Origin of the sequence: Bacillus sp. FSL R9-9497 (assembly GCF_038005805.1) — a bacterium.
Taxonomy (GTDB): domain Bacteria; phylum Bacillota; class Bacilli; order Bacillales; family Bacillaceae_G; genus Bacillus_A; species Bacillus_A cereus.
Map to the genome: position 1 here is coordinate 1,294,996 of NZ_JBBOTY010000001.1, position 114,417 is coordinate 1,409,412.

Below are 114,417 nucleotides of genomic sequence, written 5' to 3' on the forward strand. Positions count from 1 at the left end.
GTCAAAAAATCGTTGCAAAAATCCCGAAAAAACGTTTTGGTCAAGCTGATGAAATTGCAAAAGGTGTAGTATACCTATGCCGTGACGGTGCGTATATCACAGGTCAACAATTAAACATTAACGGCGGATTATATATGTAATGAAGCAAGAAAAAAGTGCATATCCATAGCAGGAATGCACTTCTTTTTTTTAGAAGGAAATCGACCAAAAAGGAGATAGAAAAATGACTACATTCGCAACAGAATGGGAAAAGCAATTAGAGCTATACCCAGAAGAGTACCGAAAAGCATACCGCCGAGTGAAAAGGGCGAGTGAAATTTTATTACGTGAACCAGAGCCGCAAGTAGGATTAACGCCGAAAGAGGTTATTTGGACGAAGAATAAGACGAAGCTTTATCGCTACATTCCAAAACAAGAAAAAACACAAAGAGTTCCAATTCTGTTAATATATGCTCTTATTAATAAACCATATATTATGGATTTAACTCCTGGAAATAGTTTAGTGGAATATCTAGTGGATCGTGGTTTTGATGTGTATATGCTTGATTGGGGCACATTTGGTTTAGAAGATAGTCATTTGAAATTTGATGATTTCGTGTTTGATTATATTGCAAAAGCCGTAAAAAAAGTAATGCGAACTGCGAAATCGGACGAGATTTCTTTACTTGGTTATTGCATGGGTGGAACGCTAACTTCTATTTATGCAGCGCTTCATCCGCACATGCCAATTCGTAACCTAATCTTTATGACAAGTCCTTTTGATTTCTCTGAAACAGGATTGTATGGTCCTTTATTAGATGAGAAATACTTCAATTTAGATAAAGCGGTTGATACATTTGGAAATATTCCGCCAGAAATGATTGATTTCGGAAACAAAATGTTAAAGCCAATTACGAACTTTGTTGGTCCATATGTTGCTTTAGTAGATCGTTCAGAGAATGAACGCTTCGTCGAAAGCTGGAGATTGGTTCAAAAGTGGGTTGGTGATGGTATTCCGTTCCCAGGTGAATCATACAGACAGTGGATTCGTGATTTTTATCAAAATAATAAATTGGTTAAGGGTGAACTCGTTATTCGCGGACAAAAGGTAGACCTTGCAAATATTAAGGCGAATGTCTTAAATATTTCTGGGAAACGTGATCATATCGCTTTGCCATGTCAAGTAGAAGCATTGCTAGATCATATTTCTAGCAATGATAAACAATATGTATGTTTACCGACAGGACATATGTCTATCGTTTACGGTGGAACAGCTGTAAAACAAACATATCCGACGATTGGAAATTGGCTTGAAGAGCGTTCTAATTAAAGATAAAAAATCCAACTAGCCTATGTTAGTTGGATTTTTTTATGAAAAATAACAAAACATAGAAAGGAGAAATTTATATTTTAGGAGTATAATTATGAAACTTATGATGGGTAAGTTGTTTTGGAATACAGGAGTTTCTGTACCTTGTTATCCACTGTTAGAAAATGATATGATATGTGATGTGCTCGTAGTCGGAAGCGGCGAAGCCGGTGCTCATATAGCGCATTCGTTAGCGAAAATTGGCATGAGTGTTACACTTATTGAAAAAAGAGCCATTGCATGTGGTAGCACAGCTGCTAATACAGGTTTACTACAATTTCTTCATGATAAATCGTTAACCTCTCTTATCCATACATTTGGTAAAGAAAAAGGGGTGCGAGCATATAAGCTTTGTTATGAAGCGCTAAGAACAATGGAAGCGGTAATACCGACTCTTGATATTAATCCCCATTTTATTCTGCGAAATAGTTTATATTATGCAAGTAAAAGTGAGGATGTCTCATTTTTACAAGAGGAGTACAATACGTTACAGAATTATGGATTTCCTGTTGAGTATTTTACAGCATCTGATATTAAGGAGCGTTATCCTTTTATAAAACAAGCGGCATTATATACACACGGTGATGCTGAGGTAAATCCGTATTTATTAGCACATAGTCTTTTGCATAAAGCAAACCAAATGGGAGCTAATATATATGAACATACAGAGGCAATACATATAAAAAAACGCAAAAATGATTTAATTTGTTACACGAAAACAGGGAATCAAATTGTAGCAAAGAATATTATTATGGCGACAGGTTATGAAGCGCTTTTTGGAAAGAAAGAAAAAAATACAACAGTAGACACCTCTTATGCAATTGTAACAAATGAAATAGATCAGTTTGAAGGCTGGCATGAGCGATCGTTAATTTGGGAAACGGCACGGCCCTACTTATATTTTCGAACGTATCAAAACCGCATTATTGTAGGCGGATTAGATGAAGCGATGCAAATTCAAACAATCGGTGATACGAAATTATTGCATAAGCGTGATATCCTTATTAATATTGTAAAAGAGATGTTCCCGCAGTATAAAAATATACAGGCAGACTACTATTGGGCAGCTGTATTTGGTGGTACTCATGATGGTCTTCCCATTTTAAAAGAAGATGAAAAGATACATAATTTATTTTACGCATTGCCGTATGGAGGTAATGGAACTGTATATGGAATGGTCTTTGCCAAATTATTTGAGCAGTTATTTACAAATAAAGAAAGTAAAGATTTTTCTTTATTTAATCGATAGAAAAAAGGTAGCGAAGTGATGGAATGAGAGATATAAAAAAGTTTTTACAAAAATTACGTCCTGTACAACTCATCGTTTTGTTTTATTTATTAGCGGTAGTTGTATCGGTGATATTGCTTAGTTTCCCGTTTGTTACGAAGCCCGGTGTGAAATGGACATTTATAGATGCTCTTTTTACATCGGTTAGTGCGGTAAGTGTTACGGGGCTGTCTGTTATTACGATTCCAGATACGTTTACTACTGCAGGAATTATTGTTTTAGCTCTTATTTTACAATTAGGCGGCTTAGGAATTATGGCGCTTGGTACATTTGTTTGGATCATTACGGGGAAAAAGATTGGTTTGCAAAGAAGAAGATTAATTATGGCAGATCATAATCAAGGAAATTTATCGGGTCTCGTAGAATTGATGCGTTCTATTTTAATTGTAATTATTTCGATAGAACTTATTGGAGCAATCTTATTAGGTACAAGATTTTTACTTTACTTTCCGACTTGGCAAGAAGCTTATTTTCACGGTTTCTTTGCAGCTGTTAGTGCGACTACGAACGGCGGATTTGATTTAACAGGACAGTCATTAATTCCGTATAAAAAAGATTATATTGTTCAAATGATTCATATGTTACTAATTATTTTAGGAGCGATTGGTTTCCCTGTGCTAATGGAAGTAAAGCAATTTCTTAGTAAAAGGCGACAACAATTATTCCGTTTTTCATTATTTACAAAATTGACGACAACAACATTTTTCGTACTCGTTGTTGTGGGTACAATTATGATTTTTTTACTGGAGAGAAATCATTTTTTAGTAGGAAAATCATGGCATGAAACTGTATTTTATACATTATTTCAATCTGTGACGACGCGAAGTGGTGGACTTGCAACAATGGATATACGTGAATTATCACAACCGACGCTTTTATTTATGAGTATATTAATGTTTATAGGGGCATCTCCAAGTTCGGTTGGGGGCGGAATACGTACAACTACATTTGCTGTTAGTATATTGTCACTATACACCTTTGCAAGGGGCGGTAGAACAGTTAGAGTCTTCAAACGGCAGCTACATGAAGAGGATGTACTGAAAGCATCTGTCGTTATGACGATGGGGATTTTGTTATGTGCTACTGCGCTATTCATTTTATCTATTACGGAAAATGTACCGCTTATGAGCTTAATTGTTGAAGTTTGTTCTGCTTTCGGAACGACGGGACTATCAACAGGTGTTACGCCTGATTTAACAACTGTTGGGAAACTTGTACTTATTGTGCTTATGTTTATCGGACGCGTTGGTATTTTAACATTTATTTTAGCTAGTGGTGGAAGGGAACAACCACCTCGCTATAAATACCCGAAAGAGCGGATTATTATTGGATAGTATGAAACCATTCTACCTACGTTAGGTAGAATGGTTTTTTAGTCGTTAATGCCAAATTGTGGATGCATAAAAGCTTCATTTTTATTATCCACTTCGTTTTTTAGTAACTCTTGATTTTCTTCTGAAATCCACCCAATATCATTTGTCGGATGGATCCACTCATCGCCAGCCATAATGGCAGGATCTACTTCATCACTCCAATTGTTAAGCGGACTGTTCTCGGAATTATATTTACTGTCTCCAATTACAACATTATATTGATTCACAAAAGGTTGTTGCATCGTTTTTCCTGTTCCTTTAAAAGATGGAAAATTCATTTGATGCGGGAGCGTTTCGTCTAAAATGGGTGATTGAATCTTTTCTTTTTTCTTCAAAATTATCGCTCCTTTTTATAATGATTTCTTCATATGTAGTATTTCCATCTAACGCCTCTTATGTACTTGTTAACACTTGCCAGTAATAATTATTTTAAGTTGTTTCAAACTAGAGTAGAAAGTGATTTCTTGAGAGCAGGTGAATGTATTGGTAAAAAGAAAAGTGAAACAAAATGCGGCAATCAATAATAATAAAACTCCGAAAGAAAGCTTACCAGATGCAGAATTTGCATTAGAGTATGAAGGAGAAAATAGCGCAAAGTATGCGAATCGTAATTCAAAAAAAGGGAAACAAAAATGAGGCGTTTTTTACAAACGCCTCATTTTTTTGTGGGATTATAAAGGTTTTTTTAATTATTTGTAAATTTAGTGTTTTCTATTAGCGGAAAAATGCGAAAAAACATAGAAGTAGCAACGTATTACACAAAAACAAACAACAAACAAAAGATTAATGTTGGTTTAATACTGCTTTTACACTAGTTGTTTATATTTGAGTTGTACATAAGATTTGTAAAAGGAGAGAGAAACAGTGAAAAAAACAATCTTTAAAGCTGTAGCGACTGGAATGGTATTTTCGTTATTAATGGGGTGTGGTGCAAAGAAGGAAGAAAGTGCTGGAGCGAAAGTGAAAGATGACAAATTATCTGGATCATTAACTGTTTACACAGCAATTGAAGAAGAACTTGTACCAATTTATCTTGATTCCTTTAAAAAGAAATATCCTGATGTGAAATTGAACATTGTACGTGATTCAACAGGAGTTATTACTGCGAAATTGCTAGCTGAAGGGAAAAATACACAAGCAGATGTTGTATGGGGAACTGCGGCATCAAGTCTATTAGCTTTAGATAAAAAAGATATGTTAAAAGGATACTCTCCAAAAGGAGCAGATCGTGTTCTTCCACAATTTAAAGATGATAAGCAACCTGAAAAATGGGTAGGAAATACTGCATTTATGACGGGGATTGCTGTAAATAAAGAAGAGTTAAAGAAGAAAAATTTACCGATGCCAGAATCATATGAAGATTTAACGAAACCAGAGTATAAAGGAACACTTGTTATGCCACATCCAGCATCATCTGGAACAGGATTTTTAACAGTTTCTGCATGGCTACAAATCATGGGTGAAGATAAAGGCTGGGATTACATGAAGAAACTTCATGATAATATGGCAAGTTATACGCATTCAGGATCAAAACCAGCGAAATTAGCAGGAGCGGGTGAATATCCAGTTGGCGTATCAATGGTTTATAGTGCTTTGAAAGAGAAACAAAAAGGTGCACCAGTTGAAGTTGTATTGCCGAAAGAAGGATTAGGTTGGGAAGTAGAAGCGAACGCACTTATTAAAAAAGATAATGCAAAAAATGAAAAATTAGCGCAAGCATTTTTAGATTGGGCGATTACTGATGATGTAATGAAGTTATACTTCGAGAAAAATGGATTTGCGACAATTAAAAATGATTATAAACTTCCAGATGGATTCCCTAAAGATGTAACAGAAAAGTTATACAAAAAGAATGACTTTAAGTGGGCAGCAGAAAATCGTGACAAAATTTTAGAAAAATGGGAAAAAGAGTTTGGCCAAAAAGCAGAACCGAAAAAGTAAGTGAGTGGGAGAGAGAAAAAATGAGCGAATATTTATCAATTCAACACATTCAAAAACAGTTTGATGCATTTACAGCGTTAAAAGATATTTCTTTTACTGTGAACAAAAATGAGTTTGTATGTTTATTAGGCCCAAGTGGTTGTGGGAAAACGACATTGCTTCGAATTTTAGCAGGTCTAGAAGAGGCAACAACAGGTAGTATAGCTGTGAATGGAAAAGATATTACAGCATTACCTCCTGGAAAGAGAAACTTCGGAATGGTGTTTCAATCGTATGCATTATTTCCGAATTTAACAGCACTTGAAAATATTGAATACGGCTTAAAGACAAAAAAATATGGAAAAGCAGAAGTAAAAGAGAAAGCGCTAGAGGCGTTAAAACTTGTAGATTTACTGAATGTAAAAGATAAATATCCTGCTCAAATGTCTGGTGGACAACAGCAGCGAGTGGCACTTGCACGTGCGCTCGCTCTGTCTCCAGATATTTTGTTACTTGATGAGCCGTTATCTGCTTTAGATGCGAAAGTACGTGAAAAGTTACGTAGAGAAATGCGTGATTTGCAAGAGAAAGTAGGAGTAACAACTATTATGGTCACGCATGATCAAGAAGAGGCATTAACGATGGCTGATAAAATTGTTGTAATGAATCATGCGGAAATTATGCAGATTGGAACACCAGAGGAGATTTATCAAAGACCAGCCAATCCGTTTGTGGCAGATTTTATTGGTTCTATTAATTTCTTTTCGAAAAATAACGAAGAGCATGCAATTCGTCCTGAACATGTAACAATTGTACAAAAGGACGGTATTAAAACAGTTGTGGAAAGTATGGAGTTTCGTGGATCTGTATATCGGACGGAAGTGCGAGTCGTAGAAGAAAACACATACCTTTATAATGAGAAAATTGTAGTGGATATATTAGCATCAGAAGTAGAAGTAGCTGATATTAGAAAAGGAAAGCCGATTCAAATCTCTTTCTCAGAAAATCATATGTTGTCATATGGAAAGAAGGTCATTGTATAGATGGAGATGTTAGAAAACTACAAGGTAGAAAGTGCGAAAAAAAAGATTAAGAGAAGTATAGGGAAAGAGGAATGGATCCAAAGGCTTGTAATTATTGGTATGATTCTTTCCTTCCTTATCATACTTGTATTACCACTATTACAACTATTTACACAAGCTTTTTATAATAAAGATGGAGTTTTCATTGGTTTAGCGAATTTCAGTAAATATTTCACAACACCGACTTTAGTTCAGTCTTTACAAAATACGGTATGGATTTCGGGCGCAACAACAATTATTTCAGTTTCAATTGCATTCGTTTACGCATATGCGATTGCCCGTACGAATGTTTTTGGAAAGCGTGTATTTCAGTATGTAGCGTTATTACCATTGTTTGCACCAACGATGATGCACGGTATAGCACTTACATATTTATTTGGTAATCAAGGGCTAGTAACGAAAGGAATGTTTGGGTTATTTGAAGGTATACAAATCCCTTTATATGGACCAGTAGGAATTGTAATAGCTGAAGTTATGTATACATTTCCGCAAGCCTTTCTCATATTACTAATTGCCTTTCAAGGATCCGATTATCGTTTATATGAAGCTTCTAATATGCTAGGGGCGAGTAAAACAAAACAATTTTTCACGGTTACTTTACCTAGTGTAAAGTACGGATTAATTAGTGCAATGTTTGTTGTGTTTACACTTAGTTTCACTGATTTTGGGGCACCAAAAATTGTTGGTGGACAATATAATGTGCTTGCTACTGACGTATACAAACAAGTAATTGGACAGCAAAATATGTCGATGGGTGCAACAGTTGGAATGATTTTATTAATCCCAGCTATATTCGCATTTGCAGTTGATCGTATTACGCAAAGAAAGCAGGCGAATTTCTTATCTTCAAAAGCAGTACCATACAGAATAATAGCTAATAAGAAAAGAGATGTCATCTCATTCATATACTGTAGTGTGATTACATTTATGATCATTTTGTTATTTGTGGCAGTTGGTATTGCTGCAAGTGTGAAAGTATGGCCATATAATATGAGTTTTACATTTGAGCATTTTAATTTTTCGAGTTTAACAGGAGATGGACTTGAAGCATTTAAAAATAGCGTAATTGTTTCAGCAGTTACAGCAGTTATTGGGGCGATTTTAACATTTGTATTTGCATATGCAATTGAGAAAATAGACCAGCTACAATTCTTCCGAAAAACAGGTTACTTTTTCTCTATCGTTCCTTTAGCCATACCAGGTTTAGTACTCGGATTAGGATATGTCTTTTTCTTTAGTCAACCAACGATTCAAATTTTGGGACTATCAGTAACGAACCCGTTTCATTCTTTATACGGAACAATCGCTGTGTTAGTACTAGTAAATATCATTCATTTTTATTCTGTAACATTTGTCACGGCAACGACTGCTTTAAAGAAATTAGATCGAGAGTTTGAGCTTGTTTCGCAGTCGATGGGTATTCCGTTTTATAAAACATTCTTTAGAGTAACGGTACCAATGTGTTTACCAGCAATTTTAGAAATGGTAATGTACTACTTCGTAAATTCAATGGTAACTGTATCGGCAGTTGTATTCCTATATGCAGCTGATTTTAAACTAGCTGCCGTATCAATCGTAAATATGGATGATGCAGGAAATGTGGCGCCAGCAGCTGCAATGAGTGTGCTTATTGTTGTTACAAATATTGTAGTAAGAGTTGTATATGAATGGGGAACGAAAGCACTTCGTAACCGAACTTCACAATGGCAAAAAAGATAAGTAAGAAAGGTGATGGACAGAATGAAAATTGAAGCAGTTATTTTTGATTGGGCAGGGACAACAGTTGATTACGGATGTTTTGCACCACTAGAAGTATTCATGGAGATTTTTCATAAACGGGGTGTAGCAATTACAGCAGAAGAAGCTCGTAAGCCAATGGGGTTATTAAAAATAGATCATGTAAGGGCACTTACTGAGATGCCTCGTATTGCGAGTGAGTGGAATCGTGTTTTCCGACAATTACCAACAGAAGCAGACATTCAGGAGATGTATGAAGAATTTGAAGAGATTCTCTTCGCTATTTTACCGCGCTATGCTTCGCCGATTAATGGAGTAAAAGAAGTGATTGCTTCTTTACGTGAAAGAGGAATTAAAATTGGTTCAACGACTGGTTATACGAGAGAAATGATGGATATTGTAGCAAAGGAAGCAGCGTTACAAGGATATAAACCTGATTTTCTTGTTACGCCAGATGATGTTCCAGCAGGCCGTCCATATCCATGGATGTGCTATAAAAATGCAATGGAACTTGGTGTGTATCCGATGAACCATATGATAAAAGTTGGGGACACAGTATCAGATATGAAAGAAGGTAGAAATGCTGGAATGTGGACAGTGGGTGTAATTCTTGGCAGTAGCGAGCTCGGTTTAACGGAAGAGGAAGTGGAGAATATGGATTCGGTAGAACTTCGTGAAAAAATAGAAGTAGTTCGCAATCGTTTCGTTGAAAATGGGGCGCACTTTACGATAGAAACGATGCAGGAACTCGAAAGCGTAATGGAACATATCGAGAAACAAGAACTTATTATTTCATAAAAGGGGAATAGGATCATGACTGAAAATCACTACTTATTATTAACACCAGGACCATTAACGACAACAAAATCAGTAAAAGAAGTTATGCTATACGATTGGTGTACGTGGGATGATGAATATAATACGATGGTGCAAGAAGTAAGAGCTAAACTTGTATCGTTAGCGACGAAGGAAGAAGAGAAATATACAACAGTGTTAATGCAAGGAAGCGGTACGTTTTCAGTTGAAGCAGTAATTGGTTCTGTTATTCCGGCAAATGGGAAGCTTCTCGTTTGTACAAATGGTGCGTACGGTAAGCGCATTGTGCAAATGGCAGAGATGTTACAGATTGATGTAGTGGTCAGTCAAACAGAAGAGTGGGAACCTACTAATATTGTAGAAGTAGAGAAGTTATTGCAAGAAGATAAAGAGATTACGCATATTGCAGTTGTTCATTGCGAAACGACGACAGGCATTATAAATCCAATTGTAGATGTATGTAAATTAGGAAAACAGTATGGAAAGGTTACAATTGTTGATGCGATGAGTAGTTTCGGCGGGATTGAAATAGACATTGCTGATTTACAAATTGATTTTTTAATTAGTAGTGCGAATAAGTGTATTCAAGGGGTTCCTGGATTCGGATTTGTAATCGCAAAACGTGATGAATTATTGAAGTGTAAAGGGCAAGGACGCTCTTTATCTCTTGATTTATATGATCAATGGGAAACGATGGAAAAACAAAATGGGAAATGGCGTTTTACTTCACCTACACATGTTGTACATGCTTTTTATCAAGCACTACTTGAACTAGAAAAAGAGGGAGGAGTAAGAGCGCGTTACAATCGATATTACAACAATCAAAAACTACTAGTAAATAGAATGGGAGAAATCGGATTTAAGCCACTAGTAGATGAGGAATATCAATCTCCTATTATTACATCTTTCATTTATCCAAAAGAGGGATTCGAGTTTCAACAGTTATATAACGAATTAAAGCGTTATGGATTTGTTATTTACCCTGGAAAAATTTCGAAAGTAGATACGTTCCGCATTGGAAATATCGGTGATGTACATGAAGAAGATATTAATCGCTTAGTTGATAGTATTGCTAAAGGAGCTGTTATTGGGTGAAAGTATTTTGCTTAGGTGGAGCAGGTAAAATTTGTCGCGAAGCTATTTTGGATTTAGTTCAATTTTCATCTTTTGAGACAATTACAGTAGCTGATTTTAACGAGGTAGAGGGCCGTAAAGTAGTAGAATGGCTCAACGACCCTCGTGTTGATTTTGTAAAAGTAGATGTAAAGAATCACGAGGATACGGTTGCAAAAATGATTGGTTATGACATTGTAATGGACGGTACGACGATAAAGTTAAACAGATTGTCGACCCGCTGTATTGCAGAAGCAGGCTGTCACGGTGTGAACTTAAATGGATTTGGTGAAGAAAATGAATCGCATGCTATATTTGTTGAAAATGAAAAGATATGTTTACCTGGATTTGGCATGACGCCAGGTGTAACGCAAATGATGGCAATGCATGCAGCAAATCAATTGGATACTGTAGAGTCTGTCCGTGTAAGTCACGGTTCGTATCGTCCGATTGCTTTTTCTGCATCAATTACAGAGACAACGACATATGAATATGATCCATATTTACCATCGCGTACAGTGTATGAAGATGGTGAATTTAAGCAAGTACCTCCGTTTGCGCGTCCGAGAGAAATAGAATTGCCAGAGCCTTATGGTAAGGCAACGCAGTATATCATTCCGCATTCTGAAACGATTACGCTAGCAAAGGCACTAGAAAATAAAGGTGTCAAACTGATAGAGACGAGAGGAACTTGGCCACAGCAAAATATGCAACTTGTACGTGCTTTATATGATTACGGCATATTGCGTAATGATCAGATTGAAATAAACGGGAAAGAAATAGGCATTATGGATTGTATTTCACAGTATTTATTGCAATCGAAAGAAGGGCAAGAAACAGAGCTTTATGGTTATGCACTTCATGTAGAAGTAATAGGTATGAAAAATAATGAGAAGCAAAGACATGTGTTATATCATACACATCCGTTATCTGATGGTTCTGTTGTAGGATGGGAAAAATTAAGAGCGTATACGAGAAACGTCGGTATTCCATTTGGGATTGCTGCAGAGTTAATTGCAAATGGAAATGTAAATAGGGTGGGTGTTGTTACGCCTGAAGAAGCCTTTGAAAATCCACAATTGATTTTTGATGAGCTAGCAAAGCGCGGTATTCATATTCATGAAGAAGTTTCTACTTATAAAGAAAATTATAGCTTTGTATAAGTAAGGAAGTTTATAAGGGAGATATAAATGAGGTGAAGCTATGTCTGTAGTAGGAGAAGAAAGAAAGCGAACCATTCTTGAAAAGGTAGAATTTAAAGGGAAAGTAAAGGTTTCAGAATTAGCGAGAGAATTTGCTGTATCAACAGAAACGATTCGTCGATATTTAGAAGAATTAGATCGTGAAAAGAAGCTGAAAAAAGTGTATGGTGGAGCTGTTCAACTTCCAGGCGCTGGAGTAGAGGCACCAATGTTAGAAAGAGAAATGCTACATATAGAAGAGAAGAAAAGAATTGGTTATAAAGCAGCGACATTTGTAGAAGACGGTGATGTCATTGCAATTGATGATGGAAGTACACCGCTTCAAATGGTTCCATACCTTGTTCATCGTAAAAACTTAACGATTGTAACAAGTTCATTTCCAGTCGCAACACAATTAATTTCTTCTATTAATAAAAAGATGTTTCACGGTGAAGTTTTATTTATAGGTGGAAAAGTATCTCCAAAGCATTCGCGTGTATCAGGGTCTATTTCTCAGCAAGTCATACAGCAATTTCATTTTCATAAAGCGTTCGTTTCGATTGATGGGTTATTACCTAGTTTTGGAGTTTCCAGCTTTGAATTAGAGAAAGCGAAATTGTCAGAGGCTATGATGAAATTAGCTGAGAAAACATATATTTTATGTGATCATACGAAGGTAGGAGTGAAAGGGAATTATCGTATAGCAGCAATTTCGCGTATTCAACACGTAATTTGTGATAAAAAAATGCCATATAGCTTTGAAGAAGAACTTAAGAAGCATAATATTCAGTGGACAGTTTGTTAAATACAGTGAAAGCACATAAACTCCCGCCTAATTTTTAGGAGGGAGTTTTATTATCTGTAAATCGTAAAATAAAAGATTTGCAGTTATGCAAAAAGTGGACACATTTTCTCACCTCTTTCATATAATTTACCAATACAAAAAAAGTTGGTCGAAGGAAAGAAGGGAGAACATGTCAGAACGAATATATAATAAACTTGTATTGTACGCGAATATTTTGCAAAAAATCGGTGTCATCAATGAGAAGGAAAAAAGTGAAATTCTTCATACGATAGGTAAAAAAGCCCTTTGAATAAAGGGCTTTTTTATTTTTTTATCTTTAAAAATATAAATTTAATGTAATATTCTCATTGACAATGATAATGATATTCATTATCATTTATTTGTGGATAATTGATAATACTTATCAATTGTAAAGATTATATATGATAGGGGATATTATTTTGAAAAAAAATTACATGAAGGCGCTAGTAGTAGCGACAACATTAGCAATTCCATTTGCTACGTACTCTACTCCAGCATTAGCGGCATTAAAAGTTGAAGCAAATCAATCGGTAGCAGCAGCGAGTGATCGCACGTATGATACTGAGATTAAAATATATAAGGATCAAAAAGATGAGCCATCTATGGTTTCTCAATATATAAAAGATCCTAAAGTAACGATTGCAGCTGGCAAAAAAATTGTCACTGTAACAATGCAAGATAGTGATTATTTTCAATATCTTAGAATAGAAGATAGAAACCAGCCTGGTGTATTTCATGATGTGAAGGTTTTGTCAGAAGATAAGAGGAAGAATGGAACGAAAGTAGTTCAATTTGAAATTGGTGAGTTTGAGAAGAAGCACAATATGCAAATGCATATACTTATTCCAGCTATTGGATATGATCACAAATATCAAGTTCAATTTGAAATTAAAGATCCAACTGTAGGTAACAAAGAAACAGAGAAACCAGATGATAACTCTAATTCAGGCAATACGGAAACGGATAATCCAGTTGATAATCAAAATATGATAACAGATAACAAATTAAGAGAACTTGTGAATAAAAAAGTATTTAATAGAAAAGATTTAAATACACCAATTACGAAAGAAGAGTTATTACAAGTAAAGGATTTGTTTTTAAATACGAATGAGATACTTGATTATAGTGCATTAAAATATATGCCAAATTTAAAATCTTTAACAGTTGCGAATGCGAAGATAAAAGATCCGTCGTTCTTTGCGAACTTAAAGCAATTAAGTCATTTAGCTTTGCGTGGTAATGAATTTTCAGATGTAACGCCACTTGTTAAGATGGATAATTTAGAATCTCTTGATTTAAGTAATAATAAAATTACAAACGTTGCACCACTAACTGAAATGAAAAATGTAAAAAGTTTATTTCTATCAGGCAACCAAATAGAAGATGTAACAGCATTAGCGAAAATGGAACAACTAGATTACTTGAATTTAGCAAATAATAAAATTACGAACGTTGCTCCATTAAGCGCTTTGAAAAATGTAACATACTTAACTTTAGCAGGTAATCAAATTGAAGATATTAAAGCGTTATATTCATTACCTTTAACAGACTTAGTATTAACACGTAATAAAGTTAAAGATTTATCCGGCATTGAGCAAATGAAGCAATTAGAAGAATTGTGGATCGGGAAAAATGAAATAAAAGATGTTACTCCTCTAAGTAAGATGACACAGTTAAAACAATTACACTTACCTAACAATGAGTTAAAGGATATTACGCCATTATCAAGTTTAGTAAACTTACAAAAGCTTGATTTAGAAGCGAATTATATTTCAGACTTATCACCAGTTAGTAATTTGAAAAAATTAGTATTTCTAAGTTTTGTTGCAAATGAAATTCGTGATGTCCGACCAGTTATAGAACTAAGTAAGACGACTTATATTAATGTCCAAAATCAAAAAGTATTTTTAGAGGAAACAGAAGTAAATAAAGAAATAAAAGTACCTATATATGAAAAAGATGGTGAAGTTTCTACGAAAATCCGTCTGAAGAGCGATAATGGTACGTATAGTAATGGCGTAGTGAAATGGAGTACACCAGGTGAGAAAATATATGAATTTGGTGTGAAAGATCCATTCGCGGATACAGGAATTTTCTTTACAGGGTCTGTTATTCAAAATGTAGTAGAAAGTAAAGACGGTAATACGTCTAAAGAAGATGAGAAAACAGAAGTGGTAGAATTTAAAGATGTACCAAAAGGACATTGGTCAGAAGAAGCAATTAATTACTTAGCGAAAGAAAAATTATTTATAGGCTATGGAAATGGTGAATTTGGATTTGGTGATAACATTACTCGTGGACAAGTAGCTCTTCTAATACAAAGGTATTTAAAATTAGAAAATAATCTAGTACCAAAAACGGCATTTACAGATACGAAAGGAAATATGTATGAAACGGCTATTGATGCAGTGGTTCAAGCTGGAATTATGACAGGCTATGGAAATGGTATGTTCCGTCCAGATGGAGTATTAACTCGATATGAAATGTCAGTAGTATTACAAAGAGTATTTCAGTTAAAAGAAAATGAAAATAGTGCAGAGAATTTTAAAGATATACCAAATGGCCATTGGGCGAAAGGATATGTGAAAGCTTTAGTGGATAATAAAATATCAAAAGGCGACGGGGAAGGGAATTTTTTAGGAGATAATTTCGTAACACGTGAACAATATGCACAGTTTTTATATAATGCAATAAAGAAATAAAGTGAAACTTTAATCAGTGGGGGGGGTTGTTCATTCCCCACTGATTATTAGCCCTCACTAATCGGGCTGCCCGTTAATGCGGAATAAAAAATGAGGAAAATACGCTATTCTTTAATTAAAGAGTAGCGTATTTTTTATGTACAAAATGAAATAGGAAATAGATAGGAGTATAGACATATGAATAGCCTATTTTAAAGAAGAACCACGAAACTATATTGACAAAAAAGCGTTCTCATGTGATAATTCAATTAATTTTTAGAATAATCAAAAAATATTCCTTTTACATAGAAAGGATTCGAACCTTATATGAATATTATGCCGGGGGTGACGAAATGTTATTTTTTCTGAAGAAATGGAATGAATTAAAAGATGTGAAATCTGAATTGGCACTTCGTGATTGGTTTTATGGTACCAAAATTAGCTTATCGCTATGTACGTCAAAAGAGCCGTTAACATTCTTAGTAAATGTTGAGGGAAGAGATAAAGGGCTATTTTCGGAAGAAGATTTTATTGTCGTAAATTGCATGTGCGAGTCAGTATTTGAAAATGAAGAAAAACCAGCTGCAGAGTCATTTATGCATGCGGATATTTATAAAAAAAGTAGTGCAGGATGTATTTTACAAGTGCAGACTGTAGATAGTCATTTAATATCAGAGTTATATGGGGAAGAAGGAGAAGTAACGTTCGATAAACGCAGTGTGGAGCGTGTTTTCGGAAAAGAAGGTATAACAGAAATGACAATTCCAATTGTAGAAGATGAAAAAAAATTCGCTGATTTATTAGAAAGGAATGTTCCGAATTTCATTGAAGGTGGAGGAGTAGTTCTTGTTCATAATTACGGCATGATTGTGTGGGGAAAAACGCCAGAAGAGGCGAAAAAATGGCTAGAGGGTATAGAATATTTAATGAACTATCATGTAAAGTTATTAATGATTAAGGGGGCAAGGAGCTCTGTTATATAAAAATGGATGTGATATAGCTACAAGTTAATAAACAAATGAAAGCGTTTTAAAAATAATTTCACTCATAAAATATAGGTCTCCTTATTATATATAGATTACATGTTGACATGTAAGGAGGAACATATTTTGCGAGTTAAATATCATTTTCTGCCAAAGCAGCAAGTAACATTTTGCAAAATAAATGATTCTGGTGAAGAGGCACTGCAAATGATGAACGAAACGGGATTTCGAGCCATCCCGGTATTAGCAGAAGATGAGAAGAAATTCACAGGGATTATTTATAAAGTAGATTTATTAGAAAAAAAATGCAATAGCGGATTAGAGCATGTAAGTGCAGGAGATATGCTCGATGATTCTAATGCATTTATTTTTGAAAAGGATTCCTTCTTCAGAGCTTTTTATGTAATTCGTCGGCTTCCGTTTTTAGCCGTGCTAAATGATTATAATGAATTTGTCGGTATGTTAACGCATTCGAATATATTTGATGTTATTGAAGATTCATTTGGTATGCGAACAGGTGGTTATATATTAACAATTGCAACACAAGATTGTAAGGGAACGATTAAAGAGCTTGGGACATTGTTAAAAGCATATAATATCGGTGGCCTATTTACGCTAGATAACGGTGATCAATATATCCGCCGCGTTATTGTAAATATATCAGATGAGTTAGATGAAACAAAATTAAAGCAATTAATCGGAAAAATAGAGAAAAAAGGATTCAGAGTGAGTCATGTAGATTATATTTAAGTTAAAAAGAAAAGTACCTATCTGTTATATATAGATAGGTACTTTTTTGTCCCGCTATTTGTGGGCAGTAAGATCTTCGCCTCAAAATTCAGCGCAAGCAAAGAAGTTAAGTGGGGGCGGACTGCCCGTAAAAGCCCAATTGGTGAGGGCTGATTATATGTGAGTAATGAACTTTATTTTGAAACAGGAGGCGGGGATAATGCTAGATCAGATAAGAAAATAAAGTCTGCATGCTCACGAATTTTAGGGATAGAAGTTTCAATAACGCGTGATGTAATTTCACCTGGGGGGCCCACATGCCCGATAGCTACCATAATAGGTTTTTCTTGAATTTTTTTGATGAGTAATTGGGCTTGTTTTGAAATATGCCCTGCTGTATATACATCATCAAAAAATAGTTGGTTTTCAATAATAGGAACTCCTAATTCTTTTCCGATTTTTGGGACGACACTATTAGGATTCGTTTTACTATCTAAGTAAAATAAACCGTGTTTTTTACAAGCAGCAAGTATAAGGCGAACAATTCTTTCATCCGCTGTTACTTTTGACCCCATATGATTGTTCATTCCAATTGCATGCGGTACTTCTTGAATCGCTTGTTCAAGTCGGTTGTTTATTTCTTCATCGCTTAAATCAGTTGTAATTGCTTTCGGCCCAAGCCATTCTTTTTTACCTTTTATAGGTTCCATTGGCATATGTATAATAACTTCATGTCCTTTCTTATGGGCAGCTATTGCGTCTTCTTTTGTGGAAGGAAGAAAAGGCATAACAGCAACAGTGAGTGGAATGGGAAGTGATAACATTTGATTAGTCCCCTTCATATTATTACCGAAATCATCAATGACAATAGCAACTTTATTCGTATGAGCATTTGCTTGAATAGGAAATAAGAAAGACGGTAAAAACAAAACAATGATGAATAATGCAATCGTATATTTTCGCATATAAATATTTCCTTTCTATTGTTATCCTGCTATTTGTGGGTAGTAAGACTCCCACCTCAACATTGGGCTGGATAGGTGGGAGATTCACTGCCTACCCGATTGGTGAATGCTAATTATCAGTGGGGGCTGAACAAAAAAACACTGATTAAAGTTTCACTTTATCAATCATCATTATGTTTTGCTTTTTTATATAAATTAAACAAAAAATGTCGAAGAAAAGTAGGTGGAAAATTAAGAATCCCCGGTTTACGTAGAATTTATAAAAAAAGAAGATGAAAAAAATGTCTATTATTGCGAATGTATTTACAAAGATAGAATAATTTGTAATAATTCTCAAAGTGAGGGTAAAGATTTGTAAATTACAGGGAGAAAATGTTAAATTTTCTGATTCTTCAAATTTGCATATGATTAAGTAGTTAAAAAAAGTCAATGGAGAAGTGAAGTTAAGAGCATGGAAGTATAATAAGGGGGATATGGATGTTTACTGTAAAAAGGAAGTACACATTAGAAAAGCTTTCACGTGATATTCATATGAAACGTGAAGAAATGATTCAACTAGGATTAACAAGTGGGCTAAATAGTAGGGAGACAATTCAAGTTAGTCAAGAATTGGACAAGCTTATTTTACAATATCAATGTTATAAAGAAAAACAAACACCGAAATGGTTTTCAATTATAAAAATACCTATTTTCCAAATCGGGTATGAAGGAAAATCAAATAATTTTTGGCGAATGCTTGTGGCTGGTTTTATGAAATAAGTATAATTACCCTTATAGGATAAGGATAATTATACTATGTGTAACGGAATTTCGATATGAACTGTCGTTCCTTCGTTTTCTGTACTGTCGATAAAAATATGCCCATTATACATCTCTACAATTCGTTTACATATGACAAGTCCAAGACCTGTTCCAGTATCTTTATTAGTAAAGAACGGATGAAAGAGGTGTTTTTGAATATGTTGCGGAATCCCTTTTCCAGTATCTGTAATATGCAGTTGTGCGTGTGTTTCATTGTTTTTTACTACAATGGTTAGTGTATCATTAGAAGTCATGGCCTCAATTGCATTTTTGGTAATGTTTAAAACCACTTGTTTCATATGGTCTTTCGAACAACGGATATGAACAGGATGGTCTGGCAAATGTAAATGGAATACAATGTTATGTAAATTCGCCTCAGATTGAATAATTAATGCTACCTCATTTAGAATTGTTCTTACATCATATGTTTGTTCGATGATGGCGGTTGGCTTTCCTAGAATAAGAAATTCACTTACAATTTCATTGATTCGCTCTATTTCTTGTTCAATTACGGAAAAGTAGAACTGATCTTGTTCATCTTTATATTTCTCTTTTAATAGAGCGACGAGTCCTTTAATTCCAGTAAGAGGATTACGGATTTCGTGTGCTGTACTCGCTGCGAAAGTTCCAACTAATTCAATTTTCTGTAGCTCATTTTGTTGTCTTTCAAGTTTTGTTTGACGTTTTAACAACATATATTGAGCAAGCAAAAATAAAATAGACATTAAAAATAAAGTAGCTATACACTCTATTGCAACCCACTGGTATAAGGTTTTTTGATGAATGGGTAATGGAGAAACAGAGACCTTCCAATTCAATCTTTGGAGTGGGGTAGTAAGCATATTAGAATGCGTATCACTTGTGTCGTTATTATCATCGGTTAGAAAAACTACATCATGTTTATCAGTTACCTCAAAATGGTATTGTGGTTTAATGGCATTTAAAGAAGAGGAAATGTAATCAAAGCGTAAACTAGCTAATAATAATCCTGAGAGCTCCTTCTGTTTATTAAATATGGGGGCAGCAATCATAATAGCTTTATGTCCAAGAACGCGATCAGTAATGACTGATGATACAGTGGTTTTTTTAGTTTGGAGCGCGTCTTGAATATATTTACGGTCTGAAACATCTATAGGCTTTGATTCATCTTCAGATGCGATTGTAATGACTCCTTCTGGTGTAGCGTAATATAGACCAGAAAAGCGTGCATCGTTTCCATCTGTATCATGTACAATTTGTTTAATGCCATTTATATTACCAGTCTCGGTGCCTACAACTTTTGCAAGCATGTCTAAAGCAGAAATTGCTTCACCAAGATGATGATCCAAATAATCTCTATATAAAAAGAGAACTGTATGAGCAGATAATTTGTTTTCCTGTTTCATTTTATATGTATGATACGAATAAAATGTAGCACCAATCCCTATTGTCGGTAGGATAACAAGCAATATATATATAATTATGCTTTGGAATTTGACTTTCAAATGTGGTACTCCTTCTTTTTTTATTATCATTATATATAAACTATGTTAAAATTGTCATGTTTTTATTCAAGAATGATTTTTAATATATTAGGGGAGAAGAAATGGATGAGTGAATGCTCATTCGGAATTCACATGAAGTATGAAGTGGTATTTTCTTTTTATTGCTGAGAATTTAAGTGAAGGGTTGAAAGTTGTATGACATCAAATAATGAACGAGAAGATATTTCTCAATCTTTAAAAGTATTTATTGCATTATCTCGTGTACATCGTTCTGTTATGGATACTACAAATAAATCTATACAAAGTAACGGGTTAAATCCAACTGAATTTGCTGTATTAGAACTGCTATATCATAAAGGCGGTCAACCACTCCAGCAAATTGGTGAGCGCATTTTAATAGCTAGTGGCAGCATTACATATGTTGTAGATAAGTTGGAGAAAAAGGGATTAGTAAAGAGAATCCCATGTCCGAATGACAGACGTGTTATTTACGCGCAATTAACTGAGTCTGGCGAGAACTTTATTGCTTCTATTTTTCCGGGGCATGAGAAAGTTATACATCAGTCTTTTGAAATGTTAACGAAAGATGAAAAAGATGAATTACTTGATTTATTAAAAAAAATTGGGAAGTATGAAAAATAATATGTTCCAAAGGAGCTTTGGATAAATAAATCCAAGGCTTTTTTATTTGTAATGAACTCAGGGCAGTCACTGCCGAAATTTGTTGAAAATTAAGAGGGGATTCGAGAATACGTATTGAATTATAATAAAGGTATGTAATGGAGAGGAGGCTCGTTCATGTCATTTAAAGACTATGAATATAAACGCCCAAATATTGAAGAGTTAAAAGAGAAATTTACTGTTGCTTTAGAGAAGTTTGATAACGCAAAAACTGTAGAAGAACAAAAACAAGTCATTCATTCAATTAATGAGATTCGCAACGATTTTGGTACAATGGGAAACCTTTGTTACATTCGCCATTCTGTTGATACGACGGATACTTTTTATAAGGAGGAGCAGGATTTCTTTGATGAATTCTCTCCAGTTGTACAAGGATATGGTACAAAATATTATAAGGCACTCATTAATTCTCCATTTCGTGAAGAATTAGAGGCGTATTATGGAAAACAATTATTTGCTCTAGCAGAATGTGATTTAAAAACATATTCAGATGAAGTCGTGAAAGATTTACAATTAGAAAATAAATTATCATCGCAATATACACAGTTATTAGCATCTGCAAAAATTGACTTTGCTGGAGAAGAAAGAACGTTATCGCAACTGATTCCGTTTATGCAAGGAAAAGAAAGAAGCGAACGTAAAGCAGCAAGTGAAGCATACTACGGATTTTTAGCTGGAAATGAGGAAGAACTAGATCGTATTTATGATGAGCTTGTTAAAGTGAGAACGAAAATCGCAAAATCTTTAGGTTTCAAAAACTTTGTTGAACTTGGATATGCAAGAATGTACCGTACAGATTATAATGCGGAGATGGTGGCTAATTACCGTCAGCAAGTGCTGGATTATATCGTTCCTGTTACAACGGAATTAAGAAAGCGACAACAAGCACGTATCGGTGTAGAGAAGTTAGCTTATTACGACGAAAATTTTGAGTTTGCTACAGGTAATCCAACTCCAAAAGGAGATGCGGATTGGATTGTTGATCATGGAAAGACGATGTATAAAGAGTTATCGGCTGAAACAGATGAATTTTTCAATTTCATGCTAGATAATGATTTATTAGATTTAGTTGCGAAAAAAGGAAAAGCTGGCGGCGGATATTGTACATATATTGAGAATTATAAAGCGCCATTTATTTTCTCAAACTTCAATGGAACATCTGGTGACATTGATGTATTAACACATGAAGCAGGTCATGCTTTCCAAGTATATGAAAGTCGTAAATTTGAAATTCCAGAATATAATTGGCCAACATATGAGGCATGTGAAATCCACTCTATGAGTATGGAATTCTTTACATGGCCATGGATGAAGCTATTCTTTGAAGAAGATGCAGATAAATATTACTTCTCTCACTTAAGTTCAGCACTCCTGTTTTTACCTTATGGTGTATCTGTTGACGAATATCAACATTATGTATATGAAAATCCTGAAGCATCACCGGAAGAGCGTAAGACAGCATGGCGTAACATAGAGAAGAAATATTTACCGCATCGTGATTATGAGGATAATGATTATTTAGAGCGCGGTGGTTTTTGGCAACGTCAAGGACATATTTATAGTTCGCCGTTCTATTATATTGATTACACGCTTGCTCAAATTTGTGCGCTACAATTTTGGAAACGTGCAAGAGATAATAGACAAGAGGCTTGGGAAGATTATGTGAATCTGTGCCAACAAGGTGGAAGTAAATCGTTCTTAGAATTAGTAGAAGTTGCAAATTTAACATCACCATTTGCTGAAGGCTGTGTGAAAAGTGTTATTACAGAAATTGAAGCATGGTTACATGCGATTGACGACACAAAATTGTAAAAAACATGCGCTTTTTTTCACATGTTTAACATCGACATAATGGGAAAATGATGAGATAATAAAAGAAAATTCAGAATACTAAAGAGGTGTTTCTAATAAGGAGCACCTCTTTTCACAAACAAAAGGGGGGAACAAGTATGCTTCAATCTAATATGGATGTAAGTTTAGAAAGTTTAGTAAACTCATTACAGTCTACTCGAAGCACGCTATTATCAGAAATTGAAATGTTAAATGACACAGAAGTGAATGTAAAGCCACGCCGTGATAAATGGAGCATTATTCAAATTTTACACCACTTGCATTTAGTTGAACAATCTGTCACGTCTGCCCTTGTATATGCTTTACAAAAAAAGGAAAGAAACATGACTCCATTTAAAGACCTCCAACTTACGCTTGATCGCACACATAAACGAGAAGCTCCTCAGCAAATGCAACCAACAGAAACTTTAATGAAAAAACAGCAAGGAATTCAATTGCTAGAACATTCACGCCAAGAACTATTACACGCGCTTCATAGTGTTATAGATGAAAAAGATTTATTTGAAAATGGATTAAAGCATCCTGTTTTTAATGATCTGAATTTGTATCAATGGGTTCAATTTCTTGATTTGCATGAACAAAGACATCTTACGCAGTTAAAAGAGGCGAAACATGCAATTTTGCAACGCTAAAGTGGAAGAAGTGGGAAACCACTTCTTTTTTGATACGTGCATAGTTTTCTTTCTTATTTTGGAATACTACATGGAGAAAGAAAAGAAGGAGCTGAAAAAACATGTCTAAAAAGAAGCGAGAAGAAGAGCGCGCCTGGAAAGCACGTAAAGAAAATCAACAACCGCACGGAAAAGTGAAAGCTTTTGCTGAATTAGTTGAAGGAACAGAAAAAACGTGATGATTATTTCATCACGTTTTTTGTATGAGTGGAAAAGTTAATAAAAAGGTTGTACCGATTCCTTTTTCACTTATAATATCAATTTTTCCATTCATAGCTTGAACAACACTGAATACGACCATCATTCCAAGTCCAGTACCTTTTTCTTTCGTTGAATAAAAAGGAGAGCCAAGACGTTTTACTTGTTCTGAATCCATACCGACTCCTGTATCTTTTATATATAACTGAATATGCTTATGATCAGGAACTAATGTGAAATAAAGGTCACCGCCTTTTGGCATAGCCTCAATGCAATTTTTTAAAATATTTAATAAACATTGATTTAGTTTTTGCTTTTCACCAGCGATAAAAAAAGAAGTGCTTTGCTTTATATAATGAGTACGTACATTTGTTAAATTAGCAAGCGGTGTAATTAACGACAATGCATGTAGTAATTCTTCTTCTAACTGTAATGTTTGTTCTTTTTCAATGCTTGGTTTAGCAAAGGTTAAATAATCTGTAAGAACATGATTTGCTTGTTCGATGCCGTTAATGGCAATGTCGATATATAATTTTCGTTCCTGCTCAGTACAGGTATCTGATTGTAACAGTTGTAAAAACCCTTTCGTTGAAGTTAATGGATTGCGAATTTCATGAGAGATAGACGCTGCCATTTCACCAATTAAATGAAACTTTTCAGCATTTATAAGTTCGTTTTGGAGACGAACTTGAGTTTGTAATATGTGTAGTAAATATAGAATTAGAATCGTACCAAGCATTGAACATAACTCATACACAATAATATGCGGTATATAATCAGTCTTATTTGTAACCTTTGAAAGGAAGAAGGGTATCCAAATAAATCCGTATGTGAGACTGTAGATAATAGCAAGTGTTATTTTTATACGATTAGAAGTTCGATTAAAAAATTTATATGTTAATAGTAGAACAATAAATAGAAGAACAGAACCGATAAGAGATGGGAAAACACCTACCCCCCCTAATAATAAGCGATATATGTTTAATACAACTAAGATAGAACCACCAGCAATAGGCCCTCCCGTTAATGTACCGACAATTAATACAATATGGCGCATATCAAATTGAAAACCATTATTTGTTTTTGCTGCAAATGTAATACAGAGTACGGTAGCGAGGCAACAGAGTACAATGAATATAGCTGAATTTAATTTAGGAGAGCGTTTCCCTTTTTGATTCCAAAATAAATGATATACGAGCATTGTAATCAGGATGAATAATATATTTAAAAAGAGATAAATAATAAAGGATTTCAGTGGGATGCCTCCTCTCTTCTTAGATTAAATTAATCATACTATAAAATGAAAGAAATGAAATAATAAATAGCAGAAAAATCAGAAATTTTTACGCTAGTATACAATATGTTACAATAAGCTGTGTCAATGAAAGAAGAAATTCCGTGCACCGCGCGGGAGAGGTTCGCGAACTCCCTCTATAAAAAACTATGGAAACAACAATATCCTTAGGTATTGTTTTGTTTTTTTATTGTGACAGTTCAAGAACGTTCTTTCTTCTTATTTATAGTAGAGAAGGAGAATGAGTGAAATGAAAAAAGAAAAAGCAGTTGTTGTTTTTAGTGGAGGACAAGATAGTACGACATGTTTATTTTGGGCAATAGAGCAGTTTGCAGAGGTAGAAGCTGTAACGTTTAATTACAATCAACGTCATAAGCTAGAAATTGATTGTGCAGTGGAAATTGCAAAAGAGCTAGGAATAAAGCATACGGTACTAGATATGAGTCTATTAAATCAACTTGCTCCAAATGCGTTAACGAGAACGGATATGGAGATTACACATGAAGAAGGTGAATTGCCATCGACATTTGTAGATGGACGAAATTTACTCTTCTTATCATTTGCTGCTGTATTAGCAAAACAAGTTGGAGCACGTCATATTGTAACGGGTGTATGTGAAACTGATTTCAGTGGTTATCCAGACTGCCGTGACGTGTTTGTGAAATCGTTAAACGTTACTTTAAATTTATCTATGGATTACCCGTTTGTTATTCACACGCCACTTATGTGGATTGATAAAGCTGAAACATGGAAATTATCAGATAAACTTGGAGCATTTGAGTTTGTTCGAGAAAAAACATTAACATGTTATAATGGAATCATTGGTGATGGTTGCGGTGAATGTCCAGCATGTCAACTTCGTAAAGCAGGATTAGATACGTACCTACAAGAACGCGAAGGAGCGAATAACTAATGGATAACTTTTTTGGATTTCGCATCGTAGAGAATTTGCAAAAAATGGACAAGGATATTCAGCGTAAACAACTCAAATACCATAATAAAAGAGTAATGGTCAGCAAGGAATTTACATTTGATGCAGCACACCATTTACACTGTTATGAAGGGAAATGTAAAAACTTACACGGTCACACATATAAAGTTGTATTTGGAATTAGTGGATATGTAAATGAAATAGGTCTTGCAATTGACTTTGGAGATATAAAAGAAATTTGGAAAAATGAAATCGAAATTTATCTAGATCATCGTTATTTAAACGAAACGTTACCTGCAATGAATACGACTGCTGAAAATATGGTCGTTTGGATTTATGAAAAGATGGCAGAAGCACTAACAAAAGAGAATCGAGTGAACGAATATAAAGGAGCTCGCGTTGAATTTGTTCGTCTATTTGAGACGCCGACTAGTTATGCGGAAGTAAGACGGGAGTGGATGCTCGATGAGTAAAATCCCTGTCTTAGAAATATTCGGTCCGACTATTCAAGGTGAAGGAATGGTTGTAGGGCAAAAAACAATGTTTATCCGTACAGCTGGTTGTGATTATAGCTGTGCTTGGTGTGATTCTGCTTTTACGTGGGATGGATCAGCTAAAGATCAAATTAGACAGATGACACCAGAAGATATTTGGGAGGAGCTTGTTGCAATTGGAGGAGAAAATTTTTCTCATGTTACGATTTCAGGTGGAAATCCGGCATTACTGAAAAATATTGAGTTTCTTCTTTCTATATTAAAAGAAAATGGAATGCGAACGGCAATTGAAACGCAAGGGAGTAAATGGCAAGATTGGTTACTTCAAATTGATGAGGTAACAATTTCTCCAAAACCACCAAGTTCAACGATGAAAACAGATTTTCATAAGTTAGATGCTATTATTCAGAAACTAGCAGGAAAAGATATTAGTTTAAAAGTAGTAGTATTCGATGATCATGATTTTGAATATGCAGTTAAGATGCACGAACGTTATCCAAAGGTACCATTTTTCTTACAAGTAGGAAACGATGATACAAAAACAGTGGATGATGCGATGCTTATTAAAAAATTATTAGATAAGTATGAGTGGTTGATTGATAAAGCTGTAAATTGTAAAGAGATGAATGATGCAAAAGTATTGCCTCAGCTTCATGCGTTAGTATGGGGAAATAAACGCGGCGTATAATGAGAAGGGATGTTTAAAATGACAGGAAGATTAGATGAAGATTTGAAAGATGTAACATTATTAGGAAATCAAAATACAAAATATTTATTTGAATATAGCCCAGAAATATTAGAGGTATTTGATAATAATCATCCAAACCGTGATTATTTTGTAAAGTTCAATTGTCCTGAATTTACAAGTTTATGCCCGAAAACAGGACAACCAGATTTTGCAACAATTTATATTAGCTATATTCCAGAGCAAAAAATGGTAGAGAGTAAATCTTTAAAGTTGTATTTATTTAGTTTCCGCAATCATGGTGATTTCCACGAAGATTGCATGAACGTTATTATGAACGATTTAATTAAATTAATGGATCCGCGTTATATTGAGGTATGGGGGAAATTCACACCACGTGGTGGCATTTCAATTGATCCATACTGCAACTACGGTCGCCCAGGTACGAAGTATGAACAAATGGCTGACTACCGCATGATGAACCACGATCTGTATCCGGAAACAATTGATAATCGTTAATAGAAAGAAAGGGCCTGTATACTATACAGGCCCTTTCTTTCTATTATATTATGCATTTTGATTAATGACAGTATAGTTTTTATGACTTACAACTGTAAGAGGTTCCATATCTAGTTCTCTAAAATTCTTCATAATTGTTATATCAACAATAACAGAGTTTTGATTTACTTTTTGAACACGGCCTTGCATTCCACCTTTAAATTCGATGATATCTCCAGTTTCTGCGATCTGCATAAGCAACTCTCCTTGTTACAGTTTTCCCAAAAAAAGAATAAATTTGGGTTTTTTTATTTCCTCCTATTTTGAACCATATTTCCTACTTTGTAAATGTTTCCAAAGTAAAAATTCGAAAAATATTCACTTTTTGTAAGAAAATATGTAGAAAATCCATGTTTTTTAGAAAAAATAGCAAAAATGCGAGAATCTTTATATCGAGGTATAATGAAAAAGTAGAATAACCTGCTGAAGTGGGAGAAATTAGAGGCGGTAAAATGATGTTTGAATTTGTGGGGAGTGTTATAGCTTTAGTTTTATTTTTATTTTCTTATATGCATTTAAAAAAGATTCGTCAATATGATACGAGTACATATTTTGATGGGATGGATGGTATCCATGCTTCGATAACACATGATAGTGGTGGGGAGATGTAAAGGTATATAACTTTATTTTTTTGCGTGGTATGATGTTTAGAACTAGTGCATAATAGAGTTCATAAGTGATGAATGGAGAGTGAAAAGAATGAAGATTTCTTTTATTCGTCATGGTTGTTTAAGTCGTATAAGAGAACCGATGACAATTAATTCATTTCACGAATGGATGAAACAGTATGATTCCGAGTCAATGATACAAAAAGCTAAAATACCGATAGAAACAATAGAGGCAATTGAAGCAGCGAAATTTGTCTTAACAAGTGATCAAAAGCGTGCTGTACAATCAGCAGCTGAATTGACGGATTCTTTATCTTTTATGCAAAATTCTCTTTTTAGAGAAGCTGAAGTTCCTTCATGCTTTTTTGCTCCGAAGTGGTTGAAATGCACAATTAAGGTATGGATGTTCATTGGACGAACATTATGGATACTTGGCTACCATAAAGATGTTGAGTCTTATAAGGAAGTAAGAGAGAGGGTAAGGCAAGCGGCTTACCTGTTACATCGTTATGCTCTCGTGCATGGAAGTATAGCTCTTGTAGGTCATAATTATGTGAATGTAATGATTGGTGCCGAACTGAGAGCGATGGGATGGTCTGGTTCTCCTATTTTGCACAGAGAGCCATGGGGATGTACAACATATACGTTTCACGAGGCGATGGATGGAAATATATTAAATACAAATTTAACATAAAAGCACACGATTTATATAAATCGTGTGCTTTCTTTTTAAGATATAGAAATTTTGACGTTTAATGGTTTTACGAGATGAGCATAAGGTTCCCCTACTAGCATAACAATTTCATCTTTTTTATAACCTAACTTTTCGTATAGTGAATAGGCGCGTTTGTTTTCTAAATTAACAAGTAAAGCGATTTTTTTATGCCCTTTTTCAGTTGCATAGATTTCGGCAGCTTCAATTAATTTAGAACCTATACCTTTTCCGCCGTGTGCACTTGAAACTGATAATGTATCAATGTAATACTCATCAAGCTCAGCTTCTTTTTCTAACGTAATTGATTCATCTTTATGTAATGCTCTTAAGTGATGTACAATTGGTGCGTCAAGCTGTGTTGCTTCACTACCGTGATAAGCGACAATAATTCCAACTGCACTCTCGTCTTGTTCATAGACAAAACAGTTTTCGTAGCTCAGACGGTTATTTTCTTTTGAAAACCATGTCTCAAGTCCTAGTAATACTTCTGCTTCAACTGTGCTACCTGTGATTTTTTCAGCAATTTCATGCAGAGCATTATACAATAAAGGAGCTATTGCCATTGCATCTGTCTTTTTTGCTTTCCGAATCATAGTATCCCTCCTAGTTCTATTTGTATATTGTAGCATAGTGGTATGGAACTTTGCATAATTGAATGCCGAAATGTTTGATATAGAGAAGTAGCTATGTTAGTATATGATATTTAGTGGACATATAGTAAAACAATATTGTTTGCGAAATAACGAAAATAAAATCATGGCATAACAACGAGATAAAGTGAAACGTTAATCAGTAAGATTTTTTGTTCATTCCACGACTGATTAGTAGTCAACACCAATCGGACTACCTGCAAATAGCGGGATAAATTTACAGTTGTTGACCTATAGAATATAAGATAAAATAAAATATTGCAGAGAGGTGAAATACATGGATAAAGAATTAGCAAATACAATTTTAGATCAGCTAAAAAATGGTGAAATAAAGGAGTATGTTGTTACGAAAGATGTATTTTATACGTTCAGAGAAGTTGTTGTAAATAGAGAAGACTTTAAGCATTTCATTGGTAACGCACAGCGAGGCGGGCAAGTGATTTATACATATTCAGAAACGCCACGTTCATAAGGGGGAATTTTGATCAGCAGGGCATCTCTCACTGATTAGTAGCCTTCACCAAACGGACGTTTCATGCGGGATAAATAAAAGATAAAGGAGAGGGGAATTATGGGCGATTTTAAACAAGGCATTTTACCACATTGGGATTATATGTGGAAAGATAGAGCCGGCAATCGATTTATGGGAATGGTTATGTATCCAGAGAAACGAAAATGTTCAGCAAAAATGCTTCAGAAAATAAAAAGAGCATATGAAGAAGCAATAGAAATTAAAGTAACTGTACAAGTTCAACATACATATCAGTACGTAGAAGGACTGATTGTATACTTTGATGAAGAGGCTCCTGTATGTACAATGATTGATAAAGATGAAAATCCACATCATATATTTGTAAAAGATATTTTGCGCATTGAGTACTCTGAATAAACTTTTCATAAATAAATTGAAGTTCCATAATAATAATCTTTTTCTATAATAGTTATCTTTTAGTATGTAACGAAAAACGAAAGTATATGTATAATATATTTAATAAGGTAAATTTGATAAATGTAATCGTTTTTTAGAGCAGATTATCGTTTCATATCTGTTCTTTTTTGCGTGATGCTGGAGAAATATATTTCTTCAGCATCTACCGTTTTATGACAAAATATATTATTAACTTTTTTAAAAATAAGGTTAAATTCGTTGACAACTTTTTTGAAAAGCACTTTATTGACATGAGTTTTAGAATGTTGTTTCATAGTCATTGTATTGAAAAAAAACGGCTATCATGTCGAAAAGTAAAAGTTAAAAAAAGAAAGAATTTATACATATATCTTGTGTCTTATTTTGAAACGTAATACAATATATAGAGAAATCAAGAACGACATATAGAGAATATAGATTTGAGAGGGAGGGTCGGAAATGTTAGTTGCATATGATTCTATGACAGGAAACGTGAAGCGTTTCATTCACAAATTAAATATGCCGGCCGTTCAAATTGATGAAGATCTAGTAATAGATGAAGACTTTATTCTTATTACGTATACAACAGGTTTTGGAAATGTACCAGAACGTGTTTTAGACTTTTTAGAGCGCAATAATGAAAAATTAAAAGGCGTATCTGCAAGCGGCAATCGTAACTGGGGAGACATGTTCGGTGCAAGTGCTGACAAGATTTCTACTAAATATGAAGTGCCTATTGTATCAAAATTTGAGTTGTCTGGAACAAATAACGATGTAAAATATTTTAAGGAAAGGGTGCGGGAGATTGCGACACATTGAACTGAATAATGAAATCACGCAAATGCAGGACGGTTTTTATCAGCTTCATAAAGATAAAGAGGCATTAGAAGTCTTTATGGAAGAAGCTAGAGAGAATACCGTTCCTTTTAATAGCGTGGCAGAGCGAATGGAGTATATGAAAGAACATGATTACTATTACAACGTTCTGGACGAGTATAGCTTGGAGGAAGTAGAGGAAGTATATAACATCGCTTATGGTGAAAACTTCGAGTTCCAATCTTATATGGCAGCATCTAAGTTCTACAAAGATTATGCGTTAAAAACGAATGATCAAAAACAATACTTAGAAAGCTATGAAGATCGTGTAGCAATTGTGTCATTATACTTAGGACGCGGTGATGTTTCGAAGGCAAAACAATTCGCAAGCATGATTGTAAAACAAAACTACCAACCAGCGACACCAACCTTTTTAAATGCGGGAAGAAGCAGAAGAGGAGAAATGGTGTCTTGTTTCTTGTTAGAGATGGACGATAGCTTAAATTCAATCGGCTTTAACATTAATACAGCAATGCAATTATCGAAAATCGGCGGTGGAGTAGCTTTAAACTTATCTAAGCTACGCGCACGTGGTGAGCAAATTAAAGGTATCGACAACGCTGCAAGTGGTGTAGTACCTGTTATGAAATTGCTTGAAGATTCGTTTTCATATGCGAATCAGCTTGGCCAACGAAAAGGTGCCGGCGCAGTATATTTAAACATTTTCCATTGGGATATTATTGAATTCCTTGATACAAAAAAAATAAATGCCGATGAGAAGAGCCGTATTCAGTCTCTATCAATCGGAATTATCGTTCCAAGTAAGTTCTTTGAACTTGCTGAGAAAAACGAACCTTTCCATGTTTTCGCGCCTTATACGGTTTATAAAGAATATGGCAAGCATTTAGATGATATTGACATTGATGAAATGTACGATGAATTAATGAGCAATCCGAAAGTGAAGAAGAAGCCACTAGATATTAGTGCACGTGATATGCTTATTAAAATCGCTATGATTCAGCTTGAGTCTGGTTACCCATACTTAATGTTTAAATCAAATGCAAATAATCAACATCCATTGAAGGATATTGGAACTGTGAAGATGTCGAACTTATGTACAGAAATCTTCCAGCTTCAAGAAACTTCAGAAATAAATGATTACGGTACAGATGACATTATCCGTCGTGATATTAACTGTAACTTAGGATCGTTAAATATCGTAAACGTAATGGAAAATAAAGAAATTCGTGAAGCAGTTCATGCGGGAATGGAAGCTTTAACAGCTGTTTCTGATATGACGATTATTCCAAATGCACCAACTGTGAAAAAAGCAAATGACGAGCTTCATTCAGTTGGACTTGGAGCAATGAACTTACACGGATATTTAGCAAAAAATAAAATCGCTTATGAAAGTGCAGAAGCGAAAGAATTCGCTCGTACATTCTTTATGATGTTAAATTACTACTCTATTGAGAAAAGTATGGAAATCGCTACAGAAAAAGGCGAGACATTTAAAGACTTCGATAAATCTGATTATGCGAATGGCACATACTTCGAAAAGTATGAAACGACAGATTACAGCCCAGTAACTGAAAAAGTTCAGCAACTATTCGAAGGAATTCATATTCCAACAAAAGAAGATTGGACAAGTTTAAAAGAGCAAGTTCAGAAGAATGGTTTATACAACTCATATCGTCTTGCCATTGCTCCAACACAATCAATCAGTTACGTTCAAAATGCAACTTCAAGCGTAATGCCGATCGTAAGTCAAATCGAATCAAGAACATATGCGAACGCGACAACATATTATCCAATGCCGTATTTATCAAAAGATACGTTCTGGTACTATAAATCTTCTTACGATATGAATCAGTTTAAATTAATTGATTTAATCGCAGAAATTCAAGAACATATTGACCAAGGAATTAGTACAATTCTTTACGTTAATAGTGATATTTCAACACGTGAATTAGCACGTTACTACATCTATGCACATAAAAAAGGCTTAAAGAGTCTGTATTATACGAGAACACGTAAATTAAGCGTGGAAGAGTGTGTGGCTTGTACCGTTTAATATAAAAAGTGAGACATGATGAGCAGGGTTTTCTGAACCCTGCTCATGCTTAGTTATCATATTTAGAGAAGGGGCGATTTAATGCGTGCGGTAAACTGGAACAAAAAAGAAGATGATTTTAGTTTAATGTTTTGGAAGCAAAACATCGCTCAGTTTTGGACAGAAGAAGAAATTGCGGTTTCGTCTGACAAAAATACTTGGGTGCAATTATCGAAAGAAGAGCAAATTGCTTATAAGCGTGTATTAGGTGGTTTAACACTTTTAGATACGAAACAAGGTGGCGAAGGAATGCCACTTGTACTTGTTCATCTTGAAAATTTACAAGCGAAAAGTGTATTAGCTTTCATGGGAGCTATGGAAGAAGTACATGCGAAAAGTTATAGTCACATTTTCACAACACTAGCTACAGAAGAAGAGATTGATGATATTTTTGACTGGGTAGACAATCATCCGTTACTTGAGAAAAAAGCTGGTATTATTACTAGTTACTATCGTCGTTTATTAAAGCCTGAAGTAACAAAAAAAGAGTTATACATGGCAATGGTAGCAAGTGTGTTCTTAGAAAGTTACTTATTCTATAGCGGATTCTTCTATCCACTTTACTTAGCTGGTCAAGGAAAACTAACAGCAAGTGGTGAGATTATCAACTTGATAATTCGTGATGAGTCAATTCACGGCGTATTCGTCGGTATTTTAGCACAACAAATCTTCGCAGAACTTTCTGCAGAAGAGCAACAAGAAGTGCAAAAAGAAACACAAGAGTTATTAATGGAACTATATGAAATTGAAATGGCCTATACAGAAGAAATTTACACTTCTATCGGTCTTGTAGAAGATGTAAATCGTTTCGTTCGTTACAATGCAAATAAAGGGCTTATGAACTTAGGGCTTGAGCCGAAGTTTGAAGAAGAAGAAATTAACCCAATCGTTTTAAATGGTTTACGTACAGATACGAAAAACCATGATTTCTTCTCTGTAAAAGGAAATGGTTACGTAAAAGCAACGAACGTTGAAAAGTTAGCTGACGATGACTTCGTGTTTAACTTTTAATATAGGATTATAAAGAAAAACTGTCTTATTCATTGATAAGACAGTTTTTCTTTATAATTTTGTTTACATAACACTATTATTTTTGTATAGCGATTTATATTTGGGAAGTTCTATTCGTTTAACGGATAGAACTTTTTTGTAATTAAATGGGTATTTACAAACCTTTTGTATCGGTGTATTATTTAACTAGTACACCGATACAAAAGGAGGGAAGAAATGAAAATAGAGTTTTCTCCAAATACACCAATTTACATTCAGGTAATGGAATACATAAAAAAAGAGATCGTAACAGGACATTTATTACCTGGTGATAAAATTCCCTCGGTCCGTGAATTAGCGAGTGAATTACAAGTGAATCCAAATACGATTCAGCGTACATTTCAAGAGCTAGAACGGGATGGAGTTGTTGTCACACGTAGAGGAATGGGACGGTATGTAACGAATGAAGGGGAGAAAATTATGGAGCTACGAAAAGAGATGGCGAAAGAATTACTTCATTCTTTTATAGATGGAATGGACAATTTAGGTTTTTCAGAAGAAGAAATTCTTACAATTCTTCGTTCTTCATTACATGAGAAAAGGGAGGAGAGCGAATGACAGAGCTATTAAAAATAGAAAATTTATGGAAGAGATACGGATTAAAAGCAGTGATTCGTGAATTAAACATAGAGATTCCGGAAGGGAAAATCGTTGGGCTTGTTGGAGATAACGGGAGCGGGAAAACGACGTTATTGAAAATGATTGCAGGCTTGCAACACCCTTCTGAAGGTAGTATTACAATAGACGGTAAAAAGGTAGGATTACAGACGAAAGAAATCGTTTCATTTATGTCCGATAAGCCAATCTTTGATGATTGGATGACTGTAAAAGACGCTTTATTTTTCTACCGGGATTTTTACAATGATTTCGATATTCAAAAAGCGGTAGATACGATTGCAGAATTTAAAATACCGTTAGAAGAAAAAATTACAGCTTTATCAAAAGGTATGGTTGAAAAGCTTCAAATTATATTAACGTTTTCGAGGAAAGCGAAGTTATACGTATTAGATGAACCGCTTGGCGGGATTGATCTTGTTTCTAGAGAGCACATATTGAATCTCATTCTACAATTTTATAGAGAAGATTGTACGATACTAATCTCGACGCACTTAATAAACGAAGTTGAAAATATTTTTGATGAAGTGATCTTTTTAAAAGATGGGGAAATTGTATTGTATGAAAATGTAGAAGAGTTACGTTTTCAGAGAGGAAAAGCTGTTACAGAGGTGTTTAAGGAGGTGTTTAGTAGATGAAGCCGAGCTTAATATATATGTACAATATAAATAAAAAGCAAATAATTATTTCTTTGTTAACATTTATATTCGTTGTCGCTGTAGCTTTCGTAAGTTTGGGGAATTATATTAAGCAAGAATCAGGAGAAGTAAGACAAACAATTATAGTTAGTTTCGTTATTCTAGTATATATAACTTTTTTAGCAATGATAGTTATTCAGGCGGTGTCTGCATTTGGAAAAATGACTGAAAGCACATTATTTCGGTTAACATCGATATCCGGTAAAAAGATTGTTTTAGCAATATTGTTATACGCTGTAATTTATTTACTTATTTTCGAATTAATAGGATATATTTTTTTATATGGTATTTCTATGAAAATAATAAAAGGTACAGAGCTCTATGAGGTATTATTTACTCAAAGTGTATTCAATCCACTAAAGCACCTCTTTAGTACTATGTTATATGTATTTAATTTATCAAGCATATTGCTAGTATTACTTTTTTCAGTAGCAAGCGTTAAAGTGTTTTCTTTGAAAAAGAAGAAGTTAAAATATCCACTGGTATTTTTCTTATTTTTACTAGTAACAAAATTATTAGGTACTATATATGGAATGTTGGGTGGTCTTGCACCTACTACGCCTTTAATAGCAAAGTTAGTATATATAGATGAATCATCAGAAGTGAATGTGTTTCTCTATCCAGAAAAACTTATGAATTTATATAGTATTGCTTTTTCAATCGGTATATTTGTTTTACTTATTTATATAACAGGTCGCATTATCGATAAAAAACTAGAAGTCTAAAGGAGGAATCAGCATTGGGAAACGTAGTAGTAAAGTTAGAGAATGTTCGAAAAAAGATTGGTGGAACGGAAATTATTCGTGGTTTATCATTTGAGGTTCGTGAAGGAGAAGTATACGGATTCCTTGGGCCGAACGGTAGCGGTAAGACGACGACGATCCGTATGATGACAGGTCTTATTTCAATGACAGAGGGCGATATTACAATTTGTGGACATAGTATTCGCTCGGAGCGTGAAAAGGCACTAGAGCAAATTGGAGCGATTGTAGAAAATCCTGAACTATATGATTATATGACAGGAATGCAAAACTTAAAGCATTTTGCGAATATGGCCATTACACCAATTAGTAAAGAGCGCATTGCTGAGATTATAAAGCTTGTTGAGTTAGAGCATGCGATTCATAAAAAGGTGAAAACATATTCACTTGGCATGAAACAACGTTTAGGAATTGCACAGGCATTACTTCATCAGCCGAAAATCTTAATTTTAGATGAGCCGACAAATGGATTAGATCCAGCTGGTATTCGCCAAATTCGTGATTATTTACAACGTTTAGCGAAAGAAGAGAATATTGCTGTAATCGTATCAAGTCACTTATTGAGTGAAATTGAATTAATGTGTGATCGCGTTGTTATTATTAAACAAGGTGAGTTTGTACAAGAGTACAACTTACATGAAAAAGTGAAACATGATGAGGCAGTCGTTGTAGCGTTTGAAGTAGATGAAGTTCAGAAAGCAAATGAAATCATTAAAGGCAAAGCAAAAGGGAATGTAATTGTAGCATCTGTAACAAAAGACAACATTCCACAACTTGTAAAAAAACTTGTTCATGCTGATGTGCTTGTATATGGCGTTACTGTTCAAAATAAAACGTTAGAGGATGAGTTCTTAGCGATTACTGGGGGAGTGAAAGCGTAATGTTTAAATTAATTCAAAATGAATTTTTAAAGTTGCATGCTAAAAAAGGTATGTATATTTTAATTGGTGTCATTGCGGCACTCGAAATTTTAGGTACTTTAGCAATGTTGAAGTGGGGAAAAGGTGATGAGTTTAAGGGGGCATATTTAGATTATGCAAACTCAGAGATTGGCTTAATTGTTTTATTTACAACGATTTTTGGGATTACACTTGCTGCCCGTACTCTTACTGATGAGTTCCAAAAAGGTACAATTAAACAATTGTTAATCCGTCCAAGAAAAAGACTTGCAGTTTTATTTTCTAAATATATTACAGTGTTATTAGCAATGTTATTTATCGTATTAGCTGGTATGCTAATTGCAATGATTATTGGCGGTATTGTAATGGATGGTAGTAAAACAGAATTAACATTAGGAATCGTAATGAAGTCCACTTTATATCAACTACTTTCACCGTTCTTTTTTGCAACACTTGCATTTTTCCTAGCAAATGTCTTTAGAAAATCTGTATTACCATTAATTATTACGATGTTCCTATTCTTCTTACAAGGTGCAATTAATATGGTATTAATAATGTTTGCAAAAGGTGTAGCGAAGTTTGTAGTATTCAACCATTTGGATTTAAGAGCTTACGATAGTAATAAATTAATCAATGGTGGAATGGAACCAACATTTACAGAATTTACGTTTACAACTTCATTATTACTTGTAGCTGCATACTTTGTTGTGTTACTTGTAGCATCAAGTGCATTATTCCAAAAACGTGACGTATTATAATAAAAGAAATCCCCGCTTGTAAAAACGGGGATTTTTATTACATAAATTTCTCTTAGATTGCAACCTGAAGAACAGCGATATGTTATTTTAAGAGATATGCTGTTTGAAATGATTTGAGAAAAATAGGAAGAATTTCAACTATATTCATATTATAATTTAGTTATCCTGCTATTTATAGGGAAAGGATTGCCTATAAAGTATTGATTAAAGTTTTATTGTATTTTTACTATCTTTGGGGGTGTTCTATATGCACTATGCATTTTCACGTATAAGGCTACGTAGCTTTTTTGGATGGATGATTATAGGGGTGCTCCTTATAATGATCCCATTAGGTCTAGCAAATGTTTCTGAGAATACGATGGAGGTTATTTCACAAATAACTGTATTTTTTGTATTTCCGTTACTTTGGCTATACGTAAAAACAAATAAAAATAATATTGTATTTAACAGTTTTTTTTATAAGCCAGGACATTTACCTTGGGGATTAATTGTATTAGCAACGATAATGGGAATGATTTTTTCAGTTGGCATATCTCAGATTCAATTTTACATATTAGCACATACGTTACCGAATTTCTTAGTTACTATGCTAGAAGACGGAAATGTTATTAATACGAGTAACGTATATATGACGATATTTACTTTCATTTCAGCATGTGTGTTAGCACCTATTATGGAAGAGGTTATTTTTAGGGGATTTTTCTTACAGCGAATGGCTTATAAATGGGGAATTAAAAAAGCTGTAATTATATCTTCAATTATTTTTGGCTTAGGACATTTTGATGTTATTGGTGCGTTCATGTTTGGTGTCGTTATGTGTCTTTTATATATAAAGACACAAAATATATGGACGAATATAGCTGTGCACGCTCTAAATAATTTGATTGCAACAAGTATGCAATTTTTTGGTGGAGAAGAAAGTGGTACAATCTCAATTACTGAATTACAAGCGCAAAGTAATTTATGGATTGGTATCGGTCTTACAGTTGTTGGATTACTTTGGTTAATTCCTTATGTTTGGAAACAATGGCGTACAGTAAAAGAAGTTGGCGTGCCACCAGTACGTTTTATAAATGAGCAAAAAGTAGTGAGTTCATCACAAGAAAATGAAGTGTATAGTCAAGTGATCGTAACCGATAGATTGATGGCCATAGAGTTACCAGATGAGGCTGTAAATAAGCTTAGGTTAGAAGAAAATGATTATGTAACAGTATCTGTAGAAGAAGATAAAATCGTTATAAAGAAAGCACATAATAGATAATTAAAAAGTAGCTCCTTAAGAGCTACTTTTTAATTTGTAATAATTTCCACACGAAAATTATTACCGTTCTTTACATATTTAATATCTGTAACAGTGCGGACTGTTTTTAAAATCTCAACTTTTTCACCAATTCGCGGGATGGTCGGAACATTGTCCCAAATACCAAGCAAGTCATCTAATTGTGCCGTTTTTTCATAAAACCAGATTTTCAATGTAAAGCCCCTTTCTCGAACTTTATGTATTTTAATACATAATATATTATTTTTATTCTTATTGTAAGGGGTTTTTTTATATTTTATGAATAAAAATAAATTAATCTTCTGGGAAGATATGTTCAATATCAGGAGTAAGAGATACTTCTGATAATACGATATGAGAAACGGTCGTTGCATATGAAGAAACATCATTGATAAATTCTTCAAGTTCAACGAGTGAAGGAACAGAAATTTTTACAATGTAGCATAAGCTTCCTGTTACTCGGTAACAAAAACTTGCAGATGGATAAGACTGAATAAACTGTTGCATACGTGTTGTATCACCATTTTTTAAAGTGATTTCTAAAATACAATCTAAAACGAGTCCAGCCTTTTTATAATCAATATCGATTGTGTATTTTTGAATAACACCTTCGCTTTCGAGCTTACGAACACGTTCTGAAGTAGACGGAGCAGATAAGTTTACTCGTTTCGCCAATTCACGCATAGAAAGGCGACTATCATTATATAATTCATTTAAAATTTTTCGATCAACACGGTCTAGTTGCATTTGTAAATATACCTCCAGTAAAATAATGATTTTTGTAAAGGAAAAATATAAATTAAGATTCATATGAAATGTAAAGTGAACGTTATTTATTTTACAATAAAACAGAAGGAAATAGGAGGGGAAATGATGGAGAGAATTTCATTATCAAATGTAGGAGATACAAAGTTTCAAAAGTTATTAGGGCATAATTCGGATATATTACATTCGTGGAGTACGTTAGAAGATACACTGTACAATAAAGGAACTCTTTCAGCAGAGTTGAAGGAGCAAGTGAGAAGAACATTAGCGTATGGGAATGAATGTCCGTACTGTATGGCAAAAGGAAGACCTGATGATGTGCAAAAGGCAGAGGAGATTGGTGTAGCTGTTATTTTTGCGCATACATTTGTTCATGACCGAAAAGCAATAGATGATACTATGTTTCACGTATTAAAACAATATTGGACAGAAAAAGAAATTGTAGAGCTTTGCGCCTATGTTTGCTTTATTACTGCGTCACAACAACTTGGTTTTCTATTTCAATTACAGCCAAATTAAGGGGGAAATGATGACAAATCAAATAGCACTTATCATAATCGATGTACAAAAGGCATTTCAATTACCAGATTGGGGCGAGAGAAATAATATTTTTGCTGAAGAAAACATGAGAATTTTGTTAGCAGAATGGAGAAAAAGGAAACGACCAGTTTTTCATATTCAACATGTAAATAAAGAAAATGCGCAGTCAATGTTTTATGAGAGAGCGGAAACGGTAAACTTTAAAGAAGAAGTGCAACCACTACCTGGGGAAGTGGTTATTCATAAATTCGTTAATAGCGCGTTCATTGGGACAAATTTAGAAGAGCAATTAAGAGAGAACAAATGTAATGCAGTAGTGGTTGTAGGATTAACGACAAATCACTGTGTGGAAACTACGACACGAATGGCAGGGAATTTAGGATTTACAACATATTTAGTGAGTGATGCAACGGCTACTTTTAACCGTAAAGGTTTAGATGGTAAGGAGTATAGTGCAGAAGATATTCACAGTATGACACTTGTAAATTTACATGAAGAGTTTGCTACGATTGTGACGACAAAAGAAGTATTAAAATTATTTTAAGAAAATAATTACAAATTATGTAGAAAAAAATAAGAATATTTCGTATAATCTAAGTACAATCATTTTGAAAATAGGGGTGGCATCATATGGAGCAAATTTCAGTAAAGAAATTAGAAGAGGTACTTGTTGTAGCAGGGGATGATAAACAGAAGCAAAAGGAATTTTATGAATTGCTCTTATCTACTGAGTTTTATGTTGCTGGTTCACTAGAAGCAGAGGACGGGGCAACAGAGGGAATACTTCGTTTGCGTCATTTCCAAGGAGAAGGTAGATGGATCGTTCCGTTCTTTACACAAATGGAATTTGTAAAAGGTGTGTTGCCAGAAGGAACGCCCCTTATTACGATACGTGGGAAAGAGTTATTTGGTAGCATTGAGAAAGATGCTACAGCTGTATTAAATGTTGGTACTGATATAAGTAAAACATTTATTCCAGAAGAAATTGCAGATATCGCATCTGGACGAATTTTTAATTATTATAAGTAAAAGGAAAAGCGTAATCGCTTTTCCTTTTTAATTTGAATATGGAGTGGCTATACCGGAAGAAATAGAGACTGTTTTATTATTCGTGTTTATTGTCGCTGTAGCTCCAAGTGGAATACCGATGTTTGGATTTATATGTCCAATTGGTAAACCGAATAGGACCGGTATATGATATGGTGCGAAATATTCATATAATATTGTTTGCAATGATTGAGATGGCTTTGAAGGAGTGCAGTCGTGACAACTTGTGAAAATAACGCCCCTACATTCATTAAACTTTCCAGATAAAAGTAGCTGATTTAACATACGGTCAATGCGGTACGGTTCTTCACCAATGTCTTCAAGTAATAAAAGTGTATTGTCCGTATTTATCTCGTAGGGCGAGCCAATTATACTTGTTAACACAGCTAAATTTCCTCCAACTAACGTACCTGTAACTGTACTGTGAGAGCTAGGTACGATACATTCTGATGCAGATAAAATGGTTGAATACGGATGGAATAGCTGATTGAAAGAAGATAAAGAAAGAGAATCTACACCTTTCCCTAATTCTTCAACCATTGGGCCATGAAATGTCACAAGCTTTGCATAACGTGAAACAGCAGTATGTAAAGCTGTAATATCGCTATATCCCCAAAAGATTTTAGGGTTTTGCCGAATGATTTCATATTGAATGTGAGGGAGGAGACGAGCACTTCCGTAACCACCTCGTGCACAGAAAACGGCCTTCACTTCATTATTTATAAATGCTTCATGTATATCGTCAAGCCGAACTTGATCACTTCCGGCTAAAAATCCATATTTCTCGTAAACACTCTTCCCGATTATTACGGATAACCCCATCTCTTGTAATATATTCACACCTTTTAATACATTTTCGATTGTAGGTGGACCAGATGGTGCAATGATCATTACTGTATAACCTTGTTTTAATGCATTTGGATAAATCATTAAGCTCAGCCTCCTTCTCTTTCAATATATTCGCTTCATATGAAGTTCAACCCTTGCAAAAGCAGGGGAAAGCTTATCAAATAAAGAAGATATAAAGGAAATAGGAGGGGAAATGATGTTTACAAGTCGAGTAACAGACATATTAAAAATTGAGTATCCCGTTGTTCAAGCCGGTATGGCAGGCGCGATTACGACGCCAGAACTTGTTGCAGCAGTAAGTAATAGCGGAGGATTAGGGACGCTTGGAGCGGGCTATATGAGCCCAGAACAAATTCGTGAAGCGATTTATAGAATAAGAGAACTAACAGATAAGCCTTTCGGTGTTAATTTACTTGTAACGAAAGAGATACAAATAGAAGCAGAGAAGGTAAATGAGGCGAAAGTATTACTAAGCGGAGTGAATAGAGAATTAGGTATAGAAGTAGAAGGAACGTTAAAGCTTCCAAAAAGCTATAAGGAACAATTACAAGTGCTATTAGATGAAAAAGTACCGGTCGTTAGCTTTGCATTTCAAACGTTAGAAAAAGAAGAAATAAATGATTTAAAAAGAAGTGGAATAAAAGTTATCGGAACAGCTACCCATGTGAAGGAAGCGAAAGTACTTGCTGAGCTAGGAGTAGATATTATTATTGGGCAAGGTAGCGAAGCAGGAGGGCATAGAGGAACGTTTATTGGGAAAGAACGAGATGCTATGATTGGTACTTTTGCGTTAATATCTCAGTTAGTAGGGGTTATTCCGCATATCCCAATTGTCGCAGCAGGTGGTGTAATGAACGGACAAGGGCTTGTTGCGGCATTGGCACTAGGAGCAGAAGGTGTTCAAATGGGATCGGCCTTTTTAACAAGTGAAGAGAGTATTACGCACGATGTGTATAAAGAAGCGGTTTTACATAGTACAGATACGAGCACAACTGTAACTCGTGCGTTTTCTGGGAAATATGCGCGGGGTATTCGGAATGAATTTATAGAGAGACATGAAGGAAAAGAAGAAGGGCTGCCGATGTATCCAGTGCAAAACGTATTAACTTCTAAAATACGCCAAGAGGCAGCGAAGCAAAATAAGGAAGAATATATGTCACTTTGGGCAGGACAGGCAGCATCATTAGCTCGAATCGAATCAGCTCAGCATGTAGTGGAGCGAGTTATGAAAGAAGCAGAGAATGCAATCGAACAATTACAAAATATATACAAAAAGACCACTTGAGTAATTCAAGCGGTCTTTTCATTAGTTTGCTTTATAAAATTGTTGGATGGCTTCGTCGATGTAAACCCAGCCTTTCCAACCTAAGTGCATATGATCTTTTAAGAAGTATTTATCGTATTCATGATTTGAGAAGTCGGCAATTGGATAACCAGCTTTTTCAATTTGCTCATGAACTTTCTTATAGTATGCTTCGCGGCGTTCTTTTGGGAAGCCAGCGTAGTCGTACCAAGGACCTTTGACAGGAACAGAAATGAAGAGTGGTTTTGCACCAGATTGTTTTAATAAATCAAGTACAATTTGTAAATCTTCATATTCTGGCGATTGGTCATAAGCATCATTTTTTAAGTAACCTTCACGTTGCTTTAATTTTTTCTTAATTTTGCTATTGAAGTAACCATCTTCGATACCATATTCATTAGATCCAGATTCTGCTGCACCTGTTTGATCCGCATGTTTACGAGCCTCTTCCCAGTTCATTTGTTTTAATGAAGGGTCAAGCTTCTCTTTGTGCGGTTTAATATTAAACATAGCTGTAAATAAATCTTTACGATCTAAAATGTTACGGTAAATATAAGCGAAAGGTTTAGCAGCAAGTGCTTTTACTTTATACTTCGTATCATCATAAGCGATACCTTCAAGCGAGATTTTTAATAAAGTTTCTTTTTTTACAATCTCAAAGTTTAATAAACGCTTTGCAATTTGTTTTTTCATTTCAGGTTTTAAATCATTGTTGAAAATGAAGTGGTAACCTTGTTGTTTTGAAAAGTTAGGTGCAAAGTGCGTCTCGTCAATACCTTGTGGTACAAACCATTGCGGAGAAAGAACGAATACCATTTTCTTATCTTTCAATTGATCCATTGTAGATGCGAAGTTTAACACATGTACAAGGTCTTGTGTTCCGCCGCGTCCAAGAAGGAATGGCGTAAATCCTTCAGGCTTTACTTTAAAATAATTAGATGGATGGAAAGCATCCATACGTGCGAATTCCGATGAACCGTACATCGGAAGATATTTTGGATCTGCTAACATCTTTTGCTGTAAAATCATACTTTGAATTTTTTCTTCTTTTAAAGAAGTAGCAGCTTGTTCTACTTTTTCATCACTTAAAAGTGGAAGTAGGAAGCGTGTTGGAATAAGTAAGAATACAGCAAAAAGGGCCAATGCTAAAAGCATCGGACCAAATTTTGCTTTGTTCATCGGATTTCTTCCAACTTTTTAATAACCATGTTTGGTGTAGCCCACTCGTCACGGTCAAAATCAGAAATAGAAACTTCAATATCTAAACGCTCTTGGAATTCAACTAATAAAGATACTACAGCGAAAGAATCAAGGATACCTTCCTCAAATAATTGAACATCTAAGTTTTCTTTCACAATATCGTTTTCACATACTTCTTCTAAAATATCTAATACTTGCTCTTTGAATTCTGCCATTTTTAAAATCTCCTTTATATCCGAAATTATTATATGTGCAACTTCTTAATGGAATAAGAAGGGTGCATTAAAAGTATCTGTTAAGGTGTCCAGAGAAGATTAGGAAACCGAAACATACAACGTGGAACGTAATTACAATCGCAAGGACGTGTGTAAATTTATTGTTTGGCCAAAACTTATGCTTTTTGTTTTTTCGTTCGAAAATATCGAATAAAATGAACAGTGCGGCATGATAGAGACCATAAATAACATATTGTGCAACAGCGCTTCCTTGGATGTGCCAAATTCCCATAATGAAGAAGTTTAAAAATGCACCGATATACGAAATTGTGTAACGGTTCTTAATTAACTTTTTCTTCGTTGCAAAAAAGACGAAACGCATGTAAATAAAATCACGGAACCAGAATGATAAACTCATGTGCCAGCGGTTCCAGAAGTCTTTAATATTACGACTAAGGAATGGCTTATTAAAGTTTTCTGGCGTTTTAATTCCCATCATGTAACTGATACCAATTACGAACGCACTATAACCTGCAAAGTCAAAGAATAATTGCATGCTAGTAGCGTACATAAAAATCACATTAGATAAAAGTGTATCTTGATTGGCGAATACGGCCTTTACAAGATATGTTGTTATCAAGTGTGCAATTATAAATTTGTACAGAAAACCTTGGAAAATACGGTTAAGTCCTGTATATAGTAACTTTTGATATTCTTCACCGCTAGGTGGCTTTTGAATATCTTTTTGGAATCTACGGTAACGATCAATAGGTCCACTTGAAATCGCAGGGAAGAATAAAACAAACTCCCAGAAATTAAAGAAGGAAAGTTCTTTAATTAAATTATCACGAACTTCAAAGACCATTTGTACAGCTCTAAATGTTACGTAAGACATACCTGCGAAAACAATAAAATGTAATTCAGGTACAAACGGTGCAATTTTTGCCAAAATAAGAGGCAAAATCGATAAAATAACAGCTATGCAAAACATGAATGTACTATTATTTTGTTTTCTTAAAATTAAATAGCCTTTAATTAGGGCATATTGCCAAATAATAAATGCGGCTAACATAATCGCTTGCTTCGGTTTATCTGAGAAGATAATAGCAATCATGACTAATGTTAATACTGCATTATATTTACGCAACATTTTACCTTTTAATCCAGCTATGATAGTAGGTATTAATAAAATGCCCACTATAGCGAAAAAATAAAATGATCCATATGCGGTCATGCTGTAACCTCACTCAATAATTTTTTGCGATCTACCTTTCCATTTGGTGTCATTGGAATAGAAGATTGATACATGAATTTACGTGGAATCATGTAGTTTGGTAATCGCTCATTGAGTTCTTTTTTGATTGCAGATGTTAATTTGAATTCTTTTTCAAATGAATGTTCTCCAGGAACAACAACCGCTAATAAATAATCGTATTTTTCACCTTTTTTAATTGGAACGATAACTGCACCTTCTACGTAAGAACACGCACGAAGGTGATGCTCAATTTCTTCTAATTCCATTCGATAACCATGCAGCTTAATTTGGAAATCAAGACGACCATTATAGAATAGAAGACCATTTTCAACATAGCCAGCATCGCCTGTTTTATAGGCGCGCTCACCGTCAATCATAGTAAATGCTTTTTCTGTTAATTCAGGGCTTCCTAAATATCCAACGCTTACGCTTGGACCGACAATTACGATTTCGCCTTTTTCACCATCAGGTGCAATCGTACCATCTTCTTTCATAATAAGAAGGCGACAGTCTGATTTACAATAGCCAACTGGAAGTGATTTGTATTGATCAAGCACTTCTTCTGTAACGTGAATACCTGTTACAGCGACAGTAGCTTCTGTTGGACCGTAAGTATTCATAATTGTTGCTTTCGGGAAACGCTCAATTAATTTTCTAGCCACTTCATTTGGTAACACTTCACCGCAGAATAAGAATGTTTTCATGTTCGGTAGCATACTCTCAGAGAAAGATGCTTCCATTAAACACATTTCAGCGAAAGAAGGTGTGGAAGTCCATACTTGAATATCCGATTGCTTTAAAGAAGCAAACAAGTCTTTTGGACGCGCAATCATATCTTTATCGATTGCCCAAAGTGTACCACCTGTTACTAATGATGGGTAAATATCCATTACAGATAAATCGAATGAGAAAGGTGCTTGATTTAAGAATACTTGCCCTGTTTGTAAGTTGAAATCTTCTACAGCCCATTTTGTAAAGCTAACAAGGCAGTTATAAGTAATCTGAACCCCTTTCGGATTACCTGTGCTTCCTGATGTGTAAATAATGTAGAAGTTCTCATCACCTTTTACCGCATGTTCAGGATTTGGAGTGTTCCCTTTATGAGTAAAGAAAATATCTTTTAAGTTGTCTTCACTTACGATGCGAACTGGTAAATCAGTTACAGTTACTGCTGTTGCCGATAAAAGTAATTTCGCACCAGAATTTTCAGCAATACGTTGTACACGATCAGCTGGGATAGATAAATCTACAGGAATGTAAGCATGTCCAGCTTTTACACATCCTAAAAAGTTAATAATCATTTCAGGTTGCATATGGCCATACACCATAATTGGTGAACGATCGTCTGGATACTCAGAAGAAATCCAATGTGCTAACGCATCAGAATCTTCCTTTAATTGTTTGTACGTAATTTTCGCATCTCGCCAAACAAAAGCGGTTTGATCAGGCGTTTCTGCAGCCCACTTTTCAATTTGTTCTAATAACTTCATAACGTTCCCACCCTAGAATTCATTGTAAATAAATGTACTTGTGTTTGTATCATGGAATCCATACAACCAAAGTAATGCAAATAAAATTGCAAGATAATAAACCGTCTTTGCAACCCATTGTGTGAGTGGTCGAGACCATATCTCTTTTAATCTTTCCATGTCTTTCCCTCTCTTAATGAAATAATAGCTCTTTGTAGGTATCATGTCCTACATTATTGTGAAAAAAACAAAATCCCACATTTTAGGTAAAAATAAGTCAAAAGGCTCTTTTTTGATATTAGCACTAAATACTAAAAAAGAAAATCCCTAACTTAGCAATTATATTACATTCAGCATGAATTTGTAATGGGTTTGACATGTAAATAGAAAGTGGATTGTGTGAATACATAAAAGTGGACTATAAGAATACGTAAAAATACAGTATTTGTTTTTATTAATCATTCAAGACGGAGTAAACTTTTAAATTTCTAGTTCTTTTGAAAAGGAGGAAATTATCATGAATAGAGTGTGGAAGAATCTAATTTCGGAAGAAAATATCGTGAAATGGAGAAGGCACTTCCATAAGTATCCGGAATTATCATTTCATGAAAAAGAAACTTCGCAATTTATATATGATACATTATGCTCATTTTCTTCTTTTGAAGTAACGAGACCGACGAAGTATAGTGTACTAGCAATTAAAAGAGGTGTGAAGCAAGGGAAAGTAATTGCGATTCGAGCTGATATAGATGCTTTGCCAATTCAAGAGGAGACAAGTAAATCTTATACATCTGTGAATAAAGGAATGATGCATGCATGTGGGCACGATGCTCACGCAGCTATTTTATTAAGCACAGCAGAGGTGCTATCAAATATAAAGGAAGATTTTGCAGGTGAGATTCGTCTATTCTTTCAGCACGCAGAAGAGGTGTATCCTGGCGGGGGACAAGAAATGGTTGAGGCAGGTGTAATGGACGGTGTTGATTATGTAATAGGTTTACATGTTATGTCTGGATTAGAAAGCGGAAAGATAGGAATTGCGTATGGGCCGATGATGGCGGCACCAGACGTATTTACAGTTGAAATTCAAGGCAAAGGAGGACATGCGGCGCGGCCAGAAGAAACGATAGACCCTATTGCTATCGGAGCACAGATTATTACAAATTTACAACATATCGTATCAAGAAATACGAGTGCTTTTATGCAAAGGGTTATTTCAGTTACACAATTTCATGGGGGAACGGCTGACAATATTATTCCTAGTACAGCAACTTTAATGGGAACCGTTCGTTCATTTAATCAAGCATTGAGGGTGGAAGCAGAAGGGAAAATCGAGAAAATTGTGAAAGGAATTACAGAAGCACATGGAGGATCGTATACATATACGTATCGATATGGATATGATCCGGTTATTAATGATGAATATATTACGAAAATAGTAGAAGAAAGTGCACTACATTTGTTTGGGAATGAGCGTGTTGTGAAGCTTGAACCTTCTATGGGTGGGGAAGATTTTTCAGCATATTTAAGAAAAGCACCCGGTTGTTTCATTAAATTAGGAACAGGTAATGAAAATATATATACTTGTTATCCACATCATCATCCGAAATTTGACGTGGATGAATCAGCATTAATTTGTGGAGTGGAGTTATTTTTAGAGACGACTATAAGATTACTAAAATCATAGAAAAACAAAAAAAGGCAACTGCACTCTATTGCAGTTGCTTTTATTTCTTTCCGTCAGAGAGGGCTGAGAAAGAACTATGCTCATTCATAGTATATGAATAGCTAACGGACAAGCTTGTACATTTTAATCATTTTTTTAAAAATAGTTATTGACATTGATAATCAATGTCAATTAATCTAAATGTAGTTGAAATTGATAATTATTATCAATAGGATGGATGCGACATGTTAATGAGAAAAAATTTTCACCTTCTGCGGAGGGGATTAAAAGATAAAAATAAAGATAAAGATGTTGATCAGCATATGGAATGGCAAAGAAATGTAATTCGGTCTGAATATGTAGATGAGAAGAAGAGCATTCAAACAGAAAAAGAGATACAAAGTAAAGGGAGAGGTTCAGTTGAGTAAGTTAGTAATGATTTTTGCAAGTATGAGTGGAAATACCGAGGAAATGGCTGACCACATTGCCGGCGTAATTCGTGAAACAGAAAATGAAATTGAAGTTATTGATATTATGGATTCACCAGAAGCTTCTATATTAGAACAGTATGATGGAATTATTTTAGGTGCATACACTTGGGGAGATGGTGATCTTCCTGATGATTTCTTAGATTTTTATGATGCAATGGATTCTATTGATTTAACTGGGAAAAAAGCGGCAGTATTCGGATCATGTGATTCGGCTTATCCGAAATACGGAGTGGCAGTTGACATTTTAATAGAAAAGCTACAAGAGCGCGGGGCAGCAATTGTGTTAGAAGGACTAAAAGTAGAATTAACGCCAGAAGATGAAGATGTAGAAAAATGTATACAGTTTGGAGCTGAATTTGTAAAATACCTTTCTTAATGGCAGAAGGGAGATGAAGAGCAAGTGCATGAGAAAATCTCAATCAAAACGATGACAGATTATCATTTGTATGATTTTATGCGTTGTCCGCATAAATTTTATTTTCGTCATATAAAAAGAAGAGAACCTTCTTCATTTGAATGGCAACAAATAGCACAAATGATTGTCAATCAAATTATTAACGAGTATTACATGCTACCTGCGGGTCAACAAACGAAAATTGTACTTTTAATATTAATAGAAAAGTATTGGAAAAAAGTAAGGATTAATATGTTTGCTTCGAAGACGGAGTACTATATTGTATTAGCGAAGCTAACGGATCACTTATTACAGTTTGTTGAAAAGGATGATAGTCAGACACCACCATTGTTTTTATACGAGAAGTTTCAAACATATATGGAAGAGTTAGGTGTCCACATGTCATTGACATTTGAAGTTGGTGAGTGGAGTGCTGAGTCGTTTGTAATTAAAAAGTATGTTGTCGATGCAGATGAGGAAATGCTTGCTCTTTGTCAGAAGCTAATGACAGTATTCGGTTATAAAGCTTTCGGCGTTCTTCCAGGAAAGATTGAAGTTATTAATTTAATAGAAGGAACTAAGTATGAGTACATTCCGAAACAGGAAGATATTATAACTGGAATGGCTGATTTATCTAGAATGAAAGAAATGTTGCAACAACCTGAGCATTATACAGAGCGTCATTTTCGTTCTGAGTGTATAAGTTGTGCATTTCGTAGTGAATGCCAAGGGGAAGAAGTAAAGAAAGAAGCGGAGCAGAAGAAAAATATCGTACATTAAAGGATGCAACTTTGCATCCTTTTTTGTTGTTGACATGAAAAGCTTTTCATCATTTACCGTATATTTGTAGCAGATTTTAATAAAGGGAGGAATAATCAATGAAAGATGAAACGAAAGTATTTCAATGGTTAAAAGAACAGAATGCTCCTTTTGAAATTCAACTGCAAATTTTACAGGCATTTCAATTGTATAAAGTCATTGTTGAAATGGATAAAAAGTTAATGTTGTATGAGGAGAGAGTATATAGGGAGAGAATGTAATCTCATCCCTGTAATCTCATCCCTGTAATATCGTTTTTAGCTGTTCTGTGCCTGTAATGAATTCGAGTTTATTCTCTGACTCAAAGTTATAAATAATATTATGTAGTAAAGGACTGTATTGATAAAAGATAGTAATGCGATGAATGAGTAATGGATCATGATGAGAAATAAGTGTACTGTACTGTTCATATACAGATGTAGTAAACTCATGTCCGAAATCATAATATAGTCCTGCAAAATCAAAAGCAGGATCGCCAATTTGCGCATCACCAAAATCGATAACACCTGAAATGCTTTTGTTATGCTTGTTAAATAAAATGTGATGATGAGTAAAATCAGCGTGAATGATTGTATTTTGAAAAGTGGATGTAGCTAAACATGCAAAGAAATTTTCAAATAAGCGATTTAAGGCTAGTTTCTGTAATGAAGTAAGGCTAGTAGTGAGATATTGGTTTAATTTTGTTTGTAGCTCTTTCCAGTAGGTACATGTTTTTTCAATAGGGAAACATAGCGTTGTAACTTGGTGTAAAGGAATGCTATGTAGTACCGCAAGGAAAGTAGCTAATTGTGTAATAATTGCTTTCAGCTCTGGATCCTCCAGCGTGGCAACTGTGTCTGTTTTTAATGGTTCACCATGAATGAGAGTATAGTAACTACAAAGAGGAACCTCATCAGATTCATTTTTATAAATTAGGTGATATTGTGGAACTTCGATTTCTTGTAGTGATTGAGTGAGAATTGCGCATAGTTCTTTTTCTAACGGAATTCGCATCGCATATTCCTGTTTTCGTGGGAAACGAAACAATAGCTCATCATTTACTATAATTGCTACATTATCCCATCCTTCTTCATTTTGTTTATATGAATGTATAGAAAGATTAGGCAAAGCTTCTTTTATATAATGTTTGTAAGAGTCCATAATTGTTCCTCGTTTCTAAGTTAAGTTATTCCACTTTATGATATCAGAATTTTCTTTCTATACGTTAAAATATAGCTATCATTATGAAGAAGGACGGGAGTATTACGAAAAAAAGACTGTTAATCAGTTCTCTATGTATCGCTTTTGTATTGTTTTGGTCATATAAAGAGGAGGTTTTTGCTACCTTTAAACCGATTGATCAGTACGAGTTAAATAAGGAGTTAAAGAACAAAAGTATAGAAAATTTAACTCATAATGAAATGAGAAAGGTAGGAGAGCATTTTGTGACCGAGCAACTATCAGTGTTTGGGTCTACTAATAAAGAAGATGTGAAACGAAAAGGTGAAGAACTATTTTTAAATAGAGGGTATGAACAATTAATGGGAAATTATTATCCAAATCGTTTTCGAGATTTAGAGTATAAATTTACAAACGAGGAGGTACGTGAAGAGACCGATGAGAGTTTTCTTTATCAAGCTGTAGCGTACGTTGCGGGTACTGAAAATGGTAAGAGAAGTGAAATGAAATTGAATTATGAAGTGAAAATTGTAAAGGTTAATAATATATTTATGGTGCTAGAACAAAAGCAGAGCGTACAATAAAGGAAATTCATTGCTCAATAGAACATTTGGGGGGTGTATTACTTAATGCGGAATAAAAAGGCCCTCAAGGAATAAAGGGCCTTTAAAGATTTTCATTTTGTTGACCAAGTTCTTTTTGAGCAATATATAAATTTCCTTGCTCGACTTGTTTAAGGGTATGAACAGAATCTCCTGCATATCCTTTTTGTGTTTTAACAGTTCTTTTTGAACGATTGGAATCTTGTTTCTTCATATAATAGGCCACCTTTCATCAAAAATAAACGAAAATGATAAGTATGAGTAATACAGCAGCGAAAATGGTAATGCCCATTAAAAACGAAGTGTTTTTATATTTAGGTGGCTTATGTACATCTTGCCGATATCCAGGTGAAATTTCAGGGGCAAATTCTTCATCGAATGATTGCTTTTTTTCTTTGTCGTCCATATGTACCCACCTTTCTTTTTCATTATATTATACGTTACAAGAAAAAATATGCATAAAGAAAACAGCCGCTTTATTATTAGCGGCTGTTTTGTGTTGTATATTTTCGTTGTACTTGAAAGAGACGGATAAGTAGGAAGGCAGCGCCAAATGCTAGACCGATAATAAGACCGATCCAATAGCCTTTTGCGGCCCATTCTGTATACGTTGCTAATATATAACCTAGTGGTAGACCTATTATCCAATAAGCAATTAAAGTCATAATTAGAGCGACATTTACATCTTTATAACCACGCAGAGCTCCTTGTACAGGAGTTGCAATTGCATCTGAAATTTGAAATAAAATCGCAAAGATAAGAAATTCTTTTGCTAAATGATGAACTTTTGCATCTGTCGTATAAATAGAAGCAATTTGATCATCAAAGAAGTAGAGAAGAATCGAATATAATAAAGCAAAGGCAAGGGCTAATCCAATTCCAATCAGTCCGTATTGTTTTGCATTATCGAAACGTTTTGCACCAACTTCGAATCCGACCGCAATAGTCATTGCCATTGCTAAACTTAGCGGAGTCATATATAACAAGGAAGCAAAGTTCATAGCTGCTTGGTGAGCTGCAATAGTTGTCGTACTAAAATTACTCATCATAAGCGTTACCGCAGCGAAAATACTCGTTTCAAAAAAGATAGCAAATCCGATAGGGACGCCAAGCTTTAAGAATGCTGTCCAACTCGAAAGAGAAGGGCGGTATAATTGTTTGAAAATGTTGAAAGAGGCAAAAGGCTCTTTCGTCTGAATAATAATGACTGTAATAATTAAAATGCACCAATATGTTGCAGTGGAAGCAATTGCCGCTCCGACACCACCAAGCTTTGGGAAACCGAAGTTACCAAAGATTAATAAGTAATTTAATATTACGTTAATTGGTAATGATAGTAATGTAATAATCATCGTTGTTCGAGTTTTTCCTAATGCATCAATAAATCCACGTAAAACCGTGTAAGTGAATAAAGGTATAATTCCTATTGCGATAATACTTAAAAATTGAGCTGCAATACGTTCCACAGGTTCTTCTAAGCGCATGCCGTTTAAAATAGGTGAAACGACGAAGAAACCGATGAGGATAACAACGAAGCTAGCACAAATTGCTAAATAAACTGCTTGTATGACAACGTGAGGAACGTCCTCTTTTTTCTTGGACCCAACGAGCTGGGCAACAATGGGAGTCGTGGCCATTAAAATCCCTGTTAACCCAGTACTAACTGGAATCCATATACTTGTTCCAATTGCGACACCTGCTAAATCAGTTGGGCTTGCATGTCCTGACATTGTTGTATCGAAAAAGCTCATCGCAAATAATGACATTTGCGTTACGAAAATCGGAAAAAATAGTAATACAAATTGCTTTAACTTTTGTGAGAATGAAGTAGTTTCTTTCATAAAATCCCCTTTCCGTATAAAAAAACAAACTCTTACTATCATACAATTTAATCAAAGATTAGAAAAGAAATACGCGCCTACAACATATGAAACCAATAAAAAAAAGGATGCACTTTGAAAAGGGATAAGGTATTATGATAAGGTGTGAAAAAATTACATATTATTTGTTATTAAGGAGGCACTACTTGTGGCTGATTGGTTAATTGGTTTAATCATGGGTGCTGTTGAAGGGTTAACAGAGTTTCTACCAGTATCATCAACAGGACATATGATTTTAACAGGACATTTAATTGGATTTGACGATGAGAGAGCGAAAGTTTTTGAAGTTGTTATCCAATTGGGATCGATTTTAGCAGTTGTTGTTATATTTTGGAAGCGTCTATGGTCGTTAGTTGGAATAGGTAAAGTAACAGACGGACCATCGTTAAATTTATTACATATTATTATCGGGATGATTCCTGCCGGGGTACTTGGCGTATTATTCCATAGCACTATTAAAGAGGTTTTATTTGGTCCAGGACCAGTTGTTATTAGCTTAGTAGCCGGTGGTATTTTAATGATTGTTGCTGAGAAGTTTTCAAAACCAAGTACAGCAAGAACGTTAGATGAAATCACATATAAACAGGCATTTACAATTGGAATGTTCCAATGTTTAGCTCTTTGGCCAGGATTTTCTCGTTCTGGTTCTACAATAAGTGGTGGTTTATTAGCTCGCGTGTCGCATACAGCGGCAGCTGAATATACGTTCATTTTAGCGGTACCGATGATGGTAGCTGCAAGTGGCTTAGATTTAATTAAAAGCTGGGATGTATTAAGCTCAGCAGATATAACGCTATTTGTAACAGGATTTGTAACTGCATTCGTTGTTGCGATGCTTGCAATTGTTTCATTCTTGAAATTATTATCTCGTGTAAAACTAACACCGTTCGCTTATTATCGTTTCATTTTAGCTGCGGTATTCTATTTCTTCATTATGTAAAATAAAAACCTGCCGAGCTCGGCAGGTTTTTATTTTACTAATTTTTCTATCATGTTTTCCATTACATGTTCCCAAAGAGAAGTATCATCAGCTAATGTAGCACGGAAATTAGCATACATTTCTTTTTGTTTTTCTTCGAATGTTGGATCTTCTTTTTCAGGTAATGTAGCGCGCATTGAAGTTACTAATTCTTGTACTTTTGGAGCGCGTGGTCCAAAGACGGCTTGTTCATTTCCATCTTTATCAATGAAAATAAAGATTGGAATCGCACGTGCTGTTCCATTTGTTAAATATTGATCCATTAATTCTAAGTTTTCATCGCGAATTAATAAACGCATATCAATATTTGCAACTTCAGAAATTCGTTTCATAACAGGTACGCATAAAAGAGCATCGCCACACCAATCAGCAGTTAATACGATAACACGCCAGCCATCATTTTGACGTTCTTCTAATACAGGAAGTAATTCATTTGGAATTAAAAAATTATTGTAAATGTGTAGTAGCTCGTATTGGTTTACTTGCATTTCATTCACATATGTATCAAAGGACATACCTTTATCAGCCCATTGTTGTAAGTTCATAATTAACACCTCTTTAGTAAGATTTGCTTTCATTGTACCAACTTTTATATAGAAAAGCTTGTATTCTTACTCTTTCTTGTCACTTAATAATTTATTTAATAGAAAAAAGAATAGTACGACACATAATTCAGTTAAGTTGGACATTTGTACGCTTTCTATCCAATCATCAGCAGTATGAATGACGAACCAATCTAGTGTAATTTCAATGAATGAGAAAAGAGTGAGAGAAATCCAATTTGGCATGTTTTGAGTTAATGGATATAGCAGCGCTTTGAAGAAACTGAAAATAAATAATGTAATACCATCTAAGAAAGTGATTAATAGAAAAAAGAGAAGTAAAGCAGTACGTGAACTATACGCTATACCTGTAATTTGAAAGATTCCTACATATACAAAAAATATAAATGTAAAAACTATAATGAGAAAAAGAGCAATAATACTAATGATAATTGTTTTATCTTTTAGGCTGAGATTTGAGAACCTATCCTCCTCATGCATTAAAATACCCCTTTTTCTGGAAGTTGACTTCATTTTATCATGAAATACATATTAAAAAACTACGAATTATGGGAAAATAAGGTGACAAAAAGTAAGATTTCATGTAAAATTATTAATAAGGTTTTTATTTAACTAAATGAAATAAAAGGAGCTGTCAATGTTGTCTCAAAATCGAGAGCAATTAATGGAAGAACTATCGACAAATGTGTTTGCTATGTTTCGCACGTTGCGTAATGATATCGGAAAAATATTCGGTGGTTACATACCGTGGAATGAATTCATCGTCCTAAGAATATTAAATCGTACGAATAAAGAAATGGTATCGCGTGTAGCAAATGAATTAAATGTGTCGAATAGTCATATTACAGCTGTTACAGAAAAATTAATTAATAAAGGTTTTGTAACTCGTTCACGTTCTACATCAGATCGCCGAGTTGTGTATTTAGAGATTACAGAACAAGGGAAAGATTTAGTTGCGAAAATGGAAGATGCGAAAAAACAATATTTACAAGAAAGATTCTCTGCACTTTCAGAAGATGAAATGAATGTAATGATTTCAATTTCCAAAAAACTTATTTAAGTGATTATAAACAAGAAAACGCTTACGTGATAAAATAGAAGGTCTTCCTTATAGATGGGAGATCTTCTTTCGTGTGTAATAGATGTTAATAAATAAAATGTGTATGAAAAAAGATAGAGCGCCATACTACTAATACAAGGAAGGAGGGAGAAATATGACGAATCGTAACGGTAGTAAAGGGAGCGGTAATCAAGGATCACCAAAGTCCGGCCAATTTAATCAGGAATTTAGCACTGAATTTGAAACTGGTAATGATAATAAAGGAAAAGAATATCGTTCTAAAAAAGGGAGTAAATCAAAAAAGGAGTGAAATAATTCACTCCTTTTTTGATTTACGATGCTGCCGATTGATCCGTATTATATTTTTCTTCTGATTTTGCGACAATCATTGCGCAAATTGCATCCCCAGAAATGTTTACAGCTGTTCTAGACATATCTAGAATACGGTCAATACCGATAATTAAAGCGATACCTTCTACTGGTAGATTTACTTGATTTAAAACCATTGTAAGCATTACAAGTCCAACACCAGGTACACCAGCAGTACCGATACTAGCTAGTACAGCAGTTAATACGACCATAGCTAATTGCGGTAATGTAAGTTCAACTCCGTATACTTGAGCGATAAATACAGTGGCTACTCCTTGCATAATGGCAGTACCATCCATATTAATAGTTGCCCCTAGTGGTTGTACAAATGAGCTTATCGCTTTTGGAACGCCAAGCTTATCTTGTGCTGTTTTCATTGCAAATGGAAGCGATGCATTAGAGCTAGATGTACTAAATCCAATTGCCATTACTGGTCCGAAATGTTTAAAGAAACGAACAATACTTTCTTTTGCTAATACCTTTAATAAGCCGCCATATACAAAGACCCCGTGAATAATGAGTACTAACATAACGACAATCATATACTTGAACATCGCAGCGACGCCTGCAAGACCCATTTTACCAACGGATGAAGCGAGCAAACCGAATGTTCCAATTGGGGCTAATTTCATAACGAGATTAACAAGATACATCATTAATTCGTTGCCCTGTTCAAGTAATGAATGGATACCTTGAACTCGTTTTCCTAAAATAGCTATACCGAGTCCAATCAATACGGCAAAGGCAATGATTTGTAACATGTTTCCGTCAGCCATGGCTTTTGCTGGGTTATCTGGTACGATATTTAACAATGTGTCGACGAAAGATGTTTCAGTTTTTGCACCTTCATACTTAAGACCTTCTGTTTTAAAATTACCGCCAGCTCCTGGTTTTATAATAAGTGCAAATGTAACCGCTATAGAGATGGCAACCGCAGTTGTTACGAGAAAGAATGAAATTGATTTTAAACCGATTCTTCCAAGTTGTTTCGGATCTCCAAGACCGGCAGCACCAAGTACGATAGAAATGAACACAACAGGAACAACTAGCATTTTAATAAGTCGAATAAATAATTGACCAATTGGGTTGAACACATATTGATTTAGTGGCTCAAAGATAGATGGAGCAGCTAAATTTAGAGTGAGTCCAACAACTAGACCTAGGAATAATGCGATTAAGATTGCTTTTGTTTGTTTCAATAAAATCCCCCCTTTTGTTTTTGCAAAATTTCTTTCTAAAGTAATTATACCGAAAAAATACCTAATTTGACAATATTTTCTGAATTTTTTGTTTTAATTTAAGTGTAGATAGACTGATTTTGTGTTTGGAAAATAAAATAGACCATCACATAGGATGGTCTAGGGAAGGGGACAATTTATGTCAATTTAATTAGGGATGGAAGTTGCTTTAAGACACTGGGGAATGTCTTATAAATTAGGGAGGAACAACTTCGATACATATACTATAAAAGGTAGGTGTGACTCTCATGTGAACATAGGGTGAAAGAGAGAGGGAGTTTTAAATAAAAGGTAGAAAGACAAAAAAATAAGACCATCATTTATAAGATGGTCAAGGAAGGGGACAATTTATGTCAATTTAATTAGGGATGGAAGCTGTTCAAAGACACTGGGGAATGTCTTATAAATTAGGGAGGAACAACTTCGATACATATACTATAAAAGGTAGATGTGACCTCTGTGTGAACATAGGGTGAAAGAGAGAGGGAGTTTTAAATAAAAGGTAGAAAGACAAAAAAATAAGACCATCATTTATAAGATGGTCAAGGAAGGGGACAATTTATGTCAATTTAATTAGGGATGGAAGCTGCTTTAAGACACTGGGGAATGTCTTATAAATTAGGGAGGAACAACTTCGATACATATACTATAAAAGGTAGATGTGACCTCTGTGTGAACATAGAGTGAAAGAGAGAGGGAGTTTTAAATAAAATGAAAATTTAATGAGTGTTTTTTGTTCATCCCCTGTTGATTATTAGCTTTAACCAATCGGGCGTTTATTGCCCACAAATAGTGGAATAAAAGATAGAGCAAACAAAAAATAAGACCATCATTTATAAGATGGTCAAGGGAAGGGGACAATTTATGTCAATTTAATTAGGGATGGAAGCTATTCAAAGACACTGGGGAATGTCTTATAAATTAGGGAGGAACAGCTTCGATACATATACTATAAAAGGTGGATGTGACCTCTATGTGAACATAGAGTGAAAGATATGGGGATTTGAAAAATAGTACATATGAAATTGTTATTGCTAGCAATATTGAGTTAGGATATAGAGTTTTCCAGCATAAAAACGAAAAGGAATCTGAATATAAATAAAAGTTGTAATCTATGAAAAAAAAGATTATGCTCAACTATATTATGAGAATATAAGGTTTGTCCCAATTATTTAAGGGCTTTTAAAAAGCTTTTTATTTATGAGGGGAAAGTTTCACTTTAATAAGGGAGTTAGTGATATGAACGTAACAAAAAAACAAGGGCTGTATAATCGTCTTATACGATTAAACCCACCACAAATATTAGCATTAGGCTTTTTCTGCTTAATTGTGGTTGGCGGTTTGTTATTAAAATTACCATTCGCAACGAAAGCACATATTAGTTGGGTAGATGCTTTCTTTACAGCAACTTCAGCAGCGACCGTAACTGGTTTGGGAGTAGTGGATACAGCAAGTACATTTACGATGTTTGGCGAAATTGTTATTATGTTTTTAATTCAAACAGGTGGTCTAGGTCTTATGACAATTGCCATTTTAATTGTTTGGGTACTAGGTAAAAAAATCGGATTACGCCATCGTTTATTAATTGGAGAAGCATTTAATCAAACCAATATAGGTGGTCTTGTAAAATTAGTAAAGCGTGTCTTTATATTTTCGATTTGTATTGAACTTATTGGGGTCATTTTTTTATCGTTTCGCTTTATTCCAGAGTTTGGTTTTGGAAAAGGTTTATACTATAGTATTTTTCATGTAATTGCATCTTATAATAATGCAGGATTTGCTTTATGGCCAGATAATTTAACAAGATATGTAGGGGATCCCATTATTAATATTGGGATTTGCTCTTTAATTGTAATCGGAGGACTCGGTTTTACCGTATTAATTGATATATGGTATAGTCGCAGTTTTCGAAAATTATCACTTCACTCAAAAATAATGATTATTGGAACAGTAGTGCTAAATGTTATAGCAATGATTGTAATTTTTGTATTGGAATATAATAATGTGAAGACGTTAGGGAATTTATCTTTAAATGAAAAACTATGGGCTTCCTTCTTTCAAGGTATTACTCCGCGGACAGCTGGATTTAATACGGTTGACTATGGAGGTATGGAAGAATCATCTATATTATTTACGATGATTTTAATGTTTATTGGTGCAGGAAGTGTATCGACAGGTGGAGGAATTAAATTAACGACGTTTGTTATCTTAATTACATCTGTCCTTTCTTTCTTTAGAAAAAAGGAGGAAATTGTTTTATTTCAGCGTACAATTAAAATGTCGACAGTAACGAGGGCATTAGCAATTGCTGTTGCCAGTCAAATACTTATTTTAGCAGCGGTATTCATATTAATGCTTACAGAAAACTTCAGCTTTATTCAATTATTATTTGAGACAATATCAGCGTTTGGCACAGTCGGATTAACGATGGGAATTACTGCACAGCTATCGGCATTCGGAAAATGTATTATTATGTTTGTTATGTTCTGCGGATTAATTGGACCATTAACACTTGTGTTCTCTTTAGCGCGACCAGCAAAACAAAAAATAAAATATCCATCGGAAGATGTGTTTACAGGATAAGGTATCCCGCGTTAAGCGAGATACCTTTTTCTTTTTTAGAACAGGGAGAACAATAGACCAATAAGTGCTACTCGGAATAAAATTGCGATAAGTGCAGCAATTCCACCGACAACTGCAGCGATACCGCCAGTTACAGTAGCTCCGCGATTATAAGCGTAAATACCGAGTAAAACAGAAACAAGACCAAATAGTGTTGGAAATGTAAATAGCGATAAGATAGATAGCGCAAGAGCGATAAAACCAGCAGTTGATCCAGCAGCGGACGATTTTACAACATCTTTATCGTCTTTATCATCGTAATTATAATCAATGCGTTGTGGTGCAACCTCAGCGGCGTACTCTTCTTTATAGTCACTATAATCACTATCTATTCTATCTCTTCTTTTATAATCATCAAATTTCTCAGTCAAAGTCATGACTCCTTTCATAACAAGGTTCAATAGTAGTATGTATCTCTTTTTCTTTTTTATCCCGCTATTTGTGGGAGTCGAGCTACGTACACATCCCACTGATTAAAGTTTCACTATACCGGAGCATGTACAGGGAGTAGTATCTTTTAAAAGAAGGAAAATGTTTTTTTGAAATAGGAAAAGTTAGTATGACTTCCTCTATTTTGGAAAATATAAAAAGGAATAATGAGGAAAGGGTGCAATACATAATGGAACATCCAATTGAAAATTTAATGAAAACGGCAATGACAAATTTAAAAGAGATGGTAGATGTAAATACAATTGTTGGGAGCCCGGTTTCAACAGCTGACGGAAATGTAGTATTAACAGTATCTCAAGTGGCTTTTGGTTTTGGAGCTGGTGGAAGTGATTTTAAAGGGGATTTCATTGCTGAAAAACATAACGGTGGGCAAAATCAGCATAAAGAGAACAAACAAGGGCATCCATTTGGAGGAGGAAGCGGGGCTGGGGTTTCCATTAGTCCAGTAGCTTTTTTAGTAGTTGGTTCTAATGGGGTGCAAGTATTACATCTCAACAGCAGTACACATTTAATTGAAAAGGCTTTAAATACTGTACCAAGCACTGTAGATAAATTTGTGAATGGTCGTCAAAAGTGAACTTGCATTTTTTAGGAATTATGATATATTAGAAAAAGTGCGCTTTAGGATGATCGGAATAATTGAAATGTAAATATATATGATGTGTGGAATAAGGGAGAGGAATTTATGATTAATATCAAAAACTTAGTAGTTGGCTTATTTATGTTAGTAAGCGGCTTTGTTGTATATGTAATAAAAGAAAAAGCTCCATTCTAAAACAGACAAACCGTTAATGTCTGTTTTTAATTTACCGAAAAAAATTGACAAGTTATTGTATTGGTGTTATAATTTTAATTCGTGTCTCGGTTACAGCTAGTGTAAAGTAAATATCTCTTATGAATGCAATACGAAAAGTTTGCGAAAGATCGGGTAATTTTATCAACAACTTTTGTGAACAAACCCTATAAATTGTATTTGTAAGCTATATATGTATACTAGTGAATCAAGGAGCGGTCAGTGGAACCGTAATGATGAGAGAGAGGTAGGGCTTTCATCCAGTATATGTTACTTTCCCGTTAGGTGAATATAAAAAAGAGGACTCCTTTTAAAAGGAGTCCTCTTTCATTTTTTAAGTGCGACTTTCAACTTGTTGACAAATTTCATCCGTTGTTAAACCGTGAGCTGTAATGACTGATCCTTTAATTGATGTATCTGCAATGCCCATCACATTAGAATCTTGCCCAGTTACAACGCAACAATCACACCCTTGTGCATCCTGTTCTGAGTTAAGTGTAACAACTTCATGACCTTGTTGTTGAAGAGCTTGTTGAACGTCTGTTAATGAGTTTTCAACGCCAATTCTAGCCATAATTCTCACCTCCTACCATCTAATTGCTAGTATGCTCAAGTTCACTGCATATATTTATGAAAAGACGGTAGGAAGTAAATCTTTGTTTAGTCGTTATATACGCCAGTAAGCATTTGACTAACGAATTGATCGTTTAATGTATCTTGTGCTGAAGAAGTATTTGAATGGATGTCGATTGAAGCAATAAAATGATTATGTTCTTTCGTATTTGGTTCTACCTCTACGTAATTATCGAATTTACAAAAACCTTTCGTATCCATTAGATCAAATAATTGCAGCATTTCTACTACCTCTTGTCTCGTTCCTTTAATTTGTACACACGCCATATTTATTTCCTCCTTTATTTTGACAAATTGTTTTTTAAAAATAGGATTATGATTACGAAATGAAAAATATGAATGTTATTTTTAGACAGCGCTATTTTTGTTATTTCCCCCCTTTTTCAGCAAAAGTCGTTATATATTCCCAGATTTATAAAATCGGACGTCCGTTTATTGAATACAATAGATTCGTATCAATTGATGAAAATCCTTCTTTTAAACAAATATTTTTTTAGTGGAAATTAGCGAAAAAAATTTTTGGTTTTTTTGTAAACGTTAACAATGTTGTTAAATCAGTATAAGCAAAGAAGTACGTACGATTAAAAATTATAAATTTTCTAAAAATTAACTTGATTTATTTAGAAAGGAGAGTAAACTAGGAAACAATAAAAAATTCATAGAACATAGGAGGCGCTTCTAGTGAATGAGCAATGGATTTTCTTAAATGGAGAATTTGTTCCAAAAGATGAGGCAAAAGTTTCAGTATATGATCATGGCTATTTATATGGCGATGGAGTGTTTGAAGGAATTAGAGTTTATAGCGGTAATGTTTTCCGTTTGAGAGAGCATCTTGTCCGGCTGTATGAATCAGCAAAATCAATCCTTTTAGAAATTCCATATTCATTAGATGAAGTAACAAATATTGTTGTTGAGACGATTCGACAAAATAAATTATCTAATGGATACATTCGCCTTGTTGTATCAAGAGGAGCAGGAAATCTTGGATTGGATCCCGATTCATGTAAGAAGCCGAATGTAGTAGTAATTGCAGAACAATTATCTTTATTCCCGCAAGAATATTATGAGAAAGGGATTCCAGTTGTAACAGTTGCAACGCGCCGAAATCGTCCCGATGTTTTATCCCCTCAAGTAAAATCTTTAAATTACTTAAACAATATTTTAGTTCGTATTGAAGCGAAATTAGCTGGAGTACAAGAAGCACTTATGTTAAATGATCAAGGATATGTAGCTGAAGGATCAGGAGATAACGTGTTTATTGTTAAAGGAAATAAATTAATTACACCACCAAGTTCTGCTGGAGCGTTAGAAGGTATTACACGAAACGCTATTTTAGAAATCGGCGAAAAACTTGGGTATGACGTAAGAGAAGAGTTATTTACAAGACATGATGTATATGTAGCTGATGAAGTGTTTTTAACAGGAACAGCTGCTGAAGTGATTGCTGTTACGACAGTAGATGGTAGAACGATTGGCTTAGGGCAAACAGGTCCACATACGAACCGTTTATTAGAAGAGTTTCGTAAGTTAGTTGTAGAAGATGGAGAGAAAATTTACGAAGAAAATAAAGTTGGATAACAACTTTTTTAACATAAGAAAGCGTTGATAGGGAGGAGTAGTTGATTGTGAAGCCTCACAGAGAGTCGGTGGTTGCTGAAAACCGATGGTTCACGTCGACGAACATCGCCCTTGAGTGCTAAGCTAAAGCATTTGTCTAGGCTTAGACGGTAGCTCCGTTATTAGCTAGATCCATTTATGGATCACTGAGGCAAGAGTATTCTTGCGAAGAAGGGTGGTACCGCGAAATCTTTCGTCCCTTCAGCACATAGCTGGAGTGTGGACGTAGGATTTTTTTATTGTATAAAAGTTTGAAAAAGGGGGCTTATAAGAACAATGTCTTCAAAAACGGAAGAGAAACTGGCAACTGGTGCACAGCTATTGTTAGAAGCGCTAGAAAAGGAAGGGGTAGAAGTGATTTTCGGTTATCCGGGTGGTGCCGTTTTACCTCTCTATGATGCATTGTATGATTGTGAAATTCCGCATATTTTAACAAGGCATGAGCAAGGGGCAATTCACGCTGCTGAAGGATATGCCAGAATTACAGGGCATCCAGGGGTTGTAATTGCAACGAGTGGACCAGGTGCTACAAATGTAATTACGGGTCTAGCTGATGCAATGATTGATTCATTGCCACTTGTAGTATTTACAGGCCAAGTAGCAACAACGTTAATTGGGAGCGATGCTTTTCAAGAGGCAGATATTATGGGACTTACGATGCCAGTGACAAAACATAACTATCAAGTGCGAAAGGCCTCAGATTTACCTCGAATTATTAAAGAAGCATTTCATATTGCTAAAACAGGAAGACCAGGACCAGTCGTTATTGACCTTCCGAAAGATATGGTAGTCGAGAAAGGTGAGCGATGTAGTAATGTACAAATGGATTTACCAGGATATAACCCTAATTATGAACCGAATCTACTTCAAATAAACAAATTACTCAAAGTAATTGAAACCGCAAAAAAACCGTTAATTTTAGCTGGAGCGGGTATATTGCATGCGAAAGCTTCGAAAGAATTGACAAGTTTTGCTCGTAAATATGAAATTCCTGTTGTGCATACATTACTTGGTCTCGGTGGCTTTCCACCAGATGATGAACTATTTTTAGGAATGGGAGGAATGCACGGTTCTTATACAGCCAATATGGCGTTATATGAATGTGACTTACTCATTAATGTAGGTGCGAGATTTGATGATCGGCTTACAGGGAATTTAGCTTATTTTGCTAAAGGGGCTACTGTTGCACATATCGATATCGATCCAGCAGAAATCGGGAAAAATGTGCCGACTGAAATTCCTATTGTTGCAAGTGCTAAGCGGGCATTGGAAGTATTACTTGAACCAGAAGGGGGAAAAGAAAATCATCATGAATGGATCACTTTATTAAAGGGGAGAAAAGAACAATATCCATTCTCTTATAAAAGAAACTCTGAAAGTATTAAGCCTCAATACGCAATTGATATGTTATATGAAATTACGAAGGGAGAAGCGATTGTAACAACAGACGTTGGGCAACATCAAATGTGGGCAGCGCAATATTATCCGCTGAAAAATCCAGATAAATGGGTAACTTCTGGTGGATTAGGAACGATGGGGTTCGGATTTCCAGCAGCAATCGGTGCGCAAATTGCAAAGCCTGAGGAACTAGTTATTGCAATTGTCGGTGACGCCGGATTTCAAATGACCTTGCAAGAATTAAGTGTGTTAAAAGAACACTCGTTGCCTGTTAAAGTATTTATCTTAAATAATGAAGCTTTAGGAATGGTAAGACAATGGCAAGATGAATTTTATAATCAAAGATACTCGCACTCTTTATTGTCGTGTCAACCAGATTTCGTCGCTCTTGCGAATGCGTATGGCATAAAAGGAGTTCGCATAGAGGATCCACTTCTTGCAAAGAAGCAAATACAGCAGGCGATTGAATTACAAGGACCAGTCGTAATTGATTGCCGTGTACTTCAATCAGAAAAGGTAATGCCGATGGTTGCGCCAGGGAAAGGTGTTCACCAAATGGAGGGAGTGGAAAAAAGGTGAAGAGAATTGTTACAGCGACAGTTCGAAATCAAAGTGGTGTGTTAAACCGAATTACAGGGGTTATGACACGAAGACATTTTAATATTGAAAGTATTTCAGTAGGTCATACGGAATCATCGGACATATCGCGGATGACGATTGTTGTACACGTTGAAAATGAACAGCAAGTGGAGCAGTTAATTAAACAACTTCATAAGCAAATTGATGTTCTGAAAGTATCAGATATTACAGAAGAAGCGATGATTGCTAGAGAACTTGCACTTATTAAAGTAGCAACATCAGTAGCAAGAGCAGAATTATATAGTTTAATTGAACCGTTTCGAGCCGCTGTAATAGATGTTGGGAAGGATTCCATAGTTGTGCAAGTAACAGGTACGCAAGATAAAGTAGAAGCGTTAATCGAATTACTTCGTCCATACGGTCTGAAAGAAATTGCTAGAACAGGTGTAACAGCATTTACGCGTAGTATGAAAAAACAAGATAAGCAAGTTATGTTAATTCAATAATCATTTAAATATAGGGGGAAATGAAAATGACAAAAGTTTATTATGAGAAAGATGTAACGGTAAATGTATTAAAAGAAAAGAAAGTAGCAATCATTGGATATGGTTCGCAAGGTCATGCGCATGCGCAAAACTTACGTGATAACGGATTTGATGTAGTAGTAGGTTTAAGAAAAGGTAAGTCTTGGGATAAAGCGAATGAAGATGGATTTTCTGTATATACAGTAGCAGAAGCAGCGGAAAAAGCTGATGTAGTAATGATTCTACTGCCTGATGAATTACAACCAGAAGTATATGAAGCTGAAATTGCACCAAATTTACAGGCTGGAAACTCTCTCGTGTTCGCACATGGATTTAATGTTCACTTTGGTCAAGTAAAACCACCAGCTAATGTAGATGTATTTCTAGTAGCCCCAAAAGGACCGGGGCATCTCGTACGCCGTACGTTCGTCGAGGGCGGAGCTGTTCCTGCATTATTTGCAGTATACCAAGATGCAGCAGGAGTTGCGACTGAAAAGGCACTTTCTTATGCTGATGGGATTGGAGCGACGAGAGCTGGTGTATTAGAAACGACATTTAAAGAAGAAACAGAAACAGATTTATTTGGAGAGCAAGCTGTGCTTTGCGGCGGAGTAACTGCGCTAGTAAAAGCTGGGTTTGAAACGTTAGTTGATGCGGGATATCAGCCTGAACTTGCATATTTTGAATGTTTACATGAACTGAAGCTAATCGTTGACCTTATGTACGAAGGTGGACTTGAAAATATGAGATATTCAGTTTCTGATACAGCGCAGTGGGGAGACTTCGTATCAGGACCACGCGTTGTTACTGAAGATACGAAGAAAGCGATGGGGGCAGTATTAGCAGAAATTCAAGATGGTACATTTGCAAGAGGATGGATTGCAGAACATAAAGCAGGAAGACCAAATTTCCATGCGACAAATGAGAAAGAGAATAAACATGAAATCGAAGTAGTTGGACGTAAATTACGTGAAATGATGCCTTTCGTACAGCCGCGAGTAAAGGTAGGGGTTAAATAATATGAAGCAGGTTTTGTTCATGGATACAACGCTTCGTGATGGCGAACAATCACCAGGAGTAAATTTAAATGAACAAGAGAAATTACAAATTGCTAGGCAATTAGAGAGGCTTGGTATTCATGTAATGGAAGCTGGATTCGCGGCAGCTTCCGAAGGCGACTTCCAATCGGTAAAACGTATTGCGAATACAATTCAAAATGCTACGGTTATGAGTTTAGCTAGAGCGAAAGAAAGTGACATTCGAAGAGCATATGAAGCTGTGAAAGGTGCTGTATCCCCTCGTCTACACGTATTTCTAGCTACGAGTGATATTCATATGAAATATAAACTTTGTATGTCAAAAGAAGATGTGTTAAATAGTATTCATCGCTCGGTTACGCTTGGAAAATCATTATTTCCGACAGTACAATTTTCTGCAGAAGATGCGACAAGAACATCGAGAGCATTTTTAGCTGAAGCAGTAGAAATTGCGATTCGAGCAGGAGCGAATGTAATTAATATTCCGGATACAGTTGGATATACGAATCCGGAAGAGTATTATTCTCTTTTTAAATACTTACAAGAATCCGTTCCTTCATATGAAAAAGCAATTTTCTCTTGTCATTGTCATGATGATCTTGGGATGGCAGTAGCAAATTCATTAGCTGCGGTTGAAGGCGGAGCGTTGCAAGTAGAAGGAACAATTAATGGAATTGGAGAAAGAGCAGGTAATGCGGCGCTAGAAGAGGTCGCAGTTGCTCTTCATATTAGAAAAGATTTCTATAAGGCGGAGTCTTCTATGATGCTAAAAGAAATTAAAACGACGAGTACATTAGTAAGCAGATTAACAGGTATGGTTGTACCGAAAAATAAAGCGATCGTTGGAGCGAATGCTTTTGCTCATGAATCCGGAATTCATCAAGATGGTGTTTTAAAAGAAGTGACAACATATGAAATTATTGAACCAGCGCTAATAGGCGAATCTCAAAATCTATTCGTACTTGGAAAACATTCTGGACGTCACGCGTTTACAGAAAAAATGAAAGAGCTTGGCTATGAATTTACAAAGGAAGAACGAGATGCGGTGTTTGAAGCGTTCAAAAAATTAGCTGATCGTAAGAAGGAAATTACTGAGGAAGATTTACGTGCGCTTATGCTTGGTGAAGCAGCATTTGCAGCTCAGCAATATAACATTACGCAACTACAAGTTCATTTCGTATCAAATAGTACACAATGCGCGACAGTTGTACTAAAAGACGAAGAAGGAAATGCATACGAAGATGCAGCCACTGGTTCTGGTAGTATTGAGGCGATCTATAATGCAATCCAAAGAATTTTAGGATTAGAATGTGAATTGGTGGATTATCGCATACAATCTATTACACAAGGTCAAGACGCACTGGCTCATGTTCATGTTGAATTAAAAGAAGGAACGCATCAAGTATCAGGTTTTGGTGTTGCGCAAGATGTATTGGAAGCGTCGGCAAGAGCATATGTCCATGCAGCAGGGAAATTAAAATCTCTTATAGCGCTTGTGAAATAAATATTTGATAGGTGAGAGAAGCTTTCCTCACCTATCAAATTAAAGTTCTGAAAATTCGGTTAAAAGGAGTGTTAAAAATGGAAAAACGTATCGTTTGTTTAGCTGGTGATGGTGTTGGTCCAGAAGTAATGGAAAGTGCGAAGGAAGTATTGCATATGGTAGAAAGGCTATATGGACATCATTTTCATTTGCAAGATGAGTACTTTGGTGGTGTTGCTATCGATTTAACTGGGCAACCATTACCACAGCGAACACTTGCCGCCTGTTTAGCGAGTGATGCGGTTTTACTTGGAGCAGTAGGTGGACCAAGGTGGGATAGTGCGAAAGAAAGGCCTGAGAAAGGATTATTAGCATTAAGAAAAGGACTCGGTGTATTTGCGAATGTTCGCCCTGTAACGGTAGAAAGTGCAACTGCACATTTATCACCATTAAAAAACGCTGATGAAATTGATTTCGTTGTCGTTCGTGAATTAACAGGCGGAATTTATTTTTCTTATCCGAAAGAGCGAACGGAAGAAGTGGCGACAGATACACTTACGTATCATCGCCATGAAATTGAACGTATCGTTTCGTATGCTTTTCAATTAGCGAATAAGCGGAAGAAAAAAGTAACATCTATTGATAAAGCGAATGTTTTAGAGTCTAGTAAATTATGGAGAACTGTGACAGAAGAAGTAGCAATTCGCTACCCAAATGTGGAAGTAGAACACATTTTAGTAGATGCAGCAGCTATGGAATTAATTCGGAATCCAGGAAGATTTGACGTTATTGTAACGGAAAATTTATTTGGTGATATTTTAAGTGATGAGGCTTCAGTATTAGCTGGATCATTAGGAATGCTTCCATCAGCAAGTCACGCTGAAAAGGGACCTTCATTATACGAGCCTATTCACGGATCAGCACCGGATATTGCGGGGAAAAATAAGGCGAATCCAATTGCGATGATGCGTTCTGTTGCAATGATGCTTGGGCAATCGTTCGGATTAACGAGAGAAGGATATGCAATTGAAGAAGCAGTTTCTGCAGTCCTTAAATCAGGAAAATGTACAGCAGATATCGGGGGGACTGAAACGACAACTTCATTTACAAAGGCAGTTATTCAAGAAATGGAAGAGCAAGCGTTAGTAGGGAGAGGAAGATAATGGGGAAAAGGTTACTAGATAAGCTTTGGGAAAGACATGTAGTTGCGACTAATGAAAATGGATTGGATTTATTATATATCGATCTACATCTTGTTCATGAAGTAACGTCACCGCAAGCCTTTGAAGGCTTGCGGCTTACAAATCGAACAGTCCGCAGACCAGATTTAACATTTGCAACGATGGATCATAATATTCCAACGAAAGATGTTTGGAATATTACCGACCGCATTGCGAAGCAGCAACTAGATACACTTCGGGAAAACTGTAAACAATTTCAGGTGCCATTAGCGGATATCGGAGATGAAGAGCAAGGGATCGTTCATGTAATAGGACCAGAACTTGGGCTTACGCAGCCAGGAAAAACGATTGTTTGTGGTGATAGTCATACAGCAACACACGGTGCTTTTGGCGCACTAGCGTTTGGTATTGGTACGAGTGAAGTGGAACATGTATTGGCAACGCAAACGTTATGGCAACGAAAGCCGAAAGCGATGGGCATTGAGTTAAAAGGAAAGTTACCGCAAGGTGTTTATGCGAAAGATATTATTTTACACCTTCTTTCAAAGTACGGAGTAGCAGTTGGAACAGGTTACGTAATGGAATTTTACGGAGAGGCCATTCATGCTATGGATATGGAAGAGAGGATGACGCTTTGCAATATGGCAATTGAAGGGGGAGCAAAGGCTGGCATTATTGCACCAGATGAAAAAACGGTTACTTACGTAAAAGGGCGTAAATATGCACCGAAAGACTATGAATCTATTAAGAAAAAATGGTCAGAACTTTATACAGATTTAGATGCAGTTTATGATTTACATATTCTAGTAGATGTTACGGATTTAGCGCCGTACGTTACGTGGGGAACAAATCCTAGTATGGGCGTTCGGATTGATGAGAAATTGCCAGAAAAGCATGATGCAAATGACGAAAGAGCGTTTTCTTATATGGGATTGAGTCCCGGACAAAGTACGTATGACATTCCAGTTCAACATGTTTTCATTGGATCTTGTACAAATTCCAGGCTTTCTGACTTAGAAATTGCTGCATCTGTCGTGAAAGGTAAAAAAGTAAAAGAAGGTGTGCGAGCACTTGTTGTACCTGGATCTCAAAGGGTAAGAGAAGCAGCGATGCATAAAGGGTTACATCGCATATTTGAAGAAGCTGGATTTGAATGGAGAGAGCCCGGATGCTCAATGTGTCTAGGTATGAATCCAGATCAAGTGCCTGAAGGGGAACATTGTGCCTCTACGTCAAATCGCAATTTTGAAGGAAGACAAGGAAAGGGAGCACGAACGCATTTAGTTAGCCCGGCAATGGCGGCAGCGGCTGCGTTATATGGTCATTTTGTTGATATTAGAAAGGAGAGTTATGATGGAGCCATTTCGTATTCATAAAGGTACGGCCGCAGTACTGATGAATGATAACATTGATACAGATCAAATTATTCCGAAGCAATATTTAAAGAGAATTGAAAGAACTGGGTTTGGGAAGTTTTTATTTGATGAATGGCGATATGATAATAATCGCCAAGAAAACCCTAATTTCCCGCTTAATGCACAAGAAAGAAAAGGAGCCAGCATATTAATTACAGGTGATAATTTTGGATGTGGCTCATCTAGAGAACATGCTCCATGGGCACTTGCTGATTATGGTTTCCGCGTTATTATCGCTGGAGGGTTTGCCGATATCTTTTATATGAATTGTATGAAAAATGGCATGTTACCGATTGTAATGGATAAAGATATGCGTGAACAACTTGCTAAAACAGATGCGGGGGAACAAATTACAGTTGATTTAGAAAATGAAATAATGACAACGAATACGCATAGATTCCATTTTACAATCGAGAAAATGTGGAAAGAGAAGTTATTAAATGGTTTAGATGAAATTAGTATTACAATGCAATATGAACAAGAAATAAAAGAGTATGAAAGAAAAGTGGCTTTACATTAAAAAAATGACGGAATATTAAAAATGTATTTACATTCAAAATTAACTGTTATATACTATGTGAAAATCAGAGGAGAAAGGGAGTAAGTATTATGAATATCGTGCAATCTATTACAATGCTTACACAACTACATCATCATACATGAAACCCTTGAACCTAGCGTGAAAACGTGTAGGTACAAGGGTTATTCCCGTTGTACCTACACTCTACTGAAGAGCCTTGTAGGTATTTTGTCTACAAGGCTCTTTTTATTTTCGGCTTAGGGGAATGAAATAGGCATACATTAGAAGGGGAAAGGTGTGAAAATTTAGATGACAAAATGGAAACGAGCAAACCCGAATGGAACGAGAGATTATTTATTCGAAGAATGTACGTTAATTGAAGAAGTAGAACAAAAACTAAGACTTACTTTTTTAGAGAGAGGTTATGAGGAAATAAGAACACCTACAATTGAATTTTATGATGTTTTTGCATTTCAAAATAGACCGATAGATGAAGAGAAGATGTATAAATTTTTTGATGAAAAGGGAAGGATTATCGTTTTACGTCCAGATATGACAATTCCTTTAGCGAGAGTGATTGGAACACAGAGACGGGATACGCCACTTAAAGTGACGTATAGCGGGAATGTATTTCGAGCGAATGAATCCCATTCTGGAAAATATAATGAAATCGTACAAAGTGGTATTGAAGTTATCGGGATTGATAATGTAAGAGCTGAAATTGAATGTGTAATAAGTGTCATTCAAGCACTTCAAAAGTTGAAGGTGCAATCTTTTACAATTGAGATTGGGCAAGTACAGTTATATAAATGTATTGTAAAAAAACTCTCCATCCATGATGAAGAAGAAAGGGTACTTAGAACATATATAGAAAGTAAAAATTATGCTGCCCTCTCAAATTTTATCGGAGAAAAGAAATTAGATCGATGCGATGAGACAGTAAGGTTACTTGAGAAATTGCCAAGGCTATTTGGAAATTTAGAAGTTATTGAGGAGGCAGAAAAGCTTGCTTCAAGTAATGAAATGAAAATGGCAATTGCAAGAATAAAAGAAATGTATGAAACAATTGAAACGTTAGGATATGGTTCTTACATATCAATTGATTTGGGCATGATTCAACACTTAGATTACTATACGGGTGTTATTTTCAAAGGATATATATATGAAATTGGAGAAGAAATCGTTAGTGGCGGAAGATACGATGAGCTAATTGGCAATTTTGGAGAAATGCTGCCAGCTGTTGGACTCGCGATACAAGTAAATCAAATTGTGAAGGCGCTGCAAGAGCAGCAAGAACCATATGAACGAAATCAAATTGATATTGTGATTCATTATGAGTTAAATACAATAGCGGAAGCAGAAAGGCTACGAAATTTACTTCGAAAGGATGGAAAAAATGCTTGGTTATCTCTATTCTCTAATTTAAGCGATACCTTTCAATTCGCAAGAAAAAATAAAATAGGAACGGTCGTTGAGGCAAAGAATGAATACTTAGTGGAATATGTATGGAATGAGAAATGGGTAGTCCAGAAAGAAGGAGAGGCTTCATGCGTAACATTCAAATTGCGTTAACGAAAGGAAGATTAGAAAAACATGTCATTCCACTTTTTGAGCAGATTGGAATTGATTGTTCCGAGCTCAAAAATAAAGGTCGGAAGCTTGTATTTCAAAGTAAAAATACAAATATTTCATTTATTTTAGTAAAAGCGGTTGATGTTGCTACTTATGTAGAACATGGGGTAGCTGATATTGGCATCGTTGGAAAAGATATTTTAATGGAAAACGAGAAAGATATTTATGAAATGCTGGATTTAGGAGTGGGGATTTGTAAGTTTTGTGTGGCATCTATTCCTACGTATAATCCGAAGAGTTACCGGAAGAAAAGAATTGCTACGAAATACCCGCATATTACTTCTACTTATTTTCATGATAAGGGAGAGGATGTAGAAATTATTAAAATAGAAGGTTCTGTAGAAATCGCTCCTCTTCTTGGATTGGCGGATGCAATTGTAGATATTGTTGAAACAGGAAAAACATTACAAGAGAATGGACTCATTGTATTTGAGGAAATGCACTCTATATCGGCTCGGATGATTGTGAATAAGGCAGCTTTAAAAACTAAAAAAGACGAAATATTCAGTATTGTAAATATGATGGAGCAAGAAATCTTATCAGGGAAATAGGAGGATTTAAAGTGGAAATCATTTATGAAGATTTTAAGGAGGCATTATCTAAAATAAAAGTGCTAAGAGAAAACGCTAATATAATAGAAGAAACTGTTCAAAGAAGTGTAAGAGAAATCATTAGAAATTTAAGGGAAGGAAAAGATGAGGCTTTATCTTTCTATACAAAAAAGTTTGATGGTGTAGAGATGAAAGATTTTCGTGTAAGTGAAGAAGAAATACAGCAAGCGAGTATGTTTGTAGAGAATTCATTTTTAGAAGCTTTAAAAGAGGCGAAGAAAAACATTGTTTCGTATCACGAAAAGCAAAAGAAGCACTCAATATTCGATTGTGAAAGTAAAGGGATAATTAGAGGGCAACTCATTCGGTCGTTAGAAAATGTAGGTGTATATGTACCGGGTGGGACAGCCTCATATCCTTCTTCAGTATTAATGAATGTATTGCCGGCGAAACTCGCAGGTGTGAAAAAGATTGTAATGGTAACACCGCCGAGGAAAGGAGGAATTGATCCGCATATATTAGCTGCTGCAGATCTTGCGGGAGTAGATGAAATTTATACGATAGGTGGAGCACAAGCAATTGCTGCGTTAGCATACGGGACGGAATCGATTCCGAAAGTGGATAAAATAGTTGGACCGGGAAATTTGTACGTCGCTCTAGCGAAACGAGAAGTATACGGAATAGTAAATATCGATATGATTGCTGGTCCATCAGAAATTGTAGTTGTCGCGGATGAAACAGGTAATGCAAAATATATCGCAGCGGATTTATTATCGCAAGCAGAGCATGATGAGAGAGCAACGGCGATTTGTATTACAACGAATATGGAACTAGCTAAAGAAGTAGAAAAAGAGGTAGAAAGACAGTTAGAAACGTTACCAAGAAGTGAAATTGCACGTGAATCAATAAATAGAAATGGAGCCATCTTTATCGTTGCTTCTTTAGAGGAGGCACTAAAGTTATCAAATAAAATTGCTCCAGAACATTTAGAGTTACATATAAAAGAACCGATGAATGCTCTAGATTATGTGAAACATGCAGGCTCTATTTTCCTTGGGCCATATGCACCTGAAGCGCTCGGGGATTATTTGGCGGGACCGAATCATGTATTACCAACGAGCGGAACGGCAAGATTTTTTTCTCCGTTATCAGTCGATGATTTCGTGAAAAAATCAAGTTTTATTTCTTATACAGAGGAAGCATTAAAAAATGTACAGCATCATATTGTAGAGCTTGCAAATAAAGAAGGGTTACATGCACATGCGAGAGCAATCCAAATAAGGTTTGAGGAGGAAAAATAATGCGTCAGTCCAGTCAAGCACGTGAGACGACAGAAACAAAAATTAAATTAAGTTTGCAGCTTGATGAAAGTACGAGTGTATCTATTCAAACGGGGGTTGGTTTTTTCGATCATATGCTGACTTTATTTGCTAGACATGGAAGATTTGGATTGCAAGTTGAGGCAGAAGGTGATGTATTTGTCGATGCACATCACACCGTTGAAGATGTTGGAATTGTACTCGGAAATTGCTTGAAAGAAGCATTGCAAAATAAAGAAGGAATTAATCGTTACGGTTCCGCGTATGTACCGATGGATGAATCTTTAGGATTTGTTGCAATTGATATAAGTGGACGCTCATATTGTGTATTTCAAGGGGAATTAATAAATCCGAAGCTTGGGGATTTTGATACAGAATTGACGGAAGAATTTTTTAGAGCAGTTGCACATGCTGCCAATATTACATTACATGCGCGCGTTCTATACGGAAGTAATACACATCACAAAATTGAAGCATTATTTAAAGCTTTTGGTAGAGCGCTTAGAGAAGCGGTCGAAAAAAATGCCAACATTACTGGTGTAAATTCAACGAAAGGGATGTTGTAATTGATTGCCATTATAGATTATGGAATGGGGAATATTCGCAGTGTAGAGCAAGCATTAAAATATACTGGCGCAGAGTACATTGTAACGAGTGATAAAGAAGAGATATTGAGAAGCGATGGCGTGATTCTACCGGGAGTAGGTGCATTTCCGAAAGCGATGGAAGTATTAAAAGAAAGAGATTTAGTGTGTGTACTAAAAGAAGTTTGTGACATAGGAAAACCACTCCTCGGTATATGTTTGGGCATGCAACTTTTATTTGAACGAAGTGAGGAACTAAAAGATTGTAGCGGATTAGGTTTACTACCAGGTGAAATTCGTAAGTTAAAAGTTTCGTATAAAATTCCTCATATGGGATGGAATGAATTAAGGAAGGAAAGAGAATTTCCGCTTTGGAATGGATTAGTGGATGGTTCTTTCGTGTATTATGTTCACTCATATTACGCGGATTGTCCAGATGAAATTGTATGCGGAGTAAGTGATTATGGAATGCAAATACCAGGGTTTGTCGCGAAAGGAAATGTATTTGGTGCACAGTTTCATCCAGAAAAAAGTGGCGAAATAGGCATGCAAATATTAAAAAATTTTCAAGGAGTGGTAGAAGCATGGAAATCTTCCCAGCTATCGATTTAAAAGAAGGGCGATGCGTTAGACTTTATCAAGGAGAGTTTAGTAAAGAAACGGTGATGAATGAAGATCCGGTAGCGCAGGCGATCATATTTGAAAAGCTTGGAGCGGAAATACTACACATTGTTGATTTAGACGGTGCAATTGCTGGCGAGTCGTTAAATTTGCCCGTCATTGAAAAAATCTGCAAGGCGGTACGTATTCCTGTGCAAGTGGGAGGAGGAATTCGTTCACTTGTAACGGTGGAGAAGTTATTGTCAGCAGGTGTAGAAAAAGTGATTTTAGGAACAGCAGCTCTTTATGATAAGTCATTTTTAGAGGAAGCAGTTCGTCTATATAAAGAGAAAATCATTGTTGGAATTGATGCGAAAAATGGTTTCGTAGCAACGAGAGGTTGGCTTGATCTGTCTGAAATTTCTTACGTTAGTTTAGCGAAACAAATGGAAAGTTTAGGTGTTCAAACGATTGTGTTTACAGACATTTCGAAAGACGGGACGCTTGCAGGTCCAAATTTTGAACAATTAGCGATACTTCAAAAAAGTGTGGGCATTCGTCTCATCGCCTCTGGAGGAGTGGCATCTATTCAAGATGTGAAAAAGTTAAATGATATGAATATATATGGTGTCATAATTGGAAAGGCGCTTTACGAGAAAACGATTGATTTAGAAGAAGTGTTACAGGTAACGAAGTTATGTTAGCGAAACGAATCATTCCATGTCTAGATGTGAAAGAAGGGCGAGTCGTAAAGGGTGTAAATTTTATAGGATTACAAGATGTCGGTCATCCGGTTGAAATAGCTGAAGCATATAACGAGGCAGGGGCAGATGAAATCGTATTTTTAGATATTACAGCGACTCATGAAGGAAGAAAAACGATTATAGATGTTGTAGAAAAAACAGCAGCTAAAGTATTTATTCCTCTTACGGTTGGCGGGGGGATTTCAAGTGTGAAAGATATGTACAATTTACTAAGAGCTGGAGCAGACAAAGTTTCAATAAACTCAGCGGCAGTGCGAAACCCGAAGTTAATAGAAGAAGGGGCAGAACACTTTGGATCACAATGTATTGTCGTGGCAATTGATGCTAGAAAAGTAGCAGAAGGTAAATGGAACGTATATGTCAACGGCGGAAGAGTTGACACAGGAATGGATGCTATAGAATGGGCGAAGCGTGTTGTTAAACTTGGGGCAGGTGAAATTTTGTTAACGAGTATGGATGCAGACGGAACGAAAAGCGGATATGACCTTCGTTTAACAGAAGAAATTTCAAAAAGTGTTTCCATTCCAGTCATCGCATCAGGGGGCTGTGGTCATACGGATCATATTATAGAAGTTTTTCAAAAGACAACAGTTGATGCAGCGTTAGCGGCATCCATCTTTCATTATGGTGAGGCGACAGTGCAGAGTGTAAAGCGAAAATTAAGAGATGCAAATGTTGAGGTGCGGTTATGAAACCTAATTTTTCAAAAGGATTAATACCAGCAATTGTCATCGAAGAAGGTACGAAAGAAGTTTTAATGCTAGCTTATATGAATGAAGAAGCATATGAAAAAACGTTAGAGACGAAAAGAACATGGTTTTATTCTCGTTCGAGGCAGTCGTTATGGAATAAGGGGGAAACATCAGGGAATGTTCAATATGTGCAATCTTTATATTTAGATTGTGATCAAGATTCAATTGTTATGAATGTGAAACAAGTAGGACCTGCTTGTCATACGGGAGAGAAGACATGTTTTCACTATCAAATTATATAGGGGGATACATATGGAAAATGCCTTTAAGTTGCTGTATAAAACAATTGAAGAACGAAAGGAAAGCCCACTTCCTGAATCGTATACAAATTATTTATTTTCAAAAGGAGAAGATAAAATTTTAAAGAAAATTGGTGAAGAGTGTGCTGAAGTAATTATCGCATGTAAAAATAATGATAAAGAAGAAGTAGTGAAAGAAATGGTTGATGTATTTTATCACTGTTTCGTTTTATTAGCTGAAAAAAATATTACATTGGAAGATGTCATGCGAGAGGTGAAAGAACGAAATGGAAAGCTTTCGAAAGTTGGGGATAGAAGGGAAATAGATACATTATAAGGGGGAATGTATATGAAAGTAGATTATCATCTTCACTTAGAAGAAGGACCGTATTCAATAGGATGGCTTTCTAAAATAAATGAAGCGCTGGAACGTTATGAACCGCTTCAAGAAAGGCATTCTATTGATTGGCTTATGAAAACACAAGAGCGTTTGCAAAAGCGTGTGAAGGAAGGGCCATTTACAACAGAATGGATGGACCTCTATTTAGAAGAAGCTGTGCGAAAAGGTATAAAAGAAGTGGGAATTGTTGATCATCTATATCGTTTTCATGAAGCGAAAGGATATTATGAAAAATATGTAGATATTAGTGATTCTAAGCTCGGTCGTATACAGAAGGAATGGTTAGATCAAGTAAGGGTAGTTTCACTGTATGATTTTACAAAGGTTATTGAAGAGGCGAAAGAACGATGGAGTAAAAGAGGTGTCACGCTTAAACTTGGAATTGAAGCGGATTATTTTATTGGTTGTGAAGGAGAGTTAAAAGAATTATTAGCGCTAGGAGACTTTGATTATATAATTGGTTCTGTTCATTTTCTAAATGGCTGGGGATTTGATAATCCAGATACGAAAGAATATTTTGAGAAGCATGACCTACGCGCATTATATGATATGTTTTTTAAAACAGTTGAGAGTGCGATTCGTACCGAGTTATTTGATATTATCGCTCATCTTGATAATATAAAGGTATTTAATTATCGATTGGATGAGAATGAACAGCTTTCTTATTATGAGGAAATTGCCTGTGCGTTAGTAGAAACGAATACGGCAACAGAAATAAATGCAGGATTATACTATCGTTATCCTGTTCGTGAAATGTGCCCAAGTCCACTATATTTACAAGTATTAGCTAAGTATGGTGTTCCAATTACGATTTCTTCGGATGCCCATTATCCAAATGATTTAGGGAATTATGTACAAGAAAATGTACAAACATTACGAGCTCACGGTGTTACTCAGGTTGCAACATTTACGAAGCGAGCAAGAGTAATGAGGTCGCTTGAAGAAGAAGTAACAAATTCAAAATGAAACGCAATTTTTTGATGAAAACCGTCCTTTTTGTTCAAAATAAGAAAGAATGAAAAGGAGGGTAAGAAATGGCGAAACAACAAAATAAACAAAATGTACAAGGTGCACAGCAACAAGCTTATACTTCTGAAACGAATGCTGTATCTCAATCGGTTATTGAGGAGCAAATTAGCGATACGGTTGCAGAAGGAACGATTGATGTGAAGCTTGGAAAAGAATCGCAGGAAAAAGCGTAAGAAAAGGGGAGAGTTGCATCTCCTCTTTTTTCATGGAAAAGTGTCGATTTTTAAAACTATAATCAAATTCCTTGGTTTTTATATGTGGATTTCTTACAATGAAATATAAGAGATATCTTATTTTCTATAGAAGAGGTGTTAGTAGTGGCAAAAATATTAGTAGCGGGAAAAATTCCGGAAATTGGATTAGAACTATTAAAAGATCATGATGTAGAAATGTACGATAAAGAGGAGTTAATTTCTATAGATGAATTAACAGAGCGTGTAAAAGATAAAGATGCATTGTTAAGTTTACTTTCGACAAAGGTGCCAAAAGAAGTTATTGATGCAGCGCCTCATTTAAAGATTGTTGCAAACTATGGTGCTGGTTACGACAATATTGATTACACGTATGCGGGCGAAAAAGGAATTGCAGTTACGAATACACCGAAAGTATCAACGGAAGCGACTGCAGAATTAACATTTGCACTTCTTTTAGCAGCGGCGCGTAGAATTCCTGAAGGGGATACGTTATGTCGTACGACCGGATTTAACGGATGGGCACCGTTATTTTTCTTGGGACGAGAAGTCCATGGTAAGACAATCGGAGTTATAGGTCTTGGAGAAATCGGGAAGGCTGTTGCAAAACGTGCGAAAGCATTTGGAATGGATGTTTTATATACAGGGCCAAATCGTAAGCTTGAAGCTGAAAGTGAACTGGGAGCAACGTATGTGACGTTGGAAGAATTATTACAAACAGCAGACTTTATTACAATTAACTGTGCTTATAATCCAAAATTACATCATATGATTGATGAAGAGCAGTTTAAAATGATGAAGAAAACAGCGTATATTGTAAATGCTTCACGTGGACCAATTATGAATGAAGCAGCACTTGCTCATGCATTAAAAACGAATGAAATTGAAGGAGCAGCTCTTGACGTGTTTGAATTTGAACCGAAAATTACAGAAGAGTTAAAAGAATTAAAGAATGTAGTACTTGCTCCACACGTAGGGAATGCAACATTTGAAACTCGTGATGCGATGGCTGAAATGGCTGTTAGAAATATTTTAGCTGTATTAAACGGCGAAGAGCCAGTAACACCTGTAAATGAAAAGGTATTAGTCACAAAATAAAAAGAAACCTTCCGGACTCGGAAGGTTTTCTTATTTTTCTTTATTTGTTTTTTTAGACGGTCTTTGTCTAATGAATTGAGATAACATGTACAAAATATATAGTGGAATGGCAATGAATAAGAAAACAGAAAAATTTCCAAATCCTGTTTGATACATTGTAATAATGATTCCAACTAAAAATAGTGTAATAATGATGCTATATCGTGGAATTGGTACATCTTTTAAACTTGGGATACGAATGCGGCTCACCATTAAAAATGCGAACGTTACAAATACGGTAATAAGAACGATTTTTGGAATGGTATGTGAAAATAACGTTAAGAAAGCAACAAGCCCTCCCGCTGCTGTAATCGGTACTCCAGTGAAATATTTCATTGAAGTAGAAGATGGTGTTACATTAAATCGTGCTAAACGATATGCTCCGAAAAGAGGGAATAATCCCGCTATGTATAATCCGATGATTCCGTAGTTTGAGAAAGATGTGTAATACATTAAAACAGCTGGTGCTGCACCAAATGTTACGACATCTGCAAGCGAGTCGAGCTCTTTTCCCATTTGTGAATCAACACGTAATAAACGAGCAACACGACCATCAAGACTATCTAACATCATCCCGATAAGTACTAAAATAGCAGCTGATTTATAATATCCTAAAGATGCATAGCCGATTGATAAAAATCCGCTATATAAATTTCCGAGCGTAAATAAGTTTGGAATAGCTGCTCTATACAAAATCTGATCCCTTGCTTTCTGTAATAAATTCTTAATTAGTGTATGAAAGTTTACTTATTTTATCATACCATAAATTTATTCCTCATACGAAAGAAATTACCAATTTGTGAAAGATTTCATAGAAGGATGGTTTGAAAATTAAGTGAAAATAAAAAGAGGAAGCAACTTGTATAAAGTTGCTTCCTTTACTATTCAAATTTCGTTGTCATCGTTCCAGTTTTATATCGATTATTAGGATCGAAGCGTAATAAATCTCCATAAATTAATTTATCGGAGAGTTTTAATTCTGTTTTTGCTTTTTCAATATACGGCTGACATAGCGTCATGTCAGCTTCTTCACCCGTACTTCTTTTGTAGCACATATTTTTTGTATAAACATACTCTTCAGAAACAAAGCTACCATCACGCATTACCATAAGCGGGTCTTTCTCTTTAATAAATAAGTCAGTTCCAAATTCAACGGATTTATTTGTTTTAATACCAAGTAAATGAAGGAGCGTTGGCTTAATATCAATTTGACCGGATACTTTAGAAACAACTTTTCCTTCTTGGCCAGGCACATGAATAATAAGAGGGACTCGTTGTAATTGCATAGAATCGAATGGTGTAATAGTATCTTTTCCTAGGAACTGTGCCATAGCTGCGTTATGGTTTTCGGAAATACCGTAATGATCACCATAGATGACAATAACGGAATTATCATACAATCCTTCTTCTTTTAATTGTTTAATAAATAATTTAAGAGCTTCATCTGTGTAACGAACAGTTGGGAAGTAGCGGTTTACAACACCACTTTCCGAGTTGAATTCATCAACATATTGATCTTCCGGATTTAGAAGAAATGGAAAATGATTTGTTAATGTAATAAATTTTGTATAGAACGGTTGCGGTAAAGATTTTAACTTTGGAATAGATTGTTCAAAGAACTCTTTATCTTTTAATCCCCAACCGACAGACATTTGCTCCGTTCCTGCGTAATCATTTAAATTAAAGTAACGATCATATCCAAGCGCAGGATACATTACATCCCGATTCCAAAACGTTTTATCATTTGAATGGAAGACGGCAGAAGAATATCCGTATTTCTTTAATTGTTCTGGTGTCGCTGTGTATTCATTTGTTGCATGAGTAAAGAATACAGAACCACGATCTAGCGGATAAAGTGAGTTTTCAACGATAAATTCAGCATCAGAAGTTTTACCTTGTCCAGTTTGATGATAGAAGTTATCGAAATAGAAACTATCCTTAATAAATTCATTTAAAAATGGTGTAATTTCTTTTCCATTTATTTTTTTATTAATAACAAAGCTTTGTGTAGATTCCATTGAAATTAAAATTACATTTTTACCTTTTGCAGCTCCAAATAAGTTTTTATCAACTTGTTTGTCTTTTGAGTCTGTATAGTTTTTAATTTCAGAAAACCCATCCCCACTTGCAAATACACGCTCAGCTGAGGACTTGGATTGAAGCGTAATATCAAATAGATGATATGTGTATAAACCTAAATTCTTCACGACAGTTTGACGGTCAAATGAGCGTGAGAACATTTGTGGTTTATAAATAACTGATACAACAATTTGTAGTGCTAATAAAGCTGTTACACCGCTAAAGAAAGTTCGCTTCTCTGAGCGGGAAAGTGGTGTTTTGTCCCCAAATGATGGGAATTTACGCGAAATAAACATTAAAATAATTGCATCTGCAAATAAAAGTAATGTTTTGTACGTAAAGAGTTCTTTTATACTTGTCCCTAAATCAGCCATATTGTTTGTTTGGAATAAAACCGGGAAAGTAACGAAATCGTTATAGAACCCATAAAACATTGCGTTTCCAAATAAAATAAATGACAGTATAAAACTGATTCCAATTATAATTCGGTTTCGGTGCTTAGATGCAAGTAAAGCTAAGCCGAAAAATAAAAGTAACGCAGCTAGTGGATTGATAAAAAGCATGAATTCTTCAAAGAAATTATCAATTTTAATATCAAATGCTAGCTTGTACACAATATATGTTTTAATCCATAGTAAAACGACTGCAACGAGTGCAAATCGCAGTTTTGGAAACAGATGTTGTAGCATAATATACTCCTCTCCTAAAAAGCATGACAGTTCTTGAGAGTCAGTTTGCTTAACGACTCATTTTATATATACGAACAGTCCTTTGTTATTATGATTATTATACTATGAGTATCATTATACGAAAATAAAAGAAGGTTGTGGGCTTTTTTATAATAATCGAGTAGAAAAAGAGTGGTGGGAGACAATAAAACAGAATTTCTATGTATGATAATTATCGTACGCAGAAAGAATCGCGTGATAATACGGAGGTTATAATGCGAAAATTATTATGTTTTATAGCATGCAGTAGTGTTATATTTTTTACTTCACCGAGTGTGTCGGTAGCCCAATATGATGCACCTCTTATGGAAGATGCACTTTATTCTGTTTTATTTCCAAAAATAAATAAAGCAATTGAAAAACAATATGGAAGTTTGAAACCTTATCAATGTCCTAAAATTATTAGTTTAAAAAAAGTGTATAGCGGTACATATTTATTTCAAGCAAGTATTGAAGTGACAAAGTATGAACGTGTTGCTGGGAAAATTGCTCCACCATTTGAGAAGGTAACGATTACATTTAATAACGAAGAAGGCGAATGGGAAGTAACAAAGGTATTAGTAAAGCGCTTACCAGACGATACGAAATTAAACTGCAAAAAAACAATATAAAAAATTGTTTGACAAATAAAATGGTCCTTTGGTATTGTTAATAGCAACAATTAGATGTTTGAAAATTAAATAGACTTACCTCATCTACTCTCAAAGGTAGAGGCCGCGATAGGAAAGAGTAAGCTATGGGAGATTTAATGGAATCTGTGATCATAGGTTGAAAGGGACTATTGCCGAAATATAAGAATAACCATCTTATTCATATATTGGGACTGCATTGAATAAATGTAGTACTGTCATAATATTTATTTTATGGAGAGCTATTTGGAGATGTTGATGCGGTTTCTTATTTTGAGGAGATAACAACTCGTTTATTTTTTCAATATATATTTTTCCTAATAAGAAACGCGTGTGAACATTGTTCCGCGCGTTTTTTGTCTATCTAAAAGCGTGCTGCAATGAATAGAAGATTGGGGTTATGAGTTTTAGAGGAAATAAGGGAGGAATTTAAATGTATTTACACGGCACAAGCCGAATTAATGGGCAAGGACACTTAGAAATTGGAGGGTGCGATACGACGCAGCTAGCAAAGCAATACGGAACACCACTTTATGTATACGATGAAGAGTCTATCCGAGGAAAATGCCGAGCATTTCATCGTGCTTTTAAAGAAAGTGGTTTCTCTTATCAAGTAGCATATGCAAGCAAGGCGTTCTTGTGCATGGAGATGTGCCGAGTAGCTCGTGAAGAGAGTATGTCATTAGACGTTGTTTCTGGGGGAGAATTATATACTGCGCTCCAAGCAGGATTTCCGGCATCACGTATTCATTTTCATGGAAATAATAAAACAGAAGAAGAAATAGTGATGGCTCTTCAGGCGAATATCGGTTGTTTTGTCGTAGATAACTTCTTTGAATTAGAAGTTTTACACGATTTAGCGATGCAACATGGGAAATTTGTGAACATATTAATTCGTGTAACGCCTGGAGTAGAGGCGCACACACATGAATATATTACAACAGGTCAAGATGATTCGAAATTTGGATTTGGCGTTTCAAACGGTCAAGCGATGCAGGCAATTAGATTTGCTGTACAAAAATCCAATTATAATGTGCTAGGGATCCATTCACATATTGGATCACAAATATTTGAAACAGCTGGTTTTGTTCGAGCGATTGAAGTTCTTCGCCAATTTTTAGAAGAAGTGAGAGAGCAAACAAACTATGTAGTAAAAGTGTTAAATGTAGGCGGAGGATTTGGAATACGTTACACAGAGTCAGATACACCATTAACTCTTGAGACATATGTGCGAGCTGTAACAAGTGCAGTGAGAGAACAATTTACTGTATGTGAATATCCATTGCCAGAAATATGGGTTGAACCAGGCCGTAGCATTGTAGGTGATGCTGGGACAACACTTTATACAGTTGGATCTGTGAAAGATATTCCTGGTATTCGGAAATATGTATCAGTCGATGGTGGAATGACAGATAATTTAAGACCAGCTTTATATAGCGCGCGTTATGAAGCGATGTTAGCGAATCGAGGGAATGATGAGAATGAGGAACTCGTTTCGATTGCCGGGAAATGCTGTGAGAGTGGAGACATGTTGATTTGGGATATTCATTTACCGAAAGTCGCTGCTTCTGATTTACTAGCAGTTTCCTGTACAGGAGCATACGGGTACTCGATGGCGAATAATTACAATCGGATTCGAAGACCAGCCGTTGTCTTTGCAAAAGGCGGAACATCGCAAGTAGTTGTGGAACGTGAAACATATGAAAATATTATTGGGAACGATCGCATACGTATTAAAGAGCTTGTCTAAATAGGAAAAGGAGTTGTTCGTATGGGCAATTCCTTTTTTATAAAATAAAATAATTAAAATATATCGGAAAACTAGGATTGAAAAAAATCAGAATTGTGATAAAATACAAATACAAAGCTTATCAAGAGAAGCGGAGGGAACTGGCCCGAAGAAGCTCGGCAACCTGCTTATAGAAAGCAAGGTGCTAAATCCAGCAAAATGGGATCCATTTTGAAAGATAAGGTAAAATATATTACCGAACAGTCTTTTCGAAATGGGAAAGATTTTTTTTATGAATAAAAAGGGGGGCTGTTTGCGTGAGTGTACGGGAACATTTTGATGAAGTATCCGAGAAGATTGAAGCGATGCTTGCTGATATGAAATATGGTTCAATTACAATTGTTGTGCAAGATGGAAAAGTAATTCAGTTAGAGAAAAGTGAAAAAGTACGTTTAAAGTGAAAAGCGCTGACTAGAAAAACTAGAGGCGGTTTTAACCTATTTTCATTAGGTTAAAACCGTCTTTTTGCTTTTACAGGGGGAAAAAACATGTTGACGTATGAAACGTGGGAAGAAAATGTTGTTTCATTTTCGGAAGAAGACGAAACAAAAGGCGCGCTATCAGTATTAAAGTGGGCTTATGGAGAGTATAAAGATGAAATTGTCTACGCATGTAGCTTTGGGGTGGAAGGTATGGTATTGCTGCACCTTATAAACCAAGTAAATCCATATGCTAAAGTCGTATTTTTGGATACAAATGTTCATTTTCAAGAAACGTATGAATTAATTCGGAAAGTGCGGGAAAGATTTCCTTCATTGAATATTATAGAAAAACAGCCAGAACTTACACTTGATGAACAGGCGAAGTTGCATGGTGAAAAACTGTGGGAGAGCAATCCGAATCTTTGTTGTAAGATTAGAAAAATTTTACCTTTAGAAAAATCATTAGTAGTGGAAAAAGCATGGATATCAGGCTTAAGAAGGGAACAATCAGAAACACGTAAGCATACAAAGTTTATAAATCAAGATCATCGTTTTCAATCTATTAAAGTTTGTCCACTCATTCATTGGACGTGGAAAGAAGTTTGGCGATATGTATACAAACATAGCTTGCCGTATAACCCGTTGCATGATATTGGTTATCCAAGTATTGGGTGTGAGAAATGTACGTTACCTGTTGGGGATGGTGGCGATTCAAGAGATGGTAGATGGGCTGGAAAAGTGAAAACTGAATGTGGTCTTCATTATCAATAAGATGAATCTTGAAATAAAGCTAAGAGAGGATATAGAAAAATGAGCATAGTAAACGAATTAGTAAACCGTATAGATGAGGCATATGACGTATCACAAATTGAAAAAGAAATTAAGTTAGACAATATTGCGTTAAGTGATTTAGAACTATTGGCGACAGGTGGATATAGCCCCCTTACTGGTTTTTTAGGGAAGGAAGATTATGATTCAGTCGTAGAAACGCTTCGTTTAGCAAATGGTAGTGTGTGGAGTATACCAATTACATTACCTGTAACAGAAAAAGTCGCAGAAAGCCTGAAAGTTGGAGAGGAAGTAAAGCTTGTCAACAATGGAAATATATATGGTGTCATTCAAATAGAAGATATTTTTGTACCAGATAAAGAAAAAGAAGCGTTACTTGTATATAAAACAACGGATGGGGCTCATCCAGGAGTGGAAAAATTATATGAACGACCAAACGTTTACGTTGGAGGAACTATTATTCTAACAAAACGCTTTGAAAATAATCAATTTCCTTCTTATCATTTAGACCCAATTGAAACGAGGGAAGAATTTAAAAAACGTGGGTGGAAAACAGTGGTCGGGTTTCAAACGAGAAACCCGGTACATCGTGCCCATGAGTATATCCAAAAGTCTGCTCTTGAAATTGTAGATGGTCTCTTTTTAAATCCGCTCGTTGGAGAAACGAAATCGGATGATATTCCTGCTGATGTAAGAATGGAAAGCTATGAAGTACTCCTTCAAAACTATTATCCGAAAAAGCGTGTCTTTTTAAGTGTATTTCCTGCTGCCATGCGTTACGCAGGACCAAGGGAAGCGATATTTCATGCGTTAGTAAGAAAGAATTTTGGATGTACCCACTTTATAGTAGGGCGCGATCATGCAGGGGTAGGAGATTATTACGGAACGTATGAAGCGCAAGAAATTTTCACGAATTTTACGATAGAAGAGTTAGGAATTACACCACTATTCTTTGAACATAGTTTTTACTGCACGAAATGTGAAGCGATGGCTTCAACGAAAACATGTCCGCACGGAAAAGAAGATCATGTTATTTTATCGGGTACAAAAGTAAGAGAATTATTAAGAAACGGTGAGATTCCGCCGAGTACATTTAGTCGTAAAGAAGTAGTGGAAGTACTAATTAAAGGATTGAAAAAAGCAGTAGTAACAGAATAGGGAGAGAACGAGATGGATACGAATATTACTTGGCATACAGCGTCGGTTTCAAAAGATGAGAGAAGAGCGAAGAATGGACATCACAGTTTTGTAATTTGGTTTACTGGTTTATCAGCTTCGGGTAAATCTACAGTAGCGAATGCGGTCGCTCGTAAACTGTTTGAAAAGAATATTGGAAATTATGTGCTGGATGGGGATAACATTCGTCACGGTTTAAATAAAGACTTAGGATTTTCTGAAAGTGATCGCATGGAAAATATAAGACGTATTGGCGAAGTGGCAAAGTTATTTGTAGATCAAGGAACAGTTGTCCTTACAGCATTTATTTCACCATTTCGAGTAGACCGTAAACAAGTAAGAGATTTATTAGCGGCAGATGAATTTATTGAAATTTTTGTGAAGTGTCCGATTGAAGAGTGTGAGAAACGTGATCCGAAAGGGCTTTATAAAAAGGCAAGAAAAGGTGACATTAAGGATTTCACAGGTATTGATTCGCCTTATGAAGAGCCAGAGCAAGCGGAATTAATTGTAGAAACGCACAAATATTCTATTGAAGAATGTGCAGAACAAATCGTGAAGTACTTACAAGAGCGTAGTTTTATATAGGGGGATAAACAATGAGTTATGAAAAAGTATGGGCTAACAATGAAAAATTAAATCAGACCGAGAAAAATAAATTAGAAAAAGATGGCTTAGAAATTTTTAATGATATTCCTTACTATGCGGAAAATGGTTTCGAATCTATTCCGAAAGAAGAGTGGGATGCCTTTAAATGGGCAGGCTTGTATTTACAAAGACCGAAAGAAGCTGGTTATTTTATGATGCGGGTAAATATTCCGTCAGGGATTATTACAAATGCACAGGCAGAAGTACTTGCTTCTATCGCTGAAGATTATGGACGTGATGTAATAGATATTACGACGAGACAAGCGATTCAGTTTCATTGGTTAGAAATTCATCAAATTCCAGATATTTTTAATAGATTAGCGAGAGTTGGATTGTCTTCAGCTGGAGCGTGTGGTGATATAACGCGTAATATTACAGGTAATCCGCTTGCTGGCATTGATGCAAATGAATTATTTGATACAACGCATATTGTAAAAGAAGTATACGATTACTTCCAGCATAATGAAGAGTTTTCTAATTTACCACGTAAATTTAAAATGTCTATTAGCTCTAATATTTATAACTCAGCAAACGCAGAGATTAACTGTGTTGCATTTACACCTGCTACGAAAGAAATAGATGGTGAGAAAAAAGTTGGTTTTCATATAAAAGTAGGTGGAGGATTATCAGCCCGTCCGTATTTAGCTGAGGAATTAGATGTATTCGTTTTACCAGAAGAAGTGAAGGCGGTGGCGATTGCGATTGCTACTATATTCCGTGATTTTGGATATCGTGAGAAACGTCATTTAGCTCGGTTGAAATTTCTTGTTGCGGACTGGGGAGCAGAGAAATTTAAAGAGAAACTAATAGAGTATACAGGGCCTTTACAAAGTAAAGGGGAAAGTGCACTCAAAGGATGGAATGCAGGCTATTTTTATGGTGTTCAAGACCAAAAACAAGAGGGATTAAAATATGTAGGTTTTAATGTACCGGTAGGTCGTTTACATGCAGAAGAAATGTTTGAGATTGCAAGAATCGCAAAGCAATATGGAAATGGACAAATTCGTACATGTAACTCGCAAAACTTCATTATTCCGAACGTTCCTCCGGAAAATGTAAAAGGATTACTTAGTGAACCGCTGTTTGAAGCGATATCTGCTAGCCCGAAATCATTTATTGGTCATGCGGTTTCATGTACCGGTATTGAATATTGTAATCTTGCACTAGTAGAAACGAAAGAAAGATTACGAAAAATTGCAGAATACTTAGATACACAAATTGCACTCGATGTTCCAGTTCGAATTCATATGGTAGGCTGCCCGAATTCATGTGGTCAACGTCAAATTGCTGACATTGGGTTACAAGGTGTGAAAATGAAAACGAAGGAAAAAGGCATTGTTGAAGCGTTTGAAATATACGTAGGTGGAACATTATTAGATGGCGGTGCCTACAATCAAAAGTTAAAAGGAAAAATAGATGGCGAGGATCTACCTGATGTACTCGCATCATTTATAAGTTATTTCAAAGAGAATAAATTACCAGCCGAAACATTTTATGATTTTGTAGGTCGTGTTGGTGTAGATACATTACAAATAGCGTTAAATAACGTGCTAGAAGAAGTAATAGCGTCTTAGGAGGGACGATATGGATTTATATCGATTTGAAGCTGTATTAGTGAGTGATATTGTTCCGATAGTTGTTGTTGCTCAAAGTGAAGAACAGGCATTTAAGCTTGCGGAGATTGAGCTTGAAAAGCATTTTTTACCGTTGCCAGAGGTAAAAGAGATTTCTTTGTTTGAAAAAAAGAAGATTCGAAAAGGTGCGGCATTTGTTATCCATGAGTAGAGATCAGTAATACGAAAAAATAAAAACTTCCATTCTTATATACGAATGGAAGTTTCATTTTAATAGAAGAAATGAGGAGAGATGATGGGAAAGGTTTATATTGTTGGAGCGGGTCCTGGCGATCCAGATTTAATTACTGTTAAAGGGTTGAAATGTATTGAGAAGGCAGATGTTATTTTATACGACCGACTTGTGAATAAAGAGCTGCTTTCACACGCAAAGCCTGACGCGGATTTAATTTATTGCGGAAAACTCCCGAATTATCACACGATGAAGCAAGAGACAATTAACACGTTTCTTATTAAGTATGCGAAAAAAGGAAAAGTTGTAACGAGGCTTAAGGGCGGCGATCCATTTGTGTTTGGTAGAGGGGGAGAAGAAGCTGAAGCATTAGCAAAGCAAGGTGTACCATTTGAAATCATTCCTGGTATTTCAGCTGGAATAGCTGCTCCTGCTTATGCGGGCATTCCAGTGACGCACCGTGATGCAAGTGCAAGTTTTGCTATTGTGACTGGGCATAGGAAAGAAGGTGCTGAAGAAGAAGTGAAATGGGAAAGTTTAGCGAAAGGTGTAGAGACTTTAGCGGTATATATGGGGGTTAGTAATTTGCCCTACATATGTGAGCAACTTATGAAGCATGGAAAAGATAAAAGTACGCCAGCTGCTATTATTGAGCAGGGGACGACGTCTATGCAACGCACAGTTGTTGGAACGTTAGGGACAATTGTAGATGTTGCGAAAAAAGAGCAAATTCAAAATCCGAGCATGATTGTAATTGGAGAAGTTGTCCGTTTTAGAGAAAAAATTCATTGGTTTGAGAAGCAGACAGAAAATGCTTATCAAGTAAGTGGAGTGTTGTAAAATGAAAGCCGTTTTATATATATGTCATGGAAGTCGTTTGAAGACAGCGAAAGAAGAGGCGATTCAATTTATTACATCGTGTATGAGCCGTATAGAAGCGACTATTCAAGAAGTTTGTTTTTTAGAGTTAGCGAATCCTTCTATTGAAGATGGTTTTCGTACATGTGTGAAGCGTGGGGCCACAGAGATTATTGCTATCCCTGTTTTTTTATTAGCGGCAGGTCATGTGAAGAAAGATATTCCGTTTGAATTGGTAAAGCTCAAGAATCAATATCCAAATGTTAAAGTGACTTATGGTAATCCGTTTGGTGTATCAGAAACACTTGTTAAATCGGTGTATAGCGGAAGTGGCATCGAACAGGAAGATAAAAATGAAGTGACGTTACTTCTCGTTGCAAGAGGGAGTAGTGATCCTGAAGTATTAAGAGATATAAACTGGATTGCTTCTTTATTTCAAACAAAAGAGAAGGTTAAAAAAGTAGAAGTTTGTTATTTAGCGGCTGCAGAGCCAAAATTTGAGGAGAAGTTAAAGGAAGTTGTAGAACGAAAAGAAAAGAACATCGTTGTACTGCCTTACTTGTTATTTACAGGTTTACTTATGAAACATATTGAGAAAGAAGTGCGCCAATATGAATTGGAAGAGATAAAAATCAGTCCATATTTAGGGAAGAATGAAGCGTTTCAAGATATGTTAATTCAGAAAACGACGGAGTTATTGAAAGGAGATCAGTATGTATCCACTTACAGTGCGAGTTAATGAGAAACGCGTTGTTGTTATTGGCGGGGGAAAAGTTGCAGGATTTAAAATTATTCCTTTACTCAAACAGGGTGCGGATATAGTTGTGATAAGTCCAGAATTAGATGCGAATTTAGTAAAACTTGTGGAAGAAAAGAAAATTCGTTGGTATCAAAGAGAATATGAAAAAAGTGATATTAAAAGTGCTTTTTTAGTTGTTGCAGCGAGTAGTGATTCAATATTAAATGAACAAGTTGCTGAAGATGCCGCTGAGAATCAATTAGTAAATGTTATTACAAATCCGGAAAGTGGTAATGTTCATTTTCCGGCAGCGATTCATCGTGGTTTACTTAATATAGCAGTTTCTACTGGGGGAGCGAGCCCGAAGCTCGCAAAAAAAATTCGAGATGATATTGCAAATAAATATGATGAGACATATGAATCGTATTTAGATTTTTTATATGAAGTAAGGTTGAAGTTAAAAGATTTACAGTTAGAAAAGAGGGAACGAAATATATTGCTCCAAGAAGTGTTGAAATCAGTATATGTGCAAAACGAGGGGAAAAGAGAAAGTTTTTTACGAGAATTAGAGGAAAAGATTTTAAAATAATAAAAGATAAAGTGCGCTTTACAAATATAAAAATATAATTTATAATCACAAGTAACTTCAATAGATGAAATCGATGAGCAAGAAGAGTACGTATATTTGATGCGTTCAGAGAGCTGGGGTTAGGTGGGAGCCCGGTACGATAAAATATACAGAATGGGCTTGCGAGAGGTATGTTGAACATTGTAGTAGGCAACCCGGGTTCCGCCGTTAAAAGGATAGAGTATCGGAATTATTCCTGTACTTGAACAAGTGGGATTTATCAATCCAATTGAGGTGGTACCACGGTATTTATATTACATATATCGTCCTCTACATGCATATTTGCGTGTAGGGGACTTTTTTATTTTCTAAAGGAGGTGTGCGAGTATGAAATGAAAGTGTATAATTAACAAAAGTTTAAATATTCAGAAAAGGAGAATTTATGATGAAAGAAACACAGCAATGGACGTCGAAAATAGGCTTTGTACTCGCAGCAGCCGGAGCCGCAGTAGGTCTTGGTGCGATATGGAAATTTCCATATGTTGCAGGTAATGGCGGGGGAGGCGCATTCTTCCTTGTATTTTTACTATTAACTTTATTTATAGGTATGCCTCTTTTAATAGCGGAGTTTGTTATTGGACGTAGCACGCAAAAAGAGGCCGTTACAGCTTATAAAGTACTAGTGCCAAATAGCAAAGTATATCCTTGGATTGGTCGTATGGGAGTTGTTACTTGTTTTAGTGTACTATCTTTTTATAGTGTTGTAGGTGGATGGATTTTACTTTATTTATATTATAGTGTGACAGGAAGTTTCTGGAATAGAGCAGCTGATTATGGACAATTGTTCGGTGAAACGATTTCAAATCCGTTAAGTGCGATTGGAGCACAATTTATCTTTATGCTTTGTACAATTTTTGTCGTAAGTAAAGGTGTAGAGAAAGGTATAGAAAAGGCAAGTAAGTACATGATGCCGCTATTATTTATTTTATTTATTGCGATTATTGTTCGTGCGTTAACACTCGATGGTGCTTTTGCTGGAGTAGAGTTCTTCTTAAAGCCAGATTTTTCAAAGCTTACAGCAGATACGATTTTATACGCGATGGGACAATCTTTCTTCTCACTAACAGTAGGTGCCTCAGTAATGGTCACGTATAGTTCGTATTTAAAGAAAGAGGAACATTTAGCGAAATCAGCAACATCTATTGTAAGTTTAACTGTTTTTGTTACAGTACTTGCAGGATTAGCAATTTTCCCAGCGATTTTCGCATTAGGAGTTAAACCGACTGAAGGACCAGGATTACTGTTTATCGTCCTTCCGGCAGTATTTGCAAAAATACCATTTGGTCAATTTTTCTTTATTATGTTTTTAATTTTATTCTTCTTTGCGACTTTAACATCAGCAATTTCAATGCTTGAAATTGTAGTAGCATCTGTTGCGAAAGGTAATGAGAAGAAGCGTCCATCAGCATCATTATTAATCGGTATTCTTATTTTTGCAGTCGGTATTCCATCAGCTTTATCATTTGGGATTATGAGTGACGTGAAAATATTCGGGAAAACATTCTTTGATTTAGTTGACTTTTCGGTAAGTAACGTATTGCTGCCGTTAGGAGTACTAGCTATTTCATTATTTGTACCAAATAAAATGAGTAAAGAGTTATTGATGAAAGAATTAGAAGTGACGGAAACGAAGGGGAAAACGTTATTTAACATTTGGTTCTTCTTACTTCGTTATGTTATTCCGGTAACTGTAATAATTGTATTTTTAAATGCGATAGGTGTATTTAAAATGTTTGCATAAAAAAAGGCGGGGATCTCCCGTCTTTTTTTATGTGGATGTTGATGAGTGTAATAAACGATTATATGCTTTATAGGCTGTAGTGACTGCAAGGAATGAACCGATTAAAAATAATACTGAGCCGCCAAATGTAAATATCCGGCCAATATACGTCTCTCTAGCTTCTTCTATTTTTTGTTGTAATTGCGTATTCATATTGATCACCCCGTAAACTATAGGCATTTAGTTATAGTCTATGTAGAATGCCTATATTGTGTGAAGTGTAAATAAAAAACCTCGGTAGGCACCGAGGTTTTTTATAATCCGATATAAGGAGATGGGTCAACTGCGTTTGTCTTGCCGACATTCCATTCTCCAAGATGAAGTTCGAAGTGTAAATGTTGTCCGTATGATTGGCCCGTGTTCCCCATAAATCCAAGCTGAGCGCCTTGTTTTACAGTTTGTCCATTCGATACAGAACGGCTATTCATATGAGCATATACTGTCGTATATGTTTTTCCGTTTATACGGTGAGATAAATACACTACGTTTCCGTAACTAGATGATAATTCTGAACGAATAACAACGCCATCTGCAGCGGCGATAATTGGAACCGTTCCCGAAGCAGCGATGTCAATTCCTTTATGGTTATCTAAAGAACGTACACCAAATCCGGAAGTTTTTGATCCAGCTGCTGGTTTGATAAAGCCACCGATGTTTGTATCATGTGGTGTTGGAGCGGCTTGAGTTGCTTGAGCAGATTTAGTAGCTTGTTGTTTGCGGGCCTCTTCTGCCTGGCGGGCTTCTTCCGCTTTACGAGCTTCTTCGGCCCGTTTTTCTTCTTCAATTGCTTTTTGCACAGCTTGACGTTGATTTTCTAAAATGCCTTTGGATTCTTCTAATCCTTCAATCTCTGAATCTACTTTTGCTACTTTCGTATGTAGATCGTTAATAAGAGTTTGTTGCTGTTGTTGGTTATTTTGTAATTCTTGCTGTTTTTGTTCTAGTTTTTGCTCAGATTCTTTCAGTTGTTGTTCTTTTTTCTCAACAGCCTCTTTTTCTGTAGTTACAGCATTTTGATCAGATGTTTGTTTTTTTACAATATCTGTATCGTTGTTTAATATTAAACTTACGGAGTACATATTATCAACAAGATCGGCAATATTTGAAGAATTTGTTAGTACCTCTGTAATGATATTTGTACGAGGTTTTTCTTGCATAGATTGTAATCGTTGTTTAATAACTTCCTGACGTGTATCTATGTTTGTTTGTAATTGTTCTATATGTTTCTTTTTGTCAGCAATTACTTGTTGAGTTTTGCTAATTTCTTTTTTTGTATCGTTTAATTCAGCTTCGTTTTTATTAATAGAAGTAGTTAATTCATCAATTTTCTTCTGTAATTCTTGAATTTCTTTTTCTATTTGTTCTTTCTCGACTGATTTATTTTGTAAGTCACTTTGTTTGCCTTCTAATTCAGATTGAATGTTAGATAATTTATCTTGATTTGTTTCAGCGTATACGGGTGAAAGTAACGGGGAAGCAAAAATCGTTCCTGCTGCTAAAACACTAAACGCTGCAAATTTCTTTTTCATAGTTGTCTGACTCCTTTCTCTATGAATGTTATATATCATAAGAAGAAGAGTGTCTATCGTTGTAATCATAATGTAAAGAAAACTTTATAAAATTGCTAAGTTTTGTCGGAATTTATCATTTTTCAACTGTAATTGTCATAGTACATACATTTTATTCATATGTGTAACAAAGGTATATTTTGGAATTAATCTGTAAAGTGAAGAAGGAAAGTAATCGTTTTTATGAGGTAAAATATTACTTGGAAAGCTAATAAAACACTAGTGAGGAATCGTTCTCATGTTAGGTTTTCTGACATGGGTCTGCTTTTTGTCAAGAAAATTATTTGTGTTCGGGCAAAGTTATTTTGTTGTCAGATTTAAATTTTTGATTTATGATTTTTAACAGGGACAAAATGTAGTGAATTGTCGAATAATATGTAATACTCTTAATTTCTTAGTTTTATAGAGATAGAATGAGAGATAGAGTGACACATCGAAGAGGGGGTTACAACAAATATGAAAAGAATAGGACTTGCATGGCAAATATTAATAGGGCTTGCGCTTGGTATTGCGGTTGGGGCGATTTTCTTTGATAATCCAGCTGTTGTGAAGTACTTACAACCAATTGGTGATATTTTCATCCGATTAATTAAAATGATCGTTGTACCGATTGTTGTAGCAAGTATTGTTGTTGGGGTTGCTGGTGTTGGCGATGTTAAAAAACTAGGTCGACTAGGCGGAAAAACAATTCTTTACTTTGAAATTATTACAACAATTGCAATTATTGTTGGTCTATTAATAGCGAATATTTTCCAACCAGGAAAAGGCGTAAATATGGAGCAGTTAACAAAGACAGATATTTCGAAATATACACATACGACAGAGCAAGTACAAAGTCATTCATTTGCAGATACGTTTGTAAATATTGTTCCAACGAACATTATGAAGTCATTGGCTGACGGAGATATGCTTGCTATTATCTTCTTCTCTGTACTATTTGGTTTAGGTGTAGCAGCAATTGGTGAAAGAGGAAGACCAGTTCTTCAATTTTTCCAAGGTGTAGCTGACGCAATGTTTTACGTAACAAACCAAGTTATGAAATTTGCACCATTTGGTGTGTTTGCACTAATTGGTGTTACAGTTTCTACATTTGGTCTTGCTTCATTAATTCCATTAGGGAAATTACTAATTGTCGTATATGGGGCAATGATCTTCTTCGTCGTAGTTGTCTTAGGACTTACAGCGAAAATATTTGGAATCAACATTTTCCAATTCTTTAAGATTTTAAAAGACGAGCTGATCTTAGCGTATTCTACAGCAAGCTCAGAAACAGTTTTACCAAAAATCATGGAGAAAATGGAGAAATTCGGTTGTCCGAAAGCAATTACATCTTTCGTTATTCCGACAGGTTATTCATTTAACTTAGATGGATCAACTTTATATCAAGCAATTGCGGCTATTTTCTTAGCGCAAATGTACGGTATTGATTTATCTATTACACAACAAATTACATTATTGCTTGTATTAATGGTTACATCAAAAGGTATCGCAGGTGTACCGGGCGTATCATTCGTTGTATTATTAGCGACACTTGGTACAGTAGGTATTCCACCTGAAGGCTTAGCGTTCATTGCTGGTATTGATCGTATTTTAGATATGGCTCGTACAGCAGTTAACGTTGTAGGAAACTCTTTAGCAGCTGTAGTTATGTCTAAGTGGGAAGGTCAATATGACGCTGAAAAAGGACAAGCTTATTTAAAAGAGATTTCTGAAAAGGGTCAAGCGGCTTAATTATAATATGAACAAGCTCTCACATAATATGTGGGAGCTTTTCTGTATATAGAAGAGGAGCAGACATAATGAAACGAAAATATGGTGACGGTTCTTCGTGGAAGAGACTAATAGAAAAGAGTTATACGGTTAAGCAAGTGGAAGAGGGAATGCTCGGAATACTGGATATAAAAAAGGTGAGAGAGCCTAGTTGTAAAGAATATGATGGTGAAGAACTTTGTATTGCAGCGGATCAGTATACGTGGATTCAATATTTCATAGACGGGAAAAACTTTGCGATTACCGCTATGTTAGATGATCAGAAAAAATTAGTGCAATATTATATAGATGTGGCGAAAGAATATAAAATAGACGATCGTGGTTTACCGTATTTTAATGATTTATATTTAGATGTAGTATTATTACCTAGCGGTAAGGTGTATGTATTAGATGAAGAGGAGCTAGAGTATGCTTATAAAAGTGGCGATGTCACGAAGGAAGAGTATGAGTTAGCTTGGTATACTACGAAATGGATATTAGCAACAATAAAAAATAGTAAATTTTATTGGATTTCAATATTGAAAGAAGAAATAGAAAAGTTGAAATGATTGTTGTATTCAAATTTTTGTATAATTACCAAAAAAATCTATACAAAAAATAATTGACTTTTGTTTTGTAAGCGAGTAAAGTTAGGGAAGAAATTATTATTAAAAAATAAATATGAAACCTTCTTATAAAGAGAGGCGGAGGGACTGGCCCTACGATGCCTCGGCAGCGGACTCGATTTCAGAGTGCTGTGCCAAATCCAGCAAGCGTGTGCTTGAAAGATGAGAAGAGTGTTTCTTATAGATGTATAAGACCTCTTCTCATCGGAAGAGGTCTTTTGTTATTCATTAGAAAAAGGTTGAAACTAGGGAGAGATGGTATTTTGAAAGAAACGAGAGAAAATGGTTTAGCTTTATTACCACTTGGGATATTTTTGGCGCTATTTATTGGTTCTGGAATTATTACAGGTGATTTCTATAAATTGCCGATACTTGTAGCGATTTCAATTGCTGTAGGAGTCGCTTTAGTGATGAATCGTAAAGAAAGTTTTAATGTGAAAGTAGAGCGGTTCGCTAAAGGTGCAGGAAATCCGGATATTATGATTATGGTATTAATTTTTGTGCTTGCAGGTGCATTTTCTGAAACTGCTAAAGGAATGGGCGGAGTAGACTCAACTGTTAATTTAGCGTTAACTATTTTACCGCCAGGATTTATCGTAGCTGGAATCTTTGTTATTGGTGCATTTATTTCATTAGCGATGGGAACTTCAATGGGAACAATTGCAGCATTAGCGCCGATTGCTGTAGGTATTAGTGGTCAAACTGATATCTCAATTGCGCTTGCAATGGCTACTGTTGTTGGCGGAGCTATGTTTGGTGATAATTTATCATTTATTTCAGATACAACAATTGCAGCTGTTCGTTCACAAGGAACAGAAATGAAAGATAAGTTTAAAACGAACTTTTTAATTGTGTTACCAGCGGCTATTATTACAATTGTACTATTAGTAATAGTTACTTCAGGAAGTGACACGCACATTAAAGCACATAACTTTGATTGGATAAAGATTTTACCGTACGCAGGAGTACTTATTACAGCGCTACTTGGCTGGAATGTACTTATTGTATTAACTGGTGGAACTGTACTATCTGGTGTTATCGGTCTTATAGATGGAAGTTACACGTTAGAAAGTTTCTTTAAAAGTGTAACGACTGGAATGGGCGGTATGATGGAGTTAGTATTACTTGCTATATTAATTGGCGGTATGGTTGAATTAATCCAATATAATGGTGGTATTCAATATTTGATGAATGTATTAACACGTAATATTCGTTCGAAAAAAGGAGCGGAATTTGGTATTGCTGGTTTAGTGAGTATGACGAATATGTGTACAGCGAATAATACGATTTCAATTATCTTTACAGGACCCCTTGCAAAAAATATTGCAGATCAATATGAAATAGACCCTCGTAAATCAGCGAGTGTATTAGATCTTTTCTCATGTTGTGTGCAAGGATTAATTCCGTACGGTGCCCAAATGTTAACGGCAGCAGGATTTGCAGCGTTATCTCCGGTTGAATTGTTGCCATATGCATTTTATCCAATGTTAGTTGGAGTATGTGGGATTGTTTCTATTTTAATTGGGTTTCCAAGGTTTTCGAAAGTAGCTGAGAAAAAAGAGTATCATAAAACAGCTTAATTTAATATGAATGTTAGTAATTAAAAAACGTGCAGAGAATAGATTCTGCACGTTTTTTTGCGTAAAGGGCTGAATATGACTCGGTCTTAAGTCTGAGTTAAAAACGGTTCTTAAGCTCGTTATGGGAAGATGAAAAATTAGTTAAGATAAGAGTATCAAATCGAAGGGAGGCAAGCACAAGATGAAACAATTTCTAGCGTTTATCGCAGCCGGTATTTTGGCTTTAATTGCTCTTGGTAGTCTTGCTGGTATTGTAGGATTCGCAATCGGAGCAGGAGTTGTATATTGGAGCTATAAATCATTTGTGCGAGCTAAATCATTTTTTGGAAAGTTAGCTTGGGGTATTGTTGGTTTAATCGGTTTATCCATTGCACTTTCTCATTCGCCAGCATTAATCGGTATCGCTGCTTTAGTGGTTTTATACTACGGATACCGTGAGTGGAAAAAAGAAAAAGATGTAGTTGTTGAATCTGCTCCAGAAAGTTCTAAACCATATAGCAACTTTGAAGATGAGTGGAACAAATTAATGAAAAACTAAAACAATAAATCAAATTATAAATAAAGTAGAAGAGAGGAAGATTTATAATGAAACAATCTTTATTCGGACGTGTACGCGATGCGATTTTAGCTGATTTTCATAACGTGTTAGATGAGAAGGAAAGAAAAAATCCAATTGCGATGTTAAACCAATATTTACGTGATAGTGAGCGTGAAATAACAAAAATTGAGAAGTTAATTGGGCGTCATAAAACATTAAAATCTAATTTTGCTCGTGAGCTTGAGCAAGCACGTTATTTCGTTAATAAAAGATCAAAGCAAGCTATCATTGCTCAAGAAGCAGGCGAATTACAATTGCACGAACGTGCGTTAGAAGAGGTAGCTTATTATGAAGGGCAAGTAACTCGATTAGAAGAAATGTATGCAGGTGTTGTAGAGCAAATTGATGAGTTAGAGCGTCGTCTTTCTGAAATGAAAAATAAATTAAAAGAAATGCACGCAAAGCGCATGGAACTAATGGCACGTGAAAATATGGCACATGCAAATCGTCGTATGAATACTGCGATGTATAAAATGGATGAAAATAATCCGTTCTTACGATTTGAAGAGATTGAAGATCATATTCGTGACTTAGAAACTCGTATGAATGAAGAGCATGAGCGTGACACGTTTGATATGAAAATTGCAAAACTTGAGCGTGAAATGAAAGAAAAGAATGATGTATCGTTAACGAAAGAGTTAACAAAATAATAGTGGTATATTATAAAACAGGCTTATGATATAGTGATAGGAGAAAAGGTGTTGGAAAGCAATGCCTTTTCTTCTATGTATATGTGACAAGAAGGGGGGGAGCTGAAATGAAGAAACATTTTTCAAAGACACAATTAATGGGGATGCTCCTCATCATATTTGGATTCGGTCTTTTTCTTGATATGATACTTGGACATTTTGAACCAGGTGGTCTCATTTTTGCATTTATTATGCTTATGTTTGGAAGGCATTATCGTAAAAAGAATCGTCATGTACGGGGAAATGTATTTTTATTTGTTGGTGGTATCGTATTTTTATTCTTCTTATTTTCATCAGCAGCATTTGTTCTTGTCGTATTTGCTTGTTTAGCTTTAATAGGTTATCAATTGATTCAACAAGGACATCAGCAAAAAGCAATGAAGATTGAAATTAAAGAAAAAGGGATTATAGATGAAGAGAAGCAAATATATCGTACAGAACCATATTTAAAAAATATGTTTGTAGGCAATGTACGAATGATGGATCATATTTATGAACTTGAGGATATTAATGTTCAATATGGTGCCTGTGATGTGGAAATAGATTTAACGACTGCTATGATTCCAGAAGGGGAAACGGTAATTGTTATTCGGGGTGTCGTTGGCAATATTCGTTTATATGTGCCATATGATATTGAACTTTCTTTAAATCATTCTGTTATTGTCGGACGTGTGCTCTTGCCAGGTCATGAAGAGACAGGGTTTAACCGCAATGTTACATTTAGAACAGAGCAGTATAAAGAGGCTCCTCGTCGTATTAAAATTATTTCTTCGCTTGTCGTAGGCGACACGGAAGTGAGGAAAGTATAATGAAGAAACAAAAAAATATTTCGTGGATGTATATTCGTTATTCTATGTTGTCCTCTGTTAGTATCGCACTCATTTGTACAATTGTATATGTATGGAAAAGCGAGCAACAAGTGTATGATTTATTATGGAAGGAATCCATCGCTTCTGTTCCAATTGGCTTGTTTATTATGACTACAAGTTTACTTATCGGGGGAATTGTAGGATATGCAATCGGTTACTATATAGAGCAGCGTATACAAGGATTAAATACGTTTCTATTTGAAGTAGAGCGAGGGAATTTTCCGAGCGATGTTTCGTTTACTGCAGATGATGAATTTCATGAAGTGGAACGAAAAGTAATCGTTCTGGCTCGTCGATTAGAGGAGCAAGCTGGACTCTTTCAAAAAGTAACGAATGAACGAGCTCATTGGAATGAAGAGATGAGACAAGAAGCGATTTCCCAAGAAAGGCATCGATTGGCGAGGGAGCTGCATGATTCAGTAAGTCAGCAGCTTTTCGCAATGTCGATGATGATGTCAGCGATTAATGAACAAATAACTGAATTTCCAGATGTGACAAAAAAACAATTGCAACTTGTTGAAAATATGGTTGTAAATGCTCAATCAGAAATGAGAGCATTGCTCCTTCATTTACGTCCTGTACAATTGGAAGGTAAGAAACTGACAGAAGGTATAGAGGAATTATTAACGGAATTATCGCGAAAACAACATATGAAAATTGAATGGCTTATTGAGCCAATAGAATTAAAAAAAGGTGTAGAAGATCATTTATTCCGTATTGTGCAAGAAGCGCTATCAAACACGTTGCGACACGCGAAGGCAAAGAAAACAGAAGTGCGCCTTCGAAAAATTGATCAATATGCGATTTTAAAAATCATTGATGACGGCGTTGGGTTTGAAGTAGGGGTTAATAAGGCTGGTTCATATGGCCTAAGATCGATGCAAGAGCGTGTTCATGAAATTGGTGGGACACTCAAGGTACTTAGTTTCCCAGCAAAAGGTACACAAATAGAAGTAAAAGTACCGATTATGATTGAGAGAGGGGGAGAAGTATGATAAAAGTATTGCTTGTCGATGATCATGAAATGGTTCGTATGGGTGTATCAGCATATTTATCTACACAGCCAGATATTGAAGTAGTAGGAGAAGCTGAGAATGGAAGAAAAGGATCAGAATTAGCATTGCAATTAAGACCGGATATTATTTTAATGGACCTTGTTATGGATGAGATGGATGGTGTCGAAGCAACACGTGCTATTATTCAAGAATGGCCAGAAGCAAAAATTGTAGTTGTAACAAGCTTTTTAGATGACGAAAAATTGTATCCTGTTATTGAGGCTGGGGCGACCAGTTACTTATTAAAAACATCAAGGGCAAGTGATATTGCTGATGCTGTACGAGCTACTTATGATGGAGAAACAGTATTAGAGCCAAAAGTTACCGGGAAAATGATGTCCCGTATGCGTCAAAAGAAAGAGCAACCTTTGCATGATGATTTAACGGAAAGAGAGTTTGAGATTTTGTTATTAATCGCAGAGGGAAAAAGTAATCAAGAGATTGCGGACGAGTTATTTATTGCACTGAAAACGGTAAAGACACATGTGAGTAATATATTAAATAAATTGAATGTAAGTGACCGTACTCAGGCAGTTATTTATGCATTTAGGCATCAATTAACGAAGTGATAAAGTGAAACTTTAATCAGTGGGGAGGTTGTTCCTCCCCCACTGATTATCAGCCCTCACCAATCGGGCTTTTACGGGCAGTTAATGCGGGATAAAGTGAAGCTTTAATTGGCGGGGAATTCCTCGCTGATTATTGGCTCGATACAATATAGATTTGGTTTTAAAACAATTGAATGTTTTTATTGACGATAAATAATGTAAGCGTTATCATTGAGGTGTTAACAGTACATATAAAGGGGAGAATGTATATGTTAGTTCAAACTATATTCGGAATGGATAAGTCTAAAAAATTAGGGGATTATGTGAACGCATTACAAGCGCTTTGTGAACAATATAATGTTGAAACAGATAAAATTGCGATTATTGAGGCAACAGAGGAATACTATTTATTTTTAGTAAAGCAAGAAGAGCACTATGATGTTGTCAAGGTAGAAACAGTTGATACGAATATTGAATATTATACGAAAGCTTATAAAATAAGCAGTTTTAATCATGCTGCGTATCAAATGTAAAAAAACTCCCTTTTGGGAGTTTTTTTAGGAGGCTTTTACTTCGTGAGAGTCGGTTACTAATGGAACTTTTTTCGTACCGCTTAACTTAGCCATTGCAAGACCAATAAGAGCTCCTACTAATGCTGGTATTAGCCAGCCGATTCCTTCATTATATAAAGGGATAAATTCAAAATATGGTGTGATAAATGAAACTGAAATACCACCTTGTTTTAATCCATCAAATACGCTTACTACAGCTGCTCCGATTAAAGCACCTACATAAACAGAGCGATATCCACCGAAGTATTTATGAAGCAATGATAGTAGTACGAGTACAATTGCAATTGGATACACAACAAGCAGAATTGGAACAGAGATTGCGATAATTTTCGTTAAACCTAAGTTGGCAACTAGTAATCCTAATGCGCAAATGATACTCGCGAACGTTTTGTATGAAAATGTAGTCAATAATGTTGAAAAATATTGGCTGCACGCAGAGACGAGTCCAACGCATGTCGTTAAACAAGCGAGTGTAACGATAAGAGATAATAGGAGCAAACCATATGGACCGAATAATTGTTGTACGATAACAGTAAGTAGCTGTCCGCCATTTTTTGCATATCCGAGCGAGACGCTAGTTGCCCCAAGCCAGCCGAGTGCACCGTATACAAGTACGAGCCCTGTAGCGGCAATAAGCCCTGCTTTTGCTGTGGCGATGGCAATGGACTTACGATCATTCACACCTTTAGAGCGAATTGCATTTACAACGATAATTCCGAATGCAAGTGCTGAAATGGTGTCCATTGTTAAGTAGCCTTCCATAAAGCCTTTGAAGATTGGAGAAGTTTGATACTCTTGCATTGCTGGTCCTGATTGTCCAAGTGGTGTAAATACACTTTTAACAAACAATAAGAAAATAGAGAGTAATAAAATAGGTGTTAATACATTTCCAATACGATCAACAAGTTTAGATGGATTCAAACTCAGCCAAAATACGATAGTAAAGAAGATGATTGTATATACAAATAGTACTAGGCTGCTAGAGCGGATTGTTTCTGGCAAGAAAGAACTAACACCCATTTCATAAGCGACATTTGCAACACGTGGGATGCCCATGGATGGACCGATGGCAATGTATACAACCACTGTAAAGAAAATTCCGAATAATGGATGAACATGACTTGCAAGTTGTTGCATTCCATTTCCTGATAGAGAAATTGCGATAACAGTAAGTAGTGGTAAGCCAACTCCTGTTAGTAAAAATCCAATCATTGCTGGCCAAAAGTTTTCACCTGCGTTTTGCCCAAGCATGGGAGGGAAAATTAAATTACCTGCCCCAAAAAATAAAGAAAATAGCATAAGACCCGTGAAAAAAATATGTTTTTTTGATACAGTGTTCATTGTTTTTCCTCCTTTTTCATTCATTTGTAAGAACACAAAAAACTCGTCCCTAAAGAAAGGGACGAGTTATATTTACCCGCGATACCACCCTAATTTACACATGTAGAAATAAATCTATATGTATACGGCTTTGCAACGTACAACATGATACGTGTTCCTTGTAACGGGGGACGGCCGGTAAGAACTTACTGTAACATTCGGTTCTACTTCTCGGAGATGATTTTCGGTTACGCGCTGAACGTTGGCTTTCAGCAAATCGCCAACTCTCTGGGGAACAGTTCTATAACGTACTCGTTCTCGTCAATGAATTTTTATTCAAGTATTCTGACAGTATTGTTACATGTTTTTTTTAGAAAGTCAATATGTTTTTTGAAAGATATATTTATATACGGAAATATCGAAAGTGATATTCGTTGTTGCAAAAGGAATAATGAATTGTAAAATGGAAGTAAAAATTTGCGGAGAATTGTAAAATTTATAGAGAAAGTTGATATTTATAGGAGTAAAGAAGGGATTGTTTGAATTTACAGAGAATAATACAACAATCCACTTGCTGGAAAGAACAAACCAAAAGAGGTGACTGAAATGCTTGCGATGGGAGTATTATTTGGCATTATTGCTATAATTGGTTTTATGTGGTTATATTATTCGCGTTCGTTTAAACAAGCAGAAGTTTTACTCTTTCAAAAAGGTAGTTTGTTGACAAATCAGTCTAGATATTTAGTATGTCCGAAGTGTGGAAGTGCACAGGCCAGAAGTGGAGGATATCAAGAGTGTTGCAAAATTAGATTATGAAAAAAGGAAGCCTCACATTATTTTGTGAGGCTTCCTTCCTTACAACTTCATCGCGCTCCAAATTGTCCATCGATCTCTTTCAATAATAGGAGAGACGTTTTGTAATGCGGTCTGTATATGTTGTAGAAGTTGAGAAAGTTCATCATCTGTTAACTCATATAGAATGGATCGACCTGTTCGAGGAGATAAATCTTGCAATAATGCTTCTACAGAATCATGTATTTTTCGTATTTCCCATTGTGTTTGTGTGGGAAGTACATGAAGAGAATGTTTTTGCAATTCAGTCTGTATAGTGTTGGTTTTTGGACGTCTTTTTGACTCTATTTCAATAAGTTTTGGAAATAAAGAGAAAAAATATCCGCGAATATGTTCGGGACTTCCTGGAATTGTACAATCTTCAATTGTTCGATCTTGTAAAATAAGTACACCGTTTTTATTTAATATACGAGAAGCTTCACGTAAAAATGTAGGAATGTCTTGTAAATGATGAATAACTGCACGCGAAATAACTATGTCAAATGTTTCATTAGGGTATGGGATATTATGTGCATCACCGTGGATGAATGAAATGTTTGGAAAGTTGTTACAATTTTCTTTTGCAGCTTGTAATATTTCTTTTGAAAAATCAAGTCCCACAACATTATTGGCTCCCATAAGAGCGAGTTCTTTCGTATAAATCCCACCACCACAGCCGATATCAATTATTTGCTTGTTTTGTATTTCTGTAATGTTTTTTACCATTTCAGCCCAAGAAATATGAGCGTTTCTTGTTGCATATGTGTACTTATTATTTTCATCATGAAAATTAATGGACATGATAAAGACCTCCTTTCAATGATTAGTATAGCGTATTTAATAGGATGTCACGTTTTTGTTTTATGTATGAAGGTTATAAGGATTTCTTATCGTAAGAGGAGGATTAATTTGAAAGGGAAATATGTATTGGTGTTGTTGTTTGTTATGTTACTAGCAGCTTGTGGTCAAGTTGAGCCGAAAAAAGAAACAAAAAAAGTAGAAGAGACGGTGAATGAAGTGAAAGAAACAATAGGGGTAACCGTTATACAAAAAAAACATAAAGAGAAAAAGTTGCAGGAATCAGAAGCGAAGTTAGTAATAGACATTTTGAATAAAGCTGAGAAACAAGAAATAACAGGAAGCTTCGGTGAACCTGAATATGAAATACAAATTAGTAGAGATGGGAAAAAAGAAACTTATTATGCATGGTTAAGGGGAGAAGATAGACGAGGATGGGTGCAATATAAGAAAGCTATGTATATGTTGAATGAAAAAGATACGGAAAAGCTTTTGGATATATTTCCAAATGTCTCAGAACAAAAAGAAGATGAGATGCAGGTAAGCCCTTTAACGGAAGTAACAAAAAAAGATTTGCAGATTACCGCGTTTCATATTAAAACAGGCGATCAAAACGTGAATTATACGGTACGGTATACGATTTCACAATCACTATACAATAAGTTAGTGAAGGAGCAAGAATATTATTTGCAACTCAATTTTCCAGAAAAAGTTCAAAAATTAATTGGAGCAAAAGAGAGTGAAATGATTTTAGGTGAAAAAGTAAAGGAAGGGTATAAGCAATATGAATTACATGCTACTGTTCCGATAAAAAGCGCTTCAGAATCACAATTAAAATCATTAGAAACATATTACGAAAATTATGATTTGAAAATATTAAACAGTGAAAAAGAAAAAATAGGTGTGTTTCAAAATATAATTCAGATTGTTAAAGATTATGGTGAAAAAATGAATTTTCAAAGATAAAGTGAGACTTTAATTAGCCCTTACGGATTGGAATGAATGTAAACTCGTCAAATCTATATGACCTTTCCTAGGAAATGATAATAGAGAGGGGAAAGCACCCCTCTCTATTACTTTGCTTTTGTAGATGGCTCATTCATTGATTTTCGTGTAATAAGAAAAGAAATCATAAGAGCGGAAAGGATGACAAGGGCAATAAATACGTGATTGGGCAACAAATCTAATAATAATACGTAACTAACGGTATAAAAAATAAGAGTTGAAGCTAAAAACGATAGAGCACCTATTATAAGAGATTGTAAATTCATTTGTGTACACCTCCTTTTATTTATATTTTTGGCTGAAAATGGATTATATAAACATTATTTCTAACAATAGAAAAAAATATGTCATAATAGAGAAAAGAACAAGCTTTGATGAATGATATGATTCATTAATGAGAGATAAAGGAGAGGAATATGAAAAATAATAAAAAAGGATTATGGGGAATTATTGTTGCGATAGGTCTATTTTTACTGTCTAAGTTAAAGTGGGTATTTGCAATTTTTAAATTAGCAAAGTTTTCAACGGTATTTAGTATGTTTCTATCGCTTGGCGCATACGCAGTTCTATATGGTTGGAAATTTGGAGTGGCGCTCATTTATTTGTTGTTTGTTCATGAAATGGGCCATTTATGGGCTGCGAAAAGAAAGGGGATCCCAACATCGCCAGCAATCTTTATTCCATTTATGGGGGCTCTTATTGGAATGAAAGAGATGCCGAAAAATGCGAAAGATGAAGCTTACATTGCATATATGGGTCCGCTTTTCGGACTTCTGTCATTTTTACCAGCGATACCGCTTTATATAATGACGAAAGAGCCATTTTGGGCGCTTGTTATTTTGCTTGGAAGTATGATTAATTTCTTTAATTTAATTCCCGTTTCGCCGCTAGATGGTGGGCGAATTATTTCAGTTGTCAGTACTAAAATTTGGGGAGCAGGCCTTATTTTATTACTTGGCTATTCAATTTACTTTAAAAGTATTTTGGGAGGATTTATTGTTATTATCGGTTGTATGGAGTTATATAGAGTAATAAAGAGAGATGAGCCGATTAAGGAATTAGGGCATAAAATTGATGGGATGAAAGAATATGTTACTAGGCTTGAAGAGGAATTAAAAGAAACGGGTGCTGTACATCGGACTATATACGTGATGCATCATGAGATGAATGCATTAAGACAAAGAGAACGGGAAAAAGAGTTACAAATAGGTGAACTTCAAAAAATGGAAGTGTTAGAGTATCTTTTACCGAAGTTCGAACCGTTAGATTATGTTCCATATGAAGATGAAAAAGATGAGTATACAATTCACATAAGGGAAGCATTTGAAGCGTCAGAAAGAAAATTAAATGAATGGAAAACAGAAAAGGAACAACAAGAAAACTATTATAAAGTGGATGCGAAAACGAAATGGACAGTATTTGCTTGTTATATCGGATTAATGGCTATACTCGGTTACGCAGCTTATGAAGGATATATTGTTTTACAAGAACATTTGCCAACGAGAAATGTATAGAAAAATATTGTCGAAATGATAGGAAGAATTTATACAGGAATTATATTTCTACGAGAGAAAGTTACAAGTATAGTCATACATTGTAATATTTTTAGTAGAGAAGGAGTTCTGTATATGAAGAAATTGTTAAGTGTATTCGGGATTATTATCGTGATGATCATTGCAAGCTATAGTCTTATGAAAGTGCTGTTACATTATGCGAATAAGCCTGCTGAGGTAAATACAATAGCTCAAATAGAAGATGTGCAAGAAGAGACAAAAGTGCTAAATTTTATTCGAATGACACATGAAAGCTATAATAATTTCTTAAATTACGGTAAAGCAGAGAATTATACAGACGGGGATTGGAATCAATTTAAGCAATGGTTTCAACAACAAGAATCATCGTTAAAAAATATACATACAGACATAAAGAATGAAAAAATAAAACGTGATGTAAATAGAAGCTATGAAATTGTAAAAAAAGGTGTGGAACTTCAAAATATTGAGTATGTAGTGTATGCCCACCGTGTATATCATGACTTGGATATTATCGTAAATAAATATAGAGGTGAAACGAATATCTGGGGATATACGGAGTTTGGCGATGGGAAAGATATAAAAGTAATTGAACAAGCTATACAAACAAAATAATAAGCTAGCTAGAATTCTAGTTAGCTTATTTTCTTTTGTAAATACAATGTTCATATATTATTCACAAAAACACCGTGTTAATAGTGATTAAAATCACAATCTGCATTATAAGATTCAGTTAAACTAAAAACAGTTAAGGAAATAGAGGAGTGGGATACAATGTTAAGTGCAAAAACAATTGAAATCGTAAAGTCAACAGTACCATTATTACAAGAAAAAGGCGTTGAAATTACAACGAGATTTTATGAAATTTTATTTTCGGAACATCCGGAGTTATTGAATATTTTCAACCATACAAATCAGAAAAAGGGAAGACAACAACAAGCGTTAGCGAATGCTGTTTATGCAGCTGCAACGTACATTGATAATTTAGAAGCTATTATTCCAGTTGTAAAACAAATTGGTCATAAGCATAGAAGTTTAGGTATTAAAGCAGAGCATTACCCGATTGTAGGTACATGTTTACTGCGTGCCATTAAAGAGGTCGCAGGTGCACCTGATGAAGTTTTAAACGCATGGGGAGAAGCATATGGTGTCATTGCTGATGCATTCATTAGCATTGAAGCAGAGATGTATGAAGAAGCTGCACATAAAGAAGGTGGATGGAAAGACTTCCGCAACTTTGTGATTGTTAAAAAAGTGAAGGAAAGCGATGTTATTACGTCATTTTATTTGAAACCTGAAGATGGAGGGAAAGTTTCTTCATTCATCCCAGGTCAATATGTAACGATTCAAATCAATATTGAAGGTGAGACATATACACATAATCGTCAATATAGTTTATCCGATGCTCCTGGGAAAGAATATTATCGTATTAGTGTAAAAAAAGAAAAAGGTGTAGATACACCAGACGGTAAAGTGTCTAATTACTTACATGAACATGTAAAAGAAGGAGATGTTTTACCAGTAAGTGCACCAGCGGGAGATTTCATGTTAAATATGGATTCAACATTACCAGTTGTACTAATTAGTGGTGGAGTAGGGATTACACCGATGATGAGTATGTTAAATACGTTAATTGAACAAGATTCAAAACGTAATGTATATTTTGTTCATGCAGCAATAAATAGTAATACACATGCAATGAAAGAACACGTTAAGGCAGTAGAAAATGAATATGAACAAGTTAAAGCATATACTTGTTATTCTGCACCGACTGAAAAAGATTTAGAAATGAAGAACTTTGATAAAGAAGGTTTTATTGAAAGTGAATGGTTAAAAACTATTATTCCGACAACTGAAGCAGAGTTTTATTTCTGTGGTCCAGTAGCATTTATGAAGCATATAAATGCTGCACTAACTGATTTAGGTGTGAAACAAGAGCATATTCATTATGAATTTTTCGGCCCAGCAACAAGCTTACAATAAGCAAAAAAACGAGGTATTTATTTTACCTCGTTTTTTATTTGTTCTCGTAATAAACGGTTTACTGTTTCACGACGTATACCTATCAGTTGACCAATTTCGGTTTGTGTTAATATTTCATATATAGGAATGTCACCTAAATATAGGGTGAACCA

General features: G+C 35.3%; 131 protein-coding genes, 4 riboswitches and 3 other annotated features (2 of these 138 cut by a window edge). Of the genes, 99 read left to right on the top strand and 32 right to left on the bottom strand.

Annotated features, from left to right (window positions below):
- The 4 genes from MKY21_RS06705 to MKY21_RS06720 all read left to right on the top strand — a co-directional run.
- Positions 1-140 carry the end of an acetoacetyl-CoA reductase gene (locus tag MKY21_RS06705; RefSeq protein WP_000250407.1) on the top strand. The gene continues 604 nt to the left of window position 1, outside the view, so only the last 140 of its 744 coding nucleotides appear in the window; the start codon falls outside the window, past its left edge; it ends in the stop codon at positions 138-140.
- An 83-nt stretch (positions 141-223) separates the two neighbouring features.
- Positions 224-1,309, top strand: coding sequence for a class III poly(R)-hydroxyalkanoic acid synthase subunit PhaC (gene phaC / locus MKY21_RS06710; RefSeq protein WP_000206333.1), 1,086 nt, complete (start codon positions 224-226; stop codon positions 1,307-1,309).
- A gap of 94 nt (positions 1,310-1,403) precedes the next feature.
- Entirely contained in the window at positions 1,404-2,597 is a 1,194-nt protein-coding gene (locus MKY21_RS06715) for an NAD(P)/FAD-dependent oxidoreductase (RefSeq protein ID WP_016117447.1), read from the top strand.
- A 23-nt stretch (positions 2,598-2,620) separates the two neighbouring features.
- On the top strand, positions 2,621-3,970 hold the full coding sequence (locus MKY21_RS06720; protein WP_001204692.1) for a TrkH family potassium uptake protein: 1,350 nt from the start codon (positions 2,621-2,623) through the stop codon (positions 3,968-3,970).
- 38 nt (positions 3,971-4,008) lie between these two features.
- Here MKY21_RS06720 and MKY21_RS06725 read toward each other — a convergent pair whose 3' ends face one another.
- Positions 4,009-4,344, bottom strand: a complete 336-nt coding sequence (locus MKY21_RS06725) for a DUF3905 domain-containing protein (protein ID WP_000726028.1) — start codon at positions 4,342-4,344, stop codon at positions 4,009-4,011.
- A gap of 148 nt (positions 4,345-4,492) precedes the next feature.
- Between MKY21_RS06725 and MKY21_RS06730 the strand changes: the two genes are divergently transcribed.
- From MKY21_RS06730 to cbpA, 11 genes are all read left to right on the top strand, one after another.
- A complete protein-coding gene (locus MKY21_RS06730; protein ID WP_000240799.1) occupies positions 4,493-4,645 on the top strand; it encodes a hypothetical protein in 153 nt (50 codons plus the stop codon).
- A gap of 228 nt (positions 4,646-4,873) precedes the next feature.
- A complete protein-coding gene (locus MKY21_RS06735; RefSeq protein ID WP_000750895.1) occupies positions 4,874-5,950 on the top strand; it encodes a putative 2-aminoethylphosphonate ABC transporter substrate-binding protein in 1,077 nt (358 codons plus the stop codon).
- A gap of 20 nt (positions 5,951-5,970) precedes the next feature.
- Positions 5,971-6,972: a putative 2-aminoethylphosphonate ABC transporter ATP-binding protein gene (locus tag MKY21_RS06740; protein WP_000006191.1), complete on the top strand. Its 1,002-nt coding sequence runs from the start codon at positions 5,971-5,973 to the stop codon at positions 6,970-6,972.
- A complete protein-coding gene (locus tag MKY21_RS06745; protein WP_000425514.1) occupies positions 6,973-8,730 on the top strand; it encodes a putative 2-aminoethylphosphonate ABC transporter permease subunit in 1,758 nt (585 codons plus the stop codon).
- A gap of 21 nt (positions 8,731-8,751) precedes the next feature.
- Entirely contained in the window at positions 8,752-9,546 is a 795-nt protein-coding gene (phnX, locus tag MKY21_RS06750) for a phosphonoacetaldehyde hydrolase (RefSeq protein ID WP_000687366.1), read from the top strand.
- A gap of 15 nt (positions 9,547-9,561) precedes the next feature.
- On the top strand, positions 9,562-10,659 hold the full coding sequence (phnW, locus tag MKY21_RS06755; protein ID WP_000138231.1) for a 2-aminoethylphosphonate--pyruvate transaminase: 1,098 nt from the start codon (positions 9,562-9,564) through the stop codon (positions 10,657-10,659).
- Complete coding sequence (locus MKY21_RS06760; RefSeq protein ID WP_016117450.1) at positions 10,656-11,840, top strand: saccharopine dehydrogenase family protein; 1,185 nt, start codon at positions 10,656-10,658, stop codon at positions 11,838-11,840. The genes phnW and MKY21_RS06760 overlap by 4 nt, the downstream gene beginning before the upstream one ends.
- A 40-nt stretch (positions 11,841-11,880) precedes the next feature.
- A complete protein-coding gene (locus tag MKY21_RS06765) occupies positions 11,881-12,663 on the top strand; it encodes a DeoR/GlpR family DNA-binding transcription regulator (protein WP_000117667.1) in 783 nt (260 codons plus the stop codon).
- Positions 12,664-13,085: 422 nt separating this feature from the next.
- Positions 13,086-15,386 carry an NEAT domain-containing leucine-rich repeat protein gene (locus MKY21_RS06770; protein WP_080119182.1) on the top strand — a complete coding sequence of 767 codons (2,301 nt, stop codon included), beginning with the start codon at positions 13,086-13,088 and terminating at the stop codon, positions 15,384-15,386.
- Positions 15,387-15,718: 332 nt separating this feature from the next.
- Positions 15,719-16,348 carry a class II aldolase/adducin family protein gene (locus MKY21_RS06775; RefSeq protein ID WP_000896005.1) on the top strand — a complete coding sequence of 210 codons (630 nt, stop codon included), beginning with the start codon at positions 15,719-15,721 and terminating at the stop codon, positions 16,346-16,348.
- Positions 16,349-16,474: 126 nt separating this feature from the next.
- Complete coding sequence (gene cbpA / locus MKY21_RS06780) at positions 16,475-17,098, top strand: cyclic di-AMP binding protein CbpA (RefSeq protein WP_001264207.1); 624 nt, start codon at positions 16,475-16,477, stop codon at positions 17,096-17,098.
- Positions 17,099-17,271: 173 nt separating this feature from the next.
- Here the strand turns inward: cbpA and MKY21_RS06785 are convergent, their stop codons facing one another.
- Positions 17,272-18,042 (bottom strand): divergent polysaccharide deacetylase family protein, encoded by a 771-nt coding sequence (locus tag MKY21_RS06785; protein ID WP_001234107.1) that lies wholly within the window; start codon positions 18,040-18,042, stop codon positions 17,272-17,274.
- 477 nt (positions 18,043-18,519) lie between these two features.
- Here MKY21_RS06785 and MKY21_RS06790 point away from each other — a divergent pair, with 477 nt between their 5' ends.
- Positions 18,520-18,801, top strand: coding sequence for an aspartyl-phosphate phosphatase Spo0E family protein (locus MKY21_RS06790; RefSeq protein WP_000495536.1), 282 nt, complete (start codon positions 18,520-18,522; stop codon positions 18,799-18,801).
- Positions 18,802-18,830: 29 nt separating this feature from the next.
- Here the strand turns inward: MKY21_RS06790 and MKY21_RS06795 are convergent, their stop codons facing one another.
- On the bottom strand, positions 18,831-20,327 hold the full coding sequence (locus tag MKY21_RS06795; protein ID WP_000865053.1) for a DUF3149 domain-containing protein: 1,497 nt from the start codon (positions 20,325-20,327) through the stop codon (positions 18,831-18,833).
- Between the two features lie 195 nt (positions 20,328-20,522).
- Between MKY21_RS06795 and MKY21_RS06800 the strand changes: the two genes are divergently transcribed.
- From MKY21_RS06800 to MKY21_RS06815, 4 genes are all read left to right on the top strand, one after another.
- Positions 20,523-20,969, top strand: a complete 447-nt coding sequence (locus tag MKY21_RS06800; RefSeq protein WP_000203336.1) for a MarR family winged helix-turn-helix transcriptional regulator — start codon at positions 20,523-20,525, stop codon at positions 20,967-20,969.
- Positions 20,970-21,125: 156 nt separating this feature from the next.
- Positions 21,126-22,820, top strand: a complete 1,695-nt coding sequence (locus MKY21_RS06805; RefSeq protein ID WP_000008576.1) for a M3 family oligoendopeptidase — start codon at positions 21,126-21,128, stop codon at positions 22,818-22,820.
- Between the two features lie 137 nt (positions 22,821-22,957).
- Positions 22,958-23,491 (top strand): DinB family protein, encoded by a 534-nt coding sequence (locus MKY21_RS06810; RefSeq protein WP_000941970.1) that lies wholly within the window; start codon positions 22,958-22,960, stop codon positions 23,489-23,491.
- 101 nt (positions 23,492-23,592) lie between these two features.
- On the top strand, positions 23,593-23,709 hold the full coding sequence (locus MKY21_RS06815) for a DUF6254 family protein (protein ID WP_000038355.1): 117 nt from the start codon (positions 23,593-23,595) through the stop codon (positions 23,707-23,709).
- A gap of 11 nt (positions 23,710-23,720) precedes the next feature.
- Here the strand turns inward: MKY21_RS06815 and kinB are convergent, their stop codons facing one another.
- Positions 23,721-24,929: a sporulation sensor histidine kinase KinB gene (gene kinB, locus MKY21_RS06820; RefSeq protein WP_000964153.1), complete on the bottom strand. Its 1,209-nt coding sequence runs from the start codon at positions 24,927-24,929 to the stop codon at positions 23,721-23,723.
- 206 nt (positions 24,930-25,135) lie between these two features.
- A riboswitch (PreQ1 riboswitch) is annotated at positions 25,136-25,179 on the top strand.
- Between the two features lie 93 nt (positions 25,180-25,272).
- On the opposite strand from kinB, the gene queC reads away from it, so the two are divergent.
- From queC to queF, 4 genes are read left to right on the top strand one after another with little or no spacing between them, the layout of a single operon-like run.
- Complete coding sequence (gene queC, locus MKY21_RS06825) at positions 25,273-25,935, top strand: 7-cyano-7-deazaguanine synthase QueC (RefSeq protein WP_000711604.1); 663 nt, start codon at positions 25,273-25,275, stop codon at positions 25,933-25,935.
- Positions 25,935-26,426, top strand: a complete 492-nt coding sequence (queD, locus tag MKY21_RS06830) for a 6-carboxytetrahydropterin synthase QueD (protein WP_000368414.1) — start codon at positions 25,935-25,937, stop codon at positions 26,424-26,426. Before queC ends, queD begins: the two co-directional genes overlap by 1 nt.
- On the top strand, positions 26,419-27,135 hold the full coding sequence (gene queE / locus MKY21_RS06835) for a 7-carboxy-7-deazaguanine synthase QueE (protein WP_341075785.1): 717 nt from the start codon (positions 26,419-26,421) through the stop codon (positions 27,133-27,135). Before queD ends, queE begins: the two co-directional genes overlap by 8 nt.
- An 18-nt stretch (positions 27,136-27,153) precedes the next feature.
- Positions 27,154-27,651, top strand: coding sequence for a preQ(1) synthase (gene queF, locus MKY21_RS06840; RefSeq protein WP_001986050.1), 498 nt, complete (start codon positions 27,154-27,156; stop codon positions 27,649-27,651).
- Between the two features lie 48 nt (positions 27,652-27,699).
- Here the strand turns inward: queF and MKY21_RS06845 are convergent, their stop codons facing one another.
- Positions 27,700-27,885 carry a YkvS family protein gene (locus tag MKY21_RS06845; protein WP_001165082.1) on the bottom strand — a complete coding sequence of 62 codons (186 nt, stop codon included), beginning with the start codon at positions 27,883-27,885 and terminating at the stop codon, positions 27,700-27,702.
- Between the two features lie 260 nt (positions 27,886-28,145).
- Between MKY21_RS06845 and MKY21_RS06850 the strand changes: the two genes are divergently transcribed.
- Together MKY21_RS06850 and MKY21_RS06855 are read left to right on the top strand one after the other, a co-directional pair.
- A complete protein-coding gene (locus tag MKY21_RS06850) occupies positions 28,146-28,301 on the top strand; it encodes a hypothetical protein (protein WP_016117452.1) in 156 nt (51 codons plus the stop codon).
- Between the two features lie 88 nt (positions 28,302-28,389).
- Complete coding sequence (locus MKY21_RS06855; protein WP_000703096.1) at positions 28,390-28,992, top strand: hypothetical protein; 603 nt, start codon at positions 28,390-28,392, stop codon at positions 28,990-28,992.
- Between the two features lie 35 nt (positions 28,993-29,027).
- Here the strand turns inward: MKY21_RS06855 and MKY21_RS06860 are convergent, their stop codons facing one another.
- Positions 29,028-29,606 carry a GNAT family N-acetyltransferase gene (locus MKY21_RS06860; protein WP_000619548.1) on the bottom strand — a complete coding sequence of 193 codons (579 nt, stop codon included), beginning with the start codon at positions 29,604-29,606 and terminating at the stop codon, positions 29,028-29,030.
- 334 nt (positions 29,607-29,940) lie between these two features.
- On the opposite strand from MKY21_RS06860, the gene MKY21_RS06865 reads away from it, so the two are divergent.
- From MKY21_RS06865 to MKY21_RS06915, 11 genes are all read left to right on the top strand, one after another.
- The gene (locus tag MKY21_RS06865; RefSeq protein WP_000356684.1) at positions 29,941-30,135 is read left to right on the top strand and encodes a hypothetical protein; all 195 of its coding nucleotides are present in this window, start codon (positions 29,941-29,943) and stop codon (positions 30,133-30,135) included.
- 99 nt (positions 30,136-30,234) lie between these two features.
- Complete coding sequence (locus MKY21_RS06870; protein WP_000502196.1) at positions 30,235-30,552, top strand: hypothetical protein; 318 nt, start codon at positions 30,235-30,237, stop codon at positions 30,550-30,552.
- 477 nt (positions 30,553-31,029) lie between these two features.
- Positions 31,030-31,389: a class Ib ribonucleoside-diphosphate reductase assembly flavoprotein NrdI gene (gene nrdI, locus MKY21_RS06875; protein ID WP_000959448.1), complete on the top strand. Its 360-nt coding sequence runs from the start codon at positions 31,030-31,032 to the stop codon at positions 31,387-31,389.
- Positions 31,376-33,460, top strand: a complete 2,085-nt coding sequence (gene nrdE, locus MKY21_RS06880; protein ID WP_001215835.1) for a class 1b ribonucleoside-diphosphate reductase subunit alpha — start codon at positions 31,376-31,378, stop codon at positions 33,458-33,460. The genes nrdI and nrdE overlap by 14 nt, the downstream gene beginning before the upstream one ends.
- Before the next feature lie 81 nt (positions 33,461-33,541).
- Entirely contained in the window at positions 33,542-34,510 is a 969-nt protein-coding gene (gene nrdF / locus MKY21_RS06885) for a class 1b ribonucleoside-diphosphate reductase subunit beta (RefSeq protein WP_001203029.1), read from the top strand.
- Between the two features lie 216 nt (positions 34,511-34,726).
- On the top strand, positions 34,727-35,107 hold the full coding sequence (locus tag MKY21_RS06890; RefSeq protein WP_000687513.1) for a GntR family transcriptional regulator: 381 nt from the start codon (positions 34,727-34,729) through the stop codon (positions 35,105-35,107).
- The gene (locus MKY21_RS06895; protein WP_000137710.1) at positions 35,104-35,802 is read left to right on the top strand and encodes an ABC transporter ATP-binding protein; all 699 of its coding nucleotides are present in this window, start codon (positions 35,104-35,106) and stop codon (positions 35,800-35,802) included. Before MKY21_RS06890 ends, MKY21_RS06895 begins: the two co-directional genes overlap by 4 nt.
- On the top strand, positions 35,799-36,587 hold the full coding sequence (locus MKY21_RS06900) for a hypothetical protein (RefSeq protein ID WP_044795448.1): 789 nt from the start codon (positions 35,799-35,801) through the stop codon (positions 36,585-36,587). Before MKY21_RS06895 ends, MKY21_RS06900 begins: the two co-directional genes overlap by 4 nt.
- Before the next feature lie 14 nt (positions 36,588-36,601).
- Complete coding sequence (locus MKY21_RS06905; protein ID WP_000528786.1) at positions 36,602-37,504, top strand: ABC transporter ATP-binding protein; 903 nt, start codon at positions 36,602-36,604, stop codon at positions 37,502-37,504.
- Positions 37,504-38,280, top strand: coding sequence for an ABC transporter permease (locus MKY21_RS06910; RefSeq protein ID WP_000475422.1), 777 nt, complete (start codon positions 37,504-37,506; stop codon positions 38,278-38,280). Before MKY21_RS06905 ends, MKY21_RS06910 begins: the two co-directional genes overlap by 1 nt.
- Positions 38,281-38,527: 247 nt before the next feature.
- The gene (locus MKY21_RS06915; protein WP_000558818.1) at positions 38,528-39,541 is read left to right on the top strand and encodes a CPBP family intramembrane glutamic endopeptidase; all 1,014 of its coding nucleotides are present in this window, start codon (positions 38,528-38,530) and stop codon (positions 39,539-39,541) included.
- A gap of 29 nt (positions 39,542-39,570) precedes the next feature.
- On the opposite strand, the gene MKY21_RS06920 is transcribed toward MKY21_RS06915, so the two are convergent.
- Both MKY21_RS06920 and MKY21_RS06925 read right to left on the bottom strand, forming a co-directional pair.
- Positions 39,571-39,753 carry a DUF3913 family protein gene (locus MKY21_RS06920; RefSeq protein ID WP_000707107.1) on the bottom strand — a complete coding sequence of 61 codons (183 nt, stop codon included), beginning with the start codon at positions 39,751-39,753 and terminating at the stop codon, positions 39,571-39,573.
- Positions 39,754-39,853: 100 nt separating this feature from the next.
- The gene (locus MKY21_RS06925; RefSeq protein WP_001175505.1) at positions 39,854-40,306 is read right to left on the bottom strand and encodes an Lrp/AsnC family transcriptional regulator; all 453 of its coding nucleotides are present in this window, start codon (positions 40,304-40,306) and stop codon (positions 39,854-39,856) included.
- 126 nt (positions 40,307-40,432) lie between these two features.
- Here MKY21_RS06925 and MKY21_RS06930 point away from each other — a divergent pair, with 126 nt between their 5' ends.
- The 3 genes from MKY21_RS06930 (at position 40,433) to MKY21_RS06940 (ending at position 41,893) form a co-directional block, all read left to right on the top strand.
- Complete coding sequence (locus MKY21_RS06930) at positions 40,433-40,843, top strand: carboxymuconolactone decarboxylase family protein (protein ID WP_000439754.1); 411 nt, start codon at positions 40,433-40,435, stop codon at positions 40,841-40,843.
- Between the two features lie 10 nt (positions 40,844-40,853).
- Entirely contained in the window at positions 40,854-41,408 is a 555-nt protein-coding gene (locus MKY21_RS06935) for a cysteine hydrolase family protein (RefSeq protein WP_044795442.1), read from the top strand.
- 86 nt (positions 41,409-41,494) lie between these two features.
- The gene (locus tag MKY21_RS06940; protein ID WP_016117459.1) at positions 41,495-41,893 is read left to right on the top strand and encodes an SseB family protein; all 399 of its coding nucleotides are present in this window, start codon (positions 41,495-41,497) and stop codon (positions 41,891-41,893) included.
- A 27-nt stretch (positions 41,894-41,920) separates the two neighbouring features.
- On the opposite strand, the gene MKY21_RS06945 is transcribed toward MKY21_RS06940, so the two are convergent.
- Positions 41,921-42,841 carry a S66 peptidase family protein gene (locus tag MKY21_RS06945; RefSeq protein WP_086392128.1) on the bottom strand — a complete coding sequence of 307 codons (921 nt, stop codon included), beginning with the start codon at positions 42,839-42,841 and terminating at the stop codon, positions 41,921-41,923.
- 115 nt (positions 42,842-42,956) lie between these two features.
- Between MKY21_RS06945 and MKY21_RS06950 the strand changes: the two genes are divergently transcribed.
- Entirely contained in the window at positions 42,957-44,045 is a 1,089-nt protein-coding gene (locus MKY21_RS06950; RefSeq protein ID WP_086392129.1) for an NAD(P)H-dependent flavin oxidoreductase, read from the top strand.
- 21 nt (positions 44,046-44,066) lie between these two features.
- On the opposite strand, the gene dltD is transcribed toward MKY21_RS06950, so the two are convergent.
- The 5 genes from dltD to MKY21_RS06975 all read right to left on the bottom strand — a co-directional run bounded on the left by dltD (position 44,067) and on the right by MKY21_RS06975 (position 48,382).
- On the bottom strand, positions 44,067-45,242 hold the full coding sequence (gene dltD / locus MKY21_RS06955; RefSeq protein ID WP_001030268.1) for a D-alanyl-lipoteichoic acid biosynthesis protein DltD: 1,176 nt from the start codon (positions 45,240-45,242) through the stop codon (positions 44,067-44,069).
- Complete coding sequence (gene dltC, locus MKY21_RS06960; RefSeq protein WP_000807310.1) at positions 45,239-45,478, bottom strand: D-alanine--poly(phosphoribitol) ligase subunit DltC; 240 nt, start codon at positions 45,476-45,478, stop codon at positions 45,239-45,241. Before dltC ends, dltD begins: the two co-directional genes overlap by 4 nt.
- A gap of 67 nt (positions 45,479-45,545) precedes the next feature.
- Positions 45,546-46,712 carry a D-alanyl-lipoteichoic acid biosynthesis protein DltB gene (gene dltB, locus MKY21_RS06965; protein ID WP_000127925.1) on the bottom strand — a complete coding sequence of 389 codons (1,167 nt, stop codon included), beginning with the start codon at positions 46,710-46,712 and terminating at the stop codon, positions 45,546-45,548.
- On the bottom strand, positions 46,709-48,223 hold the full coding sequence (dltA, locus tag MKY21_RS06970) for a D-alanine--poly(phosphoribitol) ligase subunit DltA (RefSeq protein ID WP_000770508.1): 1,515 nt from the start codon (positions 48,221-48,223) through the stop codon (positions 46,709-46,711). The genes dltB and dltA overlap by 4 nt, the downstream gene beginning before the upstream one ends.
- Before the next feature lie 12 nt (positions 48,224-48,235).
- On the bottom strand, positions 48,236-48,382 hold the full coding sequence (locus tag MKY21_RS06975) for a teichoic acid D-Ala incorporation-associated protein DltX (protein WP_000440293.1): 147 nt from the start codon (positions 48,380-48,382) through the stop codon (positions 48,236-48,238).
- 337 nt (positions 48,383-48,719) lie between these two features.
- Here MKY21_RS06975 and amaA point away from each other — a divergent pair, with 337 nt between their 5' ends.
- The 5 genes from amaA to MKY21_RS07000 all read left to right on the top strand — a co-directional run bounded on the left by amaA (position 48,720) and on the right by MKY21_RS07000 (position 51,793).
- On the top strand, positions 48,720-49,889 hold the full coding sequence (gene amaA / locus MKY21_RS06980; RefSeq protein ID WP_016117462.1) for an N-acyl-aliphatic-L-amino acid amidohydrolase: 1,170 nt from the start codon (positions 48,720-48,722) through the stop codon (positions 49,887-49,889).
- A 224-nt stretch (positions 49,890-50,113) separates the two neighbouring features.
- A complete protein-coding gene (locus MKY21_RS06985) occupies positions 50,114-50,296 on the top strand; it encodes a hypothetical protein (protein WP_000929021.1) in 183 nt (60 codons plus the stop codon).
- Positions 50,289-50,735 (top strand): flavodoxin, encoded by a 447-nt coding sequence (locus tag MKY21_RS06990; RefSeq protein ID WP_000041152.1) that lies wholly within the window; start codon positions 50,289-50,291, stop codon positions 50,733-50,735. The genes MKY21_RS06985 and MKY21_RS06990 overlap by 8 nt, the downstream gene beginning before the upstream one ends.
- 24 nt (positions 50,736-50,759) lie before the next feature.
- Entirely contained in the window at positions 50,760-51,533 is a 774-nt protein-coding gene (locus tag MKY21_RS06995) for a hypothetical protein (protein WP_000544567.1), read from the top strand.
- Between the two features lie 98 nt (positions 51,534-51,631).
- Positions 51,632-51,793 carry a hypothetical protein gene (locus tag MKY21_RS07000; protein ID WP_000651084.1) on the top strand — a complete coding sequence of 54 codons (162 nt, stop codon included), beginning with the start codon at positions 51,632-51,634 and terminating at the stop codon, positions 51,791-51,793.
- A gap of 16 nt (positions 51,794-51,809) precedes the next feature.
- Here the strand turns inward: MKY21_RS07000 and MKY21_RS07005 are convergent, their stop codons facing one another.
- Positions 51,810-52,712 (bottom strand): aminoglycoside phosphotransferase family protein, encoded by a 903-nt coding sequence (locus MKY21_RS07005; RefSeq protein WP_000378975.1) that lies wholly within the window; start codon positions 52,710-52,712, stop codon positions 51,810-51,812.
- An 83-nt stretch (positions 52,713-52,795) separates the two neighbouring features.
- On the opposite strand from MKY21_RS07005, the gene MKY21_RS07010 reads away from it, so the two are divergent.
- Positions 52,796-53,314, top strand: a complete 519-nt coding sequence (locus MKY21_RS07010) for a hypothetical protein (RefSeq protein ID WP_000710751.1) — start codon at positions 52,796-52,798, stop codon at positions 53,312-53,314.
- Between the two features lie 82 nt (positions 53,315-53,396).
- On the opposite strand, the gene MKY21_RS07015 is transcribed toward MKY21_RS07010, so the two are convergent.
- From MKY21_RS07015 to MKY21_RS07025, 3 genes are all read right to left on the bottom strand, one after another.
- A complete protein-coding gene (locus tag MKY21_RS07015) occupies positions 53,397-53,546 on the bottom strand; it encodes a hypothetical protein (RefSeq protein WP_000743742.1) in 150 nt (49 codons plus the stop codon).
- Between the two features lie 18 nt (positions 53,547-53,564).
- A complete protein-coding gene (locus MKY21_RS07020; RefSeq protein WP_000341062.1) occupies positions 53,565-53,738 on the bottom strand; it encodes a hypothetical protein in 174 nt (57 codons plus the stop codon).
- A 76-nt stretch (positions 53,739-53,814) separates the two neighbouring features.
- Positions 53,815-55,173, bottom strand: coding sequence for an MATE family efflux transporter (locus MKY21_RS07025; protein ID WP_000665550.1), 1,359 nt, complete (start codon positions 55,171-55,173; stop codon positions 53,815-53,817).
- 187 nt (positions 55,174-55,360) lie between these two features.
- Here MKY21_RS07025 and uppP point away from each other — a divergent pair, with 187 nt between their 5' ends.
- Entirely contained in the window at positions 55,361-56,152 is a 792-nt protein-coding gene (gene uppP, locus MKY21_RS07030) for a bacitracin resistance undecaprenyl-diphosphatase (protein WP_000796256.1), read from the top strand.
- Positions 56,153-56,181: 29 nt separating this feature from the next.
- Here uppP and MKY21_RS07035 read toward each other — a convergent pair whose 3' ends face one another.
- Together MKY21_RS07035 and MKY21_RS07040 are read right to left on the bottom strand one after the other, a co-directional pair.
- Positions 56,182-56,769, bottom strand: coding sequence for a thioredoxin family protein (locus MKY21_RS07035; RefSeq protein ID WP_001999429.1), 588 nt, complete (start codon positions 56,767-56,769; stop codon positions 56,182-56,184).
- Positions 56,770-56,802: 33 nt separating this feature from the next.
- Positions 56,803-57,234: a regulatory YrvL family protein gene (locus MKY21_RS07040; RefSeq protein WP_000544068.1), complete on the bottom strand. Its 432-nt coding sequence runs from the start codon at positions 57,232-57,234 to the stop codon at positions 56,803-56,805.
- Positions 57,235-57,394: 160 nt separating this feature from the next.
- Here MKY21_RS07040 and MKY21_RS07045 point away from each other — a divergent pair, with 160 nt between their 5' ends.
- Both MKY21_RS07045 and MKY21_RS07050 read left to right on the top strand, forming a co-directional pair.
- Positions 57,395-57,814 (top strand): MarR family winged helix-turn-helix transcriptional regulator, encoded by a 420-nt coding sequence (locus MKY21_RS07045; RefSeq protein WP_000081432.1) that lies wholly within the window; start codon positions 57,395-57,397, stop codon positions 57,812-57,814.
- A gap of 154 nt (positions 57,815-57,968) precedes the next feature.
- Positions 57,969-58,124, top strand: coding sequence for a hypothetical protein (locus MKY21_RS07050; RefSeq protein WP_000184928.1), 156 nt, complete (start codon positions 57,969-57,971; stop codon positions 58,122-58,124).
- Between the two features lie 22 nt (positions 58,125-58,146).
- Here MKY21_RS07050 and MKY21_RS07055 read toward each other — a convergent pair whose 3' ends face one another.
- Positions 58,147-59,382 (bottom strand): dicarboxylate/amino acid:cation symporter, encoded by a 1,236-nt coding sequence (locus MKY21_RS07055; RefSeq protein ID WP_000814809.1) that lies wholly within the window; start codon positions 59,380-59,382, stop codon positions 58,147-58,149.
- A gap of 1,278 nt (positions 59,383-60,660) precedes the next feature.
- On the opposite strand from MKY21_RS07055, the gene MKY21_RS07060 reads away from it, so the two are divergent.
- Entirely contained in the window at positions 60,661-62,004 is a 1,344-nt protein-coding gene (locus MKY21_RS07060; RefSeq protein ID WP_001103324.1) for a TrkH family potassium uptake protein, read from the top strand.
- Positions 62,005-62,039: 35 nt separating this feature from the next.
- On the opposite strand, the gene MKY21_RS07065 is transcribed toward MKY21_RS07060, so the two are convergent.
- The gene (locus MKY21_RS07065; RefSeq protein ID WP_000136550.1) at positions 62,040-62,414 is read right to left on the bottom strand and encodes a hypothetical protein; all 375 of its coding nucleotides are present in this window, start codon (positions 62,412-62,414) and stop codon (positions 62,040-62,042) included.
- 188 nt (positions 62,415-62,602) lie between these two features.
- Here MKY21_RS07065 and ytfJ point away from each other — a divergent pair, with 188 nt between their 5' ends.
- Both ytfJ and MKY21_RS07075 read left to right on the top strand, forming a co-directional pair.
- Positions 62,603-63,070: a GerW family sporulation protein gene (ytfJ, locus tag MKY21_RS07070; protein WP_001999427.1), complete on the top strand. Its 468-nt coding sequence runs from the start codon at positions 62,603-62,605 to the stop codon at positions 63,068-63,070.
- 108 nt (positions 63,071-63,178) lie between these two features.
- Positions 63,179-63,268, top strand: coding sequence for a hypothetical protein (locus MKY21_RS07075; protein WP_000608227.1), 90 nt, complete (start codon positions 63,179-63,181; stop codon positions 63,266-63,268).
- Positions 63,269-63,620: 352 nt separating this feature from the next.
- On the opposite strand, the gene MKY21_RS07080 is transcribed toward MKY21_RS07075, so the two are convergent.
- Both MKY21_RS07080 and MKY21_RS07085 read right to left on the bottom strand, forming a co-directional pair.
- Positions 63,621-63,860, bottom strand: coding sequence for a YkuS family protein (locus MKY21_RS07080; protein ID WP_000101022.1), 240 nt, complete (start codon positions 63,858-63,860; stop codon positions 63,621-63,623).
- An 86-nt stretch (positions 63,861-63,946) separates the two neighbouring features.
- Positions 63,947-64,186, bottom strand: a complete 240-nt coding sequence (locus MKY21_RS07085) for a DUF3911 family protein (RefSeq protein WP_000752512.1) — start codon at positions 64,184-64,186, stop codon at positions 63,947-63,949.
- A gap of 414 nt (positions 64,187-64,600) precedes the next feature.
- On the opposite strand from MKY21_RS07085, the gene ilvE reads away from it, so the two are divergent.
- From ilvE to MKY21_RS07185, 20 genes are all read left to right on the top strand, one after another.
- A complete protein-coding gene (gene ilvE, locus MKY21_RS07090; RefSeq protein WP_001005486.1) occupies positions 64,601-65,497 on the top strand; it encodes a branched-chain-amino-acid transaminase in 897 nt (298 codons plus the stop codon).
- Between the two features lie 15 nt (positions 65,498-65,512).
- Positions 65,513-65,740 (top strand) — a binding site (T-box leader).
- A gap of 72 nt (positions 65,741-65,812) precedes the next feature.
- Positions 65,813-67,513 (top strand): acetolactate synthase large subunit, encoded by a 1,701-nt coding sequence (gene ilvB / locus MKY21_RS07095; RefSeq protein WP_000095835.1) that lies wholly within the window; start codon positions 65,813-65,815, stop codon positions 67,511-67,513.
- The gene (ilvN, locus tag MKY21_RS07100) at positions 67,510-68,019 is read left to right on the top strand and encodes an acetolactate synthase small subunit (protein ID WP_000822946.1); all 510 of its coding nucleotides are present in this window, start codon (positions 67,510-67,512) and stop codon (positions 68,017-68,019) included. Before ilvB ends, ilvN begins: the two co-directional genes overlap by 4 nt.
- Before the next feature lie 20 nt (positions 68,020-68,039).
- A complete protein-coding gene (ilvC, locus tag MKY21_RS07105; RefSeq protein ID WP_001999424.1) occupies positions 68,040-69,056 on the top strand; it encodes a ketol-acid reductoisomerase in 1,017 nt (338 codons plus the stop codon).
- 1 nt (position 69,057) lies between these two features.
- Positions 69,058-70,578, top strand: a complete 1,521-nt coding sequence (gene leuA, locus MKY21_RS07110; RefSeq protein ID WP_000815754.1) for a 2-isopropylmalate synthase — start codon at positions 69,058-69,060, stop codon at positions 70,576-70,578.
- Positions 70,579-70,655: 77 nt separating this feature from the next.
- The gene (gene leuB, locus MKY21_RS07115; RefSeq protein WP_000415380.1) at positions 70,656-71,720 is read left to right on the top strand and encodes a 3-isopropylmalate dehydrogenase; all 1,065 of its coding nucleotides are present in this window, start codon (positions 70,656-70,658) and stop codon (positions 71,718-71,720) included.
- The gene (gene leuC / locus MKY21_RS07120; protein ID WP_000518104.1) at positions 71,720-73,114 is read left to right on the top strand and encodes a 3-isopropylmalate dehydratase large subunit; all 1,395 of its coding nucleotides are present in this window, start codon (positions 71,720-71,722) and stop codon (positions 73,112-73,114) included. The genes leuB and leuC overlap by 1 nt, the downstream gene beginning before the upstream one ends.
- The gene (gene leuD, locus MKY21_RS07125) at positions 73,092-73,673 is read left to right on the top strand and encodes a 3-isopropylmalate dehydratase small subunit (RefSeq protein WP_000433183.1); all 582 of its coding nucleotides are present in this window, start codon (positions 73,092-73,094) and stop codon (positions 73,671-73,673) included. The genes leuC and leuD overlap by 23 nt, the downstream gene beginning before the upstream one ends.
- 309 nt (positions 73,674-73,982) lie before the next feature.
- Complete coding sequence (locus tag MKY21_RS07130) at positions 73,983-75,245, top strand: ATP phosphoribosyltransferase regulatory subunit (protein ID WP_341075800.1); 1,263 nt, start codon at positions 73,983-73,985, stop codon at positions 75,243-75,245.
- Positions 75,221-75,856: an ATP phosphoribosyltransferase gene (gene hisG, locus MKY21_RS07135; RefSeq protein WP_001244486.1), complete on the top strand. Its 636-nt coding sequence runs from the start codon at positions 75,221-75,223 to the stop codon at positions 75,854-75,856. The genes MKY21_RS07130 and hisG overlap by 25 nt, the downstream gene beginning before the upstream one ends.
- A gap of 11 nt (positions 75,857-75,867) precedes the next feature.
- On the top strand, positions 75,868-77,157 hold the full coding sequence (gene hisD / locus MKY21_RS07140; protein ID WP_341075804.1) for a histidinol dehydrogenase: 1,290 nt from the start codon (positions 75,868-75,870) through the stop codon (positions 77,155-77,157).
- A complete protein-coding gene (gene hisB, locus MKY21_RS07145; protein ID WP_001249950.1) occupies positions 77,157-77,741 on the top strand; it encodes an imidazoleglycerol-phosphate dehydratase HisB in 585 nt (194 codons plus the stop codon). Before hisD ends, hisB begins: the two co-directional genes overlap by 1 nt.
- Complete coding sequence (gene hisH, locus MKY21_RS07150) at positions 77,742-78,371, top strand: imidazole glycerol phosphate synthase subunit HisH (protein WP_000560362.1); 630 nt, start codon at positions 77,742-77,744, stop codon at positions 78,369-78,371.
- Complete coding sequence (gene hisA / locus MKY21_RS07155; RefSeq protein WP_000402298.1) at positions 78,344-79,063, top strand: 1-(5-phosphoribosyl)-5-[(5-phosphoribosylamino)methylideneamino]imidazole-4-carboxamide isomerase; 720 nt, start codon at positions 78,344-78,346, stop codon at positions 79,061-79,063. The genes hisH and hisA overlap by 28 nt, the downstream gene beginning before the upstream one ends.
- On the top strand, positions 79,057-79,815 hold the full coding sequence (gene hisF, locus MKY21_RS07160) for an imidazoleglycerol phosphate synthase cyclase subunit (protein ID WP_000880115.1): 759 nt from the start codon (positions 79,057-79,059) through the stop codon (positions 79,813-79,815). The genes hisA and hisF overlap by 7 nt, the downstream gene beginning before the upstream one ends.
- A complete protein-coding gene (hisI, locus tag MKY21_RS07165) occupies positions 79,812-80,117 on the top strand; it encodes a phosphoribosyl-AMP cyclohydrolase (RefSeq protein WP_000803963.1) in 306 nt (101 codons plus the stop codon). Before hisF ends, hisI begins: the two co-directional genes overlap by 4 nt.
- A gap of 10 nt (positions 80,118-80,127) precedes the next feature.
- Entirely contained in the window at positions 80,128-80,451 is a 324-nt protein-coding gene (hisE, locus tag MKY21_RS07170; RefSeq protein WP_000426356.1) for a phosphoribosyl-ATP diphosphatase, read from the top strand.
- A gap of 12 nt (positions 80,452-80,463) precedes the next feature.
- Positions 80,464-81,480 (top strand): histidinol phosphate phosphatase domain-containing protein, encoded by a 1,017-nt coding sequence (locus MKY21_RS07175; RefSeq protein WP_000861856.1) that lies wholly within the window; start codon positions 80,464-80,466, stop codon positions 81,478-81,480.
- Positions 81,481-81,548: 68 nt separating this feature from the next.
- On the top strand, positions 81,549-81,716 hold the full coding sequence (locus MKY21_RS07180; protein ID WP_001118882.1) for a YozQ family protein: 168 nt from the start codon (positions 81,549-81,551) through the stop codon (positions 81,714-81,716).
- A 144-nt stretch (positions 81,717-81,860) separates the two neighbouring features.
- Positions 81,861-82,832 carry a 2-hydroxyacid dehydrogenase family protein gene (locus tag MKY21_RS07185; RefSeq protein ID WP_001062840.1) on the top strand — a complete coding sequence of 324 codons (972 nt, stop codon included), beginning with the start codon at positions 81,861-81,863 and terminating at the stop codon, positions 82,830-82,832.
- 30 nt (positions 82,833-82,862) lie between these two features.
- Here MKY21_RS07185 and pssA read toward each other — a convergent pair whose 3' ends face one another.
- Together pssA and MKY21_RS07195 are read right to left on the bottom strand one after the other, a co-directional pair.
- Positions 82,863-83,564, bottom strand: a complete 702-nt coding sequence (pssA, locus tag MKY21_RS07190; RefSeq protein WP_000285418.1) for a CDP-diacylglycerol--serine O-phosphatidyltransferase — start codon at positions 83,562-83,564, stop codon at positions 82,863-82,865.
- 188 nt (positions 83,565-83,752) lie between these two features.
- Positions 83,753-85,639, bottom strand: coding sequence for an LTA synthase family protein (locus tag MKY21_RS07195; RefSeq protein ID WP_000939082.1), 1,887 nt, complete (start codon positions 85,637-85,639; stop codon positions 83,753-83,755).
- A gap of 254 nt (positions 85,640-85,893) precedes the next feature.
- Here MKY21_RS07195 and MKY21_RS07200 point away from each other — a divergent pair, with 254 nt between their 5' ends.
- The 12 genes from MKY21_RS07200 to MKY21_RS07255 all read left to right on the top strand — a co-directional run bounded on the left by MKY21_RS07200 (position 85,894) and on the right by MKY21_RS07255 (position 96,903).
- On the top strand, positions 85,894-86,289 hold the full coding sequence (locus MKY21_RS07200; RefSeq protein ID WP_001228751.1) for a DUF3888 domain-containing protein: 396 nt from the start codon (positions 85,894-85,896) through the stop codon (positions 86,287-86,289).
- 89 nt (positions 86,290-86,378) lie between these two features.
- A riboswitch (Lysine riboswitch) is annotated at positions 86,379-86,560 on the top strand.
- 180 nt (positions 86,561-86,740) lie between these two features.
- Positions 86,741-88,057, top strand: a complete 1,317-nt coding sequence (gene lysA, locus MKY21_RS07205; RefSeq protein ID WP_000280678.1) for a diaminopimelate decarboxylase — start codon at positions 86,741-86,743, stop codon at positions 88,055-88,057.
- Between the two features lie 115 nt (positions 88,058-88,172).
- A riboswitch (SAM riboswitch) is annotated at positions 88,173-88,281 on the top strand.
- Positions 88,282-88,353: 72 nt separating this feature from the next.
- Positions 88,354-88,497 carry a YezD family protein gene (locus tag MKY21_RS07210; protein ID WP_000116158.1) on the top strand — a complete coding sequence of 48 codons (144 nt, stop codon included), beginning with the start codon at positions 88,354-88,356 and terminating at the stop codon, positions 88,495-88,497.
- 87 nt (positions 88,498-88,584) lie between these two features.
- The gene (locus tag MKY21_RS07215; RefSeq protein WP_000959010.1) at positions 88,585-89,289 is read left to right on the top strand and encodes a phosphoadenylyl-sulfate reductase; all 705 of its coding nucleotides are present in this window, start codon (positions 88,585-88,587) and stop codon (positions 89,287-89,289) included.
- 39 nt (positions 89,290-89,328) lie between these two features.
- Positions 89,329-90,465 carry a sulfate adenylyltransferase gene (sat, locus tag MKY21_RS07220; RefSeq protein WP_000029483.1) on the top strand — a complete coding sequence of 379 codons (1,137 nt, stop codon included), beginning with the start codon at positions 89,329-89,331 and terminating at the stop codon, positions 90,463-90,465.
- Between the two features lie 12 nt (positions 90,466-90,477).
- Positions 90,478-91,071, top strand: a complete 594-nt coding sequence (gene cysC, locus MKY21_RS07225) for an adenylyl-sulfate kinase (protein ID WP_000380494.1) — start codon at positions 90,478-90,480, stop codon at positions 91,069-91,071.
- Between the two features lie 11 nt (positions 91,072-91,082).
- Positions 91,083-92,705 (top strand): nitrite/sulfite reductase, encoded by a 1,623-nt coding sequence (locus MKY21_RS07230; protein WP_000119607.1) that lies wholly within the window; start codon positions 91,083-91,085, stop codon positions 92,703-92,705.
- A 10-nt stretch (positions 92,706-92,715) separates the two neighbouring features.
- On the top strand, positions 92,716-92,916 hold the full coding sequence (locus MKY21_RS07235) for a DUF3906 family protein (protein WP_000366918.1): 201 nt from the start codon (positions 92,716-92,718) through the stop codon (positions 92,914-92,916).
- Positions 92,917-93,000: 84 nt separating this feature from the next.
- The gene (gene cobA / locus MKY21_RS07240; RefSeq protein WP_000521255.1) at positions 93,001-93,777 is read left to right on the top strand and encodes a uroporphyrinogen-III C-methyltransferase; all 777 of its coding nucleotides are present in this window, start codon (positions 93,001-93,003) and stop codon (positions 93,775-93,777) included.
- Position 93,778: 1 nt separating this feature from the next.
- Complete coding sequence (locus MKY21_RS07245; RefSeq protein ID WP_000648889.1) at positions 93,779-94,534, top strand: sirohydrochlorin chelatase; 756 nt, start codon at positions 93,779-93,781, stop codon at positions 94,532-94,534.
- Positions 94,509-95,123 (top strand): NAD(P)-binding protein, encoded by a 615-nt coding sequence (locus MKY21_RS07250; protein WP_000283355.1) that lies wholly within the window; start codon positions 94,509-94,511, stop codon positions 95,121-95,123. The genes MKY21_RS07245 and MKY21_RS07250 overlap by 26 nt, the downstream gene beginning before the upstream one ends.
- 64 nt (positions 95,124-95,187) lie before the next feature.
- Positions 95,188-95,436: a binding site (T-box leader), on the top strand.
- A gap of 111 nt (positions 95,437-95,547) precedes the next feature.
- A complete protein-coding gene (locus tag MKY21_RS07255) occupies positions 95,548-96,903 on the top strand; it encodes a sodium-dependent transporter (protein WP_000665441.1) in 1,356 nt (451 codons plus the stop codon).
- Positions 96,904-96,930: 27 nt separating this feature from the next.
- On the opposite strand, the gene MKY21_RS07260 is transcribed toward MKY21_RS07255, so the two are convergent.
- Positions 96,931-97,095, bottom strand: coding sequence for a hypothetical protein (locus MKY21_RS07260; RefSeq protein WP_001096002.1), 165 nt, complete (start codon positions 97,093-97,095; stop codon positions 96,931-96,933).
- A gap of 101 nt (positions 97,096-97,196) precedes the next feature.
- On the bottom strand, positions 97,197-98,471 hold the full coding sequence (locus MKY21_RS07265) for a murein hydrolase activator EnvC family protein (RefSeq protein ID WP_341075812.1): 1,275 nt from the start codon (positions 98,469-98,471) through the stop codon (positions 97,197-97,199).
- A 495-nt stretch (positions 98,472-98,966) separates the two neighbouring features.
- On the opposite strand from MKY21_RS07265, the gene gltP reads away from it, so the two are divergent.
- The 9 genes from gltP (at position 98,967) to MKY21_RS07310 (ending at position 106,757) form a co-directional block, all read left to right on the top strand.
- Positions 98,967-100,241 (top strand): glutamate/aspartate:proton symporter GltP, encoded by a 1,275-nt coding sequence (gene gltP / locus MKY21_RS07270; protein ID WP_000821130.1) that lies wholly within the window; start codon positions 98,967-98,969, stop codon positions 100,239-100,241.
- Positions 100,242-100,309: 68 nt separating this feature from the next.
- Positions 100,310-100,828 carry a DUF402 domain-containing protein gene (locus tag MKY21_RS07275; RefSeq protein WP_341075814.1) on the top strand — a complete coding sequence of 173 codons (519 nt, stop codon included), beginning with the start codon at positions 100,310-100,312 and terminating at the stop codon, positions 100,826-100,828.
- 120 nt (positions 100,829-100,948) lie between these two features.
- A riboswitch (SAM riboswitch) is annotated at positions 100,949-101,054 on the top strand.
- 94 nt (positions 101,055-101,148) lie between these two features.
- Entirely contained in the window at positions 101,149-102,465 is a 1,317-nt protein-coding gene (locus MKY21_RS07280; protein WP_000665465.1) for a Na+/H+ antiporter NhaC family protein, read from the top strand.
- 181 nt (positions 102,466-102,646) lie between these two features.
- Positions 102,647-103,003 (top strand): lmo0954 family membrane protein, encoded by a 357-nt coding sequence (locus MKY21_RS07285; protein ID WP_000808640.1) that lies wholly within the window; start codon positions 102,647-102,649, stop codon positions 103,001-103,003.
- 47 nt (positions 103,004-103,050) lie between these two features.
- A complete protein-coding gene (locus MKY21_RS07290) occupies positions 103,051-103,713 on the top strand; it encodes a PspA/IM30 family protein (protein ID WP_341075818.1) in 663 nt (220 codons plus the stop codon).
- A gap of 107 nt (positions 103,714-103,820) precedes the next feature.
- Positions 103,821-104,561 carry a cell wall-active antibiotics response protein LiaF gene (gene liaF / locus MKY21_RS07295; RefSeq protein ID WP_341075820.1) on the top strand — a complete coding sequence of 247 codons (741 nt, stop codon included), beginning with the start codon at positions 103,821-103,823 and terminating at the stop codon, positions 104,559-104,561.
- On the top strand, positions 104,561-105,616 hold the full coding sequence (locus MKY21_RS07300) for a sensor histidine kinase (RefSeq protein ID WP_000744326.1): 1,056 nt from the start codon (positions 104,561-104,563) through the stop codon (positions 105,614-105,616). The genes liaF and MKY21_RS07300 overlap by 1 nt, the downstream gene beginning before the upstream one ends.
- Complete coding sequence (locus MKY21_RS07305) at positions 105,613-106,245, top strand: response regulator (protein WP_000598707.1); 633 nt, start codon at positions 105,613-105,615, stop codon at positions 106,243-106,245. The genes MKY21_RS07300 and MKY21_RS07305 overlap by 4 nt, the downstream gene beginning before the upstream one ends.
- Positions 106,246-106,418: 173 nt before the next feature.
- Positions 106,419-106,757: a DUF3922 domain-containing protein gene (locus tag MKY21_RS07310; RefSeq protein ID WP_115735452.1), complete on the top strand. Its 339-nt coding sequence runs from the start codon at positions 106,419-106,421 to the stop codon at positions 106,755-106,757.
- Positions 106,758-106,781: 24 nt separating this feature from the next.
- On the opposite strand, the gene brnQ3 is transcribed toward MKY21_RS07310, so the two are convergent.
- Entirely contained in the window at positions 106,782-108,137 is a 1,356-nt protein-coding gene (brnQ3, locus tag MKY21_RS07315) for a branched-chain amino acid transport system II carrier protein BrnQ3 (protein ID WP_001099175.1), read from the bottom strand.
- Positions 108,138-108,191: 54 nt separating this feature from the next.
- Positions 108,192-108,450: a binding site (T-box leader), on the bottom strand.
- Positions 108,451-108,722: 272 nt separating this feature from the next.
- Here brnQ3 and MKY21_RS07320 point away from each other — a divergent pair.
- Positions 108,723-108,932, top strand: coding sequence for a hypothetical protein (locus MKY21_RS07320; protein WP_000880630.1), 210 nt, complete (start codon positions 108,723-108,725; stop codon positions 108,930-108,932).
- A 39-nt stretch (positions 108,933-108,971) separates the two neighbouring features.
- On the opposite strand, the gene MKY21_RS07325 is transcribed toward MKY21_RS07320, so the two are convergent.
- The gene (locus tag MKY21_RS07325) at positions 108,972-109,748 is read right to left on the bottom strand and encodes a class I SAM-dependent methyltransferase (RefSeq protein WP_000026283.1); all 777 of its coding nucleotides are present in this window, start codon (positions 109,746-109,748) and stop codon (positions 108,972-108,974) included.
- A gap of 108 nt (positions 109,749-109,856) precedes the next feature.
- On the opposite strand from MKY21_RS07325, the gene MKY21_RS07330 reads away from it, so the two are divergent.
- Complete coding sequence (locus tag MKY21_RS07330; protein WP_000677063.1) at positions 109,857-110,711, top strand: hypothetical protein; 855 nt, start codon at positions 109,857-109,859, stop codon at positions 110,709-110,711.
- Between the two features lie 107 nt (positions 110,712-110,818).
- Here the strand turns inward: MKY21_RS07330 and MKY21_RS07335 are convergent, their stop codons facing one another.
- Positions 110,819-111,016: a hypothetical protein gene (locus tag MKY21_RS07335; RefSeq protein WP_001053357.1), complete on the bottom strand. Its 198-nt coding sequence runs from the start codon at positions 111,014-111,016 to the stop codon at positions 110,819-110,821.
- 150 nt (positions 111,017-111,166) lie between these two features.
- Here MKY21_RS07335 and MKY21_RS07340 point away from each other — a divergent pair, with 150 nt between their 5' ends.
- From MKY21_RS07340 to hmpA, 3 genes are all read left to right on the top strand, one after another.
- Positions 111,167-112,264 carry a site-2 protease family protein gene (locus MKY21_RS07340; RefSeq protein ID WP_097861688.1) on the top strand — a complete coding sequence of 366 codons (1,098 nt, stop codon included), beginning with the start codon at positions 111,167-111,169 and terminating at the stop codon, positions 112,262-112,264.
- 114 nt (positions 112,265-112,378) lie between these two features.
- Positions 112,379-112,897: a hypothetical protein gene (locus MKY21_RS07345; RefSeq protein WP_053512843.1), complete on the top strand. Its 519-nt coding sequence runs from the start codon at positions 112,379-112,381 to the stop codon at positions 112,895-112,897.
- A gap of 159 nt (positions 112,898-113,056) precedes the next feature.
- Positions 113,057-114,265, top strand: coding sequence for an NO-inducible flavohemoprotein (gene hmpA / locus MKY21_RS07350; protein ID WP_341075822.1), 1,209 nt, complete (start codon positions 113,057-113,059; stop codon positions 114,263-114,265).
- Positions 114,266-114,282: 17 nt separating this feature from the next.
- Here hmpA and MKY21_RS07355 read toward each other — a convergent pair whose 3' ends face one another.
- Positions 114,283-114,417, bottom strand: the 3' portion of a protein-coding gene (locus MKY21_RS07355) for a Crp/Fnr family transcriptional regulator (protein WP_000600585.1). 378 nt of this gene lie beyond the right edge of the window; the window shows 135 of its 513 coding nt (coding positions 379-513); its start codon lies beyond the right edge, outside the window; the stop codon is at positions 114,283-114,285.

Excerpts from the sequence above, each read along its gene's own strand:
- ytfJ (WP_001999427.1), top strand. The coding sequence starts at position 62,603 with ATGACTTCCTCTATTTTGGAAAATATAAAAAGGAATAATGAGGAAAGG.
- MKY21_RS07340 (WP_097861688.1), top strand. The coding sequence starts at position 111,167 with ATGAAAAATAATAAAAAAGGATTATGGGGAATTATTGTTGCGATAGGT.
- phnX (WP_000687366.1), top strand. The coding sequence starts at position 8,752 with ATGAAAATTGAAGCAGTTATTTTTGATTGGGCAGGGACAACAGTTGAT.
- MKY21_RS06865 (WP_000356684.1), top strand. The coding sequence starts at position 29,941 with ATGGATAAAGAATTAGCAAATACAATTTTAGATCAGCTAAAAAATGGT.
- MKY21_RS07260 (WP_001096002.1), bottom strand. The coding sequence starts at position 97,095 with ATGAATACGCAATTACAACAAAAAATAGAAGAAGCTAGAGAGACGTAT.
- MKY21_RS07025 (WP_000665550.1), bottom strand. The coding sequence starts at position 55,173 with ATGAAAGAAACTACTTCATTCTCACAAAAGTTAAAGCAATTTGTATTA.
- MKY21_RS07080 (WP_000101022.1), bottom strand. The coding sequence starts at position 63,860 with ATGGCTAGAATTGGCGTTGAAAACTCATTAACAGACGTTCAACAAGCT.
- hisI (WP_000803963.1), top strand. The coding sequence starts at position 79,812 with ATGAAACCTAATTTTTCAAAAGGATTAATACCAGCAATTGTCATCGAA.
- MKY21_RS07250 (WP_000283355.1), top strand. The coding sequence starts at position 94,509 with ATGTATCCACTTACAGTGCGAGTTAATGAGAAACGCGTTGTTGTTATT.
- MKY21_RS06775 (WP_000896005.1), top strand. The coding sequence starts at position 15,719 with ATGTTATTTTTTCTGAAGAAATGGAATGAATTAAAAGATGTGAAATCT.
- MKY21_RS07255 (WP_000665441.1), top strand. The coding sequence starts at position 95,548 with ATGAAAGAAACACAGCAATGGACGTCGAAAATAGGCTTTGTACTCGCA.
- MKY21_RS07345 (WP_053512843.1), top strand. The coding sequence starts at position 112,379 with ATGAAGAAATTGTTAAGTGTATTCGGGATTATTATCGTGATGATCATT.
- MKY21_RS07180 (WP_001118882.1), top strand. The coding sequence starts at position 81,549 with ATGGCGAAACAACAAAATAAACAAAATGTACAAGGTGCACAGCAACAA.
- MKY21_RS06895 (WP_000137710.1), top strand. The coding sequence starts at position 35,104 with ATGACAGAGCTATTAAAAATAGAAAATTTATGGAAGAGATACGGATTA.
- phnW (WP_000138231.1), top strand. The coding sequence starts at position 9,562 with ATGACTGAAAATCACTACTTATTATTAACACCAGGACCATTAACGACA.
- MKY21_RS07005 (WP_000378975.1), bottom strand. The coding sequence starts at position 52,712 with ATGGACTCTTACAAACATTATATAAAAGAAGCTTTGCCTAATCTTTCT.
- liaF (WP_341075820.1), top strand. The coding sequence starts at position 103,821 with ATGAAGAAACATTTTTCAAAGACACAATTAATGGGGATGCTCCTCATC.
- queC (WP_000711604.1), top strand. The coding sequence starts at position 25,273 with ATGAAAAAAGAAAAAGCAGTTGTTGTTTTTAGTGGAGGACAAGATAGT.
- MKY21_RS07175 (WP_000861856.1), top strand. The coding sequence starts at position 80,464 with ATGAAAGTAGATTATCATCTTCACTTAGAAGAAGGACCGTATTCAATA.
- MKY21_RS06785 (WP_001234107.1), bottom strand. The coding sequence starts at position 18,042 with ATGCGAAAATATACGATTGCATTATTCATCATTGTTTTGTTTTTACCG.
- hisB (WP_001249950.1), top strand. The coding sequence starts at position 77,157 with ATGCGTCAGTCCAGTCAAGCACGTGAGACGACAGAAACAAAAATTAAA.
- MKY21_RS07265 (WP_341075812.1), bottom strand. The coding sequence starts at position 98,471 with ATGAAAAAGAAATTTGCAGCGTTTAGTGTTTTAGCAGCAGGAACGATT.
- MKY21_RS07285 (WP_000808640.1), top strand. The coding sequence starts at position 102,647 with ATGAAACAATTTCTAGCGTTTATCGCAGCCGGTATTTTGGCTTTAATT.
- MKY21_RS06720 (WP_001204692.1), top strand. The coding sequence starts at position 2,621 with ATGAGAGATATAAAAAAGTTTTTACAAAAATTACGTCCTGTACAACTC.
- MKY21_RS06850 (WP_016117452.1), top strand. The coding sequence starts at position 28,146 with ATGTTTGAATTTGTGGGGAGTGTTATAGCTTTAGTTTTATTTTTATTT.
- leuA (WP_000815754.1), top strand. The coding sequence starts at position 69,058 with ATGAAGCAGGTTTTGTTCATGGATACAACGCTTCGTGATGGCGAACAA.
- hmpA (WP_341075822.1), top strand. The coding sequence starts at position 113,057 with ATGTTAAGTGCAAAAACAATTGAAATCGTAAAGTCAACAGTACCATTA.
- queD (WP_000368414.1), top strand. The coding sequence starts at position 25,935 with ATGGATAACTTTTTTGGATTTCGCATCGTAGAGAATTTGCAAAAAATG.
- MKY21_RS06890 (WP_000687513.1), top strand. The coding sequence starts at position 34,727 with ATGAAAATAGAGTTTTCTCCAAATACACCAATTTACATTCAGGTAATG.
- MKY21_RS06790 (WP_000495536.1), top strand. The coding sequence starts at position 18,520 with ATGTTTACTGTAAAAAGGAAGTACACATTAGAAAAGCTTTCACGTGAT.
- MKY21_RS06745 (WP_000425514.1), top strand. The coding sequence starts at position 6,973 with ATGGAGATGTTAGAAAACTACAAGGTAGAAAGTGCGAAAAAAAAGATT.
- MKY21_RS07305 (WP_000598707.1), top strand. The coding sequence starts at position 105,613 with ATGATAAAAGTATTGCTTGTCGATGATCATGAAATGGTTCGTATGGGT.
- gltP (WP_000821130.1), top strand. The coding sequence starts at position 98,967 with ATGAAAAGAATAGGACTTGCATGGCAAATATTAATAGGGCTTGCGCTT.
- MKY21_RS06940 (WP_016117459.1), top strand. The coding sequence starts at position 41,495 with ATGGAGCAAATTTCAGTAAAGAAATTAGAAGAGGTACTTGTTGTAGCA.
- MKY21_RS07195 (WP_000939082.1), bottom strand. The coding sequence starts at position 85,639 with ATGCTACAACATCTGTTTCCAAAACTGCGATTTGCACTCGTTGCAGTC.
- MKY21_RS07200 (WP_001228751.1), top strand. The coding sequence starts at position 85,894 with ATGCGAAAATTATTATGTTTTATAGCATGCAGTAGTGTTATATTTTTT.
- hisG (WP_001244486.1), top strand. The coding sequence starts at position 75,221 with ATGCGTAACATTCAAATTGCGTTAACGAAAGGAAGATTAGAAAAACAT.
- ilvB (WP_000095835.1), top strand. The coding sequence starts at position 65,813 with ATGTCTTCAAAAACGGAAGAGAAACTGGCAACTGGTGCACAGCTATTG.
- sat (WP_000029483.1), top strand. The coding sequence starts at position 89,329 with ATGAGCATAGTAAACGAATTAGTAAACCGTATAGATGAGGCATATGAC.
- MKY21_RS06935 (WP_044795442.1), top strand. The coding sequence starts at position 40,854 with ATGACAAATCAAATAGCACTTATCATAATCGATGTACAAAAGGCATTT.
- MKY21_RS06900 (WP_044795448.1), top strand. The coding sequence starts at position 35,799 with ATGAAGCCGAGCTTAATATATATGTACAATATAAATAAAAAGCAAATA.
- lysA (WP_000280678.1), top strand. The coding sequence starts at position 86,741 with ATGTATTTACACGGCACAAGCCGAATTAATGGGCAAGGACACTTAGAA.
- cysC (WP_000380494.1), top strand. The coding sequence starts at position 90,478 with ATGGATACGAATATTACTTGGCATACAGCGTCGGTTTCAAAAGATGAG.
- dltD (WP_001030268.1), bottom strand. The coding sequence starts at position 45,242 with ATGAACAAAGCAAAATTTGGTCCGATGCTTTTAGCATTGGCCCTTTTT.
- MKY21_RS07245 (WP_000648889.1), top strand. The coding sequence starts at position 93,779 with ATGAAAGCCGTTTTATATATATGTCATGGAAGTCGTTTGAAGACAGCG.
- cobA (WP_000521255.1), top strand. The coding sequence starts at position 93,001 with ATGGGAAAGGTTTATATTGTTGGAGCGGGTCCTGGCGATCCAGATTTA.
- MKY21_RS06845 (WP_001165082.1), bottom strand. The coding sequence starts at position 27,885 with ATGCAGATCGCAGAAACTGGAGATATCATCGAATTTAAAGGTGGAATG.
- MKY21_RS07300 (WP_000744326.1), top strand. The coding sequence starts at position 104,561 with ATGAAGAAACAAAAAAATATTTCGTGGATGTATATTCGTTATTCTATG.
- MKY21_RS07010 (WP_000710751.1), top strand. The coding sequence starts at position 52,796 with ATGAAGAAGGACGGGAGTATTACGAAAAAAAGACTGTTAATCAGTTCT.
- MKY21_RS06805 (WP_000008576.1), top strand. The coding sequence starts at position 21,126 with ATGTCATTTAAAGACTATGAATATAAACGCCCAAATATTGAAGAGTTA.
- MKY21_RS06815 (WP_000038355.1), top strand. The coding sequence starts at position 23,593 with ATGTCTAAAAAGAAGCGAGAAGAAGAGCGCGCCTGGAAAGCACGTAAA.
- kinB (WP_000964153.1), bottom strand. The coding sequence starts at position 24,929 with ATGCTCGTATATCATTTATTTTGGAATCAAAAAGGGAAACGCTCTCCT.
- MKY21_RS07050 (WP_000184928.1), top strand. The coding sequence starts at position 57,969 with ATGACGAATCGTAACGGTAGTAAAGGGAGCGGTAATCAAGGATCACCA.
- hisA (WP_000402298.1), top strand. The coding sequence starts at position 78,344 with ATGGAAATCTTCCCAGCTATCGATTTAAAAGAAGGGCGATGCGTTAGA.
- nrdF (WP_001203029.1), top strand. The coding sequence starts at position 33,542 with ATGCGTGCGGTAAACTGGAACAAAAAAGAAGATGATTTTAGTTTAATG.
- MKY21_RS07000 (WP_000651084.1), top strand. The coding sequence starts at position 51,632 with ATGAAAGATGAAACGAAAGTATTTCAATGGTTAAAAGAACAGAATGCT.
- MKY21_RS06985 (WP_000929021.1), top strand. The coding sequence starts at position 50,114 with ATGTTAATGAGAAAAAATTTTCACCTTCTGCGGAGGGGATTAAAAGAT.
- amaA (WP_016117462.1), top strand. The coding sequence starts at position 48,720 with ATGAATAGAGTGTGGAAGAATCTAATTTCGGAAGAAAATATCGTGAAA.
- hisE (WP_000426356.1), top strand. The coding sequence starts at position 80,128 with ATGGAAAATGCCTTTAAGTTGCTGTATAAAACAATTGAAGAACGAAAG.
- MKY21_RS06800 (WP_000203336.1), top strand. The coding sequence starts at position 20,523 with ATGACATCAAATAATGAACGAGAAGATATTTCTCAATCTTTAAAAGTA.
- MKY21_RS07020 (WP_000341062.1), bottom strand. The coding sequence starts at position 53,738 with ATGGACGACAAAGAAAAAAAGCAATCATTCGATGAAGAATTTGCCCCT.
- MKY21_RS06855 (WP_000703096.1), top strand. The coding sequence starts at position 28,390 with ATGAAGATTTCTTTTATTCGTCATGGTTGTTTAAGTCGTATAAGAGAA.
- MKY21_RS07075 (WP_000608227.1), top strand. The coding sequence starts at position 63,179 with ATGATTAATATCAAAAACTTAGTAGTTGGCTTATTTATGTTAGTAAGC.
- MKY21_RS07310 (WP_115735452.1), top strand. The coding sequence starts at position 106,419 with ATGTTTTTATTGACGATAAATAATGTAAGCGTTATCATTGAGGTGTTA.
- MKY21_RS07215 (WP_000959010.1), top strand. The coding sequence starts at position 88,585 with ATGTTGACGTATGAAACGTGGGAAGAAAATGTTGTTTCATTTTCGGAA.
- dltB (WP_000127925.1), bottom strand. The coding sequence starts at position 46,712 with ATGACCGCATATGGATCATTTTATTTTTTCGCTATAGTGGGCATTTTA.
- MKY21_RS07015 (WP_000743742.1), bottom strand. The coding sequence starts at position 53,546 with ATGAAGAAACAAGATTCCAATCGTTCAAAAAGAACTGTTAAAACACAA.
- MKY21_RS07275 (WP_341075814.1), top strand. The coding sequence starts at position 100,310 with ATGAAACGAAAATATGGTGACGGTTCTTCGTGGAAGAGACTAATAGAA.
- MKY21_RS06945 (WP_086392128.1), bottom strand. The coding sequence starts at position 42,841 with ATGATTTATCCAAATGCATTAAAACAAGGTTATACAGTAATGATCATT.
- queE (WP_341075785.1), top strand. The coding sequence starts at position 26,419 with ATGAGTAAAATCCCTGTCTTAGAAATATTCGGTCCGACTATTCAAGGT.
- MKY21_RS06975 (WP_000440293.1), bottom strand. The coding sequence starts at position 48,382 with ATGGAAAGATTAAAAGAGATATGGTCTCGACCACTCACACAATGGGTT.
- MKY21_RS06715 (WP_016117447.1), top strand. The coding sequence starts at position 1,404 with ATGAAACTTATGATGGGTAAGTTGTTTTGGAATACAGGAGTTTCTGTA.
- leuD (WP_000433183.1), top strand. The coding sequence starts at position 73,092 with ATGGAGCCATTTCGTATTCATAAAGGTACGGCCGCAGTACTGATGAAT.
- MKY21_RS06870 (WP_000502196.1), top strand. The coding sequence starts at position 30,235 with ATGGGCGATTTTAAACAAGGCATTTTACCACATTGGGATTATATGTGG.
- MKY21_RS07085 (WP_000752512.1), bottom strand. The coding sequence starts at position 64,186 with ATGGCGTGTGTACAAATTAAAGGAACGAGACAAGAGGTAGTAGAAATG.
- MKY21_RS06950 (WP_086392129.1), top strand. The coding sequence starts at position 42,957 with ATGTTTACAAGTCGAGTAACAGACATATTAAAAATTGAGTATCCCGTT.
- leuC (WP_000518104.1), top strand. The coding sequence starts at position 71,720 with ATGGGGAAAAGGTTACTAGATAAGCTTTGGGAAAGACATGTAGTTGCG.
- MKY21_RS07130 (WP_341075800.1), top strand. The coding sequence starts at position 73,983 with ATGACAAAATGGAAACGAGCAAACCCGAATGGAACGAGAGATTATTTA.
- MKY21_RS06915 (WP_000558818.1), top strand. The coding sequence starts at position 38,528 with ATGCACTATGCATTTTCACGTATAAGGCTACGTAGCTTTTTTGGATGG.
- phaC (WP_000206333.1), top strand. The coding sequence starts at position 224 with ATGACTACATTCGCAACAGAATGGGAAAAGCAATTAGAGCTATACCCA.
- MKY21_RS06910 (WP_000475422.1), top strand. The coding sequence starts at position 37,504 with ATGTTTAAATTAATTCAAAATGAATTTTTAAAGTTGCATGCTAAAAAA.
- dltC (WP_000807310.1), bottom strand. The coding sequence starts at position 45,478 with ATGGCAGAATTCAAAGAGCAAGTATTAGATATTTTAGAAGAAGTATGT.
- queF (WP_001986050.1), top strand. The coding sequence starts at position 27,154 with ATGACAGGAAGATTAGATGAAGATTTGAAAGATGTAACATTATTAGGA.
- hisF (WP_000880115.1), top strand. The coding sequence starts at position 79,057 with ATGTTAGCGAAACGAATCATTCCATGTCTAGATGTGAAAGAAGGGCGA.
- MKY21_RS07035 (WP_001999429.1), bottom strand. The coding sequence starts at position 56,769 with ATGAAAGCAAATCTTACTAAAGAGGTGTTAATTATGAACTTACAACAA.
- MKY21_RS07335 (WP_001053357.1), bottom strand. The coding sequence starts at position 111,016 with ATGAATTTACAATCTCTTATAATAGGTGCTCTATCGTTTTTAGCTTCA.
- MKY21_RS07325 (WP_000026283.1), bottom strand. The coding sequence starts at position 109,748 with ATGTCCATTAATTTTCATGATGAAAATAATAAGTACACATATGCAACA.
- brnQ3 (WP_001099175.1), bottom strand. The coding sequence starts at position 108,137 with ATGAACACTGTATCAAAAAAACATATTTTTTTCACGGGTCTTATGCTA.
- MKY21_RS06925 (WP_001175505.1), bottom strand. The coding sequence starts at position 40,306 with ATGCAACTAGACCGTGTTGATCGAAAAATTTTAAATGAATTATATAAT.
- MKY21_RS06740 (WP_000006191.1), top strand. The coding sequence starts at position 5,971 with ATGAGCGAATATTTATCAATTCAACACATTCAAAAACAGTTTGATGCA.
- MKY21_RS06810 (WP_000941970.1), top strand. The coding sequence starts at position 22,958 with ATGCTTCAATCTAATATGGATGTAAGTTTAGAAAGTTTAGTAAACTCA.
- MKY21_RS07230 (WP_000119607.1), top strand. The coding sequence starts at position 91,083 with ATGAGTTATGAAAAAGTATGGGCTAACAATGAAAAATTAAATCAGACC.
- nrdI (WP_000959448.1), top strand. The coding sequence starts at position 31,030 with ATGTTAGTTGCATATGATTCTATGACAGGAAACGTGAAGCGTTTCATT.
- ilvC (WP_001999424.1), top strand. The coding sequence starts at position 68,040 with ATGAAAATGACAAAAGTTTATTATGAGAAAGATGTAACGGTAAATGTA.
- MKY21_RS07235 (WP_000366918.1), top strand. The coding sequence starts at position 92,716 with ATGGATTTATATCGATTTGAAGCTGTATTAGTGAGTGATATTGTTCCG.
- MKY21_RS07060 (WP_001103324.1), top strand. The coding sequence starts at position 60,661 with ATGAACGTAACAAAAAAACAAGGGCTGTATAATCGTCTTATACGATTA.
- leuB (WP_000415380.1), top strand. The coding sequence starts at position 70,656 with ATGGAAAAACGTATCGTTTGTTTAGCTGGTGATGGTGTTGGTCCAGAA.
- MKY21_RS06765 (WP_000117667.1), top strand. The coding sequence starts at position 11,881 with ATGTCTGTAGTAGGAGAAGAAAGAAAGCGAACCATTCTTGAAAAGGTA.
- MKY21_RS06770 (WP_080119182.1), top strand. The coding sequence starts at position 13,086 with ATGATAGGGGATATTATTTTGAAAAAAAATTACATGAAGGCGCTAGTA.
- MKY21_RS06860 (WP_000619548.1), bottom strand. The coding sequence starts at position 29,606 with ATGATTCGGAAAGCAAAAAAGACAGATGCAATGGCAATAGCTCCTTTA.
- MKY21_RS06930 (WP_000439754.1), top strand. The coding sequence starts at position 40,433 with ATGGAGAGAATTTCATTATCAAATGTAGGAGATACAAAGTTTCAAAAG.
- MKY21_RS07040 (WP_000544068.1), bottom strand. The coding sequence starts at position 57,234 with ATGCATGAGGAGGATAGGTTCTCAAATCTCAGCCTAAAAGATAAAACA.
- MKY21_RS07290 (WP_341075818.1), top strand. The coding sequence starts at position 103,051 with ATGAAACAATCTTTATTCGGACGTGTACGCGATGCGATTTTAGCTGAT.
- MKY21_RS07320 (WP_000880630.1), top strand. The coding sequence starts at position 108,723 with ATGCTTGCGATGGGAGTATTATTTGGCATTATTGCTATAATTGGTTTT.
- dltA (WP_000770508.1), bottom strand. The coding sequence starts at position 48,223 with ATGAAGTTATTAGAACAAATTGAAAAGTGGGCTGCAGAAACGCCTGAT.